This window comes from Klebsiella sp. YJ (assembly GCF_002108615.1).
In the GTDB taxonomy this organism is placed as follows: domain Bacteria; phylum Pseudomonadota; class Gammaproteobacteria; order Enterobacterales; family Enterobacteriaceae; genus Klebsiella; species Klebsiella planticola.
Window position 1 is genome coordinate 226,592 of record NZ_MTEG01000002.1, and the last position, 115,343, is coordinate 341,934.

General features: G+C 53.2%; 107 protein-coding genes, 4 tRNA genes, 1 other RNA gene, 9 pseudogenes and 1 riboswitch (1 of these 122 cut by a window edge). Of the genes and pseudogenes, 72 read left to right on the plus strand and 49 right to left on the minus strand.

The window, feature by feature from the left end:
- From moaD to moaA, 4 genes are all read right to left on the minus strand, one after another.
- A protein-coding gene (gene moaD / locus BV390_RS03315; RefSeq protein ID WP_032700537.1) for a molybdopterin synthase sulfur carrier subunit crosses the window boundary here: on the minus strand, positions 1–235 show its 5' portion. 14 nt of this gene lie to the left of the window's left edge; 235 of the gene's 249 nt are visible here — the first part of the coding sequence; the start codon lies at positions 233–235; the stop codon falls past the left edge of the window.
- Entirely contained in the window at positions 228–716 is a 489-nt protein-coding gene (gene moaC / locus BV390_RS03320) for a cyclic pyranopterin monophosphate synthase MoaC (RefSeq protein WP_085396561.1), read from the minus strand. Before moaC ends, moaD begins: the two co-directional genes overlap by 8 nt.
- Positions 717–719: 3 nt before the next feature.
- Positions 720–1,232 carry a molybdenum cofactor biosynthesis protein B gene (gene moaB, locus BV390_RS03325; RefSeq protein WP_004859772.1) on the minus strand — a complete coding sequence of 171 codons (513 nt, stop codon included), beginning with the start codon at positions 1,230–1,232 and terminating at the stop codon, positions 720–722.
- A 22-nt stretch (positions 1,233–1,254) separates the two neighbouring features.
- Positions 1,255–2,244 (minus strand): GTP 3',8-cyclase MoaA, encoded by a 990-nt coding sequence (gene moaA / locus BV390_RS03330; RefSeq protein ID WP_049267844.1) that lies wholly within the window; start codon positions 2,242–2,244, stop codon positions 1,255–1,257.
- Positions 2,232–2,370, minus strand: a riboswitch (molybdenum cofactor riboswitch). It overlaps the preceding gene by 13 nt.
- Before the next feature lie 209 nt (positions 2,371–2,579).
- On the opposite strand from moaA, the gene yvcK reads away from it, so the two are divergent.
- The 4 genes from yvcK to pmrB all read left to right on the plus strand — a co-directional run bounded on the left by yvcK (position 2,580) and on the right by pmrB (position 7,014).
- Positions 2,580–3,485 carry a uridine diphosphate-N-acetylglucosamine-binding protein YvcK gene (gene yvcK / locus BV390_RS03340; RefSeq protein WP_032688739.1) on the plus strand — a complete coding sequence of 302 codons (906 nt, stop codon included), beginning with the start codon at positions 2,580–2,582 and terminating at the stop codon, positions 3,483–3,485.
- Positions 3,486–3,603: 118 nt separating this feature from the next.
- A complete protein-coding gene (eptA, locus tag BV390_RS03345; protein ID WP_064793555.1) occupies positions 3,604–5,250 on the plus strand; it encodes a phosphoethanolamine transferase EptA in 1,647 nt (548 codons plus the stop codon).
- Positions 5,247–5,918 (plus strand): two-component system response regulator PmrA, encoded by a 672-nt coding sequence (pmrA, locus tag BV390_RS03350; protein WP_032688742.1) that lies wholly within the window; start codon positions 5,247–5,249, stop codon positions 5,916–5,918. The genes eptA and pmrA overlap by 4 nt, the downstream gene beginning before the upstream one ends.
- A 4-nt stretch (positions 5,919–5,922) precedes the next feature.
- Complete coding sequence (gene pmrB, locus BV390_RS03355) at positions 5,923–7,014, plus strand: two-component system sensor histidine kinase PmrB (RefSeq protein WP_032688744.1); 1,092 nt, start codon at positions 5,923–5,925, stop codon at positions 7,012–7,014.
- Between the two features lie 235 nt (positions 7,015–7,249).
- Here the strand turns inward: pmrB and uvrB are convergent, their stop codons facing one another.
- A complete protein-coding gene (gene uvrB, locus BV390_RS03360; RefSeq protein ID WP_085396562.1) occupies positions 7,250–9,271 on the minus strand; it encodes an excinuclease ABC subunit UvrB in 2,022 nt (673 codons plus the stop codon).
- 737 nt (positions 9,272–10,008) lie between these two features.
- On the opposite strand from uvrB, the gene BV390_RS03365 reads away from it, so the two are divergent.
- Positions 10,009–10,731, plus strand: coding sequence for an ABC transporter ATP-binding protein (locus tag BV390_RS03365; protein ID WP_032688746.1), 723 nt, complete (start codon positions 10,009–10,011; stop codon positions 10,729–10,731).
- On the opposite strand, the gene bioD is transcribed toward BV390_RS03365, so the two are convergent.
- From bioD to bioB, 4 genes are read right to left on the minus strand one after another with little or no spacing between them, the layout of a single operon-like run.
- Positions 10,673–11,395: a dethiobiotin synthase gene (gene bioD, locus BV390_RS03370; protein ID WP_085396563.1), complete on the minus strand. Its 723-nt coding sequence runs from the start codon at positions 11,393–11,395 to the stop codon at positions 10,673–10,675. The genes BV390_RS03365 and bioD overlap by 59 nt on opposite strands.
- Positions 11,388–12,143, minus strand: coding sequence for a malonyl-ACP O-methyltransferase BioC (gene bioC, locus BV390_RS03375; protein ID WP_032697704.1), 756 nt, complete (start codon positions 12,141–12,143; stop codon positions 11,388–11,390). The genes bioD and bioC overlap by 8 nt, the downstream gene beginning before the upstream one ends.
- Complete coding sequence (bioF, locus tag BV390_RS03380; protein WP_032697705.1) at positions 12,127–13,284, minus strand: 8-amino-7-oxononanoate synthase; 1,158 nt, start codon at positions 13,282–13,284, stop codon at positions 12,127–12,129. Before bioF ends, bioC begins: the two co-directional genes overlap by 17 nt.
- Positions 13,281–14,321 carry a biotin synthase BioB gene (bioB, locus tag BV390_RS03385; protein ID WP_049267849.1) on the minus strand — a complete coding sequence of 347 codons (1,041 nt, stop codon included), beginning with the start codon at positions 14,319–14,321 and terminating at the stop codon, positions 13,281–13,283. The genes bioF and bioB overlap by 4 nt, the downstream gene beginning before the upstream one ends.
- Before the next feature lie 85 nt (positions 14,322–14,406).
- Here bioB and bioA point away from each other — a divergent pair, with 85 nt between their 5' ends.
- Both bioA and BV390_RS03395 read left to right on the plus strand, forming a co-directional pair.
- Positions 14,407–15,696 (plus strand): adenosylmethionine--8-amino-7-oxononanoate transaminase, encoded by a 1,290-nt coding sequence (gene bioA / locus BV390_RS03390; protein ID WP_032700542.1) that lies wholly within the window; start codon positions 14,407–14,409, stop codon positions 15,694–15,696.
- Positions 15,697–15,771: 75 nt separating this feature from the next.
- On the plus strand, positions 15,772–16,248 hold the full coding sequence (locus BV390_RS03395; protein WP_032688753.1) for a kinase inhibitor: 477 nt from the start codon (positions 15,772–15,774) through the stop codon (positions 16,246–16,248).
- A gap of 185 nt (positions 16,249–16,433) precedes the next feature.
- Here BV390_RS03395 and BV390_RS03400 read toward each other — a convergent pair whose 3' ends face one another.
- The 6 genes from BV390_RS03400 to hutI form a co-directional block, all read right to left on the minus strand.
- The gene (locus BV390_RS03400) at positions 16,434–17,840 is read right to left on the minus strand and encodes an amino acid permease (protein WP_032688760.1); all 1,407 of its coding nucleotides are present in this window, start codon (positions 17,838–17,840) and stop codon (positions 16,434–16,436) included.
- A 99-nt stretch (positions 17,841–17,939) separates the two neighbouring features.
- Positions 17,940–19,472 (minus strand): histidine ammonia-lyase, encoded by a 1,533-nt coding sequence (gene hutH, locus BV390_RS03405; protein WP_085396564.1) that lies wholly within the window; start codon positions 19,470–19,472, stop codon positions 17,940–17,942.
- A gap of 1 nt (position 19,473) precedes the next feature.
- Positions 19,474–21,159 carry a urocanate hydratase gene (gene hutU / locus BV390_RS03410; protein ID WP_085396565.1) on the minus strand — a complete coding sequence of 562 codons (1,686 nt, stop codon included), beginning with the start codon at positions 21,157–21,159 and terminating at the stop codon, positions 19,474–19,476.
- A gap of 143 nt (positions 21,160–21,302) precedes the next feature.
- The gene (locus tag BV390_RS03415; protein ID WP_004859754.1) at positions 21,303–22,028 is read right to left on the minus strand and encodes a histidine utilization repressor; all 726 of its coding nucleotides are present in this window, start codon (positions 22,026–22,028) and stop codon (positions 21,303–21,305) included.
- A gap of 56 nt (positions 22,029–22,084) precedes the next feature.
- On the minus strand, positions 22,085–23,041 hold the full coding sequence (gene hutG / locus BV390_RS03420; RefSeq protein WP_032688763.1) for a formimidoylglutamase: 957 nt from the start codon (positions 23,039–23,041) through the stop codon (positions 22,085–22,087).
- Complete coding sequence (hutI, locus tag BV390_RS03425; RefSeq protein WP_168185407.1) at positions 23,038–24,372, minus strand: imidazolonepropionase; 1,335 nt, start codon at positions 24,370–24,372, stop codon at positions 23,038–23,040. The genes hutG and hutI overlap by 4 nt, the downstream gene beginning before the upstream one ends.
- Before the next feature lie 250 nt (positions 24,373–24,622).
- Between hutI and BV390_RS03430 the strand changes: the two genes are divergently transcribed.
- The 8 genes from BV390_RS03430 (at position 24,623) to BV390_RS03465 (ending at position 31,285) form a co-directional block, all read left to right on the plus strand.
- On the plus strand, positions 24,623–25,906 hold the full coding sequence (locus BV390_RS03430) for a putative acyl-CoA thioester hydrolase (protein WP_032688764.1): 1,284 nt from the start codon (positions 24,623–24,625) through the stop codon (positions 25,904–25,906).
- A 291-nt stretch (positions 25,907–26,197) separates the two neighbouring features.
- Positions 26,198–26,749: a tetratricopeptide repeat protein gene (locus tag BV390_RS03435; RefSeq protein ID WP_032688765.1), complete on the plus strand. Its 552-nt coding sequence runs from the start codon at positions 26,198–26,200 to the stop codon at positions 26,747–26,749.
- On the plus strand, positions 26,736–27,287 hold the full coding sequence (locus BV390_RS03440; RefSeq protein ID WP_072000017.1) for a sigma-70 family RNA polymerase sigma factor: 552 nt from the start codon (positions 26,736–26,738) through the stop codon (positions 27,285–27,287). Before BV390_RS03435 ends, BV390_RS03440 begins: the two co-directional genes overlap by 14 nt.
- The gene (locus BV390_RS03445) at positions 27,284–28,087 is read left to right on the plus strand and encodes an anti-sigma factor family protein (protein WP_085396566.1); all 804 of its coding nucleotides are present in this window, start codon (positions 27,284–27,286) and stop codon (positions 28,085–28,087) included. The genes BV390_RS03440 and BV390_RS03445 overlap by 4 nt, the downstream gene beginning before the upstream one ends.
- Positions 28,088–28,267: 180 nt before the next feature.
- On the plus strand, positions 28,268–28,840 hold the full coding sequence (locus BV390_RS03450; protein ID WP_032688995.1) for a peroxiredoxin: 573 nt from the start codon (positions 28,268–28,270) through the stop codon (positions 28,838–28,840).
- Between the two features lie 15 nt (positions 28,841–28,855).
- Positions 28,856–30,094, plus strand: coding sequence for a protein-disulfide reductase DsbD family protein (locus BV390_RS03455; protein ID WP_032688768.1), 1,239 nt, complete (start codon positions 28,856–28,858; stop codon positions 30,092–30,094).
- 17 nt (positions 30,095–30,111) lie between these two features.
- Positions 30,112–30,669, plus strand: coding sequence for a sigma-70 family RNA polymerase sigma factor (locus BV390_RS03460; protein ID WP_085396567.1), 558 nt, complete (start codon positions 30,112–30,114; stop codon positions 30,667–30,669).
- Positions 30,656–31,285, plus strand: coding sequence for an NrsF family protein (locus tag BV390_RS03465; protein ID WP_046852892.1), 630 nt, complete (start codon positions 30,656–30,658; stop codon positions 31,283–31,285). The genes BV390_RS03460 and BV390_RS03465 overlap by 14 nt, the downstream gene beginning before the upstream one ends.
- A 127-nt stretch (positions 31,286–31,412) precedes the next feature.
- On the opposite strand, the gene pgl is transcribed toward BV390_RS03465, so the two are convergent.
- On the minus strand, positions 31,413–32,408 hold the full coding sequence (pgl, locus tag BV390_RS03470; RefSeq protein WP_032697714.1) for a 6-phosphogluconolactonase: 996 nt from the start codon (positions 32,406–32,408) through the stop codon (positions 31,413–31,415).
- A 173-nt stretch (positions 32,409–32,581) separates the two neighbouring features.
- On the opposite strand from pgl, the gene BV390_RS03475 reads away from it, so the two are divergent.
- Complete coding sequence (locus BV390_RS03475; RefSeq protein WP_032688773.1) at positions 32,582–33,400, plus strand: pyridoxal phosphatase; 819 nt, start codon at positions 32,582–32,584, stop codon at positions 33,398–33,400.
- On the opposite strand, the gene modC is transcribed toward BV390_RS03475, so the two are convergent.
- The 4 genes from modC to BV390_RS03495 form a co-directional block, all read right to left on the minus strand.
- Positions 33,401–34,459: a molybdenum ABC transporter ATP-binding protein ModC gene (gene modC, locus BV390_RS03480; protein ID WP_032688774.1), complete on the minus strand. Its 1,059-nt coding sequence runs from the start codon at positions 34,457–34,459 to the stop codon at positions 33,401–33,403.
- 2 nt (positions 34,460–34,461) lie between these two features.
- Positions 34,462–35,151: a molybdate ABC transporter permease subunit gene (modB, locus tag BV390_RS03485; RefSeq protein ID WP_032688775.1), complete on the minus strand. Its 690-nt coding sequence runs from the start codon at positions 35,149–35,151 to the stop codon at positions 34,462–34,464.
- Positions 35,151–35,924, minus strand: coding sequence for a molybdate ABC transporter substrate-binding protein (gene modA, locus BV390_RS03490; protein ID WP_032688777.1), 774 nt, complete (start codon positions 35,922–35,924; stop codon positions 35,151–35,153). Before modA ends, modB begins: the two co-directional genes overlap by 1 nt.
- Positions 35,925–36,095: 171 nt before the next feature.
- Positions 36,096–36,245, minus strand: a complete 150-nt coding sequence (locus tag BV390_RS03495; protein ID WP_032688779.1) for an AcrZ family multidrug efflux pump-associated protein — start codon at positions 36,243–36,245, stop codon at positions 36,096–36,098.
- 153 nt (positions 36,246–36,398) lie between these two features.
- Here BV390_RS03495 and modE point away from each other — a divergent pair, with 153 nt between their 5' ends.
- From modE to gpmA, 7 genes are all read left to right on the plus strand, one after another.
- Positions 36,399–37,187 (plus strand): molybdenum-dependent transcriptional regulator, encoded by a 789-nt coding sequence (modE, locus tag BV390_RS03500; RefSeq protein WP_032697716.1) that lies wholly within the window; start codon positions 36,399–36,401, stop codon positions 37,185–37,187.
- A gap of 67 nt (positions 37,188–37,254) precedes the next feature.
- A complete protein-coding gene (gene modF / locus BV390_RS03505) occupies positions 37,255–38,730 on the plus strand; it encodes a molybdate ABC transporter ATP-binding protein ModF (protein WP_046852933.1) in 1,476 nt (491 codons plus the stop codon).
- A gap of 206 nt (positions 38,731–38,936) precedes the next feature.
- Positions 38,937–39,953 (plus strand): UDP-glucose 4-epimerase GalE, encoded by a 1,017-nt coding sequence (galE, locus tag BV390_RS03510; protein ID WP_032688781.1) that lies wholly within the window; start codon positions 38,937–38,939, stop codon positions 39,951–39,953.
- A gap of 9 nt (positions 39,954–39,962) precedes the next feature.
- The gene (gene galT, locus BV390_RS03515) at positions 39,963–41,009 is read left to right on the plus strand and encodes a galactose-1-phosphate uridylyltransferase (RefSeq protein WP_032688782.1); all 1,047 of its coding nucleotides are present in this window, start codon (positions 39,963–39,965) and stop codon (positions 41,007–41,009) included.
- A 2-nt stretch (positions 41,010–41,011) separates the two neighbouring features.
- Entirely contained in the window at positions 41,012–42,160 is a 1,149-nt protein-coding gene (gene galK / locus BV390_RS03520) for a galactokinase (protein ID WP_004859713.1), read from the plus strand.
- A complete protein-coding gene (galM, locus tag BV390_RS03525) occupies positions 42,154–43,197 on the plus strand; it encodes a galactose-1-epimerase (protein ID WP_032700549.1) in 1,044 nt (347 codons plus the stop codon). Before galK ends, galM begins: the two co-directional genes overlap by 7 nt.
- 207 nt (positions 43,198–43,404) lie before the next feature.
- On the plus strand, positions 43,405–44,157 hold the full coding sequence (gpmA, locus tag BV390_RS03530) for a 2,3-diphosphoglycerate-dependent phosphoglycerate mutase (protein ID WP_004859709.1): 753 nt from the start codon (positions 43,405–43,407) through the stop codon (positions 44,155–44,157).
- Between the two features lie 95 nt (positions 44,158–44,252).
- Here the strand turns inward: gpmA and aroG are convergent, their stop codons facing one another.
- The gene (aroG, locus tag BV390_RS03535; RefSeq protein ID WP_004859708.1) at positions 44,253–45,305 is read right to left on the minus strand and encodes a 3-deoxy-7-phosphoheptulonate synthase AroG; all 1,053 of its coding nucleotides are present in this window, start codon (positions 45,303–45,305) and stop codon (positions 44,253–44,255) included.
- 408 nt (positions 45,306–45,713) lie between these two features.
- Between aroG and zitB the strand changes: the two genes are divergently transcribed.
- Positions 45,714–46,652 carry a CDF family zinc transporter ZitB gene (zitB, locus tag BV390_RS03540; RefSeq protein ID WP_032688786.1) on the plus strand — a complete coding sequence of 313 codons (939 nt, stop codon included), beginning with the start codon at positions 45,714–45,716 and terminating at the stop codon, positions 46,650–46,652.
- Here the strand turns inward: zitB and pnuC are convergent.
- The 5 genes from pnuC to BV390_RS03565 form a co-directional block, all read right to left on the minus strand.
- Positions 46,649–47,368, minus strand: a complete 720-nt coding sequence (pnuC, locus tag BV390_RS03545; RefSeq protein ID WP_032688787.1) for a nicotinamide riboside transporter PnuC — start codon at positions 47,366–47,368, stop codon at positions 46,649–46,651. The genes zitB and pnuC overlap by 4 nt on opposite strands.
- A 36-nt stretch (positions 47,369–47,404) precedes the next feature.
- On the minus strand, positions 47,405–48,448 hold the full coding sequence (nadA, locus tag BV390_RS03550) for a quinolinate synthase NadA (RefSeq protein ID WP_032688788.1): 1,044 nt from the start codon (positions 48,446–48,448) through the stop codon (positions 47,405–47,407).
- A 303-nt stretch (positions 48,449–48,751) separates the two neighbouring features.
- Positions 48,752–48,885: non-coding RNA, RtT sRNA (locus BV390_RS03555), on the minus strand.
- A gap of 22 nt (positions 48,886–48,907) precedes the next feature.
- A tRNA-Lys gene (locus tag BV390_RS03560) sits at positions 48,908–48,983 on the minus strand.
- 599 nt (positions 48,984–49,582) lie between these two features.
- Positions 49,583–49,771 (minus strand): ribbon-helix-helix domain-containing protein, encoded by a 189-nt coding sequence (locus BV390_RS03565; RefSeq protein WP_085396568.1) that lies wholly within the window; start codon positions 49,769–49,771, stop codon positions 49,583–49,585.
- A 377-nt stretch (positions 49,772–50,148) separates the two neighbouring features.
- Between BV390_RS03565 and BV390_RS30545 the strand changes: the two genes are divergently transcribed.
- Both BV390_RS30545 and BV390_RS03575 read left to right on the plus strand, forming a co-directional pair.
- The gene (locus BV390_RS30545; RefSeq protein WP_126547869.1) at positions 50,149–50,364 is read left to right on the plus strand and encodes a hypothetical protein; all 216 of its coding nucleotides are present in this window, start codon (positions 50,149–50,151) and stop codon (positions 50,362–50,364) included.
- Positions 50,365–50,383: 19 nt separating this feature from the next.
- Entirely contained in the window at positions 50,384–50,971 is a 588-nt protein-coding gene (locus tag BV390_RS03575) for a hypothetical protein (protein ID WP_085396570.1), read from the plus strand.
- Between the two features lie 533 nt (positions 50,972–51,504).
- On the opposite strand, the gene BV390_RS03580 is transcribed toward BV390_RS03575, so the two are convergent.
- On the minus strand, positions 51,505–52,566 hold the full coding sequence (locus BV390_RS03580) for an iron-containing redox enzyme family protein (protein WP_085396571.1): 1,062 nt from the start codon (positions 52,564–52,566) through the stop codon (positions 51,505–51,507).
- A gap of 230 nt (positions 52,567–52,796) precedes the next feature.
- Here BV390_RS03580 and BV390_RS03585 point away from each other — a divergent pair, with 230 nt between their 5' ends.
- Positions 52,797–53,687 (plus strand): DMT family transporter, encoded by an 891-nt coding sequence (locus BV390_RS03585; RefSeq protein ID WP_085396572.1) that lies wholly within the window; start codon positions 52,797–52,799, stop codon positions 53,685–53,687.
- Between the two features lie 5 nt (positions 53,688–53,692).
- On the opposite strand, the gene BV390_RS03590 is transcribed toward BV390_RS03585, so the two are convergent.
- From BV390_RS03590 to BV390_RS03615, 6 genes are all read right to left on the minus strand, one after another.
- Positions 53,693–54,271, minus strand: coding sequence for a TetR/AcrR family transcriptional regulator (locus BV390_RS03590; RefSeq protein ID WP_085396573.1), 579 nt, complete (start codon positions 54,269–54,271; stop codon positions 53,693–53,695).
- Between the two features lie 943 nt (positions 54,272–55,214).
- A complete protein-coding gene (locus BV390_RS03595; protein WP_085396574.1) occupies positions 55,215–55,922 on the minus strand; it encodes an aspartate/glutamate racemase family protein in 708 nt (235 codons plus the stop codon).
- On the minus strand, positions 55,919–57,136 hold the full coding sequence (locus tag BV390_RS03600) for an MFS transporter (protein ID WP_085396575.1): 1,218 nt from the start codon (positions 57,134–57,136) through the stop codon (positions 55,919–55,921). Before BV390_RS03600 ends, BV390_RS03595 begins: the two co-directional genes overlap by 4 nt.
- A complete protein-coding gene (locus BV390_RS03605) occupies positions 57,117–58,355 on the minus strand; it encodes an ATP-grasp domain-containing protein (RefSeq protein WP_085396576.1) in 1,239 nt (412 codons plus the stop codon). Before BV390_RS03605 ends, BV390_RS03600 begins: the two co-directional genes overlap by 20 nt.
- Positions 58,352–59,302 (minus strand): TauD/TfdA family dioxygenase, encoded by a 951-nt coding sequence (locus tag BV390_RS03610; protein ID WP_085396577.1) that lies wholly within the window; start codon positions 59,300–59,302, stop codon positions 58,352–58,354. The genes BV390_RS03605 and BV390_RS03610 overlap by 4 nt, the downstream gene beginning before the upstream one ends.
- A 16-nt stretch (positions 59,303–59,318) precedes the next feature.
- Positions 59,319–60,332, minus strand: coding sequence for an amino acid--tRNA ligase-related protein (locus BV390_RS03615; protein ID WP_085396578.1), 1,014 nt, complete (start codon positions 60,330–60,332; stop codon positions 59,319–59,321).
- A gap of 922 nt (positions 60,333–61,254) precedes the next feature.
- On the opposite strand from BV390_RS03615, the gene BV390_RS03620 reads away from it, so the two are divergent.
- The 18 genes from BV390_RS03620 (at position 61,255) to BV390_RS03705 (ending at position 75,089) form a co-directional block, all read left to right on the plus strand.
- Complete coding sequence (locus BV390_RS03620; RefSeq protein ID WP_085396579.1) at positions 61,255–62,181, plus strand: hypothetical protein; 927 nt, start codon at positions 61,255–61,257, stop codon at positions 62,179–62,181.
- Between the two features lie 145 nt (positions 62,182–62,326).
- Positions 62,327–62,518 carry an AlpA family transcriptional regulator gene (locus BV390_RS03625; protein WP_085396580.1) on the plus strand — a complete coding sequence of 64 codons (192 nt, stop codon included), beginning with the start codon at positions 62,327–62,329 and terminating at the stop codon, positions 62,516–62,518.
- Between the two features lie 119 nt (positions 62,519–62,637).
- Positions 62,638–63,222, plus strand: coding sequence for a DUF2857 domain-containing protein (locus BV390_RS03630; RefSeq protein ID WP_085396581.1), 585 nt, complete (start codon positions 62,638–62,640; stop codon positions 63,220–63,222).
- Complete coding sequence (locus BV390_RS03635; protein ID WP_085396582.1) at positions 63,212–63,421, plus strand: TraR/DksA family transcriptional regulator; 210 nt, start codon at positions 63,212–63,214, stop codon at positions 63,419–63,421. Before BV390_RS03630 ends, BV390_RS03635 begins: the two co-directional genes overlap by 11 nt.
- A gap of 391 nt (positions 63,422–63,812) precedes the next feature.
- Entirely contained in the window at positions 63,813–64,046 is a 234-nt protein-coding gene (locus tag BV390_RS03640) for a hypothetical protein (protein ID WP_085396583.1), read from the plus strand.
- Between the two features lie 71 nt (positions 64,047–64,117).
- Entirely contained in the window at positions 64,118–64,822 is a 705-nt protein-coding gene (locus BV390_RS03645) for a lytic transglycosylase domain-containing protein (protein ID WP_085396584.1), read from the plus strand.
- Positions 64,822–65,115: a TrbC/VirB2 family protein gene (locus BV390_RS03650; RefSeq protein ID WP_085396585.1), complete on the plus strand. Its 294-nt coding sequence runs from the start codon at positions 64,822–64,824 to the stop codon at positions 65,113–65,115. Before BV390_RS03645 ends, BV390_RS03650 begins: the two co-directional genes overlap by 1 nt.
- A gap of 10 nt (positions 65,116–65,125) precedes the next feature.
- Positions 65,126–67,870, plus strand: coding sequence for a VirB4 family type IV secretion/conjugal transfer ATPase (locus BV390_RS03655; RefSeq protein WP_085396586.1), 2,745 nt, complete (start codon positions 65,126–65,128; stop codon positions 67,868–67,870).
- A gap of 20 nt (positions 67,871–67,890) precedes the next feature.
- On the plus strand, positions 67,891–68,595 hold the full coding sequence (locus tag BV390_RS03660; protein ID WP_085396587.1) for a TrbJ/VirB5 family protein: 705 nt from the start codon (positions 67,891–67,893) through the stop codon (positions 68,593–68,595).
- Positions 68,596–68,606: 11 nt separating this feature from the next.
- Positions 68,607–68,834, plus strand: coding sequence for an EexN family lipoprotein (locus BV390_RS03665; protein ID WP_085396588.1), 228 nt, complete (start codon positions 68,607–68,609; stop codon positions 68,832–68,834).
- A gap of 10 nt (positions 68,835–68,844) precedes the next feature.
- The gene (locus BV390_RS03670; protein ID WP_085396589.1) at positions 68,845–69,909 is read left to right on the plus strand and encodes a TrbL/VirB6 family protein; all 1,065 of its coding nucleotides are present in this window, start codon (positions 68,845–68,847) and stop codon (positions 69,907–69,909) included.
- A 221-nt stretch (positions 69,910–70,130) separates the two neighbouring features.
- Entirely contained in the window at positions 70,131–70,814 is a 684-nt protein-coding gene (locus tag BV390_RS03675) for a VirB8 family type IV secretion system protein (protein WP_085396590.1), read from the plus strand.
- Positions 70,814–71,719, plus strand: coding sequence for a P-type conjugative transfer protein VirB9 (gene virB9 / locus BV390_RS03680; protein WP_085396591.1), 906 nt, complete (start codon positions 70,814–70,816; stop codon positions 71,717–71,719). The genes BV390_RS03675 and virB9 overlap by 1 nt, the downstream gene beginning before the upstream one ends.
- A gap of 19 nt (positions 71,720–71,738) precedes the next feature.
- A complete protein-coding gene (gene virB10, locus BV390_RS03685; RefSeq protein ID WP_085396592.1) occupies positions 71,739–72,992 on the plus strand; it encodes a VirB10/TraB/TrbI family type IV secretion system protein in 1,254 nt (417 codons plus the stop codon).
- Complete coding sequence (gene virB11 / locus BV390_RS03690) at positions 72,982–74,007, plus strand: P-type DNA transfer ATPase VirB11 (protein WP_085396593.1); 1,026 nt, start codon at positions 72,982–72,984, stop codon at positions 74,005–74,007. Before virB10 ends, virB11 begins: the two co-directional genes overlap by 11 nt.
- A complete protein-coding gene (locus tag BV390_RS03695; RefSeq protein ID WP_085396594.1) occupies positions 74,004–74,411 on the plus strand; it encodes a cag pathogenicity island Cag12 family protein in 408 nt (135 codons plus the stop codon). Before virB11 ends, BV390_RS03695 begins: the two co-directional genes overlap by 4 nt.
- A 26-nt stretch (positions 74,412–74,437) precedes the next feature.
- Positions 74,438–74,740 carry a TrbM/KikA/MpfK family conjugal transfer protein gene (locus BV390_RS03700; protein WP_085396595.1) on the plus strand — a complete coding sequence of 101 codons (303 nt, stop codon included), beginning with the start codon at positions 74,438–74,440 and terminating at the stop codon, positions 74,738–74,740.
- A 43-nt stretch (positions 74,741–74,783) separates the two neighbouring features.
- Entirely contained in the window at positions 74,784–75,089 is a 306-nt protein-coding gene (locus tag BV390_RS03705; protein WP_085396596.1) for a dpoa decarboxylase, read from the plus strand.
- A gap of 1,072 nt (positions 75,090–76,161) precedes the next feature.
- Here the strand turns inward: BV390_RS03705 and BV390_RS31885 are convergent.
- Positions 76,162–76,251 (minus strand): annotated as a pseudogene (locus BV390_RS31885) (hypothetical protein); the annotation flags it as partial.
- A gap of 194 nt (positions 76,252–76,445) precedes the next feature.
- Here BV390_RS31885 and BV390_RS31270 point away from each other — a divergent pair.
- The 7 genes and pseudogenes from BV390_RS31270 (at position 76,446) to BV390_RS31795 (ending at position 79,705) form a co-directional block, all read left to right on the plus strand.
- Positions 76,446–77,048, plus strand: a complete 603-nt coding sequence (locus tag BV390_RS31270) for a hypothetical protein (protein ID WP_206098726.1) — start codon at positions 76,446–76,448, stop codon at positions 77,046–77,048.
- 3 nt (positions 77,049–77,051) lie between these two features.
- Positions 77,052–77,561: pseudogene (locus BV390_RS31275) on the plus strand (tyrosine-type recombinase/integrase); the annotation flags it as partial.
- A gap of 16 nt (positions 77,562–77,577) precedes the next feature.
- Positions 77,578–77,655, plus strand: a pseudogene (locus tag BV390_RS32070) (IS200/IS605 family transposase); the annotation flags it as partial.
- Between the two features lie 191 nt (positions 77,656–77,846).
- Entirely contained in the window at positions 77,847–78,560 is a 714-nt protein-coding gene (locus tag BV390_RS03730) for a 4'-phosphopantetheinyl transferase family protein (RefSeq protein ID WP_085396598.1), read from the plus strand.
- A gap of 111 nt (positions 78,561–78,671) precedes the next feature.
- A pseudogene (locus tag BV390_RS30550) lies at positions 78,672–78,824 on the plus strand (nucleoside recognition family protein); the annotation flags it as partial.
- Positions 78,814–79,544 (plus strand): annotated as a pseudogene (locus BV390_RS03735) (MFS transporter); the annotation flags it as partial. The pseudogenes BV390_RS30550 and BV390_RS03735, both read left to right, overlap by 11 nt.
- Before the next feature lie 26 nt (positions 79,545–79,570).
- Entirely contained in the window at positions 79,571–79,705 is a 135-nt protein-coding gene (locus tag BV390_RS31795; RefSeq protein WP_255379111.1) for a hypothetical protein, read from the plus strand.
- Here the strand turns inward: BV390_RS31795 and psrA are convergent.
- The 3 genes and pseudogenes from psrA to BV390_RS03750 form a co-directional block, all read right to left on the minus strand.
- Positions 79,680–80,578 (minus strand): annotated as a pseudogene (gene psrA / locus BV390_RS03740) (L-proline-binding transcription factor PsrA). The gene BV390_RS31795 and the pseudogene psrA overlap by 26 nt on opposite strands.
- On the minus strand, positions 80,569–81,030 hold the full coding sequence (locus BV390_RS03745; protein ID WP_227517219.1) for a diacylglycerol kinase: 462 nt from the start codon (positions 81,028–81,030) through the stop codon (positions 80,569–80,571). The pseudogene psrA and the gene BV390_RS03745 overlap by 10 nt, the downstream one beginning before the upstream one ends.
- A gap of 218 nt (positions 81,031–81,248) precedes the next feature.
- On the minus strand, positions 81,249–82,373 hold the full coding sequence (locus tag BV390_RS03750; RefSeq protein ID WP_085396599.1) for an N-acetyltransferase: 1,125 nt from the start codon (positions 82,371–82,373) through the stop codon (positions 81,249–81,251).
- A 736-nt stretch (positions 82,374–83,109) separates the two neighbouring features.
- Here BV390_RS03750 and BV390_RS03755 point away from each other — a divergent pair.
- Genes BV390_RS03755 through spt form a run of 4 tightly spaced genes read left to right on the plus strand, consistent with a single transcriptional unit; the run spans position 83,110 to position 87,211 of the window.
- Positions 83,110–84,849 (plus strand): fatty acyl-AMP ligase, encoded by a 1,740-nt coding sequence (locus BV390_RS03755; protein WP_085396600.1) that lies wholly within the window; start codon positions 83,110–83,112, stop codon positions 84,847–84,849.
- On the plus strand, positions 84,846–85,760 hold the full coding sequence (locus BV390_RS03760; RefSeq protein ID WP_016927029.1) for an NAD-dependent epimerase/dehydratase family protein: 915 nt from the start codon (positions 84,846–84,848) through the stop codon (positions 85,758–85,760). The genes BV390_RS03755 and BV390_RS03760 overlap by 4 nt, the downstream gene beginning before the upstream one ends.
- Positions 85,761–85,791: 31 nt before the next feature.
- A complete protein-coding gene (locus BV390_RS03765; RefSeq protein WP_015378483.1) occupies positions 85,792–86,052 on the plus strand; it encodes an acyl carrier protein in 261 nt (86 codons plus the stop codon).
- Positions 86,039–87,211, plus strand: a complete 1,173-nt coding sequence (spt, locus tag BV390_RS03770) for a serine palmitoyltransferase (protein ID WP_085396601.1) — start codon at positions 86,039–86,041, stop codon at positions 87,209–87,211. The genes BV390_RS03765 and spt overlap by 14 nt, the downstream gene beginning before the upstream one ends.
- A gap of 69 nt (positions 87,212–87,280) precedes the next feature.
- On the opposite strand, the gene BV390_RS03775 is transcribed toward spt, so the two are convergent.
- Positions 87,281–88,012: a nucleoside/nucleotide kinase family protein gene (locus tag BV390_RS03775; protein WP_085396602.1), complete on the minus strand. Its 732-nt coding sequence runs from the start codon at positions 88,010–88,012 to the stop codon at positions 87,281–87,283.
- Between the two features lie 370 nt (positions 88,013–88,382).
- Here BV390_RS03775 and BV390_RS03780 point away from each other — a divergent pair, with 370 nt between their 5' ends.
- The 8 genes from BV390_RS03780 (at position 88,383) to BV390_RS03815 (ending at position 95,824) form a co-directional block, all read left to right on the plus strand.
- Entirely contained in the window at positions 88,383–89,108 is a 726-nt protein-coding gene (locus tag BV390_RS03780; RefSeq protein WP_085396630.1) for a nucleoside/nucleotide kinase family protein, read from the plus strand.
- A 30-nt stretch (positions 89,109–89,138) separates the two neighbouring features.
- On the plus strand, positions 89,139–89,933 hold the full coding sequence (locus BV390_RS03785) for a nucleoside/nucleotide kinase family protein (RefSeq protein ID WP_085396603.1): 795 nt from the start codon (positions 89,139–89,141) through the stop codon (positions 89,931–89,933).
- Between the two features lie 72 nt (positions 89,934–90,005).
- Positions 90,006–91,343 (plus strand): lipopolysaccharide biosynthesis protein, encoded by a 1,338-nt coding sequence (locus BV390_RS03790; protein WP_085396604.1) that lies wholly within the window; start codon positions 90,006–90,008, stop codon positions 91,341–91,343.
- Positions 91,340–92,209: a hypothetical protein gene (locus BV390_RS03795; protein ID WP_085396605.1), complete on the plus strand. Its 870-nt coding sequence runs from the start codon at positions 91,340–91,342 to the stop codon at positions 92,207–92,209. Before BV390_RS03790 ends, BV390_RS03795 begins: the two co-directional genes overlap by 4 nt.
- A 20-nt stretch (positions 92,210–92,229) precedes the next feature.
- Positions 92,230–92,796 carry a YtfJ family protein gene (locus tag BV390_RS03800; RefSeq protein WP_085396606.1) on the plus strand — a complete coding sequence of 189 codons (567 nt, stop codon included), beginning with the start codon at positions 92,230–92,232 and terminating at the stop codon, positions 92,794–92,796.
- Between the two features lie 28 nt (positions 92,797–92,824).
- Positions 92,825–93,895: an LPS export ABC transporter permease LptF gene (gene lptF / locus BV390_RS03805; RefSeq protein ID WP_085396607.1), complete on the plus strand. Its 1,071-nt coding sequence runs from the start codon at positions 92,825–92,827 to the stop codon at positions 93,893–93,895.
- The gene (gene lptG / locus BV390_RS03810) at positions 93,892–94,971 is read left to right on the plus strand and encodes an LPS export ABC transporter permease LptG (protein ID WP_085396608.1); all 1,080 of its coding nucleotides are present in this window, start codon (positions 93,892–93,894) and stop codon (positions 94,969–94,971) included. Before lptF ends, lptG begins: the two co-directional genes overlap by 4 nt.
- A 103-nt stretch (positions 94,972–95,074) precedes the next feature.
- Complete coding sequence (locus BV390_RS03815; protein WP_085396609.1) at positions 95,075–95,824, plus strand: glycosyltransferase family 2 protein; 750 nt, start codon at positions 95,075–95,077, stop codon at positions 95,822–95,824.
- A 526-nt stretch (positions 95,825–96,350) separates the two neighbouring features.
- Here the strand turns inward: BV390_RS03815 and BV390_RS03820 are convergent.
- Positions 96,351–97,370: pseudogene (locus BV390_RS03820) on the minus strand (IS110 family RNA-guided transposase).
- A gap of 422 nt (positions 97,371–97,792) precedes the next feature.
- On the opposite strand from BV390_RS03820, the pseudogene BV390_RS03825 reads away from it, so the two are divergent.
- A pseudogene (locus tag BV390_RS03825) lies at positions 97,793–98,772 on the plus strand (IS110 family transposase).
- On the opposite strand, the gene BV390_RS03830 reads toward BV390_RS03825, so the two are convergent.
- The 3 genes from BV390_RS03830 to BV390_RS03840 form a co-directional block, all read right to left on the minus strand.
- Positions 98,769–99,581: a shikimate dehydrogenase family protein gene (locus tag BV390_RS03830; RefSeq protein ID WP_085396610.1), complete on the minus strand. Its 813-nt coding sequence runs from the start codon at positions 99,579–99,581 to the stop codon at positions 98,769–98,771. The pseudogene BV390_RS03825 and the gene BV390_RS03830 overlap by 4 nt on opposite strands.
- 393 nt (positions 99,582–99,974) lie before the next feature.
- Positions 99,975–100,667, minus strand: coding sequence for a LysR substrate-binding domain-containing protein (locus BV390_RS03835; RefSeq protein WP_227517220.1), 693 nt, complete (start codon positions 100,665–100,667; stop codon positions 99,975–99,977).
- Positions 100,660–100,863, minus strand: coding sequence for a hypothetical protein (locus tag BV390_RS03840; RefSeq protein ID WP_085396611.1), 204 nt, complete (start codon positions 100,861–100,863; stop codon positions 100,660–100,662). The genes BV390_RS03835 and BV390_RS03840 overlap by 8 nt, the downstream gene beginning before the upstream one ends.
- A gap of 112 nt (positions 100,864–100,975) precedes the next feature.
- Here BV390_RS03840 and BV390_RS03845 point away from each other — a divergent pair, with 112 nt between their 5' ends.
- From BV390_RS03845 to mobC, 3 genes are all read left to right on the plus strand, one after another.
- The gene (locus BV390_RS03845; RefSeq protein ID WP_085396612.1) at positions 100,976–101,281 is read left to right on the plus strand and encodes a dpoa decarboxylase; all 306 of its coding nucleotides are present in this window, start codon (positions 100,976–100,978) and stop codon (positions 101,279–101,281) included.
- Positions 101,282–102,062: 781 nt separating this feature from the next.
- The gene (locus BV390_RS03860; protein ID WP_085396614.1) at positions 102,063–103,799 is read left to right on the plus strand and encodes a type IV secretory system conjugative DNA transfer family protein; all 1,737 of its coding nucleotides are present in this window, start codon (positions 102,063–102,065) and stop codon (positions 103,797–103,799) included.
- An 8-nt stretch (positions 103,800–103,807) separates the two neighbouring features.
- Entirely contained in the window at positions 103,808–104,575 is a 768-nt protein-coding gene (gene mobC / locus BV390_RS03865; protein WP_085396631.1) for a MobC family replication-relaxation protein, read from the plus strand.
- 203 nt (positions 104,576–104,778) lie between these two features.
- Here the strand turns inward: mobC and BV390_RS03870 are convergent, their stop codons facing one another.
- The 3 genes from BV390_RS03870 to BV390_RS31890 all read right to left on the minus strand — a co-directional run bounded on the left by BV390_RS03870 (position 104,779) and on the right by BV390_RS31890 (position 109,531).
- Entirely contained in the window at positions 104,779–107,205 is a 2,427-nt protein-coding gene (locus tag BV390_RS03870; RefSeq protein WP_085396615.1) for a UvrD-helicase domain-containing protein, read from the minus strand.
- A gap of 548 nt (positions 107,206–107,753) precedes the next feature.
- Positions 107,754–108,698: an ArdC family protein gene (locus BV390_RS03880; RefSeq protein WP_085396617.1), complete on the minus strand. Its 945-nt coding sequence runs from the start codon at positions 108,696–108,698 to the stop codon at positions 107,754–107,756.
- Between the two features lie 368 nt (positions 108,699–109,066).
- Positions 109,067–109,531, minus strand: a complete 465-nt coding sequence (locus tag BV390_RS31890; protein ID WP_085396618.1) for a LysR substrate-binding domain-containing protein — start codon at positions 109,529–109,531, stop codon at positions 109,067–109,069.
- Between the two features lie 153 nt (positions 109,532–109,684).
- Here BV390_RS31890 and BV390_RS30555 point away from each other — a divergent pair.
- From BV390_RS30555 to BV390_RS03900, 4 genes and pseudogenes are all read left to right on the plus strand, one after another.
- Positions 109,685–109,841 (plus strand): annotated as a pseudogene (locus BV390_RS30555) (transposase); the annotation flags it as partial.
- Between the two features lie 259 nt (positions 109,842–110,100).
- Positions 110,101–111,159 carry a hypothetical protein gene (locus tag BV390_RS03890; protein WP_085396619.1) on the plus strand — a complete coding sequence of 353 codons (1,059 nt, stop codon included), beginning with the start codon at positions 110,101–110,103 and terminating at the stop codon, positions 111,157–111,159.
- A 3-nt stretch (positions 111,160–111,162) separates the two neighbouring features.
- Complete coding sequence (locus tag BV390_RS03895; protein WP_085396620.1) at positions 111,163–112,278, plus strand: hypothetical protein; 1,116 nt, start codon at positions 111,163–111,165, stop codon at positions 112,276–112,278.
- A gap of 12 nt (positions 112,279–112,290) precedes the next feature.
- Positions 112,291–112,968, plus strand: coding sequence for a hypothetical protein (locus BV390_RS03900; RefSeq protein ID WP_085396621.1), 678 nt, complete (start codon positions 112,291–112,293; stop codon positions 112,966–112,968).
- A 390-nt stretch (positions 112,969–113,358) separates the two neighbouring features.
- Here BV390_RS03900 and BV390_RS03905 read toward each other — a convergent pair whose 3' ends face one another.
- The 4 genes from BV390_RS03905 to BV390_RS03920 all read right to left on the minus strand — a co-directional run bounded on the left by BV390_RS03905 (position 113,359) and on the right by BV390_RS03920 (position 115,207).
- Positions 113,359–114,570, minus strand: coding sequence for an integrase domain-containing protein (locus tag BV390_RS03905; RefSeq protein WP_085396622.1), 1,212 nt, complete (start codon positions 114,568–114,570; stop codon positions 113,359–113,361).
- Positions 114,571–114,834: 264 nt separating this feature from the next.
- Positions 114,835–114,910: transfer RNA gene (locus BV390_RS03910), tRNA-Lys, on the minus strand.
- 142 nt (positions 114,911–115,052) lie between these two features.
- Positions 115,053–115,128: transfer RNA gene (locus BV390_RS03915), tRNA-Lys, on the minus strand.
- Positions 115,129–115,131: 3 nt separating this feature from the next.
- Positions 115,132–115,207 (minus strand) — tRNA-Val (locus BV390_RS03920).
- Between the last annotated feature and the right edge of the window lie 136 nt (positions 115,208–115,343).

A 115,343-nucleotide genomic window follows, 5' to 3' on the forward strand; every position in this document is an offset into this window, starting at 1 on the left:
CCGGCGGAAAGAACGCCACTTCGTCGCCGGCCACCAGCGGATGGTCAAAGGGGGCCAGCGTCTGGTTTACCGCCGCCAGCAGTTTGCCCTCTTCCAGCGCCAGCGCCCAACGTTCGCTGCGGCCGGAAAGCTGACGCCGTACGGTTTCGACCGTCGACAGCGCATCGACCTCAAGGGTCAGGGATTCAGTGCCAACCAGTTCACGCACCTGGGCAAAAAACAGAACCTTAATCATGAGTCTCGTCCGCCTTGAAATCCCCGGATTTGCCGCCGCTTTTCGCCAGCAGACGCACCGGGCCAATCACCATATCTTTTTGCACCGCTTTGCACATATCGTAAATCGTCAGCGCCGCCACGGAAGCAGCGGTCAGCGCTTCCATCTCCACGCCGGTTTTGCCGGTCAGACGGCACAGCGATTCGATGCGTACCCGTTTGTGTTCCGGCTGGGCCTGCAAATTGACCTCGACTTTACTCAGCATCAGCGGGTGACACAGCGGGATCAGCTCCCAGGTGCGTTTTGCCGCCTGGATACCGGCAATGCGGGCGGTGGCGAAGACATCGCCTTTATGGTGGCTGCCGTCGATGATCATCGCCAGCGTCTCCGGCCGCATTTCAACATAGGCTTCAGCCCGGGCTTCGCGTACCGTCTCGGCCTTGGCAGAAACATCGACCATGTGCGCCTCGCCGGCGGCGTTAATATGGGTGAGTTGTGACATCGCTTATTTCTTAAGATGAGAGATAAAGTTACATGGGCGCGTACGGGCATCCAGCTGCGGAGCAATGATATTTTCCCACGCGGTGCGACAGGCTTTGGTTGAGCCCGGCATGGCAAAAATCAGCGTGCGATTCGCCATGCCGGCAATGGCCCGGGACTGCAGCGTCGAGGTGCCGATTTCTTCAAAGGAAAGCATGCGGAAAACTTCGCCAAACCCTTCGACTTCACGGTCAAACAGCGGCCGCAGCGCCTCCGGCGCCTGATCCCCGTCGGTAAACCCGGTTCCACCGGTGATCAGCACCACCTGCACATCATCGCTGGCTATCCACGCCGAGACCCGGGCGCGGATGTCATAGCGGTTCTCTTTAACAATCGCCTTATCAACAATACGGTGGCCCGCTTCCTGCGCCGCATCACGCAGCCAGTGGCCTGAGGTATCATCCTCTTCGCCACGCCGGCTGGAGACGGTGAGAATAGCAATACGGGTCGGGTTAAACTCAGCGCTGGCCTGACTCATCTGTTCGCTCCTTTAGAATCAATTATCCGCCAATATACGACAGGTTTTGCGTAATACCGGTGTTGCCCTGATGCAGGAAATGGGTTTGTTTTTTATGGGTTAATGCTTCGGAGATGCGCGCTTCCAGCGCCGCCTGCTGCTGGTCCTCGACAAGCAGGTCGCGCAGATCCACGCCGCCGTCGCCGAACAGACACAGATGCAGTTTGCCCACGGAGGAGACGCGGAGACGGTTGCAGCTGGCGCAGAAATCTTTCTCGTACGGCATGATTAAGCCAATTTCCCCGGCGTAATCCGGGTGACAAAAGACCTGGGCCGGGCCGTCGCTGCGCTGGCTGATCTGGTGGATCCAGCCGCGACGCAGTAGCTCGTCGCGCAGCACCATGCCGGAAATATGGTGACGCCGGAACAGGTCGCTGCCCTCGCCGGTTTCCATCAGCTCGATGAAACGCAGCTGAATGCGTCGGGGTTGGATCCACGCGAGGAAGGTGTCGAGCTGATGATGGTTCACATCGCGCATCAGCACGGTATTGACCTTCACCTTCTCAAAACCGGCGGCAAAGGCGGCATCAATGCCGTCCATGACCTGGTGAAATTTATCCTGCCCGGTAATGGCGTGAAACTGGCGCGCGTCGAGGCTGTCAACGCTGACGTTAATCGCCGTCAGTCCGGCATCACGCCACTGGCTGACGTCGCGGGCCAGACGATAGCCATTGGTGGTGACCGCTATCTGGCGAATCGCGCTGTTTTCACGTACGGCGGCGATGATATCGGCAAAGTCGCGGCGTAAAGAGGGTTCGCCGCCGGTCAGCCGCACCTTCTCGGTGCCGAGGGCAGAGAAAGCGCGCGTGACGCGGCGTACTTCATCAACGCTGAGAAAGCCTTTGTTGGTGACCGCGCCGGGTTTGTAACCATCCGGCAGGCAATAGGTGCAACGAAAGTTACACACATCGGTAATTGACAGGCGCAAGTAATAAAACTTACGCGCAAATGCATCGGTAAGCTGTGAAGCCATATACACCTTTCCAAGTACGGGAGACGCGGTCATTTCTTCCCACGCCCTGGTGACAAGCGAGGCTGTCACGGCCAAAGCACCATATCTTGCGACACAGGCACAGAGGCTAGAGTGTTAATTGGTTTATGCCGATAGTAGCGCGGAAACGACAGTTTCGCCATTCTCACTTTCGTTATATAATTATGTATATATCGACACAATCGTGCATTTTCGGTACAGAATAGCCAAAAACCAGGCTTTTGCATTGATATCGGTCATTTTGTCAGGATCCGGGCATCGTCTTTTAGGGGTAGATCGGTTACTGTGAGCCCGTTTAATTGAGATAAGGAATGTGTATGCGCACTCGTACGTTCGCCGATCTGGATCGCGTAGTGGCACTTGGCGGAGGACACGGTCTGGGCCGGGTGATGTCGTCACTCTCATCGCTCGGCTCACGTCTTACCGGGATCGTCACGACTACCGATAACGGCGGCTCGACGGGGCGAATTCGCCGTTCCGAAGGCGGCATCGCCTGGGGCGATATGCGCAACTGCCTTAACCAGCTGATCGCCGAACCCAGCATTGCTTCGGCGATGTTTGAGTACCGTTTCTCCGGTAATGGCGAACTTTCCGGGCATAACCTCGGAAATCTGATGTTAAAGGCTCTGGATCACCTGAGCGTACGGCCTTTAGAGGCGATCAATTTAATCAGAAATCTGCTAAAAGTGGACGCATTCCTGATTCCGATGTCGGAACAACCGGTGGATCTGATGGCCATTGACCACGAAGGCCATGAAGTCTACGGCGAAGTCAATATCGACCAGTTGCCCTGCGTCCCGAAGGAGCTGATGCTCTCCCCACCGGTGCCGGCGACCCGCGAAGCGGTAGAGGCTATCGCAGAAGCCGATTTAATCCTGATTGGCCCCGGAAGTTTCTATACCAGCCTGCTGCCGATTCTGCTGCTCGATGAGATGGCGCAGGCGCTGCGCCGAACGCCGGCGACCATGGTCTTTATCGACAATCTCGGCAAAGAACACAGCCCGGCCGCGAATCTGACGCTGGCGGACAGGGTCGGGATTATGGAGCACTATGTTGGCAAGCGAGTGATCGATGCCATCGTTGTTGGGCCGAAAACCGATACTACCGGTCTGGAAAACCGGGCGATTGTGCAAACGCCGCTGGATGCCGCAGATGTTCCCTATCGCCACGACCGGGTGCTGTTACGTAACGCGCTGGAAAAAGCGATCCAGGCTTTAGGTTAGCTCTCGAGAGACGAGAAGGCGCGGGTAACGACGCGCCAGACCTTTATATTAAAATATTAAGGTTGTCTTAAAATAAAGGTGGCACCATGGCAACTATCTTAGTCCCAGGATTGTTGCTATGTCGTTATTCACTTTACGTCGGCCGGTCATGAGCCGTACGGTTTATCTGATAATTTTTGCCCTCTATGTCGGGCTGCTGCTCAATCTCGCGTTCTATCGTCAGGTGTTCACCCTGCTGCCGGTAAACAGCCTGCACAACTGGCTGGTATTCCTCAGCATGCCGGTGGTTGCCTTCAGCGTGATGAATATTCTCACCACGCTCGCCTCGTTCCTCAAGCTCGACCGCCTCGTTATTAGCCTGTTTATTCTGCTGAGCGCCTCGGCCCAGTATTTTATCTGGAGCTTCGGCGTCGTCATCGACCGCGCCATGATTACCAACATTCTGGATACCACGCCGGCGGAAAGCTTCGCCCTGATGTCCGGTAAGATGGTGCTGACGCTGGGACTGTCCGGTGTTCTGATGGTCGCCTTCGCCTGGTGGATAAAAATCAGTAAAGCCAAAACGGTGTGGCGCAGCATCGCGGTACGTCTGCTGAATATCCTCGTATCGGCCCTGCTGATCGTTCTGGTCGCTGCGCTGTTTTATAAAGATTACGCCTCGGTCTTTCGCAACAATAAAGAGCTGGTGAAATCCCTGAGCCCCTCCAACAGCATCGTCGCCATCAACTCATGGTATGCGCACAACAAGATGGACAACCTGCCGCTGGTAAAAATTGGCGAAGATGCCGTGCAAAAACCCGAAATGCACAGCGGTCCGCGCAAAAACCTGACCATTCTGGTGCTGGGAGAGACATCGCGCGCGCAGAATTTCTCGCTGGGCGGCTACGAACGCGAGACCAATCCGCGACTCAAACAAGATGATGTCATCTACTTTGCGAACACCACCTCGTGCGGCACGGCCACCGCGGTGTCGGTACCCTGCATGTTCTCCAACATGCCGCGTGCGCATTACGATGAAGAACTGGCCCACCATCAGGAAGGCGTTCTCGATATCCTGCAACGCGCCGGCATTCGGGTGTTGTGGAACGACAACGACGGGGGCTGTAAGGGCGCCTGCGATCGCGTCCCGCATCAGAACGTGACCGACCTGAACCTGACCGGTCAGTGCATCGAGGGGGAATGTTACGATGAAGTGCTGTTCCATAATCTGGAGAGCTACATCGACAATCTGCAACAGGACGGAATTATCGTGCTGCACACCATCGGCAGCCACGGTCCGACGTATTATAATCGCTACCCTGCTGAATTCAGAAAATTCACCCCAACCTGCGATACCAACGAAATCCAGAGCTGCAGCCAGCAGCAGTTGACCAACACCTACGATAATACAATTCTGTATATCGACTATGTAGTTGATAAGGCGATAAAATTACTGCAGTCAAAGCAGGATAAATTCACCACCAGCCTGGTTTACCTCTCCGATCACGGCGAGTCGCTGGGCGAAGATGGCGTCTATTTACACGGGCTGCCGTGGTCAATCGCCCCGGAAACGCAAAAGCACGTACCGATGCTGCTGTGGTTGTCCCAGGATTACCAGCAGCGCTATGGCGTTTCCAGCCAGTGTCTGCAACAAAGAGCTAAAACAGACCCTTATTCTCAGGATAATCTGTTTTCTACCTTGCTCGGGCTTCTTGGGGTTGATACCCACGAATACCAGGCAACCGATGATATTTTAACGCCGTGCAGAAGCGAGACCGCCAGATGAAAATCTTAGTCATTGAAGACGACGCACTCCTGTTACAAGGCCTGATCCTGGCAATGCAAAGCGAGGGATATGTCTGTGATGGCGTCGCCACTGCTCACGAGGCCGCCCTGTCCCTCGCCAGCAACCATTACAGCCTGATCGTACTCGACCTCGGCCTGCCGGATGAAGATGGTCTGCACTTCCTGACGCGCATGCGCCGGGAAAAATTCAGCCAGCCGGTTCTGATCCTGACCGCCCGCGATACCGTTGAAGATCGCATCAGCGGTCTCGACACCGGCGCGGATGATTATCTGGTGAAACCTTTCGCGCTGGAAGAGCTGAACGCCCGCATCCGCGCGCTGCTCCGCCGCCATAATAACCAGGGCGACAACGAAATGGCCGTGGGCAACCTGCGGCTGAACATAACCCGTCGCCTGGTATGGCTGGGCGGCGATGCGCTGGACCTGACGCCGAAAGAGTACGCCTTGCTCTCTCGCCTGATGATGAAAGCAGGCAGCCCGGTACACCGTGAAATTCTCTACAACGATATCTACAGCTGGGACAATGAACCCGCCACCAATACGCTGGAGGTTCATATCCATAACCTGCGCGAAAAAGTGGGCAAAGCCCGCATTCGTACCGTCAGGGGGTTTGGCTATATGCTGGTGAATAATTCAGGAACGGAATAACGCCATGGCACTGTTCGCAAGTGAAACCTGGACCATGCGTCACCGCCTGCTGCTGACGATCGGCTCCATTCTGGTGGTCTGTCAGCTGATCAGCGTTTTCTGGTTATGGCATGAAAGCAAAGAGCAGATTCAGCTGCTGGTGGCGAGCGCCATCGAAGGACATAACAACCAAAAGCACGTTGAACACGAAGTGCGCGAGGCGGTCGCCAGTCTGTTAATACCCAGCCTGCTGATCGTCGGCCTGGCGCTGTATATCAGTCTGGTGGCGGTGAGAAAAATCACCCGACCGCTGTCGAATCTGCAAACTGAGCTGGAGAGCCGCACGCCGGATAACCTGCAGCCGATTACGCTGACGGAATCCGTTCCGGAAGTGACGGCGGTGACGACAGCGATTAATCAGCTGGTTTCTCGCCTTAACTTAACCCTCGATCGCGAACGTCTGTTCACCGCTGACGTCGCGCACGAGCTGCGTACCCCGCTGGCGGGACTGCGCCTGCATCTGGAGCTGATGGCGAAAGTGCACCATGTGGAGGTGGGTCAGCTGATCCAGCGTCTGGATCAGATGACCAACAGCATCTCACAGCTGCTGCAGCTGGCGCGCGTCGGGCAGTCATTTTCCGCCGGGAGCTACCAGCGCGTGCTGCTGCAAGAGGATGTGGTCGAACCGATTCGCGGTGAACTGGAGAGCATGCTGGAACAGCGCCAGCAGACGCTGGAGCTCGCCCTCCCCGACGGAGATGATGCCAAAGATGTTGTCGTCTCCGGCGATGCCACGCTGCTGCGCGTTGTGCTGCGTAATCTGGTGGAGAATGCGCATCGCTATAGCCCGGCAGGGTCAAAGATAAAAATCGCCATACAGGCCGGTACAACGCCGGTTATGGCCGTGGAAGATGAAGGTCCGGGGATTGATGAAGCGAAAAGCGGCGAACTGAGCAAAGCGTTTGTCCGTATGGACAGCCGCTACGGAGGAATCGGTCTGGGATTAAGCATTGTGACGCGCATCGTTCAGCTGCACGATGCCCAGTTCTTCTTACATAACCGCCAGCCTGGCCCCGGCGTTCGCGGCTGGATTCTGTTTCCTAAGCCTTCGCGTTAGAAAGTCAGCACCCACTGATGGACAAAAGCGACAACCACAACAACAGCGCAGGTAACGGCCAGAGACTCACGGAAGGTTAATTTTTGCATGACACTATCCTCATCAGAATGAAGATAGTGTCGCCTGGCAAGATTAAGCAGACATTAAGCCAAGCGGAAAACGCCGCGGAATAACAAAAAATCGGCGTCCCGTCACACTGCCTGGCTCCACGCGCGGCGCATCGCCTCCTGCGGGATCAGGACGCCGCAATAAACAGCTCGCGCAGCTGATGCAGCTGGTCACGAATTTGCGCGGCTTCTTCAAACTCCAGATTCTGCGCATGCTGCATCATCTGCCCTTCCAGCTCGTGAATTCTCTGCTGCAGCGCTTTTGGCGTCAGCACTACCTCAGGCGTATCCGCCTCAACCGGCGAACGTGATTTTCCGCGGCCCTTGGTTTTCGTCTTCGCCAGATTGCTGCCCAGCTGCAGAATGTCGACCACTTTTTTATTCAGCCCCTGCGGGGTGATGCCGTGCTCTTCGTTATAGCGCCGCTGCTTCTCACGGCGACGCTCGGTCTCGCTGATGGCTTTCGCCATCGAAGCCGTAATTTTATCGCCATACAGAATCGCTTTACCGTTGATATTACGCGCGGCGCGGCCGATGGTCTGAATCAGCGAGCGTTCGGAACGCAGGAAGCCCTCTTTATCGGCATCCAGAATTGCCACCAGCGACACTTCCGGCATATCCAGCCCTTCACGCAGCAGGTTGATACCGACCAGAACATCGAACTCGCCCAGCCGCAGGTCGCGGATGATCTCCATACGCTCTACGGTATCGATATCGGAGTGCAGGTAGCGCACGCGTTCGCCGTGCTCTTCCAGATACTCGGTTAAATCTTCCGCCATGCGTTTGGTCAGGGTGGTGACCAGCACCCGCTCGTTGATGGCGACGCGGATGCGAATTTCCGACAGCAGGTCATCGACCTGAGTCGCCACCGGACGCACTTCGATCAGCGGGTCAAGCAGCCCGGTCGGACGTACCACCTGATCGACCACCTCATCGCCGGATTTATCCAGCTCATAAGGACCCGGCGTCGCTGAGACGTAAATGGTCTGCGGCGCCAGCGCCTCAAACTCTTCGAACTTCAGCGGGCGGTTATCCAGCGCCGACGGCAGACGGAAGCCGTACTCCACCAGCGTCTCTTTACGCGCCCGGTCGCCGCGGTACATGCCGCCGATTTGCGGAATGGTGACGTGGGATTCGTCGATCACCAGCAGTCCATCCGCCGGCAGGTAGTCAAACAGCGTCGGCGGCGGCTCGCCCGGCCCGCGCCCGGAAAGATAGCGCGAGTAGTTTTCGATACCGGAGCAGTAGCCGAGCTCGTTCATCATTTCGAGGTCGAACTGAGTACGCTGGCTCAGACGCTGCTCTTCCAGCAGCTTGTTGTTCTCCAGCAGCACCTTCCGCCTGTCGGCGAGCTCGACTTTAATCTCTTCCATCGCCTGCACGATGCGCTCGCGTGGCGTCACGTAGTGCGTTTTCGGGTAGATGGTATAGCGCGGAATCGTCGATTCAACCTGACCGGTAAGCGGATCGAACAGCGACAGCCGCTCAACCTCTTCATCGAACAGCTCGATACGCAGCGCAATATCGTCGGATTCCGCCGGGAAGACGTCGATCACTTCACCGCGCACGCGGAAGGTGCCGCGCTGGAAGGCCTGATCGTTACGGGTATACTGCAGCTCCGCCAGGCGGCGCAAAATCGCCCGCTGGTCGATCAGCATGCCGGTGGTCAGGTGCAGCATCATCTTCAGGTAGAGATCCGGGTCGCCCAGACCGTAGATAGCCGATACTGAAGCCACCACCACCACATCGCGCCGCTCAAGCAGCGCTTTGGTCGCCGACAGACGCATCTGCTCGATATGCTCGTTCACCGACGCATCCTTCTCGATGAAGGTGTCTGAGCTCGGCACGTAGGCTTCAGGCTGATAGTAATCGTAGTAGGAGACGAAATATTCCACCGCATTGTCCGGGAAGAACTCTTTCATTTCGCCGTACAGCTGCGCCGCCAGGGTCTTATTCGGCGCCAGCACCATCGTCGGACGCTGGAGATCGGCGATAACGTTAGCAATGGTGAACGTCTTACCCGACCCGGTCACCCCCAGCAGCGTTTGGTGCGCCAGACCATCTTCCAGCCCCTCTTCCAGGCGTCGGATAGCTTCCGGCTGGTCGCCAGAAGGACGGAATGCGGAATGCAGCGTGAACGTTTTACTCATATGTCTGGCCCTGAAGAAGGATGAAGCGCCTGGTGATATGCGGCAGGTGTTTAATTCTACCCTTCACGCTCATTTTTGCCAATAAATAATACTGGATATAAAAACAGTGTTCGATTATCGTTTGTTCCTGAAATCGTCGGCATGCGCGTCGTTTTGGGGTAAAAAAAGACCATCCTGCAGAATAATCCGCCAGACAGTAGGGTTATCCCCAAAAAAATTTATCATTTAACATTTGTCAAGCAAGGTGGTGAATCTTTTATGGCATCAGGTGACACTTTCCTTACAGCCATTGCTTTTATTCAACTAATTGATATTTAATGATATTAAACAAAAGATGGGTTTCGCGCCAATTCAGCCGCAGGCCGCGTAATCTCTAGCTTACCGCAAGTTCTCTAACTCTAATACACAAGGTTATCCACAGGAATAGTGGATAAGTGTCTGCAGGCCATGGCTTCTGCCACCCCGCAGAAATCGACCGGCGGTGAAAATCGACCGCCTAAAAAAAATTATCGAATTATTTTTGATATTTATCAGCTAAGGGTGCCTGCCTTTTTGTTGCTTTCTGCACCATTTTTCATACCCGTTAGCACCGGGAGAGTGCAACCGCCTCGCTGGCCCGCCTTCACCCCGCCCCGCCGCAGCTGCCCATACGGGAAAAAACCGAAACTTCTTTTTCCTGGCAAGAGATTTGCAGAATCTTCATGTCGCCCGCTATCCCCAAACAGGAGAAAACGTCTATGTTGAGCCTACGCGCAGTCAATCAGTACTACGGAAATCAGCACACGCTATGGAATGTCGACCTTGAACTTCAGCCGGGGGAGTGCACCTGTGTGATGGGACTCCAGGGGATGGGGAAAACCACGCTGGTGAACTGCATTACCGGGCATCTTCCGGTCGCCAGCGGCAGTATGACCTGGCATGACGTCGGTTCGCCGCCCTGCGATATCACGCCGCTATCCGCCCATTCCCGTTCGATTATTGGCATCGGCTATGTCCCGCAGGACAGGCGGATCTTTTCTCAACTGAGCGTCGAGGAGAATCTGCATATTGCGCTGGCCGCCGGAGGGAACCCGGGCGTCGCCGTCAAGGGGGAGATTTACGATTTTTTTCCGGATCTCTACGGACGACGTCAGCATAAAGCCGCCATGTTGTCTGAAGATGACCAGTACCAGCTGGCGCTGGCGAGAGCGCTGGTTGTCCGGCCGCGTCTGCTGATTCTTGATGAGCCTTCGCGCGGCAGCGGACAGCACTTCGTGCATAAGCTGGGTGACCTGCTGGTGCGCCTGAACCGCGACATCGGCTTAACGGTGCTGCTTGCCGAACAGCACCTGCCGTTTATTCGCCGGGTAGCGGACCGTTTTTGCCTGCTGCATCGCGGGCGTAACGTGGCGCAAGGCCGCGTTATCCAGCTGGATGAACCGCTGCTGGCACAGTGGATGACGCCCGATCCAGCGCGCTGAGATCCAGATACTGGCCGAGATCCTCACGCCGCGACGCGTCCGCCAGCCATGGGATCTCACCCAGCAACGGAGCCGCAAGTCGATCGTTGAGGGTCACCAGATATTCTGCATGGCGTTTACCCGGCGGCTGGATGTCGTTTGCAATCCAGCCCACCAGCGGCAGCCCGGCCTGACGTACCGCCTGGGCCGTCAGCAGCGCGTGGTTGATGCAGCCGAGTTTAATGCCGACCACCAGAATGACCGGCAGCTGTTCGTCGCGAACCCAGTCGGCAAAACTCAGCGTCGCGGAGAGCGGCGTAAACCAGCCCCCCGCCCCCTCCACCAGCACCCATTCCGCCAGCGTCTCCAGTTCACGAAGCCCGGCAGAAAGCGCATCGCCCGTAATCGGCCGCCCCTCCTCCGCGCTCACGATATGCGGTGAGGTCGGTTCGGCGAAGGTAAAGGGGTTAACCTGCGCATAGCTCAGCGCCACCCCGCTATTACGCTGGAGTGCCAGCGCATCATCGTTACGCAGCCCGAGCGCCGTCAACTCACTTCCGGAAGCGACCGGTTTATAGCCCGCGCACTTCAGGCCTGACAGCCTTGCCGCCTGCAACAGGGCGCAGCTGGCGACCGTCTTACCGACTTCAGTGTCGGTTCCTGTGACGAAAAAACGTTTAGTCACGTGCAATGACTCCTGTAAAAAGATGGTACGTCAGCGGGCACTGGCCCTGCTGTTTTGGCCAGGCCAGCTGCAGCTGACGCAGCTTTCCCCGGCTCAACGGCACCGCGCTGCGCCCCTGATGCAAGTGTGTTGCCCCAATCCCTTTGAGCGAACGCATCGCGCTCAGGGCATCGGCAAAGGGCAGGCTGACGGCGTGAACCTCGCCAACGGCTCGCCGCCCGGCCAGCGCCTCGCGCACCGCCTGTTCGCTGAGAAAACGGTTGGCATGGGGATGTCTGTCGATGGCGCACCAGGCCTGATTCAGCTCGGGAAGCGAATCGGCCAGCAAGGTGCTGAACGCCACCCGACCGCCGGGGCGCACCACCCGGCACAGCTCGTCGAGCGCGCCGGCCAGACTCTCGCACCACTGCACCGCCAGATTGCTCCACGCCAGATCGACGCAGGCATCGGCCAGCGGCAGCGACTCAATATCCCCAGCAAGATAACGATGCGCGCACTCGTCGCGCTGGGCCTGCGCCAGCATCTCAACCGAGAGATCGAGCGCCGTCACATGACTGCCGGCCTCACGCCAGTAGCGACTCATGCTGCCAGGTCCGCAGCCGGCGTCGAGCACCGCTGAAAAGGCGCGGCCATGGAGCTGACGCAGCAGCAGTTCGGCGCTGTACCGCTGCAGCGCATCGTGTTGCGAATAGTGGCTGGCCGCCCGGCCAAAGGCCGCAGCCACCGCCCGTTTATTCACCGCCGCCATGCAGCACCTCCAGCAGACGGGTAATATCAGTCGACTCATGGGCTGCGGTCAGCGTCAGGCGCAGCCGCGCGCTGCCTGCCGGCACCGTCGGCGGACGAATGGCCGTTGCCCAGCAGCCCTGCTCACGCAGGCGCGCCGCCAGCTGCAACGCCCGCGTATTGTCGCCAACGATCAGCGGCTGAATCGCGCTGGTCGAGGCGCTCAGTTCCCCCGGAAAACCAGCCATGCCGGCGCGAAATTGCGCCACGCGGCTGGCCAGTTTTTCCCGCCGCTGCTGGCCGTCGTCGCTGCGGATCACCGCCAGTGCGGCGCTCAGCGCTACCGCCTGGGCCGGCGGCATGGCGGTGCTGTAAATCAGATGGCGGGCAAACTGCAGCAGATAGTCCGCCAGCGCCTCGTCGCACAGGACTGCCGCGCCGCTGACGCCAAAGGCTTTACCAAAGGTCACCACCAGCAGCTCAGGACGGACATGCTGCGCGTAGCAGCTGCCGCGCCCCTCTTCGCCCACCACGCCAATGCCGTGCGCATCGTCCACCAGCAGCCAGCCGCCGGCAGCCCGGGTGGTTCGGGAGATGGCGCCGAGCGGGGCGCTGTCGCCATCCATGCTGAAGACCCCTTCCGTCACCACCAGTTGCTGACCCACCAGCGGTTTGCCCAGCAGGGCGTCCAACTGCTGCACATCATTGTGCGCAAAGCGTCTGAGCTGCGCCGGACTCAGGCTGGCCGCCTCGAGCAGCGAAGCGTGGCTCAGGCGATCCGCGACGATGCGATCGTCCCCGGCGAGCAGCGCGGCAATCAGCGCCTGGTTGGCAGCGAACCCGGAAATAAACAGCAGCGCGCGCGGATACCCTAACCAGTCCGCCAGGCTCTCTTCCAGTTCACGATGCGCCTCGCTGTAACCGCTGACGTGGCCGGAGCCGCCGGAGCCCACGCCATAACGCGCCGCCCCCTGCTGCCAGGCGGCGATAATCTGCGGGTGCTGGCTCAGCCCGAGATAATCATTGCTGGAGAAATTCAGCCAGCGCCGATCTTCACGGATAAGCCAACGCCCGGCCCCCTGCGCCACCGGCTGACGGCGGCGGAATGCATCCGCCTCCCGCCGCTCGTTCAGCGCCTGGTCGATGCGTTGCGACCAGCTCATAGCGCCGCCGCGTTGTAATATTCCTCGGTATCCGGGTTGAGCAGCGCCTGTTCCAGACGCTGCTGCTGTTCGTTATCCCCTTCCAGCACCGCCGTCTGCTGCGGGTTAAGGCCCAGCTTGCGGAACAGCTGCAGGTCTTTGTCCTCTTCCGGGTTCGGCGTGGTAAGCAGCTTGCAGCCGTAGAAAATCGAGTTCGCCCCGGCCATAAAGCACATCGCCTGGGTCTGTTCGTTCATCTGCTCGCGGCCGGCGGAAAGACGCACGTACGAGGTCGGCATCATGATGCGCGCCACGGCAATGGTGCGGATAAAATCGAAAGCATCGACATCGTCGTTATCGGCCAGCGGCGTGCCTTTCACTTTGACCAGCATGTTGATAGGCACGCTCTCCGGCGGCGTCGGCAGGTTAGCCAGCTGTAGCAGCAGGCCGGCGCGATCTTTCTCGGTTTCGCCTAAGCCGACTATCCCGCCGGAACAGACCTTAATCCCGGCGTCACGCACTTTGTCGAGGGTATCCAGCCGCTCCTGGTAGGTGCGGGTGGTGATGATATTGCCGTAGAATTCCGGCGAGGTATCCAGGTTATGGTTGTAGTAGTCCAGCCCGGCTCCCGCGAGACGCTGCGCCTGGCTGTCGGTCAAGGTACCGAGCGTCATGCAGGATTCGAGCCCCAACGCTTTGACGCCTTTGACCATTTGCTCCAGATACGGCATATCGCGATCGTTGGGGTTCTTCCAGGCGGCCCCCATGCAGAAGCGCGTTGATCCGGCATTTTTTGCCTGCCGCGCGGACTCCAGCACCTGTTCCACTTCCATCAGGCGCTCCGATTCCAGACCGGTTTTATAGCGCGCGCTTTGCGGGCAGTATTTACAGTCTTCCGGGCAGGCGCCGGTTTTAATCGACAGCAGCGTGCTGACCTGGACCTGGCGCGGATCAAAGTGCTGGCGGTGGGTCTGCTGCGCTTCAAACAGCAGATCTAACAATGGTTTATTAAACAACTCAGTAACTTGCGACATTGTCCAGCGTGCGTGGTGAGCCATTGGCCTCTCCAAAGGGTTTTGTTAATTGTCGGTTCGGTTTATACTCGTAAACCTAAATGTTTTCAAAATGGTTTACAAGTCACTTATGACAACGGACGATCTCGCCTTCGATCGGCGCCACATTTGGCACCCCTACACCTCCATGACCTCCCCTCTGCCGGTCTATCCGGTGGTTGCCGCCCACGGCTGCGAGCTGTCCCTCGCCAGCGGCGAGCAGTTGATTGACGGGATGTCTTCATGGTGGGCGGCAATCCACGGTTACAATCACCCTCGCCTGAACGCCGCGATGAAAGCTCAGATTGACCAGATGTCGCACGTGATGTTTGGCGGTATCACCCACCCTTCGGCGGTGGCGTTGTGCCGCCAGCTGGTGGCGATGACCCCGGCGTCGCTGGAGTGCGTATTCCTCGCCGACTCCGGTTCGGTCGCGGTGGAAGTGGCCATGAAGATGGCCCTGCAGTACTGGCAGGCAAAAGGCGAACCGCGGCGGCGTTTTCTCACCTTCCGCAATGGCTACCACGGCGATACCTTTGGCGCGATGTCGGTCTGCGATCCGGATAACTCCATGCACAGCCTGTGGCAAGGCTATTTGCCGGATAATCTGTTCGCCCCGGCGCCGCAAAGCCGCTTTGGCGGCGAGTGGGATGAACGGGATATGGTGCCGTTTGCCCGCCTGATGGCGGCCCATCGGGATGAGATCGCGGCGGTCATTCTCGAGCCCGTCGTGCAGGGCGCCGGCGGCATGAGGATGTATCATCCGGAATGGCTGAAGCGCATCCGCAAGATGTGCGACCGGGAAGGCATTCTGCTGATTGCCGATGAGATTGCCACCGGATTTGGCCGGACCGGCAAGCTGTTTGCCTGCGAACACGCGGATATCGCCCCGGATATTTTGTGTCTCGGTAAAGCGCTGACCGGCGGAACGATGACGCTGTCGGCCACCCTCACCACCCGGCCGGTGGCAGAGACCATCAGCAACGGCGAAGCCGGCTGCTTTATGCACGGTCCGACCTTTATGGGCAACCCGCTGGCCTGCGCGGTGGCGACAGAAAGCCTGCGGCTGCTGGAAAGCGGCGAATGGCAAGGCCAGGTCGCCGCGATTGAAGCGCAGCTTAATGTGGAGCTGGCTCCGGCACGGGAATCCCCGCTGGTCGCCGATGTCCGCGTGCTTGGCGCCATCGGCGTGGTGGAAACTTGCCGCCCGGTCAATATGGCCGCGCTGCAGCGCTTCTTCGTCGAACAAGGCGTATGGATTCGCCCGTTCGGCCGCCTGATTTACCTGATGCCACCGTATGTGATTACCCCGCAGCAGCTGACGCGCCTGACCCAGGCGGTTAACGCGGCGGTGCTGAACGAAACATTTTTTCGCCAATAAGCAGCGGAAACCGATCGTCAACAGGACTATACTTCTTTGTTAATCAGTCGATTATCCCAGAGGAGACGAGACGGCATGAACGTAATCAGTCACGATCTGCAGGATGGCGGGAAATTGCCCCACCGCCATGTATTTAACGGCATGGGCTACGATGGCGACAATATCTCGCCGCATCTGGCGTGGGACGAGGTGCCCGAGGGGACTAAAAGCTTTGTGGTGACCTGTTACGATCCCGACGCGCCCACCGGCTCCGGCTGGTGGCACTGGCTGGTCGCCAATCTGCCGGCGGAAACGCGCGAACTGCCGCAGGGAGCCGGGTCCGGTCTGGCCCCGCTGCCGGCCAGCGCAGTCCAGACCCGCACCGATTTCGGCCTGCCCGGCTACGGCGGCGCGGCGCCGCCAAAAGGGGAAAGCCATCGCTACATCTTTACGGTGCATGCGCTGGATGTCGAGAAGATCGAGGTCGATGAAGGGGCAAGCGGTGCGATGGTAGGCTTTAACGTCCATTTTCATTCGTTGGGCAGCGCATCCATCACCGCCCTGTTTATCTGACTTTCTCTCGTCAGTCCCTCTCCGGGTCGCGGCTTACGTCTTACCCAAGCGACCTGACAACACCTTTGTAGCCCCGGTAAGCGCAGCGCCACCGGGGAACATCCCGGGTCGCGGCTTACATCTTACCCAGGCGACCCGACAGCTCCTTTGTAGCCCCGGTAAGCGCAGCGCCACCGGGGATTCATTCAGCTCGAAGATGACTGCTCAGCCACCGGCATCCGCACGGTTTTTTTGACTTTCGCATACCAGATAATCGTCAGCAGCCCGAGCCAGACCAGACCGGCAATCAGCGCAATTCGCGTCTCTTCTACCATCCCGAGCACCGCAATCACCAGTCCCATAAACAGCAGGGTCAACAGCGGCGCAACCGGCCAGAACGGCACCGGGAACGCAATCTGGCGACGCTCTTCCGCCGACAAACCGCGACGCATGGCGAAATGGGCCAGCAGGATCATCAGCCACACCCACACCGTGGCAAATGCCGCCAGGGAGGCAATCAGCACAAAGACCTGTTCCGGCATCAGATAGTTCAGCACCACCGCCACCAGCAGCGCCACGCCCATCACCACGACCGTCATCCACGGCACGCCGTTGCTGGCAATGCGCTGGAAGCTTTTAGGCGCCATCCCCTCTTTTGCCATGCCGTACATCATGCGACCGGCGCCAAAAATATCGCTATTGATGGCCGAAATACTGGCGCTGATCACGATGATATTGAGGATTGTCGCCGCCGCCGGAATCCCCAGACCGCTAAAAATAAGGACGAACGGACTGCCCTGCTCGCCAAAACTGTTCCACGGGAAAATGGCCATCAGGATCGCCAGCGTGCAGACATAGAACAGCACGATGCGCAGCGGGATGGTATTAATCGCCTGCGGAATCACTTTCTTCGGATTCTGCGCTTCCGCTGCGGTAACGCCGATAATTTCGACCCCGCCAAAGGCAAACATCACAATACCCAGCGACGCAATAATTCCCTGCCAGCCGTTCGGCGCGAACCCGCCGTGGCTCCACAGGTTTTCCAGCCCCGTCGCCGGGAAGGCATGACCAAAGCCGAAGAAGATAATGCTGCCGCCGGCGACGATCATCGCAATAATCGCCACCACTTTAATCAGCGACAGCCAGAACTCCATTTCGCCGAAAATGCGCACGTGGCACAGGTTCATCGCGCCGATGAAGAAGATAATACTCAGTACCCAAATCCAGCGCGGTACATCGGGGTACCAGAGCCCCATATAGATACCAAACGCGGTGACATCCGCCAGGGCGACAATCACCATCTCAAAGGTGTAGGTCCAGCCGGTGATAAACCCGGCCAGCGGCCCGAGATACTGGCGGGCATAGCTGCCGAAGGAGCCGGAAACCGGGTTGCGTACCGCCATTTCGCCCAGCGCGCGCATGACGATAAATACCGCCGCGCCGCCGATCAGATAGGCCAGCAGAACCGCCGGTCCCGCGGCCTTAATGGCGGCGGCAGAACCATAAAACAGCCCGGTACCGATGGCGGAACCGAGCGCGATGAAGCGAATATGTCGGGCATTCAGCCCGCGCAGCAGGTGGGGCTTTTGTGGCGATTGTGGTTGTTGTTGCATATGCAAGTGTCCTGATAATTTTTGTATGACGACAAATATGCGTGTAGGACGGCCGGGGGGAGGTTATCCCCCCGACACGGGTACAGAAAACAACGAGGGTCAGATCTGACCAGGCAAGACGGCAGGGAGCAGTCGCGTCAGATGGCGCGCTGCCAGAAGCTCAATAGCGTTATCGATATCCGGGGCAAAGAAGCGATCCTGGGTGTAATGCGAAACCCGCTCGCGCAGCAGATGACGCGCCTCTTCCAGCAGCGGACTGCTGGCCAGCCCTTCGCGCATATCCAGCCCCTGGACGGCGGCCAGCCACTCCACGGCCAGTACGCCACGGGTGTTTTCCGCCATCGCCCACAGACGACGACCGGCAGCCGGCGCCATTGAAACGTGATCTTCCTGGTTTGCCGACGTCGGCAGGCTGTCAACGCTGTGCGGGTGCGCCAGCGCTTTGTTCTCGCTGGCTAACGCCGCCGCGGTCACCTGCGCAATCATAAAGCCGGAGTTAACGCCGCCGTTTTTCACGAGGAAAGGCGGCAGCTGCGACATATGACTGTCCATCATCAGCGCAATACGACGCTCGGACAGCGAACCGATTTCGGCAATCGCTAGCGCAATATTATCCGCCGCCATCGCCACCGGTTCGGCGTGGAAGTTACCGCCGGAAATCACCTCGTTCTCGGCGGCGAAGACCAGCGGGTTATCCGACACCGCATTGGCCTCAATCAGCAGGACCTCAGCGGCCTGGCGAATCTGGGTCAGACAGGCGCCCATCACCTGCGGCTGACAGCGCAGAGAGTACGGGTCCTGCACTTTGCTACAGTTGTGATGCGACTGCGAAATCTCGCTGCTGTCGGTCAGCACATGACGGTACAGCGCCGCAGCGTCAATCTGCCCGCGCTGGCCGCGCGCTTCGTGAATACGCGAATCAAACGGACGACGCGATCCCAGCGCGGCTTCAGTGGTAAGCGCGCCGCATACCACCGCGGAAGCAAACAGATCTTCCGCGTCAAACAGGCCGCGCAGCGCAAACGCCGTCGATGCCTGCGTGCCGTTCAGCAGCGCCAGCCCCTCTTTCGCCGCCAGGGTAATCGGCTCGAGGCCGACTTTTTTCAACGCCTGCAGCGCCGGCATCCATTGGCCGTCAACGCGGGCTTTGCCCTCACCCAGCAACGTCAGGGACATGTGCGCCAGCGGCGCCAGATCACCGGATGCGCCGACGGAACCTTTGGCCGGGATCCACGGCGTGACGCCTTTATTCACCAGTTGAATCAGCGCCTGAATGACGCTCAGACGAATCCCGGAGAAGCCGCGGGAAAGGCTGTTAATCTTCAGCACCATGATCAGACGCGCCATGGCATCATCCAGCGGCTCACCAATACCCGCCGCATGAGACAGCACCAGAGAACGCTGCAGGTTTTCCAGATCGTCCGTAGAGATGCGCGTTGACGCCAGCAGGCCAAAACCGGTGTTAATGCCGTAGGCGGTGCGTCCTTCGGCCAGAATGGCGTTAACGCAGGCGACGCTCTCGTTAATGGCGGCAAAAGCCTGCTCGTCGAGAGTGATGGTCAGCGGCTGTTGGAACACCTCGCGTAGCTGCGCCAGACTCAGCTGACCTGGAATCAGAGTTAAGTTTTTCATCTCAGCGTTGCCCCTGCGTTGCTGCCACCATAGGAAGATTCAGTCCTTGTTCCGCCGCGCACTCAATCGCGATGTCGTAACCCGCATCGGCGTGACGCATCACCCCGGTCGCCGGATCGTTATGCAGCACGCGGGCTATACGCGCGGCCGCTTCGTCGGTACCGTCACAGACGATAACCATCCCGGAGTGCTGCGAGAAGCCCATCCCGACGCCGCCGCCGTGATGCAGCGACACCCAGGTCGCGCCGCTGGCGGTATTCAGCAAGGCGTTCAGCAGCGGCCAGTCGGACACCGCATCGGAGCCGTCACGCATGGATTCCGTTTCGCGATTCGGGCTGGCGACCGAGCCAGAATCAAGGTGGTCACGACCAATGACGATCGGCGCAGACACTTCACCGCTGCGGACCATTTCGTTAAAGGCCAGCCCCAGCTTCTGGCGCCACTCCAGCCCTACCCAGCAAATACGCGCCGGCAGCCCCTGGAAGCTAATGCGCTCACGCGCCATATCCAGCCAGTGGTGCAGGTGCTTATCATCTTTGATGATCTCTTTCACTTTGGCGTCGGTTTTGTAGATATCCTGCGGATCGCCGGAGAGGGCCACCCAGCGGAACGGACCGATGCCGCGGCAGAACAGCGGACGAATATAGGCCGGGACAAAGCCTGGGAAGTCGAATGCGTTGTCGACGCCCATCTCCTGCGCCATCTGGCGGATATTGTTGCCGTAGTCGAAGGTCGGTACGCCCATTTCGTTGAAGGCCAGCATCGCCTGAACATGGTCGGACATCGAACGCTTGGCCGCCAGAATCGTCCCCTGCGGGTCAGATTCGGCTTTCGCCTGGTACTCTTCCCAGGTCCAGCCTTTCGGCAGATAGCCATGCAGCGGATCGTGGGCGCTGGTCTGGTCGGTGACCATATCCGGGCGCACGCCGCGTTTCACCATCTCCGGCACGATATCGGCGGCATTGCCGCACAGAGCGATAGAGATAGCCCGGCCTTCCGCAGTGTATTTCTTGATCCGCGCCAGCGCGTCGTCCAGCGAGGTGGCCTGCTCGTCAACGTAGCGGGTACGCAGACGAAAATCGATCCGGCTCTGCTGACATTCGATGTTCAGCGAGCAGGCGCCTGCCAGCGTCGCCGCCAGCGGCTGTGCCCCGCCCATACCGCCCAGACCGGCGGTTAACACCCAGCGCCCCTTCAGGCTGCCCTGATAGTGCTGACGTCCGGCTTCGACGAACGTTTCGTAGGTACCCTGCACGATGCCCTGGCTACCGATATAGATCCAGCTGCCCGCGGTCATCTGGCCGTACATCGCCAGACCTTTTGCGTCCAGCTCGTTGAAATGTTCCCAGGTCGCCCAGTGCGGGACCAGGTTGGAGTTGGCAATCAGTACGCGCGGTGAATTTTCGTGGGTTTTAAATACGCCGACCGGTTTACCGGACTGCACCAGCAGCGTCTCGTCGCTTTCCAGGTTTTTCAGCGCCTTCACGATAGCGTCATAGCATTCCCAGTTACGCGCCGCGCGTCCAATCCCGCCGTAGACCACCAGCTCATGTGGGTTCTCGGCAACATCGGGATCGAGGTTGTTCATTAACATACGCAGCGGGGCTTCGGTCAACCAGCTCTTGGCATTCAACGTCGTGCCTCGCGGTGCACGTACGTCTTGCTGGCGATATTTGCTTTGCGACATCGGGGTTTCTCCTGACAATTAACGTTGTTTACGTAGATACATATACTTGTCTATACAACTCTACGCAAGCCAGGATTTAACAGAAATGATACAATTTTGTTATATTGCGTCAGCAATCACGCTTTTGCCGACGCAAGCGATCGTCAGGACGTGAAGTGGCCCTGCAGCCGGTAGCGGCTCCCCGGGAACAGAAGACGGGCGTGGGAAACAATATGCGTGGTAGACCAGGTACGGCGCCGGATCAGCAGGCAAGGATCGTGGGCATGGATATGCAGCAGTTCGCACTCTTTGGCGCTGGCCTGTACCGCTTCGACGATATGCTCGCCTTCGGTTAACGGCGCAATCAGCGACAGATAATCATGCGGCGTGGTGACGGTATAGTCCTGATGTAAATACGCCGGCACCACCGCCGCATTGACGCAGCGGTCTTCGATCTGTACCGGAATGTCGTTTTCGAAATGCACCATCAGAGAGTGAAAAATCCGCGTCCCTTCAGCGACATTCAGCGCCGCCGACTGAATAAGATCGGCTTCGGTCTCTTCCAGCAGCAGCACCTCGCAGCGGTGCTGATGGCGACGGGAGATAATCTCGTCGGCGATGCTACGCACTTCGAACAGCGCCGACTGCCCTTTCGGCTCCGCCACAAAGGTACCGACGCCCTGCAAACGTACCAGTAAACCTTCATCCGTGAGTTCACGCAGCGCCCGATTGATAGTCATGCGACTGAAACCAAACTGGGCTACCAGTTCCGCCTCGGAAGGAATGCGGTCGTGGGGACGCCAGACGCCGCGCTGAATCTTTTCGCTGATCGCCTGCTTCACCTTTTCATAAAACGGGGCAGGCGCGGTTCGAGGTTGCTGTGAAAACATAGCCTGTCTTTCCTTATACGCAATGGGCGGCGAAACGGTCAGAATATACTGAATCGTCAGCGCCACCAATGGGCGATTTGCCATGCCAGTCGGGCCGCCGCACGGGCCCCCTGACTGTCAATGTCAAACCGCGGATTAAACTCCACCAGATCCACCGCCTGCAGTTTTCCGCTGCGGCATAATGGTTCAACGATGCGCAACAGGGTCGCCAGCGTAATGCCCAGCGCGGCAGGCGCCGAGACCGCCGGCATTTCGCGCGCCGGCAGCACATCCAGGTCGATGGTCAAATAGAGCCTGTCATAGAGGGCAATATGACGCGCGATTTCCGGCGCAACGCGTAATTCAAAGGCGTCCAGCACCTCCAGATCTTCGATAACCCGCACCTGACGACGCGCGGCCTCATCCCACAGCGCCAGGGTGTTCGCCGCACGGCTGGCGCCGATACAGGTATAGTGAAAGCCGCGCTGCTGCGCGTCGCACTCCAGCGCCAGCTGGCGGAACGGCGTACCGGAGCTGGCCTGGTCAGCTATCCGCAAATCCAGGTGCGCATCGAGGTTAATGATCCCGACCTTTTCACCGGGGAAAGCATCGAGCACACCCGCGCCATGACCGAATGCCGTCTCATGCCCGCCGCCGAGAACCAGCGTGCGTTTGCCTGCGCGCTGGCAGGCTGCCACCGCTTCGCGCAGCGCCTGCTGGGCTGCCTCCAGCCCTTCACCGGCGACGCTGATGGTGCCCATATCGACACAGCGCTCGTGACCGCTGTGGCTGGCCATGTTCGCCAGCGCCCGACGCAGGGTTTCCGGCCCCTTTTCGGCCCCGGTGCGTCCGCGGTTGCGGCGAACGCCTTCATCGCAGGCGAACCCCAGCAGGGCAATATCCCCCGGCAGCGCCTGTGGCGCAAAGCGTTCGGCCCGCACGATAGTCTGAAACAGGCGCAGCGCATTGGCGGCTTCCGCGCTGTCGTCACGCCCTTGCCAGATGTCGGCGGGGGTCGGTTGCCACAATGTCATTGCATTTCTCCTCGCACCACGCGATGCCAGAGCGGACTACGCCCCGGTTCATAGACCATTTCAACCGGATGTTCCGCATCCCAGATAGCAAAATCGGCAACAAACCCCGCCGCCAGCTGGCCGTGGCTATTCTGGCGTCCCAGCGCCTGCGCGGCATGACGCGTCACGCCCGCCCACGCCTCCTCCGGGGTCAAGCCAAACTTGACGCAGGCCATGTTCATCGCCAGATGCAGGCTGGCAAAGGGGCTGGTGCCCGGATTGTAATCCGTCGCCACCGCCATCGGCACCTGATACTGACGCAGCAGCCCGACCGGCGGTTTGCGGGTTTCATTGAGGAAATAGAACGCGCCGGGCAGCAGCACCGCCACCGTCGCGCTGCGGCTCATCGCCGCAACCCCCTCTTCCGTTAAATATTCGATATGATCGGCCGAGAGCCCCTGATAACGGCTCACCAGCTGCGCGCCTCCCAGCGAAGAGAGCTGTTCAACGTGCCCTCTGACCGGAATACCGCGTGCCTGCGCGGCCTGGAATACGCGTTCAGTCTGCTGCGGGCTGAAGCCGACGTTTTCGCAGAAAACATCGACGCTTTCAAACAGCCCCTCTTCCCACAGCGTCGGCAGCAGGGTTTCACACACCAGCGTAATATAGGCATCCGGGCGGTCTTTATATTCCGGCGGCGTGGCGTGAGCCGAGAGCAGCGTCGGCGACAGCTCGACCGCATTGTTCTGCGCAAGCTGGCGCGCCACGCGCAGCATTTTGCGTTCGTTTTCCAGATCCAGCCCGTAGCCGGATTTAATTTCCAGCGTAGTCACTCCCTCGCGAAGCAGACGGTCCAGTCGCTGCTGGGCCAGCGCTAACAGCTGCGCTTCGCTGCTTTCACGGGTGGCGCGCACAGTGGAGTTAATGCCGCCGCCGTTGGCGCTGATCGTCTGATAGGAGACGCCGTTCAGACGCTGCTCCCACTCCTGCGCCCGGCTGCCGCCGAAGACCAGATGGGTGTGGCAATCAATCAGTCCCGGCGTCAGCAGCCTGCCGTCAAGGTCAATGCTCCGCCCGGCAGGGGCATCGTTTTCAGGCACAATGGCTTCAATCCGGCCATTGCGCACCAGCAGCGCATGACCCTCCCGCAGGCCATAAGGTTGCGAATCATCAGGGTTCAGAGTGGCGAGGCGGGCATTTCGCCAGATAACGCGTTCGGAGGTGGCTTCAGTCATACCAGTCAACTTGTCATGGGTTGTATAGACATTTATTTTCATTCCACGCGGAATGTCAATAAAAGCAGAGGTAATTGTTATTTTTTTGTGACCGAACGCGAGCGACGCTGCGGCCATCTGACCTGTTCAGGCGAACTTTTTCGCGCAGCGTCTTCCCGTTTCGCTCAACTTAGTATAAAAAGCAGGTTTTAAAGGACGTTATACGCGTAATTCATACCTTGCCGGCCTGACGCCGCTTGCATGTTTTTTGTATAATGCCCTGCCCAAATCATTCGGGTTGCTTTGCGGCGGAAATCAACAAATACGCCAACAGAGAGGCAGCCTGAAGAATGACAGGTCTTGTTAATTGATTCTTGCCCGGAGCAACATGAACACATTCTCAGTTTCCCGCCTGACGCTGGCACTGGCTTTTGGCGTGACGTTATCCGCCTGTAGCTCAACCCCTGCCGATCAACAGCCCTCGACGCAGACTGCGCCGGGCACCGCCTCTCGCCCTGTGTTAACCGCTGATGAAGCGAAAAACTTCACTCCGGCAAGCTATTTCCAGTCCCTGGATCCAAACGCCGCGGCGTGGACCCCGGCGGCCATCAGCATACCGTCTCAGCCTGACTTCGTCGTCGGCCCGGCGGGCGCTCAGGGCGTAACCCATACCACCATTCAGGCTGCGGTTGATGCGGCTATCGCCCGCCACTCCGATCGTCGTCAGTTTATTGCGATTATGCCGGGTGAATATACGGGTACCGTTTATGTCCCTGCGGCACCCGGTGCGCTGACGCTGTACGGTACCGGCGAGAAGCCGCTGGATGTGAAAATCAGCCAGGCCATTGACTCGGAGATGGACGTGAACACCTGGCGCCACCTGGTCAACCCGGCCGGCAAATATATGCCAGGTAAACCGGCGTGGTATATGTTTGACAGCTGCCAGAGCAAACGCGCCGCCACCGTCGGCGTGATGTGTTCAGCGGTATTCTGGTCGCAGAACAATGGCCTGCAGCTGCAAAACCTGACCATCGCCAACAACCTCGGCGACAGCGTGGATGCCGGGACTCACCAGGCCGTTGCGCTGCGCAGCGATGGCGACCAGGTCCAGATTAACAACGTCAACATTCTGGGTCGCCAGAACACCTTCTTCGTCACCAACAGCGGCGTGCAGAACCGTCTGCAAAACGATCGCCAGACCCGTACTCTGGTGAGCAACAGCTACATTGAAGGCGATGTTGATATCGTTTCCGGCCGCGGTGCCGTGGTGTTTGATAACACCGATTTCCGCGTCGTAAATTCACGCACCCAGAAAGAAGCCTACGTCTTTGCACCGGCAACGCTGAAAAGCGTCACCTACGGCTTCCTGGCCGTGAACAGCCGCTTTACCGCCTCCGGCGACGGCGTGGCGCAACTGGGACGCTCTCTTGATGTCGACAGCGCCACCAGTGGCCAGGTGGTGATCCGCGACAGCGCCATCAATGAAGGCTTCAACGTGGCGAAACCGTGGGCCGACGCGGCAATTTCCAACCGCGCGTTCAGCGGCAACACCGGCGCCGTGGATGCGAAAGGCGTGCCGCAGCGTAATCTCAACGACAGCAGCTTCAACCGCATGTGGGAATACAATAACCGCGGCGTGGGCAGCGTGGTTGTCGCAGAGCCGAAGCAGTAAATCTTCGCGAGGGGGAGCGCGTCTCCCCCTTTTTCCTCTCTTTTCCCCCTCTTTTTCTTAGCGCCGTGTTCTTTCGCGACTTTCTCTTCTGCTTTTTTTCTCCGCTGCGCCCCCTCAATTCATCGCTACCGCAGCCGCTTCTCTTGCGCGTGCAAAAAATAGCGTTTTCTGGCGAATAAATATCTGCGCTGATGCGTTTACTCTCTGTAACAACACAACGGCCTTCCGGCACGCTTCCCCGCGAAAGGGATACCGCCGGGTTACCCGCATCGTTGCCCCTGGAGACGAAAAATGAACACTCTTATCTCATCGATTGTGCCGGCTTCACGCCGCTTAATGGTTCCGGCACTGCTATGTTTGTTATATGCATCGCCGTCATTCGCCATGGGCGATAACAGCACCCAGAGCAAAACGCCGGACTGCCCCAGCGGACAGGTGTATGACAGCGTCAGCAAACGGTGCGTCCCGGATAAAACCAGCAGTCTTAGCGACCAGGATAAAACCAACTACGCCTATCATCTGGCGAAAAAAGGGGAATATCAGGCGGCGCTGAACCTGCTGGATTCGCTGAAAAACGGTAATACCGCCGAAGCCTGGAACTATCGCGGCTATGCCACCCGTAAGCTCGGACGTACGGATGAAGGGATTGGCTATTATCAGCGCGCGCTGGCGCTTGAGCCCAACTACGCCAAAGCGCGTGAGTATCTTGGCGAAGCGTGGATGGTAAAAGGCCGCCGGGATTTGGCGCAGGAACAGCTCAAAGTGATTTCCGGGATTTGCGGTCAAAGCTGCGAGGAGTATCGCGATTTGCAGGCCGCCATTAACGGACATCCGGAATCCTGAAGCTCATCGCGAGGGTAAAAAAATTACTACCAGCGACGTTCGCTCACAGCTTGCCGCACATCTGGCCCGTCTTTGGCGCTACGGGCTAATTCTGTCGCACAATCGCGATATTGCCGAAGAGCTGGTTCAGTCAACCTGTGTTCGCGCGCTCGAACGGAGCGCGCAGTTTACGCCGGGCACCCGTATCGACCGGTGGCTGTTCACTATTCTCCACTCCATCTGGATTTCCGAGCTGCGGGCGCGTCACGTTCGAAGGGGGCAAGGCTTCGTCGAAAACGACCCGCAGCTCGCCACAGACGATCGCGAAATGAATGAGGATCATCGCCAGTATCAGCAACTTATGCGTCAGGTCAGCGCCCTGCCGGAAGCCCAGCGCAACGCGGTGTTTTTAGTGTATGTTGAAGGTTTTACCTATCAAGAGGCGGCAGACACGCTATCGGTCCCCATCGGTACGGTGATGAGCCGGCTGGCGGCGGCGCGATCGACGCTGGCAAAAGCCCCCGCTACCGCCGCTGCAGCCAGGGAGAAACGCTTGTGAAATCATCCTTTTTTACTCCCCCCTATGGCGATGAGGCCATTATTGCCTGGCTGGATGGCGAAATGAGCGCTCCCGACGCCCTCCGCTTTGAAGCCGCCTTCAGAGAGGATCGGCAGCTGGCCGCACGCACCGCCGAACTGAAGAGCATCGCGCAGAATTATCAGCAGGCGTTTGCCCCGCTGCTGGAGCAGGCTCCCGTCGCGCGCATGCGGAGCCGGCTTGATGCCCATCTGGCAGCAATGCCCGCGCCGAAGAGCTCTGCACCTCTCCCGGCCTTTAGTCGCCGCGCCATGATTGCCGCCTCGCTCACTTTTTTACTCATCGGCAGCGGCTTAGGCTATCTGGCCCATCCCGATGCCGGTGAACCTGATGAGAGCGAAAACATTCGCGATCTTGAGGCCCGTTACATGTCGCTCTACAGCGCGGAAACCCTGCTCGATATGGACAGTTCACCGGCGATATTACAGCGCGGCCTGGCGCGTACCGCCGAGGATATCGGTTTAGCGCTCAAGCCACAGCAGCTCGCGCTACCGGGCGCCGAGCTAAAAATGGTGCGTATTCTGCGCTATGAGCGCACCACCATTGCGCAGATCGCCTGGATTCACGCGGCGTATGGGCCGATGGCGCTGTGCATCTCTCCGGACAGCCCGCAAAACGATACCAGGATAGCCGCGGAACGGCGACACGGCATGAATCTCGCCTGGTGGCGCGCTAACGGGTATCAGTTTGTGCTGATTGGTCGCAATCCTGGCGCGCAATTGCACGATAACGCCCGCCAGTTGCAGGACTTACTGTCATAGCCTACGTCGCCGTTCGGGGCGATGACCAGCGATCGCCGGCGATGTTTCGCTGAGAATTGCCGCCGGCCATCGCATCCGGCCGCTAAATATTTTTCACCCGGCGAAACTTTCTTTCTCACTCCGGCGAACTGTATAGCAGAGTCACCTGACCAGAACGCCCTGACATCGCTGGAGCTAATAATGAAACTGATGAAAAACCTTGCTCGTTCTTTGACCCTGACCGTCGCGCTTGGCCTGTCCGCCACCGCGTTTAACGCCGGCGCGGCGCTGCCCGTCGGCGCGAAAGCCCCTGCTTTCGAACTGCAGGGCGCCTTAGCCGGTAAACCGATCGCCTTCTCCCTGCAGCAGGCTTTGCAAAAGGGGCCGGTGGTGCTCTATTTCTTCCCGGCGGCATTTACCGCTGGCTGCACCATTGAGGCCCACGACTTCGCCGAAGCCAGCGATGAATTTAACAAAATGGGTGCCACCGTCATCGGCGTCACCGCCGGTAACACCGATCAGGTTAGCGATTTCTCTAAACTGGAGTGCCGCGATAAGTTCGCCGTCGCCGCGGATCCGGGGGCCAAAGTGGCCGCGCAGTATCAAACGCTGATGGAGATGAAGGGCAAGACCGTTTCCGACCGGACTTCATTTGTCATTGCGCCGGACAACACGATTCTGCTCAGCTACACCGATCGAAATCCGGATGCTCATATTGAGAAAACCCTGGCCGCCGTCAAGCAGTACGACGCCGCCCACCCGCAAACCCACTAAACAAAGAGGCCAGCGATGCTCACCGCCATGCTGGCCGCCTTTATTGGCGGCATCATACTCAACTTTATGCCCTGCGTTTTTCCGGTTATCTCCCTGAAAGCGCTCGGGCTTCTGCGCCATGCGGATAACGCCGTGGGCGCTCGTCGCGAAGGGCTGGCTTTTTTACTTGGTGTGATGGTCACCATGATGCTGCTGGCCGCCGTTCTGCTGGCCGCCCGCGCCGGCGGCGTCGCTGTCGGCTGGGGGTTCCAGCTGCAATCGCCGCTGGTGATTGCCCTGCTTTCGCTGGTGATGCTCGCCGCCGCGCTGAACCTGCTGGGGGTGTTTGAGGTCGGGCTATCGGCGCAGCGCGTCGGCGCTCTGGATATTGGCCGCGGCGCCTTTGTACGCTCGGCGATGACCGGGGCGCTGGCGATCGTCGTTGCAACCCCGTGCGCGGCGCCGTTTATGGCCAGTGCGATTGGCTATGCGCTGGTTCAGCCGCCGGCCACCGCGCTGGCCGTGTTTTTTGCCCTCGCGCTCGGTTTTTCCGCGCCATTCACCCTCGTTTCGCTGTTTCCGGCGCTGGCTTCTCTCCTCCCCCGGCCTGGCAGGTGGATGGATATGCTTAAACGTGCGCTGGCCTTTCCGATGTTCGGCGCTTACGCCTGGCTGGTATGGGTACTGGCGCAGCAGGCCGGTAGCAGCGCGCTGGCGACGCTACTGGCGGTCTCGGTGGTGCTGGGCTTTGCTGCCTGGCTCTATGGTATAGCCCAGCAGCGCCGCTTTCAGGGCAAAGGGCACAGGAGCCTGTTCGCCGTCACCGGGGTGCTCGCCGTCGCGGTTATTGCTCCGCTGGCCGGTCTGATTCAGGCCGATTCCGTGCCGCCCGGCGCACAGACTGTCGCGACCGCCGGGAGCGCTGCGGAAAAATGGACACCGCAGGCCGTCGAGGCGCAGCGCGGCCACGGCAAAGCGATCTTTGTTAACTTCACCGCCTCCTGGTGTATCACTTGCCAGGTTAACGAAAAGACATCGCTTTCAACCCAGGCCGTAAAAGACGCGCTGGCAAAAACCGGGACGCTGTATATGGTGGCAGACTCGACTAAATTTAATCCGGATGTCGATGATGCGCTGAATCAGTTTGGCCAGGGCGGTCTGCCGCTGTACGTGGTCTATCCTGCCGATGGCGGGCCGCCAAAAGTACTGCCGCAGCTCCTGACGCCGGGCATCGTCGTGAACGCGCTGAACCAGGCCACCGGCAAAAAAGCATAAACGCAACAAGGCGGATTATGGAAATAAACGATAGCGCGCGCGAAAGCTGGCCCGCGCTAATGGCGCAGGCGCAGGCGGGCGATCGGCTCGCCTACACCCGGCTGTTAAAAGCGCTGGTCCCGGTCATTCGTTCGCAGATACGTAAGCGAATCTCCGACGACGCGTTAGTCGAAGATGTCATTCAGGATGTGCTGCTGACGGTGCATCGGGTACGCCATACCTACGATCCGACCTACCCTTTTTTGCCCTGGCTGATGGCGATTATCTCGGCGCGGGCCGTTGATGCGTTGCGCCGTCGCGGCCGCTATCAGCAGTGGGAGATCCCCGAAGAGACGTTGCCGGAAGCGGCAACGTTAGCGGATCCGCAAAAACGGGATAGCCGGGAGGAGCTGGCAGGCTATTTGCGCCAGCTCCCCTCCCGCCAACGAGCCATTGTGGAGCATGTCCATCTACGCGAAATGAGCCTGACGGAAGCCGCTGCACATAATAATCTGAGTGTCGCCGCAGTGAAATCGCTGCTGCATCGGGCGCTGAAAAACCTGCGCCGTTTTGGAGCTCATCATGACGAATCATGACCTGTTAATTGACAAGCTGGGGCGCGACATGCGGCCGGTGAAACGCCTGCCATCGACCGGCAGGCGGGTTCTGAGCTGGCTGGCAGCGGCTCTGCCGTGCGCGGTGGCCGCCAGTTTCCTTGTGCAACGCAGCCCGACCGACTGGTCACAGCCTGGCGCCTCTCTGGCGGTGGTGCAGCTGCTGCTGGCTTTTGTGCTCGGCGCGCTGGCGATTCGTAGCGCCTTCACGATGAGTATTGCCGGTCGGCGTTCTCTCAGCTGGAAAGCCCTGCTGCCGATTGGCCTGATGTGGCTGGGGCTGAGTATCAGCAGCATTCCCTATCCGGCGCTGCGGGTGCCGGAGAGTGACAGCACGCCCTGCTTTACCTTTTTGCTGGTGGTCAGCACGCCAATGATGGTACTGATGATTGCCAGCCTGCGCCGCACCCGAACGCTGCATCCGGTGCGCAGCCTGGGGATGGCAGGACTGGGCATTGCCAGCATGGCGGTCAGTCTGCTGGCGTTTTGCCATCCGGTACATCTGCACGCGATAGATTTTGTCATGCATCTGGCGGCGATAGTCACGATCGTGGCGCTGACGGTGTTGGTTGGCAGACGCTGGGTGGCGCTGGATTAACGGGCGTTCTCCGCTACCGATCGGGACGGGGCATCCGTCAGGTTGATGGCTCTTTGTTTGCCAGCGCCTCAGGCTGCGCTAACCGATAAAAAAAACCTCGCCGCAGCGAGGTTTTTTTCTCAGCAACTTAGTAAGCGTTAACCACCACCCACATTGGCCCCTGACCGACGGCGTAGCGCCCTTTCTCGGTCAGCAGCCCCTGCTCACCGGCGATCTCATAGACCGCAATATGGTGTGATTTCTGCCCCGCAGCGATCAGATATTTACCGCTGTGATCGAGATTGAAACCGCGCGGCTGCGCCTCCGTCGGCTGATACCCTTCAATCGACAGCACGCTGCCATCTTCGGATACGCTGAAAATGGTGATAAGGCTGGCGGTACGGTCACAGGCGTACAGATGACGGCCATCCGGCGTCAGATGAATATCCGCCGCCCAGCGTACGCCGGTAAAATCGGCAGGCATCATATCCAGCGTCTGGACGCACTCAATTTTGCCATGCGGATCTTTCAGCGCCCAGACGTCAACGGAGCTGTTCAGTTCATTCACGCAGTAGCCGTATTGTTGATTCGGATGGAACACCATGTGACGCGGACCGGCCCCTTCAACGGTGGTCACTTCCGCCGGTTCTTGCGCGGCAAGGAATCCATCATCGCTGAGGGTAAACAGGCAAATACGATCCTGTTTCAGCGCCGGGACCCACAGGGTGCGGTTGTCGGGAGAAATATTGGCCGAGTGGCACCCTTCCAGTCCTTCCACAACGGCCACCGTTTCACCCGGCAGGCCATCGATCAGCGGAGTCACGCTCACGCAGCCGGCGTTATAGGACGCGCTGAAGACAAAACGGCCCTGATGATCGGTCGAAATATGCGTCGGGCTGCCCGGCAGCGCCGCTTCGCCGGCGAAAGTCAGCGCGCCGTTATCGGGCGCAATGCGGTAAGCCAGGACGCGAAACTCCGGACGTACGCCAACGTAGAGATACTCTTTATTCGGGCTCACCACCATCGGCTGAACCTGACCCGGGGCATCCACAACCTGAACAAGCTTCAGGTTACCCTCAAGATCGAGACTCCAGACATGAATCTGCTGGCTTTCCGGGCTGGCGGTATAAACGGTTTGTTTCATGACTGCTCCTTTCCTCACTGCACAGGGAAAACGTATACATTTCATTCATCAAGCTGCTGAGCTGATGCAATGTATAGACTCTTTTAACGGTAGATGCTGAAAAATTTGCCCCGCTGGCATAGCGGTGTACCATCATGTCAGGCAATTTTTTCATCATTAACCGGAAACAACACATGACATCACGCGTGATTGCACTGGATTTAGACGGCACCCTGCTCACCTCCAACAAAACTATCCTGCCCGCCTCGCTGGAAGCCCTGGCCCGCGCCAGAGCGGCTGGGTTCCAGGTGATCGTCGTCACTGGCCGACATCACGTCGCTATCCATCCTTTTTATCAGGCACTGGCTTTGGATACACCTGCAATTTGTTGTAATGGCACTTATTTGTATGATTATCAGGCAAAAAAGGTTCTGCAGTCCGATCCGATGCCGGTTGATAAAGCGTTGAGCCTGACCGATATGCTCGCCGCGCACGATATTCACGGTCTGATGTATGTTGACGACGCCATGCTCTATGAACGCCCGACCGGGCACGTTATCCGTACTAGCCGCTGGGCACAGTCGCTGCCCGTCGAGCAGCGTCCGGTGTTCACCCAGGTCGATTCGCTGGCGCAGGCCGCCCGCGACGTCCAGTCGGTGTGGAAGTTTGCCCTCACCGATGAAGATATTCCTAAGCTGCAGCAGTTTGCCCTTGATGTGGGCCAGACGCTGGGACTGGAGTGCGAATGGTCGTGGCACGATCAGGTCGATATCGCCCGCGCGGGCAACAGCAAAGGCAAGCGCCTGACGCAATGGGTGGAAGCACAGGGCCTGTCCATGCAGGACGTGGTGGCCTTTGGCGATAACTATAATGACCTCAGCATGCTGGAAGCCGCCGGAACCGGCGTGGCGATGGGCAATGCGGTTGAGGAAGTCAAAGCGCGCGCCAACGTGGTCATTGGCGAAAACGAAAGCAACAGTATTGCCGACTTCATCAACCGCAACCTGCTGTAATCAGGCGGCAATCGATACGCTTTTAATCTGCGCATACAGCCATTGACCTGGCGTGATCCCCAGGTCATCTCTGGCCCACGGGCTGATGCGCGCCCACAGCGTGCGGCCGCTGACGTTCAGCTGCACTTCAATCTGTCCGTGTGTTTCAAGACACTGCACCACCTGGGCCGGCAAAACATTGCGAATACTGGTCTGCTGCGGCGGCTCAAGCACCAGCGATACGTCAGAGGCCTGGATGCGAATTCGCGTCGCCTCGCCGACTGGCCGGTCGAGATAGTTCACCCAGATCTGCTGCTCGCCCAGCGCCAGCGCGGTCATGGCATAACGGGGATGCTGTGCGGCGACCGACACGTTGAGTATTGTGCTCTGCTGATCCGGCGGCAGCCACGGATGCATCACGCTGCTGCTCCATACCTCCTCCAGGCAGCCAAAGGCTTTGACGCTCCCCTCCTCCAGCACCAGCACTTTATCCGCCAGATGTTGAATCTCATCAAGCGAGTGGCTGACGTAGAGCATCGGAATATGTATTTCGCGCGCCAGCCGCTGCAGATACGGCAGAAGCTCACGTTTACGAGGAATATCCAGCGAGGCCAGCGGTTCATCAAGCAGCAAAAGTTCAGGTGCGGTGAGCAGCGCTCTGCCAATCGCCACACGCTGCTTTTCTCCACCGGACAGGCCGCCCGGCAGGCGATCCAGCAGCGGTTCAATACCGAGCAACGCCACCAGCTTATCAAACTGCCCCGCCATACTTTTCGCCATGCCGTACTTCAGATTGCCGCGTACCTTATAGTGCGGAAACAGGCGCGCGTCCTGAAATACATAGCCCACCCGCCGCTTTTCCGGGGCCAGGCAGATGCGTTTTTCCGTGTCATTTAAGACCCTGCCGTTGAGCACAATGCGCCCTTTCTGCGGCCGGGTCAGGCCGCTGATCGCATTAATCAGGGAGGTTTTTCCCGCGCCGGAGACGCCAAAAACGGCGGTGATGCCGCTGGCAGGCAGCGTTTCATTGATACTCAGGCAGTGGTTGCCCAGCGTCTGGGTAAAATGGAGTTCAAGCATTGTTATTTCCCTGTCCGCACGCGGCTAAGGCGCGCCAGCCATTCAGAAATCAGCAGCGAAACCAGCGCCAGCACGATGGAAATCAAACATAAGCGCGCGGCAGCCCCTTCGCCGCCAGGGGTTTGAATCAGGGTATACATCGCCGAAGGAATAGTGCGCGTCTCCCCCGGGATATTGGAGACAAAGGTAATGGTGGCGCCAAACTCCCCTAGTGAACGGGCGAAGGCCAGAACGGTACCGACGATAATGCCCGGCAGCGTCAGCGGCAGCGTTATCGTAAAAAACACCCGCCAACGGCCAGCCCCCAGGGTTCGCGCCGCCTGTTCCAGCTTCACGTCCACCCCTTCCAGCGCCAGACGAATGGCCCGCACCATCAGCGGAAAGGACATGACCGCCGCCGCCAGCACCGCCCCGCGCCAGCTGAAGGCAAAGGTCAAACCGAACCAGTCATATAGCCAGCTGCCGATAAAACCACGCCGCCCCATGGCAATCAACAGCAGGTACCCCACCACCACCGGCGGCAGTACCAGCGGCAGGTGAATAATACTGTCGAGCAGCGCCTTTCCGGGGAAATTGCGCCGCACCAGCAGCCATGAGATAAAAATCCCAAAAGGTAAGCTTAACACCACCGCCAGGGATGAGACTTTCAGGCTCAGCAGTACCGCCTGCCATTCGGGATCGCTTAAAATCATTAGCGGGTGGTAAATCCGTATTGTTTGAAAATGGCGGCCGCCTGCGGTCCTTTCAGGTAGTCGTAAAATCCGGTGACGGTGGCATTTTTATGCCCGTCGACGATAGCCAGCGGGTATTCAACTTTCTTGTGCGAATCTTCCGGGAACGTCCCGACCACCTTCACACCTTTGCTCGCCACCGCGTCGGAACCGTAGACGATACCCAGTGGGGCTTCGTTGCGTTCAACCAGCGCCAGCGCTCCGCGCACGTCTTCAGCCGGTGCCAGTTTCGGCGCCAGCGTCTCCCAGGCCCCCAGTTTTTGCAGCGCTTCTTTCGCGTAGATCCCTGCCGGTACGTGCTCCGGGTCGCCAACGGCCAGGCGGCCGCCTTTCAGCAGGCTGGTCCAGTCGGTTTTGTTGTTAATCGCAATGTCGCCCTGCGCGCTGGCTTTAGGCGCGACAACGACCAGGCTGTTGCCAAGCAGCGTTGCGCGCGAGGCGGTATCAATCGCTTTTTTCTCGACCGCGTAATCCATCCATTTCTGGTCGGCAGAGATAAACAGGTCCGCAGGCGCGCCCGCTTCGATTTGCCGTGCCAGCGTTGATGAAGAGGCAAACGAGGAGACCACATCGACGTTTTTCTCTTTCTTATAGGCCTTCGCAATATCCTGCATCGCATTCGTTAACGACGCCGCGGCAAACACCGTAATCTTCCCTTCTTCTGCCAGCGCGTGACCCGCGACGGAAAGTGTTAGCGTCGCTCCGGCAAACAAGCGTAACCATTGACGTGCCATCTGAAACTCCTGTAGTTGCGTTATGTAGATGACAATATAACGATAAGGTCAGGGTTTTCCCAGCGCGAATTGGTGGTAGGTAGAGGAGGATCAAAAGAGAGAGGAAAAGAGGATGGAAAAGTGAAAAAGAAAGAGGAAATGAAAACGCCCGGAAAGCCGGGCGTTGAGAAATCAGTTGTTCTGCTGGCCGCGATCTTTGTGACCTACGCCGGAGAAGATGTTAAACACTTCGCCCAGACCGTAAATCAGACCGAGGATGATGGCCATCACCACCGGGACCATGACAACGGCAAAAACCAGACTTTTCAATAGCTCTAACATGGTTGGCTCCAGAAAGTACGAATGCTTTATTGTAACCGCTTCAGCTGGAAAAACACGCCCCATTTGTGCGGTGGCTGGCCGATAACGGCGACAGATGCATCTTGCAAGATGACCGCTATCGGTCACAATACTCTTTTTTGCCAGGATAACATTATGCAGGCTGAAATTCTTCTGACCCTCAAGCTACAGCAGCGCCTGTTCGCCGATCCTCGTCGTATTGCCCTGTTAAAACAGATCGATTCCACCGGTTCGATTAGCCAGGGGGCAAAAAACGCGGGTATTAGCTATAAAAGCGCATGGGACGCCATCAATGAGATGAACCAGCTCAGCGAACAGACGCTGGTGGACAGGGCTACCGGCGGTAAAGGCGGCGGCGGCGCCGTACTGACCCGCTACGGTCAGCGGCTGATCCAGCTGTACGATCTGCTGGCGCAAATTCAGCAAAAAGCCTTCGATGTGCTGAGCGACGACGATGCCCTGCCTCTCGATAGCCTGCTGGCCGCTATTTCGCGTTTCTCGCTGCAGACCAGCGCACGTAACCAGTGGTTTGGCACCATCACCGGTCGCGACCACCAGCAGGTACAGCAGCATGTCGAGGTGTTGCTTGCCGATCGCCAGACCCGCTTAAAAGTCGCTATCACCGCGCAGAGCGCAGAGCGCCTTGGCCTGGATGAGGGCCAGGAAGTGCTGGTACTACTGAAGGCCCCCTGGGTGGGGATGACTCAGGATCCGGCGGTTGCCAAAGAGGCCGATAACCAACTCGCCGGGCGAATCAGCCATATCGAATACGGCCCGGAGCAGTGTGAAGTGCTGATGGCGCTGCCTGACGGCCAGAGTTTGTGCGCGACCCTCCCGCTGGAACAGACCCGAAAACTGGCAGAAGGTGCTGAGGCGATAGCATATTTTAATGCTGATCGAATCATTCTCGCCACGTTATGCTGACGGCATTGACATTGCGCGCGTGACGTCGTATCCCTGTGGCAAATCGCTGCAAAAAGTGGGATACACAATGTCATCATTGCAAATTTCGCAAGGCACGTTTCGCCTGAGCGACACAAAAACGTTAAAAATCGAGCACCTCACCGTTGGCGCTGGCGAAAGCTGGGCCTTCGTCGGCAGCAACGGCAGCGGGAAGTCGGCGCTGGCTCGCGCGCTGTCCGGCGAGCTTACCCTGCTGTCCGGCCAGTATGAAAACCGCTTTTCCCGGGTAACCCGCCTCTCCTTCGAACAGTTGCAGAAGCTGGTCAGCGATGAATGGCAACGAAACAATACGGACCTACTTAGCCCAGGCGAAGAGGACACCGGCCGCACGACGGAAGAGATTATCCAGGAAGAGTCCAAAGATGCCGCTCGCTGTGCGCGCCTGGCAGAATTGTTCGGTATTACTTCTCTGCTCCAGCGCCGCTTTAAATATCTCTCTACCGGAGAAACGCGTAAAACGCTGCTCTGTCAGGCGCTGATGACGCAGCCGGATCTGTTGATTCTTGACGAGCCTTTTGATGGCCTGGACGTCGCTTCCCGTCTGCAGCTTGCCGGGCTGCTGGAGAGACTGCACCTCGAAGGGCTCACGCTGGTACTGGTACTCAACCGCTTCGACGAAATCCCGTCGTTTGTCCAGTTTGCCGGCGTGCTGGCCGACTGTACCCTGAGCGAAACCGGAGAAAAGCAGGCGCTGCTGCAACAGGCGCTGATTGCTCAACTGGCGCACAGCGAAAAACTGGCTGGCATGAGCTTACCGGAACCGGATGCCCCCGCCGCCCGCCATGCTCTCGACGCCGGGGCCCCGCGCATCATCCTGCGTGAGGGCGTGGTGTCATACAACGACCGGCCGATCATCGAGCACCTGAGCTGGACCGTTAACCCCGGTGAACACTGGCAGATAGTCGGTCCCAACGGCGCCGGAAAATCGACCCTGCTTAGCCTGGTCACCGGCGATCATCCGCAGGGTTATAGTAACGATCTTACCCTGTTTGGCCGCCGTCGCGGCAGCGGTGAAACCATCTGGGATATCAAAAAGCATATTGGCTACGTCAGCAGTAGCCTGCACCTTGAATACCGCGTCAGCACCACGGTACGCAACGTGATTCTGTCGGGCTATTTCGACTCTATCGGCATTTATCAGGCCGTTTCTGATAAGCAACGCCATCTGGTGCAGAACTGGCTGGATATTCTGGGAATCGACAAGCGTACCGCCGATGCGCCGTTCCACAGTCTCTCCTGGGGACAACAACGGCTGGCGCTGATCGTCCGGGCGCTGGTGAAGCATCCGACGCTGCTGATTCTTGACGAGCCCCTGCAGGGACTGGATCCGCTTAACCGTCAGCTGGTGCGGCGCTTCGTGGATGTTTTGATTAGCGAAGGCGCCACTCAGCTGCTGTTTGTCTCCCATCACGCCGAAGATGCGCCGGACTGCATTACCCATCGTCTGGAGTTTGTGCGCAGTGGAGACGGTTACACTTATCAGGTCGGTCCACTCACGGACTGAGCCAAAACAGGGGGCCACGCCCCCCTGTTTTTTTTCAGAGAAATAACCACAAAGACCATCAACAATCTGTTTTTAAACATAAAAATTGAAAAATATCGCATTATGCCCTTTAGTGTAAGCGATTCCACCAATTTGGCCTGTGTCACACTTTACACTTCTTTGATATGCTATCTTCATCACACACGATAAGCCTATTGGAGCGAATCATGAAAGTACTGGTTACAGGTGGTAGCGGTTACATTGGAAGTCATACCTGCGTTCAACTGCTGCTGCAGGGACATGAAGTGATTATTCTCGACAATCTCTGCAACAGTAAGCGCAGCGTATTGCCGGTCATTGAACGTCTCGGCGGGAAAACGGCCACCTTTGTTGAAGGCGATATTCGTAATGAAGCGCTGATGACGGAAATTCTGCACGATCACGCTATTGAGGCGGTGATCCACTTTGCCGGCCTGAAAGCCGTCGGCGAATCCGTCGCCAGGCCGCTGGAATACTACGACAATAACGTCACCGGTACACTTAAATTAGTTTCCGCCATGCGCGCCGCTGGCGTGAAGAACTTTATTTTTAGCTCCTCCGCGACCGTCTACGGCGATCAGCCGAAGATCCCTTATGTCGAAAGCTTCCCGACCGGCACGCCGCAGAGCCCGTATGGCAAAAGCAAGCTGATGGTCGAGCAAATCCTGACCGACCTGCAAAAAGCCCAGCCGGACTGGAGCATTGCGCTGCTGCGTTACTTCAACCCGGTCGGCGCGCATCCATCAGGCGACATGGGCGAAGATCCGCAGGGTATCCCGAACAACCTGATGCCTTATATCGCGCAGGTGGCCGTGGGTCGTCGCGAATCGCTGGCCGTTTTCGGCAATGATTATCCGACCCCTGACGGTACCGGCGTACGCGACTATATCCACGTCATGGACCTCGCCGATGGCCACGTTGCGGCGATGGAAAAACTGGCGGGCCGCGAAGGCGTACACATTTATAACCTCGGCGCAGGCGTCGGCAGCAGCGTCCTCGACGTGATCAATGCCTTCAGTAAAGCCTGCGGCAAACCTGTTAATTACCACTTCGCGCCGCGCCGCGATGGCGACCTCCCGGCCTACTGGGCGGATGCCGAAAAGGCCGACCGCGAGCTGAACTGGCGCGTTACGCGCGACCTTGACGAGATGGCGCAGGACACCTGGCACTGGCAGTCCCGTCATCCGCAGGGTTACCCAGACTAAGGAACCGTCATGACCGTATTTAACCCCGTCGACCATCCGCATCGTCGTTATAACCCGTTAACCGGGCAGTGGATTCTGGTATCACCGCATCGCGCCAAGCGCCCCTGGCAGGGGGCGCAGGAAACGCCGGCAAAATCAACCTTGCCGGCGCACGATGCGGATTGTTTTCTGTGTCCGGGTAACACCCGCGTCACCGGCGACACGAACCCGAACTACACCGGTACCTACGTGTTTACCAATGACTTTGCGGCATTGATGACCGACACCCCCGATGCCCCGAATAGCGACGATCCGCTGATGCGCTGTCAAAGCGCGCGCGGCACCAGCCGGGTCATCTGCTTCTCGCCGGATCACAGCAAAACGCTGCCTGAGCTGAGCGTTGAAGCGCTGGAAGGCGTGGTTAATACGTGGCAGGAACAGACGGCGGAGCTGGGCCAAACGTATCCGTGGGTGCAGGTGTTTGAGAATAAAGGCGCGGCGATGGGCTGCTCCAACCCGCACCCGCACGGCCAGGTCTGGGCCAACAGCTTCCTGCCGAATGAGGCGGAACGCGAAGATCGTTTGCAAAAAGAGTATTTCGCCGCTGAGGGTTCGCCGATGCTGGTGGATTACGTTCAGCGCGAATTAGCCGACGGTAGCCGGACGGTCGTCGAGACTGAACATTGGCTGGCCGTCGTACCTTACTGGGCGGCCTGGCCTTTTGAGACGCTGCTGCTGCCGAAAGCACACATTCAGCGCCTTACCGATTTAACCGCAGCCCAGCGTAGCGACCTTGCGCTGGCGCTGAAAAAGCTGACCAGCCGTTACGACAACCTGTTCCAGTGCTCATTCCCTTATTCCATGGGCTGGCACGGAGCACCGTTTAATAACCACGAGAATAATCACTGGCAGCTACACGCTCACTTTTATCCGCCGCTGCTGCGCTCGGCGACGGTGCGTAAATTTATGGTCGGCTACGAAATGCTGGCTGAAACTCAGCGCGATTTGACGGCCGAACAAGCCGCCGAACGCCTGCGGGCAGTGAGCGACGTCCATTTTCGCGAATCCGGAGAATAACAATGAGTCTGAAAGAGAAAACCCAAACCCTGTTTGCTGAAAAGTTCGGCTACCCTGCCACCCACGTTATTCAGGCACCGGGCCGCGTCAATCTGATCGGCGAACACACCGACTATAACGACGGCTTCGTGCTGCCCTGCGCAATTGATTATCAGACGGTGATCAGCTGCGCGCCGCGCACGGACCGTATTGTCCGGGTGATTGCCGCCGATTATGACAATCAGAGCGACGAGTTCTCCCTTGATAAGCCGATTGTCAGCCACGAGACCCAGCAGTGGTCAAACTATGTTCGCGGCGTGGTGAAACACCTGCAGAAGCGCAATAACCATTTTGGCGGCGCCGATCTGGTGATCAGCGGTAACGTACCGCAGGGGGCGGGTTTAAGCTCTTCCGCTTCGCTGGAAGTGGCCGTCGGAACCGTGTTCCAGCAGCTGTACCATCTGCCGCTGGACGGGGCGCAAATTGCCCTTAATGGCCAGGAAGCGGAGAACCAGTTCGTCGGCTGTAACTGCGGCATCATGGACCAGCTTATCTCAGCGCTGGGTAAGAAAGATCACGCGCTGCTGCTTGACTGCCGCACATTAGGAACCAAGGCCGTCTCCATGCCAAAAGGCGTCGCGGTGGTGATCATCAACAGTAATTTTAAACGTACTCTGGTCGGCAGCGAATACAACACCCGTCGCGAACAGTGCGAGACCGGCGCACGTTTCTTCCAGCAGCCTGCGCTGCGCGATGTCAAAATCGCCGAGTTCAATGCCGTTGCCCATGAGCTGGATCCGGTGGTTGCGAAACGCGTCCGCCATGTCCTGACCGAAAATGCGCGTACCCTCGAAGCCGCCACCGCGCTGGAAAAAGGCGACCTGAAGCGTATGGGTGAACTGATGGCGGAATCCCATGCCTCGATGCGCGATGATTTTGAAATTACCGTTCCGCAAATTGACACGCTGGTGGAGATCGTCAAAGCCACCATCGGCGATAAAGGCGGCGTACGCATGACCGGCGGCGGATTTGGCGGTTGCGTCGTGGCGCTGGTGCCGGAAGAGTGCGTAGATACCGTTAAGCAAGCCGTCGCGCAGCAGTATGAAGCGAAAACCGGCATTAAAGAGACCTTCTACGTTTGCAAACCGTCACAGGGGGCCGGCCAGTGCTAAACCAAACGACAGACCTGGCGCCGGACGGCCAGCCGTGGAACCTGATCACCCTGCGGAATAATGCCGGGATGGTGGTTACGCTGATGGACTGGGGCGCGACGTTATTATCTGCTCAGGTCCCGCTGGCCAACGGCGAAGTACGCGAAGCGCTGCTCGGTTGCGCGGCGCCGGAAAACTATACCCGTCAGGCGGCCTATCTCGGCGCCTCCGTAGGCCGCTATGCCAACCGTATCGCCAACAGCCGGTTTACTCTGGATGGCCAGACGGTCCAACTGACCCCTTCTAACGAAGCCGGTCATCAGCTGCACGGCGGTCCAGACGGTTTCGACAAACGTCGCTGGCAGATAGTTAGCGCCGACGAACACCAGGCGCTGTTTGCCCTCGCTTCCGATGACGGCGACCAGGGGTTTCCCGGCAACCTGAAAGCCACGGCGCACTACCGTCTTACTGAAGATAACCGCATCGCTATCGAGTATCGGGCGACGGTTGACAGGCCCTGTCCGGTCAACCTGACCAACCACGTCTACTTCAACCTTGACGGCGGGCAGACGGACGTCCGCAACCACCAGCTGCAAATTTTCGCCGACAGCTACCTGCCGGTGGAGAGCGACGGTATTCCGGGCGGCGAATTACAGGACGTCACCCGGACCAGCTTCGATTTCCGCACGCCGAAAACCGTAGCGGTCGATTTTCTTCGCGATGCCGATCAGCAGAAAGTAAAAGGGTATGATCATGCTTTCCTGCTACAGGCAAAAGGCGATGCCCGCAAGGCGGCGGCCCATGTCTGGTCTCAGGATGGTCAACTGCAGATGGCGGTGTATACCTCCGCCCCTGCCCTGCAGTTTTATTCTGGTAACTACCTGGGCGGTACACCGTCGCGTACGGAACAGCCGTACGCCGACTGGCAGGGTCTGGCGCTGGAGAGTGAATTTCTGCCGGACTCACCAAATCACCCGGAATGGCCCCAGCCCGACTGCATATTGCGCCCGGGCGAGGAGTACGTCAGTCTGACGGAATATCAGTTTATTGCCCGATAAGCCCCCGGCCCTCCTGACGGAGGGCTTTTTTTCGTCATTTTGCTGCAAATTACGCCACTTACAGACAAAAATATAACCGCCGATTTACAAGCATCTTACACTGAGCCACTATTTTCGCTATGGTTAGGGATAAGCGTTGCCGTGACTCAAATTGCGGCAATATAATGAGAATTGTTATCATTCAAACAAAGCTTGAGGAGTAAGTGTATGGCTGTAACTAAGCTGGTACTGGTCCGTCATGGCGAAAGCCAATGGAACAATGAAAACCGTTTCACCGGTTGGTACGACGTCGATCTGTCCGAGAAAGGCGTAGGTGAAGCAAAAGCGGCAGGTAAGCTGCTGAAAGACGAAGGCTTCAGCTTCGATTTTGCTTATACCTCTGTGCTGAAACGTGCCATCCATACTCTGTGGAACGTCCTGGATGAACTGGATCAGGCCTGGCTGCCGGTTGAGAAATCCTGGAAACTGAACGAGCGTCACTACGGGGCATTGCAGGGTCTGAACAAAGCTGAAACCGCTGAGAAGTACGGCGATGAGCAGGTTAAACAGTGGCGCCGTGGCTTTGCCATTACTCCGCCGGAGCTGACCAAAGACGACGAGCGCTACCCGGGCCACGATCCGCGTTATGCAAAACTGACCGATAAAGAGCTGCCGGTTACCGAAAGCCTGGCGCTGACCATCGAGCGCGTTGTGCCTTACTGGAACGAAACCATTCTGCCGCGTCTGAAAAGCGGTGAGCGCGTGATTATTGCCGCTCACGGTAACTCCCTGCGTGCACTGGTGAAGTACCTGGACAATATGGGCGAAGACGAAATCCTTGAACTGAACATCCCGACCGGCGTACCGCTGGTTTATGAGTTCGACGAAAACTTCAAACCGATCAAACACTACTATCTGGGCAATGCGGATGAAATCGCCGCAAAAGCCGCCGCGGTAGCAAACCAGGGTAAAGCGAAATAATTTTCGCCAGCCATAAAAAAAGCGTGGATTCGTCCACGCTTTTTTATTGGCTCTGAATCCCGGCGTCGCGACGCTCTGCCGGGCCAGGCTGCGGATTAACCGCGACGGGCTTTTACCGCATCCGCCAGCTGGCGCAGGATGGTATCGGTATCTTCCCAGCCGATACAGGCATCGGTGATGCTTTTGCCATAGGCCAGCGGCACGCCGCTCTCCAGACTCTGGCTACCTTCCACCAGATGGCTTTCAATCATCACGCCCATAATCGCCTGCTCGCCGCTGGCAATCTGCCGGCAAACATCGGCACCCACTTCCATCTGTTTTTTAAACTGCTTGCTGGAATTTGCGTGGCTGAAATCAATCATGATCTGCGCCGGCAGGCCCGCTTTCGCCAGCCCAACCTTCACTTCAGCAACGTGCTTCGCACTGTAGTTCGGCTCTTTGCCACCGCGCAGAATGATATGACAGTCGCTGTTGCCGCTGGTATTCACAATCGCCGAATGGCCCCATTTGGTCACTGACAGGAAGCAGTGCGGTGCGCCAGCGGCGTTGATCGCGTCAATAGCCACTTTTATTGTCCCGTCGGTCCCGTTTTTAAAACCTACCGGACAAGAAAGGCCAGATGAAAGCTCGCGATGCACCTGGGATTCGGTGGTGCGCGCGCCGATGGCGCCCCAGCTCATCAGGTCAGCAACGTACTGCGGGGTGATCATATCAAGGAATTCACCCGCCGCAGGCAGTCCGCTGTCGTTAATCTCCAGCAGCAGCTTACGCGCAATGCGCAGGCCGTCGTTGATGCGGAAGCTGTTATCCATATGCGGGTCGTTGATTAACCCCTTCCAGCCAACGGTGGTACGCGGTTTTTCAAAGTAAACGCGCATCACCACTTCCAGCTCGCCCTTCAGCTCTTCACGAAGCGTCAGCAGGCGCTCAGCATACTCTTTCGCTGCGGCAGGATCGTGGATAGAACATGGGCCAATCACCACCAGCAGACGATCGTCGTTGCCTTTAAGGATCTGATGGATCGCTTTACGAGCGTGCGCCACGGTGTTAGCAGCATTTTCGGTCGCGGGGAACTTTTCCAGGAGTGCAACGGGAGGTAATAATTCGTTGATCTCTTTAATACGTAAATCGTCGTTCTGATAATTCATTTTCTTTCCAGCGTTGCCATACTTAATCAATTGTGTGCAATGCTTTCAATCTAACTCGCCGCCAGAAAAGTGTAAACAGACTTTTACAGTCGCAAGGGTAATTCACTGATTAAATAGATAAAAACAATACAAACCATAAGAATAGTAAAAAATAAAGCCTCAAGAATAGTTATAAACCCTACAAATCAATCATATATAAATATTATATATCGCCACAAAAGGGAAGTAGCTCGACATTACTCCACCTCCCCGCGTTTTCACCCTATTGTTGCCTCATTTGCGGCTTGTTGAAGATAAATGCCGCGGCACCTTGCCCTATCGACATTGGCTAATGGAACAGACGCCCGATTGTGGTTAATCTGTAATAAGGTCAGAGACTAATTGATAAAATAATGACAGGATTCTGTAATGGCCCATGCTCACACTCCGTCAGAAACCACCGATCGCGGTAACGAAAAGCGCCTGTTGCAGGCTTTTATCGTCACCGCCGGCTTTATGCTTGTTGAAGCCATCGGCGGCGTCGTTTCAGGCTCGCTGGCCCTGCTGGCTGATGCCGGTCACATGCTCACCGATTCAGCCGCTCTGTTATTCGCTCTACTCGCGGTCCGCTTCGCCAGCCGTCCCCCCAACACCCGCCACACGTTCGGCTGGCTGCGCCTGACCACCCTGGCGGCCTTCGTCAACGCCATTGCGCTGGTTGTCATCACGATTCTGATTGTCTGGGAAGCGATTCAACGCTTTAACCATCCTCAGCCCGTTGCCGGTACCACAATGATGGTGATTGCCGTTGCCGGGCTACTGGCGAACATACTGGCATTCTGGATCCTGCACCGCGGCAGTGAAGCAAGCAATCTTAACGTCCGCGCGGCCGCCTTACACGTTCTGGGCGACCTGCTGGGTTCGGTCGGGGCGATCATTGCCGCTATCGTGATTCTCACCACCGGCTGGACGCCAATTGACCCGATTTTGTCGGTGCTGGTTTCATGTCTGGTACTGCGTAGCGCCTGGCGGCTGTTGCAGGAAAGTTTGAACGAACTGTTGGAAGGAGCGCCGCGGTCGTTAGATGTCGAGGGGTTAAAGCGCGATTTACGCCGTTCGGTGGCGGAAGTCCGCGACGTGCATCACGTCCACGTCTGGCTGGTTGGCGAAAAAACGGTCATGACGCTGCATGTTCAGGTTGTCCCGCCGCACGATCACGATGCCTTGCTGAATCGCATCCAGGCCTTTTTACAGCATAAATATAATATCGGGCATGTGACCGTGCAGATGGAGTACCAGCCCTGTAACGGCCCGGAATGCCGTCTCAACATGACGCACGCCGGGCACGACCATCATCACCACCATTAGCGAGAAAACGCGTGAGAACCTCGCTCACGCGCGCTGTTGATCCACATCCGACTGCCGTTAAGAGCAATAAAGGTCAAAAGCAGATATTCCAGCGACATCGCATAGACTCCCTGAAGGGCAAAAATCACCACGCTGATGACGTTGATGATCACCCAAAGCAGCCAGTTTTCGACATATTTGCGGGTCATCAGAATCATGGCGGCGATCGACAGCACCATCATGCAGGAGTCCCAGAACGGGAAGGCATCCGGCTGCAGTTCCGGCATCGTCACCCGCAGTCCCAGGCTCTGCATCAGCGTGACCGCGATCCGCGTCAGGAAGGCGAAGACCGGATTAATGAAGACCGTCATCAGCGCAATTGCCACAATACAAGCCGTCAGCCAGCCCAGCGCCTTCGGCAATGGCAACCACCGAATACGCAGTTCGGCTTCATGGCTGCTGGTTTGCCGGGACCAGGCGTACCAGCCATAAACGTTGGCGGCAAAGAAAAAGACCTGCAGCAGCAGGCTGGCATAGAGCTGAATCTGAAAGAAAATAATGGCAAATAAGGTGACGTTGACCAGCCCAAACGCATAGTTGCTGATCTTTTCCAGACTCGCCAGCCAGATACACAGCAGCCCGGCAAGCGTGCCGACCGCCTCGATCCATGATAAGTCGTATCCGCCGGCACCGATGGGTATATGCACCAGGATATTCTGCGTACTAAAAAAATCCATATTTTCCCCGCACTGTATTGATTGCGTAATTAACCACTATCCCCGAAGTGTAGCCGCAAAATCCAGCATTCTGTTCAGCGGGACTAATGCGCCGGTACGCAGCTGCGCATCGACCTTAATTTCGTGTTCGGGTCCACCGTTTTCCAGTCCCTCTGCAATCGCTTGCAGGCCGTTCATCGCCATCCACGGGCAGTGGGCACAGCTACGACAGGTTGCCCCCTCTCCCGCCGTCGGTGCTTCCAGCAGCTCTTTTTCCGGTACCGCCTGCTGCATTTTGTAGAAGATCCCGCGATCGGTGGCGACAATGAGCTGACGCGCCGGGAGCGTTTTAGCCGCAGCAATCAGCTGGCTGGTAGACCCTACCGCATCCGCCATATCTACAATGGACTGCGGTGATTCAGGATGCACCAGAATGGCGGCATCGGGATAGAGGGCTTTCATCCGCGTTAACGCCTGGGTTTTAAACTCATCGTGGACAATACAGGCGCCCTGCCAGCACAAAACATCTGCGCCGGTTTGCCGCTGTACGTACCGGCCTAAGTGACGGTCGGGTGCCCAGAGAATTTTTTCCCCGAGGCTGTCGAGATGCTCAATAAGCTCAACGGCAATACTGGAGGTCACAACCCAATCGGCGCGCGCTTTGACCGCCGCTGAGGTGTTGGCATAAACGACGACGGTACGATCCGGGTGGGCATCGCAAAACGCATTAAACTCCTCAATCGGGCAGCCCAGATCCAGAGAGCACTCGGCATTCAGCGTTGGCATCAGGATGGTCTTCTCCGGACTGAGAATTTTTGCCGTTTCACCCATGAAGCGTACTCCGGCCACCAGTAACGTCGAAGCGGAATGGCGGGCGCCGAAACGAGCCATTTCCAGAGAATCAGCGATACAGCCGCCGGTCTCTTCGGCCAGTTGCTGAATTTCAGGGTCGGTATAGTAATGAGCCACCATCACCGCATCGCGCTCGCGCAGCAGACGTTTAATCTTTTCACGGTAAAAGTGCTTTTCATCGCGACTTAATGGCAATGGTTTCGGCGGGAAAGGATAAATCGCCGTTTCAGGGTCAAACATTACGCTCATCTTGCAATCTCGTTTTACTGGCTTAACTCAAATACCGTTAATATGCCTTCAGATGGCATAGCGGCGGCCATGATGTTTTATATGCTAAACAAGATAGCGGATTGTACAGAAAATGTCGTGTGGAATTTATTGTCGTCTGAAGGCAAAAAAAGGGGATTAATATTTATGGAGGAAAAACAACAGATAGCAAAAAGGCGCCCTTTTACATTGGTGGGTCGTGCAGGATGACTCGCCTTCGCTCGCCCTGTGGGGCATTGCTACGCAACGTTATCCTCACGTTTAACATTAACTTCAATGGTAAAGTGGTGGGTCGTGCAGGATAACTCGCTTTGCTCGCTCTTCGGGCCGTCGCCGCGAGCGGCTCCGTTGTCTCGCTTTGCTCGACTCGAACCTGCCGCAGGTTTGAATCGTTACATTCTGCGCATAGCAAAAAGGCGCCTTTAGGGCGCCTTTTTACATTGGTGGGTCGTGCAGGATTCGAACCTGCGACCAATTGATTAAAAGTCAACTGCTCTACCAACTGAGCTAACGACCCCTTGCGGGACTTCATACTTTCAATATTCAGAATACCGGATTGTGCAGGATCACTCGCTTTCGCTTGCCCTGTGGGCCGTTGCTACGCAACGTTATCCTTCACGTTTAACATTAACTTTAATGTTAAAGTGGTGGGTCGTGCAGAATCCTATTTCGGACTATAACTCCCTAAAAAACAAGGGGAAATCACACGACGCTCTATCACTGTGGGCCTTATTGTAGGCCCATTTTGAAAAACTGCAAGGGGGTAATTAATGATCACAGTTCAAGTGAGTGATTTTTAGGCGACAACAGAAACGCGGAAATCTATCAGAAAACTATTAATTTAACTATACAGCTTTCATTGGATACGATCCTGTCAGTAATTTCATGTTCTGCCAGACGGCACTGAACGTATGCTTACACATAAACAGGTGTCAACCTAAGTTACCATCACTGGCTTAATGGCTAAATATAGTGGTCAGTTTACGCTTACTTTAATTGTATCCGGCAACACAAAAAGATGAGGGTTGAGACCCGGAGCAACAAAACAGTCACCACACCGGCATGTCATTTCCGGGGAATAAAAATTCGCCTGAGCCTGGTATCAGAGCATGACGATCAAGTCGTTATTTTCTCTTTTAAACTGTCCGCGACATCGTGTTTCTTCAATAAATCCTCAATGGCTTCATCCAGTAACCGGCTCTTGGGAATGCGCGTCTTTTGCGCTAACGCATTGAAAAGCGGCACAAGTCGATTGTCCAGGGAAGATGTAAACCGCGTCCTGTTTTTCAAAAATGGCTCTGCCATAAACCTACCGTAGTCATAAAGATGCAATAGGGTAGTGTAATTAACCATCAAAGAGTTTAAACTGGTTTAAGATAGTACCTATATAGTGACTATTAATCATAAAGATACTTTTTTACAATGGGTTAGTGTTTGCGTCATTACACCAAGGACATTGATTACCTCTCCTGCAAGGAAACACCTTGCAGGAGACCTGTCAGTATCAGGCAGGGTTATAACCTGCATCCGCGCCCGCCCTGTAGTAAGGCAAATTTTACAATACCGGTTCCGGGGAGTAGTTTTTATTTCACAAACAAACCGTATCGGCTTCTGCCGGAGACCTGACTTAACATCAGCATCCGTTCTTTTTGTATGAGATCGCCGCAAGCAGGAGGATATGTATGATAGAAAATTTTGTCCCGCTTTCTGTGGAAGAGCAGCAACGTATCACCGCAGACATGGCCGCTTTTCATGCCATGTGCCTCAGCCTTGATGGCACACCGGAGCATAAAATAAGCGAACTTGAACGGGAACAGCCCGTCGCGATGCGTCAGTATATCTGGCAACGGCTTCATTACTGGCAGCTTCTCTGCCGTAACGCTTTTTCTCTGAGCTGAAAAAAGGAAGGGCACCACGATGTCTCCAGAGAGTGATATCACGCTCATCCGGCACATGGTGCAGGACATCATTACCCGCGAGAATGAGCACCATAAAACCAGAATCACCGTTAACCGGCCATGCCTGATGTGGATCCTGCTTGTCTGGGCCGCCAGTTTCGGTTTCATCATCGTCAATACGCTGGAACTGCGGCCGGAGCCCGGTGCAGTGCTGCTTGCAGTCACGGGAACACTGTTACTGCTGGTGGTGACAGGCATCTTTTATCTGGCTAGTTCGCCAGTCCTCAAGATCCCCGGACGATACCATTTCCCGGATAATATTCCTTCCCTGCCGGTAAGCGGCGCGGATCTTGTTGCGCTCAGCCAGACCCGCGACACGTTGCGACAGTCACTTAAGGACTGGATCAAGGCGCACAAAGATATCCGTTACGATGAACTGTACCATCTGGCCCAAGACTGTCATCGTCAGGGACTGTACCGGAGGGTGGTACGTCGCCGCCTCATTGCACGCTATCAGCGTCCGGATTTCAGAAAAAGCAACGAGACGATGTCTCGCCGGGCCATACCTTCTTCAAACGTCTTTAGTAAAGATACGAATCATCTTTGATGACGCTATTTAAAATGGCCATCCGATATATTTGCTGTAAAAATTGCACAGCAGAACATGTCGCCAGTGCCAGAATTTTTGGTCGTTACGGTCTTATAACATTTACGCCAACAGTGTTTGTCGGGTGACCATTTTGCTGTGTCTTGCTTCTCTACGCACTGGCTGAGGACCTTCGTATAAATGGTGCCGTAGCACGGTGGGTATTACCAAAATTATCTATTCCCGGGATGACCTGGTGGAATGCGTATCCGCTCCATCTTGTCTGGTCATGTTCAGCGTATTATTTTTATTAAAGGAAATAACAGGCGAGCTTTATCAGGGTGAAAAAATTTTTGAATGATCATACTGCAAACGAGATGAAAGTGCTATCCGGAAATACCTGGTCTGGATGGACACTATGCTTTTTCCTGAACAACGGGAGTGAGTTAAAAGCTGAAATTTTTCTGACTCGCATAAATAGAAAATATATATTAACATCCTAAAGCAGAACGTAATGAGGCCAGGTTCCCTCCCGGCAGAGGATAGCGACAATCTTATATGTTCTTCATCTTTTCAAATAAAGAATCATAGTAATCATTGCATGTTTGAAGCCTCAGCACAGCACCAAAAAACACCTCCTCCATAGATTTCGGGAACTTTCTGGCAATCGGGACAATAACATTATTAAGCCAGCCATCAGCATGCCCAATATCGACAGTAATATGCTCTGAATAATAATGTACATCGCGATCAGTTAGCCCTATACGTCTGCAACCCGTCACTAATTTTTCATACTGTGAGGGATCAAGTAATTCCGTCATAGCCATGACGCCAATGAATTTATAATAATGTTGTCTTGTCACGCCACCCAGCATAAAGGCGTTATAACCGGTCAGTCCCTGCCAGTCATAAAGATGAGAGTAATGATCTTCTGGCAACTTGATACCTCTACGGCTCAGGAGGTCCTTATAGAGGTTTACGTGCGTAAACTCGTTGCTTCCTTCGCCTATTTCGTCCCAAAGATTATGGCTGATTTCCCCACGAGTTTCCGGCAGAGAACCGACAAGGGTCATGGAAACAAGATCGAAGAAAAGGAGGTTCAGCGCACTGTCACTCTTGAAAAAGTAATAAATTTGCTGCTCTGACGCCTCAGTCGCCAGAAAATCAAATAGCGGATGATGGGATGCTATGTGTGAACTCCATAATTCTCTTAATTGCTGAACAATGTTGTCCTCTTTCAGACTGTCATTTATTGTCCCGTAACGTTCTCTTTCATACACAAGCCATCCTGCCTCCAGCTTGTTCCTGATGAGTATAAGTACCGGATCATGTTGATTAACGCTGGCGCTGGAAAGAGGTTCGGCCAGATGAGTCTGATAAAGATTAAATAAAGCTTGCTGGATTTCACGTTGCGCGGAAAAATCACCGGCACTATAAGCAGCTTTCAGCCTGTTCTCTGCCAGGGTACATAGCTGTACTTTCGCATCAGGATTATCTCTGTAAAAACCTTGTAGATCATCATCATTAACCAGTTGGTAGATTATGTTATCCAACTTGCCAGAATGTAATGACCTGTTTTGTCGAGTTTTTTTGTCCTCTGAAACATACAAGCTCATGGTAATACCCCTTTTATCAGAATGGGTTAATTAAATTACATCTTACTAGTCTGTATTGCAACAATAAAGTATCAAAAACACAACAACTGGCCTTGAAGTAATGTTATCCATTTGATTTTAATAATAATTAATGTGAGACGGGTGTTGCTTATTTTTTATTGATTAAAATCAATCCATAAAATGATACAGATTAGTATCATTAGCTTGTTCGTAACGTGGAGGAAGTGGATATGCCATACTTGTTACTTACTCTGGCAGCGATGTTTTGGGGCGGGAACTATGTTGTGGGCCATATTCTTGTCAGTGGCGCAGACCCTGTCGTAATGACCGAAGCCCGGTGGGCGCTGACAGCCTTGCTGCTTATGATAATGTATCATCGACAGGTCTGGCTTCACCGGTTTAAAATAAAAAACGCGCTGCCCGTTGTGATATTTTTATCGGTTTTCGGCCAAGTACTTTTCCCCCTTACTCTCTATATTGGCCTGCAATATACAACCTCTCTTAATGCAGCTATTTATATGTCGGCAACACCCTGCATGGTCTTAGTGATTAATAAAGTCATATTTAATGATGACATTTCAAAGAATAATTACCTTGGCGTGCTGTTGAGTACGCTAGGAGTGATTTACCTGATCCTGAAAGGAGATGTGACGAATATGGAAGCTTTTAACAAATTAAATCAGGGTGATCTCTGGACTATGGGCTCAGCAGTAAGCTGGGCATTTTATTGTTCATTTTTGCGAAAAAAAGACAAAAACATCTCCGGAAATGCTTTTGTGGCTGTGAGCTCATTAATTGGCACAATCATTCTGCTGCCTGTTTTAGTAATCTATATATTTACACAAAGTAGCATCGATTTTTCATCTTACCAGCACCCCGGATTTTTGGTGGGGCTGGCTTACCTTATTTTTTTCCCTTCATGGTTATCATATGTTTTCTGGAATCGTGGCATTGCGGATATTGGTGCAACCCGTGGCGAGATATACACACATATTATTCCCCTGTCAGGAGGAATATTAAGCATTGTATTTCTGGGGACAAAACCTGAATCTTTTCACCTTGTCAGTACCGCCATTATCATAACAGGAATATGGTTGTGCTCGAAGAAAAAGCGTGGCTAACCGGGCTATAACACCCCTCCCTCTGAATAAATAATTGCTTTGGCTGCCATCCATGCGAGAGTAGCAGGTGGGTTTTCCATTTTAGAATATTTTTGTGATTGAGTTGCAGCTATAGCACCATCAATCAACATTACTATAATAAAAGCGATTCTTTCTGATGGTTCAGGTTTAAGGCATTCTTGTAAAATCCCTCTTATAATATTTGTCAATTCGGATTTGAATTTAGCATTAATATCTCCGATATCAGTGTTAGCATTACCAAATTCCACTACTGCGCGTGTGAACATACATCCATTAAACTCAGAACTATTAAACCATGAAGAATAATATTCAAATATGGATAGTAATTTTTCTCTTGTACTTTGTTTCGCATTCAAATTTTCTTTTATTCCAGATATGAACGATACGAGTTTGTCTTCTAAAATAACCTTGATCAAAGATTCCTTATCAGAGAAATAACGATAGAAAGTCATCTTTGATACACCAGATTCTTCGGAAATTCTATCGACTCCAGGAGTCAGGAACCCTTCTTTATTGAACAAACACATTGAAGATCTAATAATGTCTGAGCGTTTTGATTTCATAATATATTTACCCCAATGACATAACGCTTAATCAAAAAAACCAATAATAATACATAAAAGTCATTTTACAGTATATAACCTTTTGATTGAAATCCACTATAATTTAAATAACTAACAATATCAGTATGTTAACCATGTTTCGCTTCCTTTAAACAAAACCATGGAGACGAAGTTTTGAGCTCCATCAGACAATGGTTGACCTAATGCTCTGCTAATGTCGAAAACATCGGCCGGGTAATTCTCCTCAATTTATCATCCTACACATCGCCATTTTTCAGCAAGTAGACAAAAAATCAAGATTAAAACCAGATATATTAAACGGCACACAGGTGTGGTTTTATCTATCATAACGCTTGATTTTATCATGTAATACACACGTGATTTATCCCGCCGCTTTTGGCTACAAATGAATGTTCATGAAAAATAATTTGGTAATGTTACATGGTTTGCTTAAAGCATGTTATCAAGAGAAGTAACAACTCAAAAAATTTCTGATGAGGCATATTTTTCTCAGATATGCATAGAAAGAGCCGGATTAATCCAGCTCGCGAGGTGTACATTTACAAGGCTTTGCACAGTGTACTTTTTCTTAGCATGTATTAATTAAATATTGTTTATGAATTAGTTAAATAAAAAGTCTGCGTTTATTGTTTTGTATTATAGTTTCTATTCAAAGTCAGGAAAAAATAAATATTTTTTATAGGGCTATGGATTTATATCATTAATGAGACCATATACTCTGAAACTAAATTAAATTATTATTCTTCCTTCCAATATGTCAAGAACAGTAAAATTGCTGTTTTGAATTATTCACAAGGCAGTCAAAATTATAGTTCTTGAAGACAGTGTATAATATACCATAAATAATGTTACTTTTATATGAGTTAGAGTTTAACTTAACAGAGAACAATGATACTGTCTCTAATAGTTAAATAATTTAGACTTAAAGACGCCTGTGATTACTGAATGCTTTCACCGCCGAAGCAGCCAAACTACGTGATGTATCAACCAATATAAATGACTTATCAGTGACTCGTTCAATTAAGGGACTAAGATCAGTACATGCAATTAACACAGCATCAACACCAAGTGATTTCACATAAGAAAGTAACATTAACCATTTAGTCGTTATATCGTTATTTTTAAAACCTCTCTCCTTAATAAGTTTTATAATCTCTGTTGTGCGAAAACGAAGCTCTTTGTTTGATATGAACTCCATGCCAGAATTCAAAATTCTCTTTTGATATAATCCGCTGTTAAGCGTTGGTTCGGTACCAACGACTGCGATTTTTTTTGCATTTTGGGGTATATATTCCATTGCTGCATCTGCTATATGGATAACAGGAATTCCTGAACTAGCCTCAAGCATTTGGGGATAGTATTTGTGAGCAAAGTTACAAGGTACTATTATTATAGAAACTCCAACGGAAACCAGAGAGGAAATTCCATATGTCAGAGCTCTTGACATTTTACTGTCATCAATTAGCTTGTCAGGATAAAATGGAGTGGGTAAAGAAATAATATGCATTTCAGGAAAATCTATATCATATACCGCCCCATATTGTAATTGACATTCTGTAATAATCTGATCAATAAATGGGCCTGTTGACCTCGGGCCCATCCCAGCTAGTATACCAATAGAAAAATTCATGAAGTAATCTCCATATTATTTTTTTTGAAATTTATTAAGCATAAGACCAACAGAATAATCGAAATGACCAACAATGCAATAGAAACTTCTGATGAACTATGGAGAGGATTGAATGTAGATAACCCTATAATAATACCTGCTCCTATCATAGCCATAGCCCCTATAGCTGCGCCTGCATAACCAGCCTTATGCCCGAATAGGTCCATACATCTGGCTGTTGAACTTGGTGTAATAATTCCCTCACCAAGTGCAACTATCATCATAGGGATAACAAAAGAGAATACTCCTGGAACAGTTAATTTACTTAGGCTATACATTAATACAGCACCAAAGAAAACAAACGATATACCAACAGCACAAATCATTGTGACCGATAGAAAAGAAGATAATTTCGCCACCAAAGAATTACCCACCATAACACAAGGGACTATTAATAAGGGTATTAAACCAAATTGCTGTGGAGGTAGTTTGAAATTGTCTTGTAAAATAAAAGATGAAGATAAAAGAAAAACAAGCTCTGCTGAGTATCCAAGCATGTTTAGAAGAGACATTCGTAGAAACTCCCCATGAGTAATAACTAATCTATAATTATGGATTAAGCTGGAAAAATCCAATCGATTATCAACATCATGCTTATGTGAATTAGTTTCTGGAAGTCTAACATAGACAAATAAAGTAAAAATAAAAGCAATTAATGAAAGTGCTAAAAAATTATATCTCCATCCCAAATAACCTTGGATAGCCCCCCCTAAAAGGGGGGATATTGCGGGAGTGATTGACATAAACATTACAAGCACTCCCATCATTTTAACTAACTTTTTTCCTCCAGATAAGTCACGTATTATAGCCCGAGCGATAGGTCCAACGCATCCAACGCCTAAGCCGGTGATTACTTTCCCGGTTAAAAAAACAGCACCAGATAGAGCTTGGTAACATACCAGATTACCAAATAAGAAAATAATTAACCCCGCTGTTACTATAGGCTTTCGACCATAGTAATCTGAGAGAGGCCCATAAATTAGCTGAGAAAAGCCAAATGCAAAAAGTGTCAAAGTAACAGAAAGTTGCAACAATGAATCTGAGGTTCCTAACGGGACACTCATATGAGGTAGTGATGGAATGAAAAGAGTGTTATTAAATTGCCCCATTGAAACCAACAGAACTATAATAATCCCGATAGTTATATCACCAAGTTTATGCTGAGATGACCGCATCACATACCCCTTTATCTGTTATAAGCTTTATATTTCCTAAATCATAGAAAACATCTTCCGGACGTCCTGTAAGAGTCCCAATAGCAGACCAATTGCTTTCTCCTAGCCCCGGAACTGTTGTTCCCATATTCACGGCCAAATGGTGAATAGACTTCGCTTCTGACAATTCAAACCTGAGTAATCTGGCCGTGTGTTTTTGACCATATAATATCCCTGTCATGTCAAGACATTGTGTTTCAGAAAAAAACTTATTATCAATAGTAGGTTTTTGAAAAATTGCAATACTGATAGCGTGTTCAAATATTAACACAGGATCAATACCATATGATAATGAAATCAATTCCATGACGTTAGTACCACCAGGCCGTCCCATATTTGCATCGATCAGGCGGACTTCATTTCCATTGACAATAAATTCTATATGGAAAAAACCATATTCATAATTTGAACGATTAATTAGTTCACAGATAATGTGCTGGCATTTATGATAAGCATCACTTCCCATTTCTTCTTGATAAGGAAATTTATGTTGTACTTCTGTGTTACCAAATTTGTATCGTCTAGTTGCTCCAATAAACTCAATAATATTATTATATGTATACCCCTCAATGCTGATCAAAACACCAGGGAAAAACTCTTGAATTACATACTTATGTGGCTCAAGATGGCTGGGTATTTTATCTATCGATAAATTTAAATTTTCTTTTAGTTGACTATAATTCGTAAAGGTAAATGTACCTATAGCGCCGGCTGTGAAACTAGGTTTTGCGATATATTCTTTTATACCTGAATTATCAACAAAATCTTTAATTTTATTTTCTGATGTCTTCCCCCATTCCAATCCTAGTGATTTAGGCACATATTCAGGAATAATATCATTTACATATGATTTATTTTTTAAATTGAGCAGACTGCTTGATACCCCTGGAATATTTAGTTGCTTATTTACCGATGCTATAACTGATAATCGACTATCTAGTAAAGTAGTAATTCCCGCTATATCTTGGCAGCCTAATAGTTTCGCAACCTTAATTACTTCTTCCGACTCAGTTGTTTCACAAAAAATAGCCCTTTCCTTTGCAAGGTGTACTAGTGCATCTCCTTCTTGGCTACGGTAATTAGTCAAAAAGATAGGCTCGCAACCAATTTTTCTAATTGCTGCGGCTATATATTCAATACCTAAAAAAGATGCTTCCACAACAAGGATATATTTTTTCATTTTACCCCCTCTTTTTTCACATAAATTCTTTGTAACCAACGATCTTTACCATCAAACTTAGGTTTAAACAGAGAACGACCATGCAGCATTTTATTGTTATCTATAATCAATGCAGAACCTGGTTGAAGTAATGCTTTTTGAACATTATCGTTAAATTCTCTTCGTAATTTTTCAAATAATTGTTCTGTTTTCTGTGAAACACAAAACGTAACACCAGAATTGAAATTGAAATTAAAAGAAAAATCATTGCCATTATTTAAATTAGCTAATGGCCTTAGGTAATAAATATCATCACCATCTGAAAATGAATAAGGTGCTCTTATGAAGAAGTTTTTCTCCTGGAGAATATTTAACTCATCATTAGTTAATCTATTAAGTATTGGATTGACATTTACAAGTGTCGTCGGTACATTCTGATCACTTCGACTTCTAACCGCTGTAAGTATAAGATAATCAGGTTTGTTGATATCAAAGGCTATTTCTGTATGGAACTCTAGGTCTACCTCAGAGCCAGTACCGGCAGCAACTGTCTCATTTCCTTTTATAGGATATAAATCGTGTATATATTCACCATTGTTTTCTTGTATATAAGCATGTGGTCTTCCAAATAACGAAGAAAGATAAATAAGTGTTTTCTCTGTTAAATACTCTCCTTTAGGTTTATATTCCATTGTTCCTACAGGCGTTTCTGGCTTATCGTTATCTACTGGAAACCCAGACACTATAGCATGTCCATGCGTTGCGACTTCTTTTTGAATTAGATCTGAGATGATATTTTCAGGATCTACTATTTGGCGAATATCTTTCCATAAAAGTAATATATTTTCATTAGTTCTTAAGTTTTCATAACCAGAAATTTTCTTGAACTTTTGCTTTATCTTTTCAGGGATTATTAGGTGTGAAACGTTATCCATTATATTCGCTTTGCTTATCTCTTTAATGTTCATATGAACCTCTCGAGAGTTATTTCAATGAAGATTCTTTTTCTTCAAAGAAGTTTTCATTAATTCTTCGATTTGGCCCAAGATCATGGTACTGAACAACATCCAGTATCGACTCACAACCGGACATATAGCGAATAATACGTTCCAGCCCAATACCAAAACCGGCAGTTTGAATTTGTGACCTTTCTTTCCATTCTGCATAAGTGCTGCTATAAGCTTTTCCAAGCTTTCTGGATTGTTCTAAAATCTCTTTCCCAGATTTGGGTCTTATCCCTCCAGTCGTTAATTCACCATAGCCAAATGGAAGCATAAGATCATACGTATCATATGAACCTTTTTCATTTTGATGATAGATAGAATCGCGTACCCCATCAGGATAATCATAAATCCAAAATGGTATGTCGAAAAGCTTGGTTAACTTCTCATCCTCTTCTGGTGTAAAGTCTCTTTTTAGATCTGATGAGTTACCTATCAGTCTATGCCCTTCTGCAAAAGTGATTGTTTTATATCCTGTTTTAGCCAATGCTTGAATATTTCTTAGACCAGTATCAGTAATATTCAAATCATCATCTTCCAGAATAGTTTTCGCTAACGAGGTTAATATTCTCTCTCCCTGTTCGAAGACATCACTCATACTGCTAGTTCGCCACTCTATTTCAAACTGAAAGAAATTATATAAGTGTTTTCCTGAATTTTCTTCCCCATCCATTACCAATCGTAGGCATGGTGCTAAGCAGTAGACCTTTTCTAAGAATTCAAGTGACATTTGTTTTTCAACCACATGACTTACAGGTAAGTAGTACTTTTCTTTTCCTTGAACAATGACATTAGCTACTTCTTCGCTAAGAATCTTTGGAAGATCCTTATCCCCTAGAACTGCAAATGAGTGTCTTGCTCCAGGTTCAAAACTTGTTGATAAAATACTGGGTAATATTTCTTGGAAGTTATTTTCATAAGCTGCTTTACGTAGGCCATTTAAAATCTTTCCAGTCCACTGATATGTATCTTGATAGTTAAGATTAGATTTAGTCATATTGTCCTCGCATTTATTAAATAATAGATTGTCTATTTTAATAACAATAACTGATACATGAGGTGAACACTAACATTATCTATTAATTGTCTTTACTCTCTCCTACTTATGTAGTTCCTCCTTCCCTGCAAAGAAAGGAAAAATTATAGCTTATGTCATGTGTATATTGGAAAGGGCTTCTAACTTTCCCGTTAGCCAGTGCAATGGCAAATGTATTTTTAATCTCTGCCACATAACGAGCCAACCCCCAATAACTTTGATTGATACCAAAGCTTATGTTTTTCCGTTTGCTCCAAGTCTTGCTGGGTATGAACTGTTTTCAGGTGATTTCACATACACTTGATTTTTCATTTTATCGCTCCTATCGGCAGGTTCAATATACACCTACATAGCTTTATGTGTACAATGTAGTATTGCCCCCGGGTTGTCAATATTTTTATTAATACATTTAAAATCAATAACATACATAATTATATTTGTTTTTTGTTTCAGATATACATCAGTTGATACAAAAAACGATACTTTATTGTACCGCACTGTACTGCATTGTGTTGTATACAAAATCCTCATTGATGTCATGCGTGACCGCGGCAACTTTGTATCAGTTACTTGCTGCTCCTGCGGGGTAGATGAAATTTTAGAAATTACGCATCAGTCTCAATAGTTAATTTCTTTTCTTTGTCAACTGTGATGAGGTTCTCTTGCCCCTTATGGAAGATAATTATTGCAGGAAGATATTGTCACTGACCAAGTAATAAAAATGAATATCATAAGAACTTACCCATACCTTTCCCGTTAAATATCCAAAATTAAAATCAAAACCAGCCTGCAAATTGTTATGCCCCTCTAAGGAAAAACGATGCAAGCACTTAATTACTGATGATAGAGCAAGGTAATTTATCACCAAAATGGAGCTAAAGTTATGCAAAGATATAAACCAAGTTTAGCTTTGAGTGAAAGCATGCCAAATTGGCTAACCATACAAGAAGCTGCGTCTATACTAACAACTTTAAGCACTAAAACTATAACTGAGAGTGAGATATTTCGCCATGCACTACGTGGGACTGTTTTTTTGTCAATTTATTTTCAATCATCATTTTATTTGATGAGGGTTAATACTGTAAAAAGAAAGCTAAAATTAAGATCAATCGATAATTCATTCATACATAGACTTTGCTTGTTAGATACCAAAAGTTTCATCAGTGGTCGGAGATTAATTATAAGTACTACTGGTGCGCCAATTTATCCAACCAAACGTGTTATAGATACTCCATTAACAGGTTATGAATATGTTATAGTTCAAAGTTTATTAGCTAATTCTTTAAACCTCCCTCTACCTTTATCAGGAGCAAAAGATATAAATTATGGAGTTACCGTCACTTTAAATGGAGAATTATATCAGTTGTACGAAGAAAAAACATGGGCGGATAGAATTAAAACTCAAATTATGAAATTGCAAGAAATTACCACTGATGATATCAGCAACTATTTGCTTTATTTAGGTCAGAGTAGCTATGAACATAAAGGTTTTTTCCCTGTGTATGACTTACCTAAGGATGCTTGTATTGTTATTCGTTATTCTGAACTTGAAAAGCTCATCAGTTTATACAGCTTAAACAAGTCTGAATCATCAACGCCTACACGAATATCTACGCCATTATCCCGTCTGTTCTGGCTGGCCTGCAAGCATAATGAGGTCATTAGTCCGTTAATCCGGCAGCCTTATAAACTCCTGTCCATTTTTGAACAGTGGGCTTCAGATGACGGTATTACTGATCGTCTGAGCGGCGACACGCTGAAAAATGCACTGGAGCGGGGTTCTCCTTCTTTTACATCCTTATCTCACTAACCGAGTATTTATCCCTCCCTATACATAACCCGAATTAAGGATCTACTCGCCCTTAATTCGGGTCCATCAACTTTCTTTGCACCTTCCACTGTGTTTTTTTGTTGTCTTCGGACCTAACCGGTTATTTCCACCACAGGAGAAAACTATGACAGCACATCAGTTATTACGTCTGAAACAGGTTGAAGAAAAAACGGGGCTGAAACGCTCACAAATCTACCTGTATATGAAAAACGGCATGTTCCCGTATTCAATTAAGATCGGCCCTTCCAGCGTGGCCTGGCTTGAATCTGAAATTGATGAGTGGATCAACGTCAAATTAGGTAACCGCCAGGGATAAATAATCGCGAACGATGATGAATACGTTTTGTGAAAGGCGCATTCATCTGACTTCGGTTCTTTTTTCATTATTTATTCGCTTGTTTTTGTTTCTGAAATATAGCGCGAGGAGACGAAAGGATGATCCCGTCACTTAATTACGCCGTCTTAACCGACGCCTTACATGCTCTCAAAGAGGGCGATATTCGCCACTGTGAGTCTCTTGGATTCACGTTTGACGAAATGAACGCACTTAATCTGTTATCGCTTGATGAACTGTTTATAGTCAGCCGGTCCGCGGCTCCCTTTGTTTCCGTCAGTATCCGCCATGATGTTCTGCATCATTTACTGGCGCTGGCCCGACAGGAGCACAGACGCCAGAAACAGATTAATCGTGCGATCCGGCAGGGCGGATCGATAGCCCTGCTTCACCTGTATTTTGGCCTCACCTCCAACGACGTGTGTCTTCGTCGCCGGATGCTGGGCGTCAGTGTGCCTAATGGCCGGACACCGGAACCGGATGAAGAGACCGATGCGGTTATCTGGCGGCAATGGCAAAAATGTCGGGTGGATAACCTTGAATCCTCCGAAGCGCTGGGTGCCATGATGCAGGTCACCGAAACGCTGTTATCGCAGACGGAAGGGCTGTCACTTACCACCGTCTGGAAGCGCATCACACTCTTCGAACAGGAAGCCGCTGCCAGGAGGGCTCCCAATGCCGGATGAGATCGACCGCGATCAGGAATTTAATGAGCAGCGACTGGAAGAGATGATTGAACAGAACCGTTTTAAACCGGGAGCAACGCCATCATTATTCCATTGCCGTTTATGCGGTAAACCTATTCCTGAAAAACGACGTCAGACGCTGCCGGGTATCACAACCTGTACCGAATGTCAGGAAAAGCTCGAACGCCGCCGACGTTAATTTTACCGTTAAGACGTGGGGAATTTTCTCTCCACGTCTTTATATTTATTTTTAAATACAAATGACGCTTTATTCTATGTTCTGCATTCCTCCGTTTCTTTCCGCATTATTAACTCCACGCCGATAAACTCTTTTATTTTCATTTTTACTTTTCCGTTCAGAAAATAATTCTCCTCCTTCATCCTGAAAGCGCCATCACCCAATGGCTGAACTGTTGGGCGTTAATTCGTCCGGGCCAGGTATTGCTCTTTAAAAATTAGGAACGGGCTGTCACATAACCACAATTCAGGGTGCCGCTGAATGTTCTCGCTGACCCGTTAAAACCGGAATGCAGAACCGGGATGTGATCAAGAAACATATTTTCAACTGTTTTAATCAAAGAGGGTCAATCATGAGGAAACCCGTTTATTACGCGTATGTTGCCCAGGAAAGTCAGCCGGATGCTCAGGGCGAGAAAAACACGTACTGGACAAAAGTCGGCGTCGCCTTTGCTCACCACGGTAAAGCCGGTCTGAATATTGTCCTGACGCCCGGTATTGCCGTCTCCGGCAAACTGGTCCTGCTGGAACCCCGCGAGGAAAACAGTCAGTCGCAGAGTACGGATCCTGCCGAAATCGCGCAGTAATCTCCCTAATTCTGATCCCACAGCATGCAGCGTCAGCAGATCCTGCATGCCGCCTGTTTCCCGAGGCCATCATGCTTTCCACCACTGCCTTTCTGGCGGCGGCCATGCAGTGCGCCGCTAGTATTCATCCGTCCACGGCACTCGACGTGGCACGGGTGGAATCTGGTTTTAACCCTTATGCCATCGCCGAGATTATCCCGAAGGCCAGAAAAATCTCCGGCGGCAACCCTGTTATCTCCCATCTGCCCGCCAGCCGGGCAGAAGCAGAGCGCATTATCCGTCGCCTTGCCGTACAGGACCGGCGTTACTCCGTCGGGTTGATGCAAATAACCAGCACCAATTTTCGTCACTACGGTGTGACTGCCGCTGACCTGCTTGATCCCTGCACAAATCTGTCCGTTTTTGAACGCATTCTCAGCGACTGCTACCGGCGCGGCGGCTCCCTGAAAAGAGCACTGAGCTGCTATTACTCCGGCAATTTCCGTACCGGGCAACAGCCGGAAGCGGCTTTTTCCGGGACCAGCTATGTGCAGCGGATAGGTTACGTTTCTCCCCGCTATGCCGTACCCGGCACCCGCGAGGACAAATCAACGGCAGCCATTCCCCCGGAAGCCTTTCCTTCCGGTAACGCTTCCCGCCCCCGCGTGATCTGGCCGGGGACCATCGTCCGTGGCGTCCCCGCGAACCTCCGTCAGAAAAACATCACCACCGCACAACTCTCCCCGCCGTCAGTGCGCCGGAGTCTCCCGCAGCCACCCCGTAAGGAGGAAGAATAATGACACGTTTCCACAAGCTAAAGGCGGCAGCCAGCCCCGTTTCTGCCGGTGTGCTGTCGGCTTTTTCTGCAACCCCGGTGTTTGCCGACGGGTTTCAGCGGGCAAACACCGTGATGGAGAAAGTCTCCACCGGCCTTCATGGTCTGGCGGCGATCACCATCACCGTGGCCGTGATCTGGGTGGGTTACAAGACGCTCTGGAAAGGCGAAAGCCTGTCCCAGTGCGCCTACATCATCATCGGCGGGATCCTGATTGGCGGGGGCAGTGAGATCGGTGCGCTGCTGATGAGCTGAGAGGTCACCTATGGCAAAGCTGCTTAAGGCAATGAAACGACCGGCGGCACTGTGGGGGGTGCCGATGGTGCCCCTGCTGGGTGTCACGGGTGTCACCATCATCATCGCTGTCTGGACTTCCGTCGCTTTTCTTGCACTGCTCCCGGTTGAGTTTCTGGTGATGAAATCGCTCACCCGGAATGAACCCATGCGGTTCAGTCTGATTGCCGTCTGGCTCAGGGCAAGAGGAAAACCGGCAGCAAACCGTCTGTTTGGCGCAACCGCCTTTATGCCCGTTGAGCATGAGGCTGTCGATATCACGGAGTTTCTCAACGCCATGAAACTGAATCAGTGTGCCACGCTCAGAAAGTACCTCCCGTATTCATCGCATATTCATCCGCATGTTGTCCGCTCACCACACAGTGATCTCTACTGTACCTGGGAACTGACGGGCACCCCGTTTGACTGCGAGTCAGAAGAAACCCTCAGCATTGACCGGAACCAGTTGCACGGACTCATCCGTTCCTTCGAGGGAATGCCGGTTACCTTTTATATCCATAACGTGCGGGAACCGTTCACGGACTCGCTGCATAAAGCGTCCGGCAACCCTTACGCCGATGAAATCAGCCGCCTCTATTATGCCTCGCTGGCGGCGGATCCGTTTCGCCGCAACCGCCTGTTCCTGACTGTCTGCTACCGCCCGTTTGTCCGCCTGGAAAAGGCCGGGCGCAGGCGCATGAAAGACGGTCAGAAACTGAAAGAGCTTGACGCTGCGCTGCGGGAAATGCTGGAAATCAAAGGTTCGCTCGATACCGCATTGTCTCGCTATGCTGCGCGTCCTCTTGGCACCTTCACCGAAGGCAACGCGGTATTCTCCTCCCAGTTAGCCTTTTATGAGTACCTGCTGACGCACCAGTGGCGCAGGGTGCGCGTCACCCGCGCCGCCGCGTATTCGGTGATGGGGTCGGCGGCGCTGTTCTTTTCGGCGGAGTCCGGGCAGATAAACCACGCCAGCGGTACGCACTATTTCCGTGGGCTGGACGTGAAAGAGTTCCCGGAGGAGACGGCGACAGGGATGATGGACTCGCTGCTGTACGCCCCCTGCGATTATGTGATCACACAGTCTTACACCTGCATGTCACGTGAGGAAGCCCGGAAGGCCCTCAAACGCACCCGCCGTCTGTTAATGAGTTCAGATGATGATGCCGTATCCCAGCGGCTGGATCTGGATGTGGCGCTTGACCTGCTGACATCGGGGAAAATCGCCTACGGGAAACACCATTTCTCCATCATGGTGTTTTCCCGCACGCTGGACAGTCTGGTGGCCGATACCGGTGAAATCAGCAATGCCCTGAACAATCTCGGCATTACACCGGCTCCCGCTGAACTTTCGCTTTCAGCTGCATTTATGGCGCAGTTGCCCGGCAACTATCACCTGAGGCCCCGCAAGGGGGAACTGAGCAGCCAGAACTTTGTGGAGCTGGCCGCGCTGCATAATTTCTACCCCGGCAAGCGCGATCACGCCCCCTGGGGAGATGCGATGGCCCTGCTGCGCACCCCGTCAGGGGATGGCTACTACCTGAACCTGCATAACACGCTGGCGGACAAGGACGAGTTCAACGAGAAGAACCCGGCCAGCACCTGCATTCTCGGCACCAACGGTTCGGGTAAAACCATGCTGATGACGTTCCTTGAAAACATGCAGCAGAAATATGGCCGCGCGGACAGTTTTTCTCCGGATGCGAAAACCCAACGACTGACCACCGTTTATCTGGACAAGGACCGGGGCGCGGAAATGAACATCCGGGCGCTAGGTGGCCGCTACTTCCGTATCACGCATGGCGATCCCACAGGGTGGAACCCGTTTTCGCTGTCGCCCACGAAACGCAATATCAGTTTCATCAACCAGTTGATGAAACTGCTGTGTACCCGTAACGGCGCAACCATTACGCCCCGTGATGAGCGCCGTCTGAACGACGCCGTACAGGCTGTAATGAGTAATGAACCGCAGTACCGCATCCACGGGATCACCCGCCTACTTGAGAATCTGCCAGAGCCTGCGACCCGGGAGGCGCAGGAGAACGGCCTGAATATTCGCCTGTCGCAGTGGGCGCAGGGGGGTGAATTCGGCTGGGTGTTTGATAACGCCTCAGACACGTTCGATATCAGCCACTGCGATAACTTTGGCATTGACGGCACGGAGTTTCTGGACGATGCGGACGTCTGTGCGCCGATCTCCTTTTACCTGCTCTACCGCATTACCAGTCTGCTCGACGGGAGACGGCTGGTCATCTTTATGGACGAGTTCTGGAAGTGGCTTCGGGACCCGGTCTTTAAGGATTTCGCCTATAACCGACTGAAAACCATCCGTAAACTCAACGGGATGCTGGTTGTGGGTACTCAGTCCCCGGCGGAGATCATCAGGGATGAAATTGCGCCCGCCGTGATTGAACAGTGCGGGACGCAGATCCTGGCCGCCAACCCCGGCGCTGACCGTTCTCACTATGTGGATGGCATGAAGTTTGAGCCGGAAGTGTTCGATGTGGTGAAGGCTCTGGATCCGCAGGCCCGCCAGTATGTGGTGGTAAAAAATCAGTTCCGGCGCGGCGACACAAAACGCTTTGCCGCTCGCGTGACACTCGATCTCTCCGGTATCGGCAGATACACCCGGGTCATGAGCGGCAGCGCCGACAACCTCGAAATCTTCGATTCCCTGTACCGGGAAGGGATGCAGCCGCATGAATGGCTGGAGCCTTACCTGGCTCAGGCACTCTGACAACTCACAGGAGAACCATGATGAAAAGTCGTTTTTATGCCCTGATTTTCGCGTGCGTATTTTCCAGTCCACTGGCGCACGCCGGTATTCCCGTTCTGGTGGATGCCGATCCGCTGCGTGAAGCCGAATGGCTGAAAGAAGCGCAGCGCTGGATGCAGACCGCACAACATTATCAGAGCCAGATCCAGGCGTATAAAGACCAGCTGGCGACGGCCACCGGCGTCCGTGATATCGCTGACTTTGTGGATCAGGCGAAGAGTCTGAAATCGGATCTGGAGCAACTGCGCAGACCGGGCCAGACACTCAATGACCTGCTGCTCTCTGGCACCACCAGCGGGCAGTTCGATACGCTGTATGCGAAGTACCGGGTTTTCGATACCTGCAATGCGGAACAGTCGGGAAGTTATGCTGATACCTGCAAACAACTGGTCATCAATAAAGCGATTCAGTTTGAGCAGACCGATGAAATCCAGGAGCAGGTCAGTCAGACGCTCGGTGAGATTAACAGTCTCTCGAACCGTATCGCACTTTCTAAAGATTCAAAGGAGTCTCAGGACCTTGCCAACAGTATTCAGCTAAAATCAGTGATGTTGAACACGCTCACTGACCAGTGGGAAATGAGCGTGAAGGTAGCAGAAAAGCGTGAAAAAGTGCTGGAAGACGAGCGTATTAAACAGTGGAATCAGCAACAGTTAAATGCGCCAACCCCTGATTTAAACGGCTAAAGGAGTCTCACATGCGTTTATTAATCCTCTCTTTCCTGACCTTATTATTCGTCGTCATTAGCGGCTGTAAAGAAGAAGCCAAAACGACCCAGTGGTACAGGGATCATCCTGATGAGCTAAAAGAAGTATATGAGAAATGCCAGAAAACTGGCGATGCCTCAGAAAACTGTAAACACGCCAATGAAGCCCATTATCAGATTCAGCAGCTAAATGCGCCCACCCCCGACCTGAATTCATAGTGAGGTTAATATGCCCGGTGGTGTATTTCTGGGTGTTGAAAAACACCTGATAGGAGGAGTCACCGACGCCACGAAGGGACTGATGATGTCATACTCCTCCATGATGGTGGGGCTGGCGGCAACGTCAGCCACCCTCTACATCATGTGGAGGGGATACCAGACCCTGGCGGGTAAGCTGTCCACGCCAATGGAGGATGTCATGTGGGACATCATGAGGATGGCAATCATCCTGTCCTTTGTGGCTAATGTCAGCGGTTATCTTGATGGTGTTATTGACGCCATTAATGGCTTAAAGGAGGGATTTTCCGGTAGCGATAATATATGGCAGTTACTGGATAGTTTATGGGATAAATCGAAGGTCTTAGGCAAGACGTTACACGATATGGATAACTCAACTTATATAAAAGATGAGGGCATGACCGCTCAGTTTTATGTATGGCTCGGGATATTCGTATTAATGATCGTAACAGCCTTTGTTTCAATGATCGCGGAGGTCATGATTCTGCTGCTGAGTATTACCGCCCCTGTTTTTATCTTTTGTCTGATGTATGGATTTTTACGTCCCATGTTTAATAACTGGCTGCAAAATGTTTTCGCCGCCATATTAACGATTCTGTTTTCTGCGTTGTCGCTACGCATTGTCGTTAATTATTTGAACTCGCGGTTAGATATTGCAACACAAATATCTGCACAAGCCAACATTGTGGAGTTAGGCGCACAGGTCTGTCTGGCCGGTATCTGCGCGGCAATACTGGTTTATCTCTCCGCTAAACTTGCCGCCTCCCTGGCCGGGGCAAGTGCCACCGTCTCCATGCAGGGGCTGGCCGCTGTGGGTATCGGCGCGGGGATGTTTGGTGCCGGAAAACTGGCCGCAGGCGCAGGGAAGCAGACAACCCGCGCCATCCAGGACAACATCCGGGGCTGGCGTGATGCAAACGCCGGTAAACCCGGCAGCGGTCCCGGATACAGCGCGGCTAAAGCCCGTAAATATGCGATTGAGCAGATGATCGCCCGCAATGAAGCCCGGCGACTGGCTCACTCAAGAGAAGCCGCCATTCAGAAATTCCATCATTAAACTTGTCTTCCCTGATCAAAAATTCCCCGTTCCCCCCTGGTGAAAACATAGCCCTGTTTTCATTCCACTGATCTCACTGAGGAAAAATCCTATGAAACGCCTGCTTGCGCTGGCTTTGCTGTGCGTGCTTTCCGGCTGCGCCCGGTCCACTTATCCCCCGGCATTCAGCGGGCAGGGAGCGCCTGTGAATACCCCTCAGATTATGGCGGAGTTAAACCATCATGAGTGAACAGACCCTTATTGCGGATTCCCGTACCTTTGAGCAGCAGATGATTGAGCGGGACAAACGCGTCATGAAAGCCGGGTTTATCACCGGCGGCGTGGGCCTGCTTATCGCCGTACTGGCGCTCATCGCCGTGGTGCTGATACTACCCCTGAAACAGACGGTCGTTGAACTGTACACCGTGGATAATCATACCGGGCGGGTGGAGCACGTCACCCGCGCATCAAAGACCAGCCTGACGGCGGAGGACGCTTATCAGAAGGCGATGACCGCCAGCTACGTCAGACTGCGTGAACGGTATGTTTATCCCTCCCTCCAGGATGACTACAGGACGGTACAGATTTACAACAGCCCGCAGGTCAACGATGACTATCTGGCGCTGTATGCCGGTAAAGAGGCCCCGGACAAGGTGTACCAGAACGGGGCGCATGCCGTGCAAATCGACGTCCTGTCAAACCAGCTCACCGATGGTACTGCCCCCGATAAAGTCGCCACCCTCCGCTACAAAAAGACTATCCGCCGCCTCGCGGACAACAGCACCCGCACCGAATACTGGGATGCCCGCCTGACGTTCCATTCCGACCCCGGCAGGGAGATGAGCGATACGGAGCGGGAGGTGAATCCTTTCGGGTTTACCGTGACCAGCTGGCAGGTGGACCGTGAAATCCGGGGAGGTGAATAATGAAACGCAGCATTCTTTTCGCGCTGGTACTGATGATGTGCGGCACGGCATGGAGCGCGGCCATCCCGCAGAGAAGCCGCTTTGATGCCCGCGTTCAGCAGGTGGTTTATAACCCGCTGAACGTCACCGTCGTCAGCACCCGGCCTGGCTTCATGACCACGCTGGTCTTTGACAGCGACGAGGCGGTTATCAGCGCCAGACCCGGCTTTGAGGAGGCGTGGGAAGCCACGCCGGACGCAAACCGGGTCAATATCCGCCCGGTGGCGCTGGTTCAGGGCGCGCCCGGCGCGGACGGCAACACCACCCAAGTGGTTATCCCGCCCAACAGCCGGGACTGGCACACTAATATGCTGGTTGTCACCACCCGGCGTTTATACAACATAGAGCTGAACGTCATTGATGATAAATCACCGCAGCAGCCTGCTTTCGAGGTGAGCTACCGCTATCCAGGCGAAGCCCTGGAGAAAGCCCGCCAGGCGGCGACAGTCAGGCAACGCGAACAGACGCAAAAACAGCAGCAGGCCGACATTCAGCAGGCCCTGGACAGTGCGCAGACGCCGCGCAACTGGGACTACCTTAAATACCCGGGGCGCGACAGTGTCCGGATTGTCCCGGATTTCGCGTACGACGATGGCCGCTTTACCTTCGTGGGCTTCTCCCCGGCCAAATCCATTCCCTCCGTAACCAAAGAGCTGAACGGCCAGGAGCAGGTTGTTAACAGCACTATCCGCAGAAAAGGCAACTTCACTGTACTGGTCATTCAGGAAGTCACTCCCCGTCTGGTCCTGCGTTCCGGTAACGCCGTGGTCGGCCTGGAAAACCGTGGTTTCGGCAGAGTCCGGGCCGCTGATGACGCCACGGTGTCCCCGCAGGTCGAACGGGTGGAAAAAACCGCAACCCACTGACGGCTAAGGAGTCATGCAGATGAACGACGAACACCCGTATCCTGAACCTGATGAATCCCGTCCCTCTCCGGCACAGACGGATGACGATATCACCGCGCTGGAGCGCGAGGCCCGTACAAAGCGGGAAGCGGCGCTTCTCACCGCGCAGGACGATGAAAAGAATGATCCGCTACAACCCGCCATCAATAAACTGAAAAAGCGCCGACGCGGGAAAGCCACCGCTTTTCTGGCGCTCGCCGCCGTTGGGCTGATTGCGCTGGCATGGGCGGGCAACTGGGTCTACCGCAACATTCTCTGGCAGCCCGGTGAGGAAAAGCAGCAGGATGCCGCGCCACAGCCGAACCAGAGCGATTACCGGCAGCGTACCGATCTGGGGACGCACGATACCGGAGCCGAAGCGCCGGAACCGGCGGACAACAGTCCGCGTAGTACGACAGCCACCGGGCCGGAGACACCGCCTGAACTCGATAAAACCCGTTTTCTGATTCGCCGGGATAACTCTGCCGCTGCGGCCCAAAACCCGGTCAGGACCCGGCAGCAGGAGATGACGCAGGTATCCTCTGCCGGGCAGTCGTCAGGGACGCCATCCACCGGCTCCGGGCAGCAGACAGACACCCCGTCGCTACCGCCGGAACCGTCCCCGGCAGTGGTCCGGCGTATTCCTTATAACCCGGATCTGTACGTGCCGGAAAATACCGCCATTCCCTGTTCGCTGGATTACCGCTTTGTTTCGGACCGGGCAGGGAAAATCCGCTGCACGATCGCCGAAGATATCTGGAGCGCCAGCGGTAATACAAAGCTGATTGAAAAAGGGACCACCGCCACGGGCGTTTACCAGACTGGCGCTGAATCAGGAATGACGCACGGACAGGGACGCGCCTTCCTCATCATCACGAAGCTGCGTACCCGCCAGCCCCCCTATCTTGATATTCCGCTGATCGATACCCGCGCTGCCGGAGAACTGGGAGAGGCTGGCGTTGATGGCTGGATAGATTCGCACTTCTGGAAACGGTTCGGCGGCGCGTTAATGGTCGGCATGATCCCCGATATTGGCGCATGGGCATCCAACAGCTCGGGTAAAAAAGACCGCAATACGGACTATACGGAAAACAGCCGCCAGGCTATGGCGGATATGGCGCGTACCACGCTGGAGAACAGCATCAATATTCCCCCAACGCTCTATAAGAATCAGGGCGAGATCATCAACCTGATCACAGGCGAGGATATTGATTTTTCCAACATCTATACGCTGAGGTTGAAAAATGACCGCTAAGAATATTTCCCTCGACCGCTATAAACAGCGTTTCTTTGGCAACTTTCTGGAGCTTCCCGGTCTGACGGAAATCGCCGTCAACCGTCCAGGCGAACTGTACACAAAAATTAACGGCGTGTGGGAACAGCACGCCGTTCCTTTGAGCTATGAGGATTGCTATAACTTTGCCCGGTGTCTGGCAAAACACCACGGCGACAATATCGAAGATATTAAGCCGGGGCTGTCAGCCACGCTGGAATCTGGTGAACGGTGCCAGGTGATTGTTCCTCCGGCCTGTGAGCGCGATACGGTGTCTGTCACCATCCGTAAGCCATCGAAGGTACAAATCCCGCATCAGTCATATATCGATGCGGGATTTTATAACCGGGTAACAGGCGAGGAAAAAACGGAGACGCACGACGAGGAATTAATTGCATTGTACAATACAAAAAATATTCCTCTGTTTATGGAGAAATGCGTCGAGTACGGTAAAACTCTTGCGGTCGCCGGGGAAACCAGCACCGGGAAAACCACCTATATGAAAATGTTGATAGGGTATATTCCGGTACATCTTCGAATATCAACAATTGAGGACAACCCGGAAATCACGTTCTTTATCCATAAAAACTACGTCCATCTTTTTTATCCGTCAGAATCATCGGATGAAAAAGGGTCTGTCGTCACCCCGGCGAGCCTTTTACGCTGGAATTACCGTATGAACCCTGACCGTATTCTGTTGACAGAAGTTCGCGGCGCGGAAGCCTGGGATTTTCTCAAAATAACAGGTTCCGGCCATGAAGGGAGTATGACCTCCATTCACGCAGGATCAGCAAAAGAAGCAATAGATGGATTTATTACCCGTTGCTATGAAAATCCACAGTGCGCCCAGCTCCCCTATACATTTATGTTACGTAAGGTTCTGGATAGCCTGGACGTGATTGTGAGCATTGATTTAGACGGAAATGTCCGTCGTATGAATGACATTTATTTCCGTCCAATTCATCGAAACCAGTATTTTGAGGAAATGAAAGCATGATAAAGATACTAAAAGTAATCATGTTGGCGGCAATAGTTACCGGATGTTCATCGCCGCCGCCTCCCGTTCCTGTAGAATGGGATAAAGCCGCCGCCCCATTAAATACCAGTTTACCTCAATGGAGTGACAATAACGTTATAGTCCCTTCCCCGGCCGTTAACGGTAAATGGACATCATCAATCAGCGCACAAAGTTTCTACGATACAATATGGACTCCAGCCGTATTTTACGCAGTCGCTCATTCAACACGAATTGTCGTCACTACACAATCCGGCACTGATTTCTTTAATGCCAAAAACTGGCTTCGCCAGAATGGCGCAAAAGGCGTTATTGAATACCAGCCTGTCTTTAATTGTCTGACATGCAGAGAAACCACCATTTATTTCTCTCGCCAATCCATTTAAGCAATACAATCTAATAAGGATTTACCATGAAAAAAACCGTTATCGCGGCGGCGGTATTATGCCTGGCCGCAGGAACTCCGATTTATTCATTTGCCGCTGACCCGTGCGAAGTTGTTCTTTGTATGTACGGGAAAGCAACGGGAAATAGTGGAGGAAGTGAATGCCGCTCCGCAGAAAAGGCTTTCTTTAACATAGTAAAAAAGAATAAGCATGGTTTCTTACCCAACCATACGTTGAATGCGAGAAAAGCATTTCTTGGTGAATGTCCCAGCGCAGACCCGGAGGCAGTAAATAAAATACTGTCTAAGTTCGGTAAGGTCAGAGGATAGTAATAACCCGCATAACACTCCTGTTTACTGCAAAAGGTGCAACATGAAAAAAGAAGACTTATTCATCCGAAACATACACTCGCGCAATCAGGACAGAATATCGGTAGCCCTGGTATATGACACGTTATCAAAAGAAGCCCACAGAGGTTGTGGGCTGTATTATGAGATATACGAAAGCAGGTTTATCGGCCTTTTGCGCGATCATCTTTCAGAACTCAATGAGGCTGACGCAAATAAATTAATGAGGTATGCAGAAAGTAAAGGCACGAAAATTGATGATGCGACCTACAGTGAAGCACTGGAAGCGGAAAGGGAATGCAGGGCTGAAATATACCGCGAGCAGATGTAATCACACAAAACATAAGTGTATTGTACAATACACACCCTAACAGGCGGCGGGGGTTTTAAGGCTTCGTTATTTTTGGCTTCAATTTTGAAAAAATTGTTAAGACGAAAAATAACGAAGTGGAGCGTGGAAAGAAAATTCAATTTCGAAGAAATTGTTAATTTTCAGGAACCGCGCCCACCTGCGAACATTCGCCCACAGCGAATTGAGCAGGCCGGGGGGGGGGAGCCGCAAAAATTTTGCCGCCCCAGCGAGCAAAAAGGCACGCCCACGTGCCGTTTTTTGTGGGGGGCTTGCCCCGCACACCGTCGCAGCCAGGCTATATTTCCCGCCCCAGCGGGGAATATGCCGATTAGGCGCGACCAACCCCTTTAAAGCAGCGTTCCGATTTTTTCGAGCTTGCGAGGAAAAATAGGCTAAACGCAGCGTCTTAAAGGGGTTGGTCGCGCGTAGCGCGTGACGGTGTGCCGCCTTTGACCCTGGGGGGGGGTGACGCAGCGTTCAGCGGAGTCATTACTCCCATGTGACATGCAGTGAGGGCGTCCAGCCCGAGCGTAATGGCACACGCCGTTGCCCGTGGTTCGGGCGGTTCAGGGGACGGACGACCACCGGTCAGCTGTTTTCTGAATGCGCGGATAACGGGCATGAGCGCCGGGGGTGTTCAGTGCTTTTTGTCCTTTTATGGGCGTCACCGGTGGGCGTCATGCAGGGACGTGGGGTCTGACGTCCACCGGTGACGCCCACAGGCAATGCCAATACCCGTATGAAAACGTCTGCTCCCGGTGAGGTGGTTTCCATGGAAACAGCCGCTCCGGGATTTTATACGGGTCGCTCCGTCCATCCGTCCCATATCATGGTCCGGATGAGCGGGGCGATGTTATGCGGCGAACAACTACAGGAGAACTTACGGGATATGCGGGCTCTTTGCCGCCCGCACCCGCAGCCTGCGAATATTATGGGTATCAGATACCCGGAATATTCGCAGGAAAATGAATATCTCCTGAAATATTGCTCATTCTGTAATCTCCGGTATAAGGCTAAAACCCGCATTCCCTTGCGGTACATTATTTTTCACTCAGACCTTATCCATCAGATAACGGTGCGCTTCAGATGCCGCACTGGCTGCCCTGAAAATATAACGTTTATCATTTTTCAGTGCCTGCAATAATCAGCAGCAGTTCATAATGTGAAGGAACACTGAGAAAGTGCAGTTTTCCCCGCGTTTTTGCTGGCATCTGTACTCAGGTAGCTGCGGATTATTTTTGGTATGAGATCCTTGCCTGTTATTCAAAACACAGTCGAGGAGTTTTTATGTCACAAGAACCCAACACTCTGGTCGCCTAATCGGAGGCGTCACTGATGCAGCAGCGATACAATCGCGTTGCAGTTCATAATTACTGCCGAAACGCAGAGTATTTTCTACTGCATCTTTCTGCGCGGAGGATCGCCCTAGAGGCGGTAACGCCGGACGATGTGTCGAATTACCTGCGACTCGCCATTCGGCGCTTTCGTCAACGTCACGGACAACCGCCTGCGTTCCACTGGGAAGCCATTCCGCGCGCGGGGATCCATGCACTATTGCGTCATTCGTTAAAGTGCTGGCCTCCTGAACCAGAGCCGGTTGACGATGGCGAGCGTCTTTGGCGTGGGATTTTAGCCAATTATGCGTCGTGGCTACGGGAAGAGCGTGGGCTGGCGGCCGCCTCTATCTATGCACTGATGTGGGAGGCGAAGCATTTTTGCGGTTGGTACGCAGGGCGTTCCCCGACCGTAGACTTTGCTGACCTGAGCGTTCCCGACATCGATGCTTATATGGATATGCGGGCAACTGGATTGACCCACAAATCGCTCAAGGATGTCGCTGAGCGGCTCCGCAGTCTTCTGAAACATCTTTATCGGACGGGGAACACACGCGCCAACTTTACGCCGCATGTTATCGCGCCGCTGCTTTACGCCTACTAGGGAATCCCCTCAACGCTCAAGCCGGAGCAAATCGCCATCGTTCTGGAAACCGTCAGTAACGATCATTCGCCGATAGGCTTGCGTGATTATGCCATCCTCAAGCTCCTTGCAACCTATGCGTTGCGGGCGGGCGAAATTGGCCGGTTGCGGCTGGAGGATGTCGACTGGCGCGGGGATGTTTTACACATTCGCCATTCTAAAACCGGCGCGAGTTCTGCTCTGCCTTTGCTGGTGCCGATGGGTGAGGCCTTGATCGCCTATCTTAAGCATGGCCGCCCAGAGACTGACGTACGGGAAATCTTCGTTCGTTCGCGCGCGCCTTATATCGCGATGGTGAGTATCTACAGAGAGGTCCGTCGCAGGATGGAGGCAGCTGGCATCGAACTGACAGGCAAGCGTGGTCCCCACATCTTCCGGCATGCATGCGCTGTCAGCTTACTGCACACGGGGGTACAGAGAAAGCTGATTGGGGACGTATTAGGCCACCGATCGACGGAATCGACCATTCCCTATCTGAAACTCTCCACCGAAGATTATCAGACGATATGTGCGGCATCAGGAGAAAACGGAACAAACGCATGAACAGCAGATGGAATTGCTAGAGTAGTAAGCGGAAGGTGACAGTAGCCCCCCTTACAGGGGGCATTCTCAAAAGCCACCTTATCAGAAGGTGGTCTTTTACTTTTCTGCGTTTGCCCTCCGATTCAACCTGGCTGCTACCCACCACCAGGTGGGTAGCTTTCTGGCAGTCACCTGCGCTAAGGTAGCGCCACGCTTCGTTTTGCCTGATGGACCTGAATGTTTATCGTCACCGACACCTTCCAGCATTTGCCATTTATCCAGCATGCCGAGTGCGGCTACCTCTACGCGACCCCGGCGCTGAAATTCTGTCGGGTGCGCTTCTCCAGGCAACCGATGCCGGACGCGCTGTTCAGCCAGTACGCCGTTTCCCTGCCGTCTTCCCTCGCTGGAGCCGTCGCCAAACGCAAAGCCGAATATCTGGCCGGGCGCTACTGCGCGCACTATTTGCTGCGTCAGTCTGGCTGCCACGAGACGGTGTTAACTGCCGCCGACCGCGCGCCGGTATGGCCGACGGGCTGGCGCGGCAGCCTGTCGCACAGTGAGGACATCGCTATTGCGGTCGTGACCGCGCAGTCCAACGGCCTGCATCCGGGGATTGACATTGAACACCTGCAACCGGGGATCATGCAGGAAAGCGCCAATATGTTTGTTGCGCAGGCGGAGCAGGCGCTGCTCGCCCGCTGTGGGTTGGATAAGGAGTGGGCGCTGCTGGCGGCTTTCTCCGCTAAAGAGAGTCTGTTCAAAGCGCTGTATCCGCGCGTGCAGCGGATGTTTGATTTCAATGCTGCCGCCATCGTCGCTCTCGCCCCGGCAAACCACCGTTTCACGCTCCGCCTTAATGAAACACTCAGCGATGAATTCCCTGCGGGCCGCCAGTTCAGTGGCGAATATCATATTAGCGTAGGTCGCGTACTGACCTGCCTCTGGTAGCCCGGACAAAAAACCACCGTGCGGGTCGTGCGGCGCATGAAAGCATGTTCATTCCGCCCCGTCGGGATTATGATAACGCTAACTATTTGACCTACATACAGTGATAGATAAATGGATGTCATCGGCATCATCATGTCAGCGGGAAAGTCCTCCGTCGACGTGGCGCTTTATACCTTGTTACCGATTATGGTCGTCATGCTGATCATCATGAAATATCTCGAAGTCCGGGGCATTCTTGATGTTATCGTACGCTGGCTGGCGCCTGCCTTTCCTGTTCGGCTGCCTGATCGTTCCCTTCATCTTCCTCCTGCGCCGCAAGTTGGAAGAGACGCAGGAATTTACCGCCCGCCACCACCACCTGGCGATGCGCGACGTGTTTAAAACCCTGCTGAAAAACTGGCCGGTGGTGATCGCCGGCATGCTGATGGTCTCGATGACCACCACCGCGTTTTACCTGATCACCGTCTATGCGCCGACCTTCGGCAAAAAGGTGCTGCTGCTCAGCGCCTCCGACAGCTTGCTGGTCACTTTACTGGTCGCGATTTCCAACTTCATCTGGCTGCCCATCGGCGGTGCGCTGTCGGATCGCTTCGGCCGCAAACCGGTGCTGGTCGCCATGACGCTGCTGACGCTGGCCACCGCCTACCCGGCGCTCTGCCTGCTCGCCGCCGCCCCCAGCTTCAGCAGATGCTGGCCGTACTGCTGTGGCAGTCCTTCATTTATGGCCTCTACAACGGCGCGATGATCTCGGCCTTAACCGAGATCATGCCAACGGAAGTGCGGGTGGCCGGGTTCTCGCTGGCCTACAGCCTGGCGACGGCGGTATTCGGCGGCTTTACGTCGGTGATCTCCACCGCGTTGATCGAATACACCGGAGATAAGGCTTCACCGGGCTACTGGATGAGCTTCGCCGCGCTGTGCGCCTTGCTGGAGACGCTGTATCTGTATCGCCGCATCGCCATGCCGCTGCAAACCGCACGCTAACGCCAATTGCCATAAGGAATCATGTCATGCAGAAACTCACTCGTTCGATCATCACCCTGCTTGTGTGCGCCTCCTCTCAGGCGCAGCCGACCATTCGCGCGACCGGCATGCGAACCGTGCCGGCGCAGCAGCTGGTCAGGCAGACTGATACTGTTCAGTAATCAGCTTTTCCAGTTCGGCGGCGACGAAAGACTGCATGCGGCCGCCGCGTCTGATGAGGCCCACGCTGCGTTTCACCACCGGATCGACCAGCGGCACCGACGTCAACACCGAATGCTCTGAAGCGGGCATCGACATGGCGGGCACGGCGGCAATGCCGATGCCCGTCTCAACCATGCCCAGCATGGTCGTCACATGGCGAGTTTCGCACACGCTGGGGCGCTCCGGCATGAGGTGTTCCAGGCGCGGATCGAGCAGATTGCGATTGCCGGAGGTTTTATCCAGCGACACGTAGTCCTGCTGATAAAATTCCCGCTAGGTGAGGCTCTTTTTAGCGGCGAGCGGATGGTCGCGCCGGCAGGCGGCCACGTAGACGTCCCCCACCAACGACACAAATTCAAGATTAGGCTGCAGGCGCCCGGCAAAGCAGATGCCGAAATCGGCCTGGCCGCCGGTGACCGCTTCGATGACATAGCCTGCGCTGCCATCGATCAGTTTAACGCGCACGCGCGGATAGCGAAGCCGGAAACGGCGTATCACGTCGGGCATGAAATAGTAGGCCGCCGACGGCACCGTGGCGACGGTGACCAGCCCGGTACGCTCCTGGCTGACCTTATCGATATCGGCCAACACCGCTTCGACATTCATCAGCAGCTGCTCCGAACACTCGGCAAAAGCCAGCCCGTACCGCGTCAAAGTCACGCGCCGGGTGGTCGATCGAACAGTTTGCTGCCCAGCGCGTTTTCCAGCTTCTCAATCCTGCGGCTCAGCGCCGACTGCGACAGGCAAATGGACTCTGCGGCCAGTCGAAAATTGCCGTACTCCACCAGTGCGCGGAAGGCATAAAGATCGTTGAGATCAAAATTCACGGGCATAGCGGCCTACTCTCCTTGCTGAACGCAAAACAACGATGATAACCGCTATATCGCCACGGTAACCGGCCTGGTGGTTGGGGCCCCCAAGCCCTTATCGCCCCAGCAGCACCATTCCCCAAATAATGATAGTCATCACCACGGCCACCAGCTGCGCCGCCCAAATCTTTGGCGCGTTTGGATAACGGATGCAATTCCAGCGAAATGCGATCGACCACGGTTTCAATCGCCGTATTAAGCAGCTCAACCACCAATAGCAGAAAACTGCACGCAATTAATAACAACCGATCTATATTTGTAACATCTAGAGCAAATGTAACAACCAGTAAAATAGCGTTAATAAACAATAATTGGCGAAACGCATCTTCAGTAAGCACGGCGTCAATAAACCCGGCCCAGGAATTCCTTATGCTGTAGGTTAATCGGCTTATTCCTTTTTTCTTTTCCTCAGGCATGCATTCAGCTCTCGTCAAAACTGCCACAATCACTCGCGAATAAATCACGCGACGTGAATTTATCGCGAGTTTATTAATTAAAGGTCTTAATCGCCCTCTTTAAGGAGACGATGCATTCACTCATGCGCCGCCCCCCTTTCTCTGAAACGGCACCGCCCGAATTGTCCCGGCGCGACTATTATTCTGAGAACGTGAAAAGGTGATGCGTTATCAGTCGGTTAAAGCGTTTTCTCGTATAAGCGGTAGCGCTTATAGGGAACCGCGCCGATGCGTTCTAAAATCGTTCGCATGCCGGTATTGGTTTCCAGGATCCACGACATTTCCAGCGCATCGATATTGCGCTTGGCGAAAGGCTCGCGCAGCGCCTCAATTAGCAGCAGCGCAATAATCGGCCCGATGCGGCTGAATTGATATTCCTGGCGCACGCCCATCAACGGCACGCGCGCGGTGCGCACGCCGCTGACTTTCAGCCGCCACAAGAGCTTCGCCCAGCCGAACGGCAATAACCGCCCCTGCAGATCGGCAATCGCTTCGTTGATGTTCGGCAGACCGACGATAAAGGCGCAGGGGGCGCCATCCACCTCGGCGATATGGATCATATCGTCGGGCACCAGAAACTTCAGCTGATCCCCCATGGTGGCGAACTCATGCTCGGTGAATGGGACAAACCCCCAGTTATGCTGCCATCCGGAGTTGAACACCTCGCGCAGCACCTGCATCTCCTCGCGAAAGCGCTTGCGGTTGAGGCGGCGAACGGTCACCTTTTTGCGCACCTGATCCATCATCCGGGTTAACGACGGCGAAAAGTGCAGGTCGGTTCTTTTCATCCAATAGGCCAGCAAATCAATCCCTTCGCTGTAGCCCTGCTGCGCTATTTGCGCCGCGTAGTAGGGTTTGGCATGAGTCATCAGGGCCGATGGCGGGGTGTCGAATCCCTCGACCAACAGGCCGCTTTCCTGATTGATATTGAGGCTGAACGGCCCGGTGATTTTACGCGCGCCTTTCGACCTCAGCCACTCCTCCGCCGCCGTGAATAAGGTGCTGAAAACGGCGGGATCGTCAACGGCGTCAATCATGCCGAAGTGGCCGGTATCCTCGCCATGCAGCTCCCGGTGCAGAGCATCGATTTGCGCCGTGATGCGCCCAACGACTTTGCCCTGCTTTTTGGTCACCCATGCCTGCCATTCAATATGGTCGGTGCCGGGATTCTTTTTCGACAGGTGCTCTTCGCGCTCGACATGCAGCGGCTCAATCCAGTTCGGATCATCACGAAACAGTTGCGAGGGGAAAGCAATAAATTCTTTAAATTCGCGTTTACTCAGAACTTTCTCAATGCGGATCATAAATAGCCTTACGTTTTAATAAAATAATTAAATAAGCGCGCGACAACGCCTTTAGCATTTTTTATGCTGTTCTCATTTATTGGATTGTGTATTGCCTCCGGTTCAATGATAAGAAAAACCGAATATTACCCCCTGCGAATCAGCGCATTATTGCACCCGACATTCACCCTGTGATGTCCGTAATTGATAAAAAAAGGAAACAGAAAGCGGCGCAGCCAGGCTACGCTAATGGTGCTCCTCTATTATTTCGTGCTGTTATGGTAAAAGAAACTCGCCGCTTTTAGTGTACCGACTTTAATCAGGAGGTGCGCCGCCATTTTTACCACTTAATGCTATTTTTAAGATTAGCCTTAAATGAATCGTTCACTTTTGAATTTCTTGCGGCATACTGTTTAGGAAGTGTTTAAGTTCCAAGATAGCCATGCATGAGGTCATAACCTATGAGCCGACAGTTATTTCCTGCCCGACAGATGCAGACTAAAGAACGGCGCAGCCCGGATATTACAATAGTCTCTCGTATATCGCCAGGGTGCCGCTCAAGGCAGATGATTCGGGCTATTCACGCTCTGCCCGGTTAATAACCGGCATGCCCTCAAGCACGGCAATATACGCTGTTCGCGGAATGAAGATGGTTGAATAACAAACTTATTCAAAACCTATTCATAGTAAAACATCAATTACCTCGCCAAGAGTGCTCTCTCTTTTGGTGATTTTTAATCTATGGCTAAGTTTGTCTATGTCTGAAACAAGTTCCGTTCATTCTCTTCCCATGCGCTATGCGGACTTCCCCACGTTAGTGGACGCGTTGGATTACGCAGCGCTCGGTAATACGGGAATGAATTTTTACGACCGTCGCAATCAACTCGTGACCGTTCTCGACTATCGCACGCTGCAGCAAAAAGCGATCGCGGGCGCGCGGCGTTTATTGTCCCTGAAGCTCAAGAAAGGCGATCGCGTGGCGCTTATCGCCGAAACCAGCCCGGGCTTCGTCGAAGCCTTTTTCGCTTGCCAATACGCCGGCCTGGTGGCGGTGCCGTTGGCGATCCCGATGGGCGTGGGCCAGCGCGACTCCTACACCGCCAAACTGAAAGGGCTGATCGCCAGCTGCAACCCCGCGGCGATCGTCAGCAGCGAAGAGTGGACGCGGCTGATCGCGTCGGCCACGGAAAACACGTCGGCGCTGCACATCCTCAGCGACGCGGACTTTAACGCCTTGCCAGAGCCGGAGATCGCGTTGCCCGCGCCTTCGCCCGACGATATCGCCTATCTCCAATACACCTCGGGCAGCACCCGCTTTCCGCGCGGCGTGATCATTACCCAGCGGGCGGCGATGGCGAACCTGAACGCGATCAGTCGCGACGGGATCAAGCTGCGCGCAGGCGACCGCTGCGTTTCGTGGCTGCCCTTCTATCACGATATGGGCCTGGTCGGTTTCCTGCTGACGCCGGTGGCGACCCAGCTGTCCGTCGACTACCTGCGCACGCAAGATTTCGCCATGCGCCCGATGCAGTGGCTGAAACTGATCGCCAAGAATCGCGGCACGGTGTCCGTCGCCCCGCCGTTCGGCTACGATCTGTGTCTGCGCCGCAGCAACGCCAAAGAGCTGGCCGATCTGGATCTTTCCAGCTGGCGGGTTGCAGGCGTGGGCGCCGAGCCGATCCCGGCCGAGCTGCTCGCCCAGTTTGGCGAACACTTCAGCAGCATCAACTTCGACAGCAAAGCCTTCATGCCGTGCTACGGCCTGGCCGAGAACACCCTGGCGGTGAGTTTTTCCGACCCCTGCTCCGGCCCGCAAACCAACGCGGTCGACCGCGATATTTTGGAGTACGAGGGTAAAGCGGTCGCGCCGGGCAAGAAGACCCGCGCCGTCTCGACCTTCGTCAACTGCGGCCGTGCGCTGCCCGGCCATCGCATCGAGATCCGCAGCGAAACCGGGCAACCGCTGCCGGAGCGCCAGGTCGGCCATATCACGATCTCCGGCCCCAGCCTGATGAACGGCTATTTCTGCGACGATGAATCCCAGCAGCAGATCCAGGTGACCGGCTGGATGGACACCGGCGATCTCGGCTATCTGCTGGACGGCTATCTGTACGTCACCGGCCGCAAGAAGGATTTGATCATCATTCGCGGCCGTAATATCTGGCCGCAGGATATTGAGTACGTCGCGGAATCCGAACCGGAAATCCGTTCCGGCGATGCGATTGCCTTCGTGACCGAAGAACACGACGAAGCGGCCAGGATCATTTTGCAGATCCAGTGCCGAGTCAGTTCGGAAGAGCGCCGTGAACAAATCGTGCATTCGCTGAGCGCGCGCATTCAAAGCGAGTTCGGCATCGCGGTGGACATCGAGCTGCTGCCGCCGCACAGCATTCCCCGCACGTCGTCGGGCAAACCCGCGCGCGCGGAGGCCAAAAAACGCTGGCTGAGCGCTTCGCTCTACCCGCAAATGCCGCAGCTGGCCGGTTTCGCGCAATGAGCGGCACCGTGGCAGTGACGGGCGCGACCGGCTTTATCGGCCGGCATATCGTCCAGGAACTGCTGGCGCAAGGGTTTAGCGTGCGCGCCTTGACGCGGCAAGCCGGAAAAGCCGCCGTAGACAACCTGCAGTGGATCCCCGGCGCGCTGGAAGATCGGCCCTCGCTCACCGAACTGGTGCGCGGCGCGGAGTGCGTCGTGCATTGTGCGGGCCAGGTGCGCGGGCATGCGGAAGCGGTGTTCACCCGCTGCAACGTCACCGGCAGCCTGAATTTGATGCAGGCGGCCAAACAGAACGGCCGCTGCAATCGCTTCTTGTTCATGTCGTCGCTGGCGGCCCGCCATCCGGCGCTGTCCTGGTACGCCCATTCAAAACAGGCCGCCGAGCAGCAACTCATCGCCGCCACGGGCGATATCGCGCTGGGGATTTTCCGCCCGACGGCGGTTTACGGGCCCGGCGATAAAGAGCTGAAACCGCTGTTCAACGGCCTGCTGCGCGGCGTGCTGCCCCGGCTGGGCGCGCCTGACGCCAGGCTCTCTTTTCTGCACGTGAGCGATTTGGCAAAGGCGGTCAGCCAATGGGTGCAGACCGAACCCGCGCAGCCGAATATTTACGAACTGTGCGACGGCGTGGCTGAAGGCTATAACTGGCTGCGCCTGCGGGACATCGGCGCCGCCGTGCGTCACGGGCCGGTGCGTCTGGTGGGCATTCCGCTGCCGCTGCTGAAAGCCCTGGCGGATATCAGCGTGTTGTGGAACCGCCTGGTCAAACAAGAGCCGATGCTGACGCGCAGCAAAATACGCGAATTAACGCATCGCGACTGGTCCGCCAATAATCAGGCGCTGTCGCAACAGATTAATTGGTTTCCACAGGTGAGTTTGGAACGCGCGCTGCGTGAAGGGCTGTTTTAATTATTCCAAGTAGAGGTGTGTCAACGTTCTTATGCTAAATCGCGATGCTGTAATGGATTATATCCTGACGTGTTTGCAAGGTATCGTCGAAGGCGGAGTGGAAATAAAACCTGATAGCGATCTCGTCAATGATCTTGGCCTGGAATCCATCAGAGTCCTGGATCTGCTGATGATGCTGGAAGATGAATTAGATATCTCCATTCCTATCAATATATTGCTTGATGTCAGAACGCCTGAGCAACTGCTTGACGCGCTGCGCCCTTATCTGGAGAAAAACCATGGGACTGTATGATAAGTTTGCGCGGCTCGCCAATGACCGTGAACAATTTCAAACGTCCGGTCTGAATCCGTTCGGCACCTGTATCGACGAAGTGTATTCCGCCACCCAGGGGCGCATCGGCGCTCAAAAGATTGTCCTCGCCGGCACCAATAATTACCTTGGCCTGACGTTCGATGCGCAGGCGATCGCCGCCGGCCAGGCGGCTCTGGCCGCGCTCGGCACCGGCACCACCGGCTCGCGCATGGCGAACGGCAGTTACGGATCGCACCTGACGCTGGAACGGGAGCTGGCGGAATTCTTCGATCGCCCGAGCGCCATTGTGTTCTCCACCGGCTATACCGCCAACCTGGGCGTTATCAGCACGCTGGCGGGGCCGGGCGCCGTGGTGCTGATCGACGCGGACAGCCACGCGAGCATTTACGACGCCTGCGCCCTCGGCGGCGCGGAAATTATTCGCTTCCGCCACAATGACGCCGCCGATCTGGAGCGCCGCATGGTGCGCCTGGGCGAACGCGCCCGCGAGGCGATCATTATCGTGGAAGGCATCTACAGCATGCTGGGTGACGTCGCCCCGCTGGTGGAAATCGTCGACATCAAGCGGCGATTGGGCGGGTATCTGCTGGTCGACGAAGCGCACTCCTTCGGCGTAATGGGCGAGCGCGGCCGCGGCCTGGCCGAAGCGCTGGGCGTCGAGCAAGATGTGGATATCATCCTGGGCACCTTCAGCAAAAGCCTGGCTTCGATCGGCGGTTTCGCCGTCGGCGGCAAGGGGATGGACGTGCTGCGCTACAGCAGCCGGCCGTATATTTTTACCGCTTCGCCGTCGCCGTCCAGCATCGCTTCGGTGCGTACGGCGCTGCAAAAAATCGCCCGCCATCCCGAGCTGCGGGAAAAACTGTGGAGCAACACGCACCGCCTGTACCACGGCCTCGCCGAACTGGGGTATACCCTGGGGCCGCGCATCAGCCCGGTGGTGCCGGTGATGATCGGTTCAAAGGAAGAAGGGTTGCGTTTCTGGCGCGAGCTGATCGCCCACGGCGTGTATGTGAATCTGGTGCTGCCACCGGCCGCGCCGGCGGGCGTTACCCTGCTGCGCTGCAGCGTCAATGCCGCGCACAGCGATGAAGAAATAGACACCATCGTGCGCGCCTTTGCGGCGCTGAAAAAATAAAGCCTTTCCTCTCGGCCGCGGCGGCGGTGCCGAAAATGGCATTACCGCCCTGCCGAACCGATGCGCGCCTCAGTGCGCAGCCGTTGATACTTCATCGGCCGAATAGCGATACCCCTGCGCCGCCATAAATTCCGCGATGGCTTTTTCCGCCGCCGAAAGCACCTCCTCGATCGGCCGATCGGCATCGAGATCCACGATGTCGGCGCCTTCGAACGTCAATAGCGGCGTGACGGCGATCTTCTTCTCCAGCGCCGCTTTGCGGTGATCGGGTTTGCGCGCGCAGGCCACGTCCAGACTGACATTCAGCTTGAGCACCAAATCCGGTTTTTGTCCCGCCATCCATTGAAACGCCGCCCGTTCACGCGCCGCCAGCCAACGGACGAAACGGCTCCCTTCAACGTCGACGGGAAAAACCGTGCCGTCATAAGCGCCAGGGATCTGCGCCTGCGGAAAACGGTCGGTCAACACGATGAACCCTTGCCGACGAAACGCCAGCATGCGGCGAAAACGCAGCAACCGCCGCCCCACGAAAGCGATGATCACCGCCGACGGCAGCAGGCCAATGCGGGATTTTTTCGTTTTGACTTTTTTGGTATTGCTCTCGATAGCCTTGCCCACCGAGCGCCCGAGCAGCGGCAATTTCGCCGCCGCGCGGCCGACGTTGCCCGCCTGCTTGCCCAGATGCACCTGCACCGCCGGGCCATAATGTTTCATATACTCGATCAGATGTTCACAAACGGTGGACTTACCCGATCCGTCGCTGCCGATAACCGCAATCAGCGGCGGAAATTTTGCACTCATAATAAGACTCTCTTTCAATACACCAGAAACGGCGTGCCATATTTGAAGCGAACTATCGCTTATCATTGCCGTGGCGGCCGCGTAAAAAAATTTCCGTAACGCGGTGCCAAAAAGCACAAAATATTAAGCGAAAATTGAAAATCTCTGCTCTTTTTTCGCCGTGAGCCCAGCCGGAAGTTAACATAAAAAGCGAAACCGGCCCACGCACGAACAATTAGCACAAAATAACAAGAACAAACGCCATGAATATCAATTCAAATAACGAAGAAGAATGCCGATCTCATTATTTTATCGCAGCAAAGCACAATAAATATCTTGAACCCAAGGCGTATTGGAATACAATAGTTTTTTTCGCATTGGATCAATTATTGTGAGTCAGCAGATAAGACCTTCATCTGATCGCTCGCCCGTGCGCGTAATAGCGATAACCGGCTGTGACGGCTCGGGAAAATCCACGTTAGCCGCCAGCCTGGTCAACGCGTTATCGGCGCAAGAACCTGCCGAACTGCTGTATCTCGGCCAGTCTTCCGGGCGCATCGGCGAATGGATCAGTTCGCTGCCGATTATTGGCGCGCCCTTCGGGCGTTATTTGCTGAAGAAGTCGGAGCGCGTGCATGAGCGCCCTTCCACGCCGCCGGATAATGCCACGGCGCTGGTGATTTTTTTACTCTCCTATTGGCGCGTTTATAAATTCCGTCGCATGCTGAAGAAAAGCCGCAGCGGCGCATTGCTGATCACCGATCGTTATCCGCAGGCCGAAGTGGCGGGGTTTCGTTTCGATGGCCCGCAACTGGCGAAAACCGCCGGCGGCAATCGCTGGATCCGCTGGCTGAGAAAGCGCGAACAAAACCTCTACCAATGGATGGCGTCTTATCAGCCCTTATTATTAATTCGGCTGGATATTGACGAACAAACGGCCTATTCACGCAAGCCCGATCACTCGCTGGCGGCGTTGCGTGAAAAGATCGCCGTCATCCCGCACCTGACGTTTAACGGCGCTAACATATTGGATTTAGACGGCCGCGAGCCGGCCAACCGTATTTTCGACGCATCGCTGCGCGCCGTTAAAATATCGCTGAGGGCTGCCAATGCCTAGCCGACAAATAACCTTTTCGTACCGAAACAGATGAAAAAAAATAAACTCACCGCCGAGCAGGATACCTCTTCCACCTGCATCACCGGGCTGATTGCCGTGGTGGGCAGCGACGGCACTGGCAAGTCCACGCTGACTGCCGATCTGGTCAAGAACCTGCAGCAACATCGCCCCACGGAGCGGCGCTATTTGGGGCTGATCTCCGGCGAAGACGGCGACAAAATCAAGAAGTTGCCGTTCATCGGCGTCTGGCTGGAACGGCGCCTGGCCGCTAAATCCGATAAAACCCAGCGCATGAGCAACAGGCCGCCGGCGCTGTGGGCAGCGCTGATCATGTACGGCTTTTCGCTGTGGCGCGCATCCAACCTGCGCAAGGTGCGGCGGCTGACGCAGAGCGGCGTGCTGGTGATCAGCGACCGTTACCCGCAGGCGGAAATTTCAGGTTTTTACTACGACGGGCCCGGCATCGGCGTGGAACGCGCAAAAGGCTGGCTAGTAAGTCGCCTGGCGGCGCGCGAACGCCGTTTATATCAACGCATGGCCGTCTATCGGCCGGCGCTGATCATTCGCCTCGATATCGACGTCGATACGGCGTTTTCCCGCAAGCCCGATCACAGCTATGAAGAGCTGGAGGACAAGATTTCCGCCATGGTGCGCCTGCAGTACAACGGCGCGCGCATCATCGAGCTGGACGCCAGAGCCCCTTACGACGAGGTGCTGAGCAACGCGCTCAACGCCATTTCCGCCGTGGTGAACCCCGCGAAGCGCCCACAGAGCGATATCGGGCAACCCGGTGAAAACGCCGGCGAAGAAACTCAGGTTTATTAAACGCATACAGGACAAGCGCATGACTGCGGAACATAAGATGCAGCAAAACAACGATAACGGCTGGTTTGGGCTATGAAACGGTGGTTTTCCGACGGCGCGTTTCGTTCCATTTTACGTAATGCCGCCTACCTGGGCTCCGGCAGCGTCGCCAGCGCGCTGCTCGGCCTGCTGGCGCTCTCCTGCGCCGGTAAAGGCATGTCGCCTGCAATGTTCGGCGTGCTGGTGGTGATCCAGGCCTATACCAAAGCGGTCAGCGATTTCATCAAATTCCAGACCTGGCAGTTTGTGGTGCAATTCGGCACTCCGGCGCTGGAGCATCAAAATACCGGGCGCTTCCGCGACGTCGTCGCCTTCTCCTTCGGCCTGGATATCGCCAGCGGCGTCATCGCCGTGCTGGGCGGCATGATCATGCTGCCGTTCTTGTCTCACGCCCTGGGGCTGGACAGCGAAAGCTTCTGGCTCGCCATGCTGTACTGCACCCTGATCCCATCGATGACCTCGTCCACGCCGACCGGCGTGCTGCGCGCCTTCAACCGCTTCGATCTCATCGCCATCCAGCAGGCGATCAAGCCGTTCCTGCAGGCAGTGGGCAGCGTCATCTCCTATTATTTCGATCTGGGGTTCCCCGGCTTTATCGTCACCTGGTACGCCTCGAACCTGATCGGCGGCACGCTGTTTTGGTGGTTCACCGCGCGCGAACTGCGCCGCCGCGATATCCACGGCGCGCTGAGGCCGCGCCTGTTCAACGTCGCGCGCCGCATCGAGGGCGCCTGGAACTTCGTCTGGACCACCAACATCGCCCATACCATCTGGGCCGCGCGCAACTCCTGCACCACAGTGCTGGTGGGCGTGGTGCTCGGGCCGGCCGCCGCCGGGCTGTTCAAGATCGCCATGACCTTCTTCGATGCGACGGGCACCCCGGCCAAGCTGCTGGAGAAAAGCTTCTATCCCGAGATCATGCGCCTGGATCCGCGCACCAAGACCCCGTGGCTGCTCGGCCTGCGCTCCTCGCTGCTGGCCGGCGGCATCGGCCTGACCGTCGCGGTGTTGATGTTGCTGGTGGGCAAGCCGCTTATTTCCGCGGTCTTCGGGCAGCAATACCTGGAAGCCTATGACCTGATTCAAATCATGCTGGGCGCGATCATCGTCTCCATGATGGGCTTCCCGCAGGAATCCTTACTGTTTATGGCGGGCAAGCAGCGCGCTTTCCTGATCGCGCAGGCGACGGCCTCGGCGGCCTACATTGCGCTGCTGGTGTCGATGGCGTACGCCTTCGGTGTGCAGGGCGCCGCCTTCGCTTATTTACTTGGGCAATGTTTAGACGTTCTGTTATCCCTGATACCGACGATCGGCGCCTACCGCAATCGCTTTATGTTGGGGCTGAATGTGCCCAAAGAGAGTAATCAATGACCGCTAGCAATAATTGGAAAAAGTTCTCCGCCGAAACCACCCAGGCGCTGTTTGTCGCGGTGGAAGAGGACGACCTGGTTGAGGCGAATATCAGCCTGCCGCAGCAGATCGATCTGGAATGCTCCCCCGAAAGCATTCGGGACAACTACGCGCTGTGCCTGCAGTTTTGGGAAGATGGCTTTTCCCGCCGCGAGCTGCTGCAACTGGTGAACGGTTTCCTGCAAGACCCACAGTTGGCGGCGGCCACCCGCATGCGCTACAAATATATCCGCGCCCGCTACAAGCACCTGCGCTTCGCCCAGCAGCTGTACGGCGCCCCCCACCGCGCCAACCGCCTGTTCCACACCACCACCGTGGTGCTCGGCCATTTTCAGGATGCGTTTCGCAACGGCAACCAGAAGAACCTGACGCTGTACGGCAACCTGCTGCGGCTGCTGCTCAGCAAACCGGTGTGGTCTTACGTGCGCTATGCGCTGCGCCACACCCGGCTGGAAAGCGCACAGGGCTTTATCGCCTACCGCCAGGAGCAAATGCGCCAGCTGCAGACGCTGATCGCCAGCCCGGCGCTGACCGGGCACCAGTTCCACAACGTGCGCAAAATCGTCAGCCGCCAGGTGTCGTTTTACGACACGCTGAGATCGATCGACCCCGACAACCGCGAAGCCCGGCAGATCTCGCGCTTCCTGGCGGCGATTAACGGCCTGATGGGCGATCGGCACGACATGATGGTGGCGGACAAGCTGGCCGGCGGCGATATCTACGATCGGCCGGCGATCCTGGATATCGACATTCGCCAGCGCCTGGAGCTGCTGCTGGCGCGCTTTCCGCTGTCGTTTTCCCCGCCGGCCATCGCGGCGGGCAGATAAGCGCGTTGCAAGGAGCCATGATGACGTTGCGTCGCTTGCTGATCTTCACGCTGCTGCTGTCGCCGCTGGCGGCATCCGCGCATAACTTCGTGCATGGCCGGCCGGTGGAGCCGATCGCCATCGACGATCGCGGCGAACTGCTGCTGCGCAACGGCGATTTCAGCTACCGGCCGTGGAACAGCGCAAAACTGGCGGGCAAAGTGCGGGTGATCCAGTACATCGCCGGGCGCACTTCCGCCAAAAAGAAGAACTCGCTGCTGATCAACGCCGTCAAGGACGCGAACCTGCCGGGCGATCGCTTCCAGCCCACCACTATCGTCAACACCGACGACGCGATACCGGGTTCCGGCTTTTTCGTGCGCGGCAAGATCGAGAAAAACAAGCGAAATTACCCCTGGGCGCAGTTCATCGTCGACAGCGACGGGCTGGGGCGCATGGCCTGGCGGCTGCCGGAGGAGAGCTCCACCATCGTGGTGCTGGACCAGGCCGGGCGCGTGCAGTGGGCGAAGGACGGCGCACTCACCCCGCAGGAAGTTGATCAGGTGATCGCCCTGCTGCGCGCGCTGATCGCGCAGGAGACGCCATGAAGCGCACGCCGCCGGGAGCCGATGACGCATGTCTTTGATTGAACGCTATATCACGGTTGAGATCCGCCGCCTGGTGATGATGATCGCCGGTTTTTTGATCTTCATGTTCGCCAGCTACTCCGCCCAGCGCTACCTGACCGACGCCGCCAACGGCACGCTGGCGCTGCGGGTGGTGGCCGACGTGGTGTTCTATAAGTCGCTGATCGCGCTGGAGATGATATTGCCCGTCGCGCTGTATGTCTCGGTGGCGGTGGCGCTGAGCCGGCTGTACAGCGATGCGGAGATCACCGCCATGCTGGCCGCCGGCGCCAGCCCGCTGCGGCTGTACAAGGCGGTGCTGATACTGGCCGTGCCGCTGGCGATAGCAGTCACGCTGCTTTCGCTGTATGGCAGGCCCTGGGCGTACGCCAATATTTATCAGTTGCAGCAAGAGTCGCAGTCGGTGCTGGACGTGAGCCACCTGCAGGCCGACAAATTCAACGTCAGCGGCAACGGCCGCATGATCCTCGCCAATCACGTCGACAAAACGGCCAATCATCTGACGGACGCCCTGATTTATGTGCGCGGCGGCCATCACACCAACCTGTACCGTGCGCAGTCGGTGGAGGTGCTCAACGCCTCTCCCGCCAGCCCCGCCGTGCGGCTGAAAACCGGCACCGCCTACGTGCTGGATCGCAAGGGCACCGACGACAACGGGCAGAACTACGACAACTTTGATATCGCGCTCAAACCGTTCGTGCCCAGCGCCGAGAGCCGGCACAAATCGGCCTCGCCGGCGGAGCTGGCGCGCTCCGCCGATCCGGGTGACGCCGCCGAACTGCAATGGCGCGAGAGCCGCGGGCTGACCACCGTGCTGATGGTGCTGCTGGCGATCCCCTTTAGCCGCATCAAGCCGCGACAGGGGCGCTACGCCGCGCTGCTGCCCCTGACGGTGTTGTTTACCGCGATCTTCTATGGCGGCAACATTTGCCGCACGCTGGTGGCCAACGGCTCTCTGCCGACGATCCCCGGCGTTTGGCTGGTGCCGCTGGCGATGGCTGCTGGCATCGCCCTGCTGCTGGCGCGCGACTTATCCCTGCTGCGGAAACCCTCCCGATGACTATTTTTAGCCGTTACCTGATCCGCAACGTGTTCTTCGGCTTCGCCGCCGCGGCCGGGCTGCTCATCCCGCTGTTCACCACCTTTACGCTGATCAACGAGCTGGAGGACGTGACTCCGGGCGGCTACCGCTGGCAGCAGGCGCTGCTGGTAACCGTGCTGACCCTGCCACGCAGCCTGGCCGATCTGGGGCCGTTTATCGCGCTGCTCGGCGGCATCGTCGGGCTGGGCCAGCTGTCCAAAAGTCTGGAACTGACCGCGATCCGCTCCGCCGGGATGTCGATATTCCGCATCGCGCTGGTGATGCTCACCGCCGGGCTGCTGATGAACCTCTCGCTCGGCGCCCTCGATGAATGGGCCGCTTCGCCTCTGCAGCAACGCGCGCTGCAGATGAAGAACAACGCCTTGGCGCAGTCGAACGATAACGACGTGACCGTGAACCCGCTGTGGGCGCGGCGCGGCAACGAGTTTGTGACGGTCAAAACCGTCGATGAGAACGACCAGCCCCACGGCATTGAGATCTTCCTTTATCAGGCCAACCGCGCGCTGGAATCTTATATCTACGCCGACAGCGCCAGCATCGCCGCCGACGGCAGTTGGCTGCTGCACAACGTGATGCTGAAAAGCTGGCAAGGCAGAAAAGAGACGATTGAGCGGCAAAGCAGCCTGCCGTGGCGCTCGCTGTTCACCGTGCCGAGCCTGAAAGAGCTGACCCTGCCAGCGGGCAGTTTCTCGATCCAACAGCTGGATCGCTATATCGATTACCTGCAAGGGTCGGGGCAGCCCAGCACCGAATACCGCCTGGCGCTGTGGAAAAAACTCGGCCAGCCCCTGCTGGTGCTGGCGATGATTTTGCTGGCCATCCCGTTTACCTTTACCGCCCCGCGCGCCCCCGGCATGGGCAGCCGGCTAGCGCTCGGCGTGATCGTCGGGCTGCTGACCTACATCGCTTACCAGATCGTCCTCAATCTGGGGTTGCTGTTCGCCCTCAACGCGCCCTTCACCGCCCTCGTCCCGCCGCTGCTGATTTTGGCGCTGGCGTTGGCGCTGGTTTATCGGTTTGATCGGCGGGGTTAGGCATTTTCTGAGATTAATAAGGGGGAAGAAGAGAATCGCAATTTCCATTCCAGAGAAAACACCAAGCGCTCACCTGCTCAGCGATTTTTAAGGATGTTAGTTAATGGTAAAGATAGCTGTTTGTATACTGACCTTTAACTCCTCTCGTTTATTACACGAGGTGCTTTCTCCACTCATGGCCATCGCGGATGAGTGGATTGTGGTGGACTCCGGCAGTACGGATAAAACGCTGTCTATTTGCCAAAGCTTTGGAATAAGCCCTATTTACCATCGTTTCGAAACGCATGGACGGCAAATGAACTTTGCGATTTCTCAATCTCACCATGATTGGGTGTTGTGCCTGGACAGCGACGAAATCCTTGATGCCGAAACCATAGCGTCCATTTTAAAATTCAAATCGCAGGAAAGCCCACCGCCACAGCAAGCCTATAGAATAAAAAGGAATTGGTTTGTGCTCGGACAGCCAGTCAGAACGATTTATCCCATCTCCTCACCGGACTACCCCGTTCGACTGTTCAATAGAACGCGGGTCAGGTTCAATGATGCTCCGGTAGATGATGCCGCTGAAGGCTATATTCACACGTCGGTCATTCCCGGCAATGTTAAGCACGATACTTTTTACTCTCTCCATGAAATACTCAACAAGCTCAATAGCTATACGACAAGGGTAGTAAAATACAGAGACATTAGACCCTCGATATTTCGTGGCGTCGTTAGCGCGATTGGCGCTTTTTTCAAATGGTACGTACTGAGCGGCGCATGGAAGGAAGGCAAAGTCGGCGCCGTTACTGGGTTTTATGCCGTGGCATACAGTTTCCTAAAGTATTTTAAATCCTGGTATGGCAAAGATTGATAGCGTTAAGGACAGAAATAGGCACACATCCCCGCCGCTACTGATCCTGGCGCTGGTTTATCGATTTGAGCGGCGGAGCTCCCCCCCGTTACCTTATTCGTACCCCTTATACTTGGGGTGTTAACCAGCCAGACCCGGCATGATTGCTGCCCCAGTCGTCCATGATCCGGGGGGGTGATGTCACCGGGTCTGGCGGGGCGCTGGTAACCGCTAATAGCGCCAGGCTGGGTATGCAGGGAAATCGTCATGGTTTTTTATATGAACGCATCCCGTTTGCAAGGCATCCATTGTTCTGACTTTGACGGGTAGGTTGCAGCTTTATATCCGGCTTTTTGCAGCCATAAAGCTGCGAGCCTCTATGTAATCCGCTGACTCACACCTCATTTTCTCCGCGAGCTTTAAGCTCAAAAAACCATTCAGGTTTAGCGAGTCCCGGTCTTACCTGTCTTTGTCATCACGCTGGCCGCCAGAGCAACCTTTCAGCATTCACCCTTTTTTAAGAGTTAATGTTTATCGATATCAGCGATTAATACGGCCTGATACTGATATGATTCTTGTCGTACTTACGTCCATGGGCGACTATTGCCCATACTGTCCGTGCCAGCTTGTTTGCCATTGCCACAATAGCCACACTGGTCGGACGTCGCTTTTTCAGTTCTGTAATCCATGGGCCCGGTTCTTTCACCAGTAATGAGGCTGCTCGCGCCCCATGAACAAACAGGGTTCTCAGATAAGTGTCACCACGCCTGCTTATACCCAGCAGGCGGACTTTTCCGCCGGAACCGGTCTGTTTGGGGACCAGACCAACGTAAGCAGCAAACTCCCCCCCGGATTTGAACGCAGAATCTTCTCCCATGGTGGCAACGGCTGCCGTGGCGATTAATGTCCCCACTCCGGGGATTTCCATCAGGCGCTTACAGGTTTCATTCTGGCGTGCCACACTGTTAAGCTGTTTTTCAATGCCATCTATCAGCGAGTCCAGTTCATTCAGTCTGTTGTACTGGTCTTCCAGCACCGTGATGAGATACGGCGGCAGCCTCGCCTTCATCCGCTCCAGTGCCACGGGCAGCTCTTTATCCATCGCCGCCCGGCCTTTGTGGAGGGTTTCCCCAAATTCCAGCAACGTTCCGTGCAGGGCATTAATTTGCGCAGTTCTGAACTTCACCAGTTGCTGGCGTGAGCGATGCAGAACCAGTACCGACTGCTGCTCTTCCGTTTTTACGGCTATCGCCTTACCCGGCTGTTGTACCGCCAGCCAGATAGCGCGGGCATCCATCACGTCGTTCTTGTTACCCATGACGAACGCCTTAACAAATCACCCCTGCATCAGCCGAACCTGGTGGCCCAGTTTTTCCAGCTCGCGAGCCCAGTGCTGAGAGCCTCCACATGCCTCCATACCAATCAGGCAGGGTTCCCGGTTACTGAAGAACGTCAAAAAATCCCTGCTGCGTAGCTGCTTATCAACTATTTCACCCGAGTGCTCATTGATGAAGTGAACCTGAATCAAGTGTTTTGCGATATCAACGCCAACCGGTGTATATTTCATGCTGTGGAGCCTCCAGTCTGAGGGAGCTTTATGCATCCCGTATTGGGCACAATGATGCCGGAAATCTGCGAGGCTCCACACTCGCCAGCAGGTCTCCTTCATTCATCATTTCGCTCCGGTTAAATTGGGGGATGCGTTCATTACATTTTCTCCGTCAGTGGTGTGATTTTCGTCTTCGTATCGCCTGACGGTTCGCTTTCCCGGCGTCGTTCCGGCCTGCAAGGGCGCAACATGCATGCCATTTACCCTTATATGTTTCTGGTGGTATAGGATAGAAAATGTTGGATTTGGCAAGGTCCATGCAGCATGTATTTACCCGGGGGCTTTAAGCCCGACCGCAAGCGACCCGCGCATGGGCTGAGCCACTCATGTAAAGCCCGTACAGTTGAATGAATTAAATTCGTATCGTAAGGAGGGGTAATATGGGTCAGCCAGTTCAGCATGTGATTGGTATTGATGTAGCTAAGGTTCTTTAGATATTTCTGGAGCAGGTCCATTGCCTGCATTTACTGTCAACAACGCTCAGCCAGGTTTCGACTTCTTAGTACAAAAACTCGATGAAATTAACGTTTCACTTATACTGATGGAGGCAACAGGTGGTCTGGAGTCCGGAGTAGCATATTACCTTCAGACAAAGGGATACGATGTTGTTGTTATCAACCCTCGCCAGGCACGCGATTTTGCCCGTTCAATGGGATATCTGGCTAAAACTGACAGGATCGATGCCAGCGTTCTAGCACAACTTGCGCAGGTTATTGACCGCAGCCCTGAACGAGCCCGGTTTGTTAAGCCTTTACCAGAAATTACACGTCAGGAACTTACAGCAATAGTTGTTCGACGTCGTCAGTTAAATCAGATGCTGGTTGCTGAACGAAACAGACTTTATCCTTCTCATCCCGGGAGCCGGGAAAGTATTGGTATCATCATTGATGTTCTGGAAAGAGAACTCAAGCGCATCACTCAGCAAATCAATCAATACGTTAAAGCACATTTCCGTCATCAGGCTGACCTGCTTGCCAGCGTGAAAGGTGTGGGTGAGGCGACAATTGCGACTTTACTTGCGGAATTGCCTGAACTTGGCAAACTCTCCCGTCGGGAAATAAGTGCTCTGACGGGAGTAGCTCCCTTCAATCGGGATTCCGGCAAAATGCGAGGTAAGCGAACAACCTTTGGTGGACGAGGTACAGTAAGGGTGACCCTCTACATGGCTGCACTTACAGCGACGCGGTTTAACCCCATTATAAAGGAATTTTATCTGCGTCTGCTTTCCGGAGGTAAAGCTAAAAAGCTGGCACTCGTCGCCTGTACACGTAAATTAATCACAATCCTGAACGCTATCGTAAGGGATAACCAGCAGTGGAACACTTCATTCAACAAACAAAGAGCTTCTCCAATTAATTAGCTGTCCTTATGAAGTATAAAATCAAGCATAAGCTCAATTTGAGCTGCAAGCATGGACCTTCCTGTGTGAATGGAGAGGTTATGCTGTTCTGCCAGCCTGAGAAGAGGTGTTTTCTCCGGGAAAATTACAATGTCACAAACGGTTGTCGTGCTCCCGAGTTTATCTAAAGAGAATGGAATACTTTTGTTTTCCCCCATTCCCACAGATGTAGCATTAATTGCAATATCAACCTGTTCGGGAATGTTGCTACCCGCAGAAATATTAACGTCGGGATACCGGGATGACAGCTTTCTTATCAGTTCAGTTGATTTTTCCATTGTCCGGTTATAGATAATCAATTCTTTAACTTGCCGGGCAGCCATGGCATAAGCAATTGCACAACCGGCACCGCCAGTCCCTGCCAGATAGACCTTTTTGCCTTCGACATTGATATCTCGCGTCAAAAGGCTCAATGCGAAACCTTCACCATCAAGCATATCACCATGTAACATTCCGCTGGTATCTCTCCTGATTACGTTGCACCCACCAGTAGCCCTGGCTACATCACTTACTGAGTCAAGTAGCGTAAGAGTCTGTTTCTTATGGGGCATTGTTATAATGGCCCCACGGAAATTTTGAATGTATCTCAGACCATTGACAGCATTTTGCAGACCACCAGGGTTTACGTGGAAAGGGACCATCAAAGTGTCGGGGATATCTTTTGCTTGGAGAGCAGCATTAATCATGAGCGGAGCGCTGACCTGGGCTATCGGATCACCGATGATGGACAACAATTGTAATTTACCACTAACGATACTGAGTTCATTCATGGCTGATACCCTTGAGAAAATTTAACCAGATCACTGTACATACAATTACATGATGAGCTATTTCATTATCAAGTAAAAGAATGTGCCAACCTCCTCCAGCTTCAGGGAAGACCCTATAACACAGTTGCTTGCGGGACGGGTTGTGTTGGGAAACGATTAACCGGAAGCAGATATGGAGAACGGAAAGCGCACAGGAGAAAAAACCTGCCCCTGCATAGCCGGGCGTAGCGCCCCTTACTCCGCAGTGGTGAAAAGTCGATTTGGTGGTGTTGAGTCGGGGACTGGCACTGACAGGAACTTCATGTAGGTGTTAGCATGTTTTCCTGCCGGACGAGACGATCCTGCTAACCGGGGGCAGTTTGTTCTTAAATTGTCTCGTTCCGGTATCAATCACTACCTGGTCGGGGCTGTCTCCGTATTGAACGCAGCGTAGAGTCTATCCACCACCACCCGGATCCGGGGAGAGAGATTTCTTGAAACAGGCCATAGCGCCGTAACCGGGGCATCATACTCGGGGGTCTTAACAGGTAAAATCCGCAGTTCTCCTTTAGCGATTTCGTCTCCGGCAAGCCACGTTGACAGGAAGGCAATCCCCATCCCCCTGACAGCCGCATCCCGCAATGCCTCCCCGTGGCTGACAATGTGACGGACAGTGGGTTCAAGCTGGAGTATACCGCCATTTTCATCCAGCACTTTCCAGGGCAAGACTCTGCCGTCCCTTGAGAAGCCAAGGCAGCAATGTGAAAGCAGTTCTTCTGCGCTACCAGGCAGGCCGTGACGATGAATGTATGCAGGAGAAGCGCAAATAACAGAACGTTGAGTGGTGATTTTTCGCCCGGCAAGACTGGCTGAGTTACCTGTATCGCTGAGCCGTACAGCAATATCGATATTTTCCTCGATAAGGTCCACCCGGCGATCGGTGAAAGTGATATCCAGTTTAAGTTCCGGGTATTCAGAACACAGTGTAGCAAGGACGGGCATGACACAAATCCGGCCATATGAGACGGGAAGACTGATGCGTAGCGTACCTGAAACCACCTTTTTGCGGGACGCCAGAAGAGATTCTGTTTCATCAAGCTCATCCATAACCCTGAGGCAGCTCCGGTAACTGACCAACCAGTGTCACCTTTTCATCCGTAATCCGTGGGGTATGTTGTGTTCGTCGCAACACGCTGAACGGATGATTATGGCCCTGAGCCGCTGGTGTGCGGAAGTGATGCGTACCTCCGTGACCGATGGCAAACCACTCACCCAGGTTTTTCTTCACATCCAGCACTTCCATTATGTAGTAACCACAACCTGCAGCGATATAACGTCCGCACTCAAAACGCAGTGTCCAGCCAGAGGATAGTAATAATCCGCAAACACCCCCTGTTTACTGTAAAAGGTGCAACATGCAAAAAGAAGACTTATTTATCCGAAATATACACTCAAAAAATCAGGACAGAATATCTGCTGCCCTGGTATATGACATGTTATCAAAAGAAGCCCACAGAGGTTGTGGGCTGTATTACGAAATATACGAAAGCTGTTTTATCGGTCTTTTGCGCGATCATCTTTCAGAACTTAAGGAAGCTGATGCAAATAAATTAAGATGCTATGCTGAAAGCAAAGGCACGAAAATTGATGATGCGTCCTACAGTGAAGCACTGGAAGCTGAAAGGGAGTGCAGGGCTGAAATATACCGGGAGCAAATGTAACCACACAAAACAAAAGTGTATTGTACAATACACACGCTAGCAGGCGCGGCAGTTTTAAGGCTTCATTATTTTTGGCTTCAATTTTGGAAAAATTGTTAAGACGAAAAATAACGAAGTGGAGCGTGGAAAGAAAATTCAATTTCGAAGAAATTGTTAATTTTCAGGAACCGCGCCCACCTGCGAACATTCGCCCACAGCGAATTGAGCAGGCCGGGGGGGGGAGCCGCAAAAATTTTGCCGCCCCAGCGAGCAAAAAGGCACGCCCACGTGCCGTTTTTTGTGGGGGGCTTGCCCCGCACACCGTCGCAGCCAGGCTATATTTCCCGCCCCAGCGGGGAATATGCCGATTAGGCGCGACCAACCCCTTTAAAGCAGCGTTCCGATTTTTTCGAGCTTGCGAGGAAAAATAGGCTAAACGCAGCGTCTTAAAGGGGTTGGTCGCGCGTAGCGTGCGACGGTGTGCCGCCTTTGACCCCGGGGGTTTTGATGCAGCATTCAGCGGAGTCATTACCCCCATGTGACATGCAGGGAGGGCGTCCAGCCCGAACATAATGACACACGCCGTTGCCCGCCATTCGGGCGTTTCAGGGGACGGACGACCACCGGTCGGCTGTTTTATGAAAGCGCGGATAGCGGGCATGAGCGCCAAAAGCGCTCAGTGCTTTTTATCCTTCTATGGGCGTCACCGCCGGGCGTCACGCATGGGCGTGGGGTATCACGTCCATCGGTGACGTCCATATGATGCGCCCGTCACACCGAAATCAGACCGGAGATCACTGCAATGGGAACTCATCTGATGCAAAGGCTGAATGCCTTTTCGGATGCCTTTTCTGTTTTTTTGCTCTGTCTGCAACACAACCCGGTAATATTATCCATATTCGCCGGGCTGACGCTGCCCTTTATTTTTCATCTGCCACGTGAAGAAAGAAAAAATGCCCCCTTCTGGTTAAAATTGGTGGCGTGCGTGTCCATCTTCTTTTTTCTGTCCGGCACGCTGTCACCGCTGACCATTCAGGGGCTGAGTTTTTTCTTTACGGTACTCGATACTCACATTCTGCTCAGATTATCACTCTGGATACTGACCGTCGGATTTACACTTGCCGGTCTGGCATTTCACATTACCGCACGACGGCTACTGGCCGGAGAAATTGACAGTTTAAAGCACCGGATGATTAAAAAAAGCAAGCTGGAAAGGAATGTCAGAACGGATGTTCGTGACGTCAGGGATATGTTACCTGACAGTATTGCATATAATCCGCTGGATTATATTGACCTGAATAAAGGTATTTTCATCGGGCTGGATAAAGACGATCAGCCACAATATATCACCGCCGAAGAATTTCAGACCCAGCACGCCGACCTTATCGGCACCACCGGTTCCGGTAAAGGAGTGAGCGCCTGTGTCCTGCTTTATCAGGCAATACTGTCAGGTGAAGGCGTCTTTGTCGAAGATCCGAAAAATGATGAGTGGGCCCCGCATGTATTACGTGAAGCCTGCCAGAAAGCGGGAAAACCGTTTGTCTTGATTAACCTGAATGACCTTCATTTCCAGCTTGATTTACTGGCTGATATTTCTCATGAACAACTGGAAGAGCTGTTTAATGCCGGTTTCAGTCTGGGGAAAAAGGGCGAAGGCGCAGACTTTTATCGTATTGCCGACCGACGGGCCGCCAGAAATACAGCGGCTATTTATAAAAAGGGCATGACGTTACGCGACTTATTTAATACTGACTTTGTGAAATCCCTCAGTGAAAATGTGCCTGCTTTTTATGGAGAGCTGGAGGAAATCGCTTTAGTCAATTCCATTAACGCCAGTAAGGGATTTTCATTAAAGACCGTATTTGATGAGGGCGGCTGCTGTTACATTATTGGCTCAATGCGTAACCAGAAAATCATCTCGGCGCAACGGATGATTTTAACCCGGCTTATTCAGATAGCCGAAACGCGGGACAGGATAAAAGGGAAGCCCCGGCCTGTCGCTATTTTTCTTGATGAACTGAAATATCACCTTTCCCGCCCGGCGCTGGAGGGACTTGGCGCGGCAAGGGATAAAGGTGTGCATATCATCATGGCACATCAGTCAGTGAAAGATTTATATGACTGTCCGGCAGATCTGGAGGGTGATGCCGTCGCCGGTTCGGTTATCGAAAATTGTAAATTCATGCTGGTTTATCGCCTTCGCGATCCGGATACCGCCGACTGGGTGGCAAGGATGACCGGCTCTATTCTGGTTGACGATGAAATGCGGAAAGTGAAAACGGATATCGCCCTGACGGAGAAAATGGAAACTGACCGTATGATCCGCCAGGCTGAGCGTTATTATATCGACAATAATATGCTCCTCAACCTGCCGAAATTCGTCGGTTTTGTTTTCACCCAGAATGATCTGGCGAAGGCGACCAAACTTTTTCACATTCCGACGAAAAAGCAATATATCGATCTGCTTTCATTTGAGCATAAAAACCCGCTGCATACCGAAAAAGACAATCAGATTCACAAACCTTCTATTAACCTGTGAGGCTGCCCGTGCTTATTCATAACGTTGCCGAAAGAAATGAAGCCGCCAACCGGAGAATGGAGACACTGCTGAATTTTCTTAAGGAAGAAACCTTCTCTGATTTTCTAACCTTAAAAAAAGTGGTCGGATATAAAGGAAGACATAACCATGCCATGTATAACCTACTGAATAAAGCTGTGACACTGGGATTGTTGAGCAAACATGAATATCCGGTACTGACCGGGAAGAAGGCATTGTGGGGGATCACCATGCCGGGACTGGCAAGGGTGGTTAACGCGGATGACCCTGTTTTCCCCGCTTATTTTGAGCCGGGAAAACTCAGGCACTGGACGCTGGAGCATCGTCTGTTAAACCAGCGGGTCAGGCTTGCCCTGGAGGAAAAAGGCGGCATGGGCTGGCTTAACGGCGACCGGGGGGCGTTTATGGCGCGGTATCCGGGTGTCCGGCACCGACCAGACGGCATCATAACCTTAAGCAGCGGAGCCATCGTTGCGGTGGAAACAGAGCGGTCGATGAAAACCCGCGCACGCTATATCAACATTATTAACAGTCATCTGGCGGCCAGCGACAACGGATGCTGGCACTACACCATGTACGTCATGCCGGACGATAAGACCCGCGTGTCCCTTAGCAGACTGTTTGATAGCATCAGGACGGTAATAAGGAACAGTGTTCCCGTTCCGTTTGATGCGAAAAACAGGGAAATGTTTCTTTTTCGCACCATTGACGAACTGGAAGCCCCCCACCAGCAACATCTAAATGAAGGCTCGACGTAAAATAAGTCACCCCTTCCACCCAGAGCACTTCAATCGCAGGACACAGCGTTTTTCCTGTCGCTTTGTCCGTCGCGAAGCTTCGGGAAGTGCAGAAGCAGCAGGGATATGGAGAACCCATCCGTATCATTCGCCATCCCGATACAACCGGTCTTTTGGAACCAGAAACAAGTATCGCTTCTTAAGTCCAGGCATTGTCTGAGTATTCATAACATGATTTCTGATGGCACCGTCACACTATTTTTACGTTCACGCAAGCAGGCCGTTTTCAGGATATTGTATGCGCCTTTACTGTTTTTGGGCGCACACCAGTAAACCCGTTTAACACCACGAGTAACCGCCACATACGCTAAACGAAGGGCTTCATCTTCCATCGCATCATCATAAGTAGAGGAAAAGTACTCAACGATTTCATAAATGCGGTTTCGGAACGTATTTCCCTGAAGGGATCGACTATCTTCAAAAATCACTGCAACTTCACCCTGTAACCCTTTCGCAGTGTGTATCGTATGAAACGCGACGTTTCGACCAAACCGACCTGCCGCTTTGATTTTCTTCAGGGTGATGTTTGTCCGGCTCAAAACGATAACTTTGTTCTTATCCGATTTCTGTTGTTCCGATACCAAAGCTATCTGTTTTCTGATTAAATTAACCGCATCTTTTACCCAGCGCTCATCAGCTGGATCATAATCGATAAACTCAACCCCGGACTCATCACCGTCCGGCTTACGACAAGGTATTGCCATTTTATCAATTTTAGAATGAACATTCTTCATTAACAATTCAGCATCATGAATGATCTGCCCGTCTGACCGAAAGTTTTCCATCATGTGAATATTCTTGTTCTTGCTCAGGCTTTCATGAGTAGGGAAAAAATGTGAAAATTTCATAAATATTTCCGGCGAACTCCCTCTCCAGGCGTAAATGGACTGCCAGTCATCACCGATGGCCATAATGCTTGGCTCCCGCTCCTGCTGGGCCAGTTCTTGCTGTACAGCTTTTATCCACATGGCTATCTGTGGTGAAATATCCTGAAATTCATCAATCAGCAGATGTCGTAACGGTATATACTTATGGCGTAATTTATCCCGGTGATTTCTGAGAAAATCAGAATCAGAAAAAATAAGAAATGCCCGATTGAATGTAATGTACCCTCTCTCAATTATCATATTCTCGAAGTAGTTCCAGAACATAATGATTGCACAGCAGAAGTGGTATTCCAGCCCCTTTCTTTTGAAATTCCTGATATTCTTTATCGCAAAGCTCACTTCCATCCCCATACTTTCTATGAAAGAAGCCTGCTGATACATCAACTCGACAATATCGGTTTCAGTCAATTCCCCTGCCAGTTTGACATCGAAAAAAGGAACCTCAGTAACTGAATCTTCATTTTCCTGTCTGGCTAAAAATCTCAACAGTCTTAACTTTGAACTGCTGTCAATGAAGATAAATGGCTTATCACATCGCCAGGCCATAATCTTATTCCTCAGGGACAAACAGGAGAGGATGGGGAATTGTTCTTCTTTTCCGTTATATCCCCGGTAGCAAAAAGACTCGCTCTTATCAAAAAAATATTCGTTATCTATCGTACTGCTTAAAAAAACAGGTTGCCCGGTGGACTCAATGAGGCCATTAGCATAAAAAACATGACCTTCCGTAGTAAAACATTTTACCGGTTCTCGCACCACCCCCGCTATGGGCCATAACCCTTTCTCCGCCCAGACCTCATTCAACCTCATTGCCAGTTCGAGATCCCTTTTTCCAGCATTCCGTAATGCTGCTTTTTTGAGATCACTATCGTCCTGGACTGGTGCAGAAAGTGCTGCCAGCTTCATCAGTTCTATAATTTCCTTTCGGAAGCGTTGGTTATCATTAAACAAAGAAACATAAGCTTCATTCAGCAACATTTTTTGTTTTACTGACATCTTTCCCGATGAAAACGGGTTATCGATGTCATCATCTTCAGACAGAAGAACCTCATCGTTATCTTTCAATGTATCAAACCAGGTTTTCCCTGCCAGTAAATCGTGACTAAATGCGGACAATGCTGAATGGAATGTTCTGACCAGGCCAAAAACACGCTCTTTAGTTAAATCGTCACGCCAGAATTTAAGAACATGGTATATTTTCGCTCTTAACTCTTTGCATGAATCACGGGTAAAAGAAATTACGGTAATTTCATTAAGGGGAATGTTGAGATAACAGTGCATAAAGACAACCCGCAGCACCAGCGTGGTTGATTTTCCCGATCCCGCGCCAGCCACCACACAAGTCGAAGGGTGATCAGATAAAATCATCTTCCACTGAGAAGCAGTGGGGGCGCTGACAATCCCCGCTGAGACCGCAGTGGCAACAGCGTCTTCCATTCGTCCGGCCAAAGTAGCTGATACAGGGAATCGCTCCGGGCCATAGACTGAATTATCAATGTCGGGAAACACACCCGACTCTCTAACACCCTGAATTACAAAGAGATTTTTCCCTTCCTCAAGACCCAATTCCCTGCCTTCCCTTAAACCTCTGGTGTGTCCTTCTTCATATCCCTTTATTCTGCCCGATTCATGCTCATCGATACGGATTTTTTCGAGTTCTGCTCTGAGCAACCAGGCAGCTATTTTTTTTAAGTATCCCGGCACCAGTATCTCCTTTTCATCCCCATGTATGCTACAACAGCAAGTTATAGCCACTATAACACACGCTTTTGCCTGTCTGGCTGATACGAAACAGACTCTTGCCCTTGCAAACCTGCCGACCTGCTACCTGTGGTATCATGGGGAGAACACTTTAACGGAAGATATTACTATCGTTACCTGCGAACAGGTTAACCGGGACGGTTTGTTTTTCCCCTTTTTTGGCTCTGTCAGTTTCAGCTTCTCGGGTTCCTGCGTTGATAATCCGCGCTCCGAAAAGACTATCATTCCGCAGCAGGTACGGTTGTTTGCCTCGAAAAAATATTATCCAGCGAGCCTTCATCACAGCAGGTATATTAGGTATCATACCGGGCAGTACATCAAAAAGACGCCAGGCGGGATTTGCGGGCTCTTTGCTGCCCGCGCCCGCAGCCTGCGAATGTTGCGGGCATAATATGTCCGCAACATTCGCAGGAAAATTGAAATCCCTGTCACTCTGCCTGCCCCGATATAAGGTTAAAGCCGCATTCCTTTGCAGCCTCCTGTTGTTCAGTTCAGACCTTATCCATCAGATAACGATGCGCTTTTGATGCCGCGCTGGTGGCTTTGAAAATATAGCGCTTGTCGTTTTTCAGTGCTTTCAGCCAGGAAGCAATATAACTTTCGTGCTGAACCTCTCCGACAATCCCCAGATCCGCCATCAGAAATGCGCTCCCAAGCTCTGCACACAACTCCTCAAATGCATAATCGGCACTGCCAAATTTCCCTTTCATTTCACGGTTAAGACGGCTTTTTGCGCCGCTCCAGTGCACCAGCTCATGCAGGCCTGTAGCGTAAAAATTTGCCGCGTCAGCGAAAAGATGACGCTCCGGTAACCAGATTTCATCGGTTGAGAGGCTGAAAAAGGCGTTCTGGCCTTTCTCTATGATCTTAGCGCCACTGCTACGAAACAGGTTTTCAGCCTGCGGCAACGGGTCAAACGTCACTTCCGGAGCAACAGATTCAGACATCAAAGAAAGACCATCGATTTGTTCAACGTTAAACACGCTGAAGGCTTTCAGCATCGGGATATGCTCAGTGTGTCCGGTGTCGTTTTCCTTCTCCAGCGTGGTGTAAAAAATAGCTGTTGTTCCATGCTCATCCTTGCGAACCTGTCCACCTGCTGCCTGTGCCTGTTTGTACGTCATCCAGCGGGAATCACTGAACCCTTGTTTTGATGCGCTGCACCACAGCAACATGATATTCATACCGCTGTAGGCTACGCCGGTAGCGTAATTGGATGGAAGACCAGACATTCCCGGTACGCGCTGCCACGGGCAGGACCACGGTTTTACCCCGGCTTCAAGCGCCGCAATGATGCTGTAGGTGACGGTCTGATAAATATCGGTTCTGGTTTTAGACAATTTCGTTTTTGAGGAGCCTGACGGGTCCAGCGGGGATACGCTGGTCGCCGCTGCGGCGTTAGGGGCGCTAGTCTGGTTATGCAGGGAAATGGACATGATTTTTCTCCGTCAGTGTGTGATTTTCGTCTTCGTATCGCCTGACGGTTCGCTTTCCCGGCATCGTTCTGGCCCGCAAGGGCGCAGCATGCGTGCACTTCACCCTTGCGGGACGGGTTATGCAGGGAAACGATTAACCGGAAGTGAATACGGGGAACGGAAAGCACACGGGAGAAAAAACTGACCCTGCATAGCTGGACGTAGCGCCCCTTACTCCGCAGTGGTGAAAAGCAGACTGGTGGTGTTGAGTCGGAAGCTGGCACTGACAGGAACTTCATGTAGGTGTTAGCATGCTTTCCTGCCGGACGAGACGATCCTGCTAACCTGGGGTGGTTTGTTCTTAAATTGTCTCGTTCCGGCATCAATCACTACCGGGTTCGGGCTGTCTCCTCATTGAACGCAGCGTACAGTCTGTCCACCACCGCCCGGATCCGTGGTGAGAGATTTCTTGAAACAGGCCACAGCGCCGTAACCGGGGAATCATTCTCGGGGGTCTTAACAGGTATAATCCTCAGTTGCCCTTTAGCGATTTCGTCTCCGGCCAGCCATGTTGACAGGAAGGCAATCCCCATCCCTCCGACAGCCGCGTCCCGCAAAGCTTCCCCGTGGCTGACAATGTGACGGACAGTGGGTTCAAGCAGGACCATGCGGCCATTTTCATCCAGCACTTTCCTGAGCGATACTCTGCCATCCCTTTGAAAACCAAGGCAGGCATATAAAAGCAGTTCTTCTGCACTGGCTGGCAGGCCGTGACGATTAATGTATGCAGGAAAAGCGCAAATGCCTGAACACTGAGTGGGGCTTTTTCGCCCGGCAAGACCGGCAGAGGCCACCTATATTATCTAGCCGTACTGCAAGATTGATATTATCCTCGATGAGGTCTACACGGCGATCGGTGAAAGTGATATCCAGTCTGAGCGACGGATACTCAACACACAGCGTGGCAAGGACAAGCATGACACAAATTCTTCCATGTGAGACGAGACCGACGCTCCGGCTCATCCAGACGCGGGGAACATCCTTGGCGACGAGGGTAATAAAACCCTTAAATGGGCGCTGTTCATGTCGGTCTTCGCTGCGCCCAGAAACCCGATATTCAGGGCTTACTACATACGCAAAATGATCCAAAGAAAACGACATAGCTGAGCGCTTATCGCTCTCGCGAGACGCCGCTGTGACGTCCTGTTCGCCATTATGCTATACCACGAGGCGTCATAAACATGCTTGACAACTAAATAGGGGGGCCAGTGCGGGAAGACAAAAAGCAGGAGAATTTCATGCAAGTTAATGCATCAACTCTATGAATATGATAAAGATAAAGCTGGTAATTTTGAACTATCTCTGATACGCAGAATTACCTGTAAATTGACCAAATTGATTTAGTATTTTGAGGTGATTACACATGGCTGGCGAGACACAAAATATCTCATTAATGGCTGATAAAATATCATCAGAGTTATTTAAATGGTTCAAATGGGAGCAAGTCGGTACTTCCAATGAGAATTTTAAGTGCCTGAAAACGGACGAGCATTCTACCAAAAGTGATACTCATCCTAATGATGTTGTCTACAAGTATCACGATCCGTACCTCAATCGAACCGTTTTTTTCAATACAGACCTAAAAAGTTATGCAAAAGGTTCAATCACAGCCACTTCAATGAGAAACGCCTTAACATCACTTGCTAATGCAATTGACTGTGCTGAAGGAAGCAAAGAATGGAAAGATAGATATTCTTATATCACAGGCTCATCAGAAGTAAGAGGGCTTCTATTCGCTTATAACCATGATGGTAACTTTGATCAGTCATTTTATGATATTTTCCATTCAGTTAAAGATACAACGGAAGCAAAAGGTAAAAGAGGTATAAATCTCGATAACTTACCATTGAAGCAAGGCCAAAAAATACATATCATTGAACCTCGTGTAATCAATTACCTTCAGTCTGTTATTACTGACTTAACTAAGCTCAGCCATCAAGGAACTTTCCCATTAGGTACTAACTATCAGTTTTACTATCCGGACCTAACTCTTCATAAAGTTAGTGGCCTTCCTGAAAATTTACCTGCAACGATTGAGTCATTAACTGGTCCGTTTTTTATCATTAAACATGGTGATGTCAAACGTCTTAATGATAAAACTGAGGAAGTTGAGAAATCCTATGATCATGGATACGTAATCTATTACAATGGTGAAGGTAACAACGAGTATGAGTTCATCTATATATTTGACACATTGTCAAAATATCAGCTACTTGATGGAAATGAAAAAATAAGAATTAGATTAATTCATCCCAATATTTACAAAGACGTGAGAGGAATCTATATGAGAGCTATAGAAACCTATTCACGAGAATGGGGTTTTGATGAACACAAACGCTCTATAATTGAATCCATTGAATTTGAACTTGTTGATTTCACTAAGCCAACTTTTAGCTCGGTTGAAATTGGTTGGGAGCGATAATAGATGAAAATCGGACTGTATAGTGTTACTGATAAAGCTTTGTTTGATGCGTTAAACCAAACAAAGGTAACAAATGATGACATGAAGTCTCTTTTTTTTAAGCGAGGAACAATTATATCTAAAGACACTAAGAGAAAAGCACTAGCTTTAGATTTCTCGCGCTACTTTCATGGTTTTGATGATTACAAGAAACTTTCAGAAATTCTAGGTTCTGTTGGTCGAAGAGAGAAATGCTCAATCAATATTATTAATGCAAATGTTGAAAAGAGTGACATTGAAGCAGCTGTAAAATTAGTATGTGAAGATTTGCAAAAGGAAGGTGATCAAACGGATTTTATTTATACTGATGCTGGAATTGAAGTAAAAATAAAATATGTAAAACTCGACTATAAGATGAATGAATTTAGACAATCTTCTACAAGAGAGGCTGTTGTTCTTATAGAAAAAAATGAGGCTGGTGAATTTATAGCAAGATTCCCACAAAACACAAAATCCAGAGAGTTCACCGAGAAACTTGTTAACAAAATCAGATCCGAAAACGTCGATAGCACTGTATCTATTGATGAGATAACTCTGGAGAGTGTCAAAGATCATTCAGAACGGACATATTTTTTTAAAAAATTAATTGAGAGCATACCAAATTATAATTGTATTGATGTGACAGATGTATATGTCACCCACCCTATTTTAGAGGACAAGAAAAAAGAAACTACCGATGAAGATAATGATGATGAAGCTGAAGATGTAGCTGTAGATTTGGGCTGCCATATATCAAAGGCATCGTTGAAAGGTCGCGGCGTTTTAGAATCCAAAGAATTAAATGATCTTCTTTCTCAAGGGTTTTATATCACAAAGATCATTTGGGTGTCGGTTGTAAGTGGATTCGTTGATTCCAATAAATTTGAATTTGAAGCTCAGTTTTCTGACACTGACAATTGCAAACTTTTTTCATATCTTGTTAGAGGACAATACAAATATAAATCTATTGACGACTACACACATAGACAGAATGTCGAAAAAGAAAAGGAAATAATATTATTAACGCTCATCGAAGGGGCTGCTCGTAAAATTTCAGATGAGATAGTTGAAAGGAACTCCCTTAAAGTTAAAGCTGAATAATAGGAGGGTGTAATGAAGACTAAATGGTTTAATGCATATTTCCAAAAGTCATATGATGAAGTTTATGACTCTATCATTCATACTCCCTTTAAAGACGATAGTGGTTGGGGGTTCAGAATCAACCATTACGAAAACGATATGTTGTCTGCAAGATATATTGAACGTATAGAAATTAAAGAGACAATTACTGACCCGTTTGGGAATGAGACATTTCTTGAATATTTTAAATTTGTTCAGTTTGATTTTTGGTTGAAAAAAGAAAGTGGTAATAACTATCTATTATCTATTGAATCCGCCCCTAGAACAATAAAGGGGTTTATTGCGAATATGAGAAATGCGGTATCTTCTGACTTTAGTGTTTCTAATCTGAACATTGTAGTTGAAGACTTCATTTATACTATGCGAGTGCGTTTTTCTGATGTAAAAGTGCTAAAGGCAAAGCTTAAGGGATTAACATTTAGCAAACATACATTCGGCGATCTTGAAATAGAATCATCATTCGATGCCTTAGAGGAAATAAAAACATTTTTTGATAAGAAAGATTTTAAAATTGAAAAAGCCAAAATATTAATTGGTATTAGTCCAAATGAAGAAATCATAGAGATTAATTCGAATGGAACGATGATTTTTGCAGAAGAAAACTTTAGAAATATATCAAAAGTAATCGAAACGATTAATCAATGGAAATGATTCGGAAGGGGCATTATATATATGCCCCGAACCAATTTCCGCAAACAAATTTTTACACTCGTTATCCTACCGCTAACTACCTGCTACGGACGTACTTGTACCTGCTTTGTGCAACTCACAGTTATTAATGGCTATACCGGTAGTCTTGGTATAAAGATTATCTATACTGGAGTAATTATCAGCCATTATTGGCAAAAGCGAGCGCTTTGGATCAACCCGCCTGAATCATCATACATTAAATAATAGCTCAACCCATGCCCCAACCATAAAACACATGAGCCGTTGCAGGGGCTCATTCCCCGCAACGGATATTTCATCATTTCCTGACCGCGATGTAACACATTCAGCAATGCATATGTCTTGACTGGCGAAGAGAAAAAGGTTTTCTTGTTACACTCTCTTTATCTCCATAGATATATCGCTGACTTTCTGTCCCCACCAGTTCATCAGTTCAATACGCTGCGCCATGTAGGTTGAGCGGTTATATGCAGCACGAGTGGAGTTAGAATCAACATGCGCCAGCGCCGCTTCCACTACATCTGGTGGGAATCCGGCCTCGTTCAGTGTGGTGCTGCCCAATGCCCGGAACCCATGTGATACCAGTTCACCACCATATCCCATGCGCCACAGCGCCTTGTTGACTGTTTCACTATGCATAGGCTGGCAGCGCTTTACCCTACCGGGAAACACAAATGGCGAATGCTTACTCAGGGGCTTAAGTTGTTCCAGAACGGCCATCGCCTGAGGAGACAGCGGCACCTGATGTTCACGTTTCATCTTCATACGGGCTGCCGGGAGCGTCCAGAGCCGGTTCCCTATGTCAATCTCACACCACATGGTTCCGGCGGCCTCAGCGGGGCGTACAAGCGTCAGAAGCTGCCATAGCAACAACAGGCGTGTCATCGGAGACAAGTTAGTCGTATAAACCCGCTGCATCAGTTCCGGCAAACGTTCCGGACGAATGGTTGGCATATGCTTCTTCCTCGGCTTCACAAACGCCTCATCAATGGTTGATGCCGGGTTGGCATCCAGCAGGCCGGTATTAATGGCGAATTTCATCACTTCGTTAATCCTCTGCGTCAGGCGGTGCAAGGTTTCCAGTGCGCCACGCAGTCTTACTGGTTCCAGAGCGGCGATAAGCGTATGGGCTTTCAGCTCAATTACCGGCGTCTGCCCGATAGCCGGAAACACGTCACGCTCCAGTGATTTCCAGATATCATCTGCATAATCGGCGGAGATTTTTGTTTTCTTCACGGCGAACCATCTTGTCGCCACGTTGATAAACAGACTATCCACCGCCAGCCTTTCACGCTCTGCCTCTTCCTGCTCCTGTTTTTTCGGGTCAATGCCTTTTACCAGCAGGGTAAGGTGTTCGGCATGCAGCGTTCGGGCGCTGGCAAGCGACATGGCAGGGTAGTGTCCGAGGGTAATGGTGGTTCGGGCAGTCGAACCGGGACGCTTGTAACGAAAGCGCCAGATTTTTTTACCGTTGGTTCTGATGAAAAGGGTCAGCCCCTGTCCGTCGAACAGTTCGTAATCTTTATCGGCGGGTTTTGCCTTCTGGACTTCCGAGGCAGATAAAGGACGGGTAAGAACAGCCATAAAGTCACTCCTTACGTATCAGTGGAAAATGACAGTGATGGAGTGTGCAATATTCTGTTTTCTGGAGAATTTTTCAGCCCGAAACTCAATATGGGCCTACAAGACTTCCACCATCAGAGGCATAGGCCCATTCATAGGCCCATTTGCTCTGGCTCCCTGGGTATCCGGAGGGGAGCATACAGACGAAAAAAAACCGTATCCTGATGACAGTGATACGGTTTTCTTACTTCCCCGGATACCATAAAACATCCCAGGAATGTATGTTGGTGGGTCGTGCAGGATTCGAACCTGCGACCAATTGATTAAAAGTCAACTGCTCTACCAACTGAGCTAACGACCCGCTCGGGTACTACCTGAATTTTTTCACTCTTCACCAACGTTAAGCCGGTGGGTCGTGCAGGATGACTCGCTTTCGCTCGCCCTGTGGGCCGTTGCTACGCAACGTTATCCTTCACGTTCAACATCTGAGTTCGATGTTAAATTGGTGGGTCGTGCAGGATTCGAACCTGCGACCAATTGATTAAAAGTCAACTGCTCTACCAACTGAGCTAACGACCCGAGTGGTGGGTGATGACGGGATCGAACCGCCGACCCCCTCCTTGTAAGGGAGGTGCTCTCCCAGCTGAGCTAATCACCCGATACTACGCTGGATACTACATCTGACTAAAGTCAGTGGTGGGTCGTGGAGGATGACTCGCTTTCGCTTGCCCTATGGGCCGTTGCTGACGCAACGCTATCCTTCACGTTTTACTACCGTTCCACCCTGGTAGTTA

Excerpts from the sequence above, each read along its gene's own strand:
- BV390_RS03845 (WP_085396612.1), top strand. The coding sequence starts at position 100,976 with ATGCAAAAAGAAGACTTATTTATCCGAAATATACACTCAAAAAATCAG.
- BV390_RS03835 (WP_227517220.1), bottom strand. The coding sequence starts at position 100,667 with ATGGATGAGCTTGATGAAACAGAATCTCTTCTGGCGTCCCGCAAAAAG.
- BV390_RS03695 (WP_085396594.1), top strand. The coding sequence starts at position 74,004 with ATGATAAAGATACTAAAAGTAATCATGTTGGCGGCAATAGTTACCGGA.
- BV390_RS03670 (WP_085396589.1), top strand. The coding sequence starts at position 68,845 with ATGCCCGGTGGTGTATTTCTGGGTGTTGAAAAACACCTGATAGGAGGA.
- pnuC (WP_032688787.1), bottom strand. The coding sequence starts at position 47,368 with ATGGATTTTTTTAGTACGCAGAATATCCTGGTGCATATACCCATCGGT.
- BV390_RS03660 (WP_085396587.1), top strand. The coding sequence starts at position 67,891 with ATGAAAAGTCGTTTTTATGCCCTGATTTTCGCGTGCGTATTTTCCAGT.
- nadA (WP_032688788.1), bottom strand. The coding sequence starts at position 48,448 with ATGAGCGTAATGTTTGACCCTGAAACGGCGATTTATCCTTTCCCGCCG.
- BV390_RS03465 (WP_046852892.1), top strand. The coding sequence starts at position 30,656 with ATGACGAATCATGACCTGTTAATTGACAAGCTGGGGCGCGACATGCGG.
- moaA (WP_049267844.1), bottom strand. The coding sequence starts at position 2,244 with ATGGCTTCACAGCTTACCGATGCATTTGCGCGTAAGTTTTATTACTTG.
- virB9 (WP_085396591.1), top strand. The coding sequence starts at position 70,814 with ATGAAACGCAGCATTCTTTTCGCGCTGGTACTGATGATGTGCGGCACG.
- BV390_RS03620 (WP_085396579.1), top strand. The coding sequence starts at position 61,255 with ATGCAAAGATATAAACCAAGTTTAGCTTTGAGTGAAAGCATGCCAAAT.
- bioF (WP_032697705.1), bottom strand. The coding sequence starts at position 13,284 with ATGAGCTGGTCGCAACGCATCGACCAGGCGCTGAACGAGCGGCGGGAG.
- BV390_RS03595 (WP_085396574.1), bottom strand. The coding sequence starts at position 55,922 with ATGAATTTTTCTATTGGTATACTAGCTGGGATGGGCCCGAGGTCAACA.
- BV390_RS03600 (WP_085396575.1), bottom strand. The coding sequence starts at position 57,136 with ATGCGGTCATCTCAGCATAAACTTGGTGATATAACTATCGGGATTATT.
- hutI (WP_168185407.1), bottom strand. The coding sequence starts at position 24,372 with ATGGCCGCAGCGTCGCTCGCGTTCGGTCACAAAAAAATAACAATTACC.
- pmrA (WP_032688742.1), top strand. The coding sequence starts at position 5,247 with ATGAAAATCTTAGTCATTGAAGACGACGCACTCCTGTTACAAGGCCTG.
- BV390_RS03650 (WP_085396585.1), top strand. The coding sequence starts at position 64,822 with ATGACACGTTTCCACAAGCTAAAGGCGGCAGCCAGCCCCGTTTCTGCC.
- BV390_RS03635 (WP_085396582.1), top strand. The coding sequence starts at position 63,212 with ATGCCGGATGAGATCGACCGCGATCAGGAATTTAATGAGCAGCGACTG.
- galE (WP_032688781.1), top strand. The coding sequence starts at position 38,937 with ATGAAAGTACTGGTTACAGGTGGTAGCGGTTACATTGGAAGTCATACC.
- BV390_RS03905 (WP_085396622.1), bottom strand. The coding sequence starts at position 114,570 with ATGGCTGTTCTTACCCGTCCTTTATCTGCCTCGGAAGTCCAGAAGGCA.
- eptA (WP_064793555.1), top strand. The coding sequence starts at position 3,604 with ATGTCGTTATTCACTTTACGTCGGCCGGTCATGAGCCGTACGGTTTAT.
- BV390_RS03705 (WP_085396596.1), top strand. The coding sequence starts at position 74,784 with ATGAAAAAAGAAGACTTATTCATCCGAAACATACACTCGCGCAATCAG.
- lptF (WP_085396607.1), top strand. The coding sequence starts at position 92,825 with ATGTCTTTGATTGAACGCTATATCACGGTTGAGATCCGCCGCCTGGTG.
- BV390_RS03400 (WP_032688760.1), bottom strand. The coding sequence starts at position 17,840 with ATGCAACAACAACCACAATCGCCACAAAAGCCCCACCTGCTGCGCGGG.
- BV390_RS03645 (WP_085396584.1), top strand. The coding sequence starts at position 64,118 with ATGCTTTCCACCACTGCCTTTCTGGCGGCGGCCATGCAGTGCGCCGCT.
- modF (WP_046852933.1), top strand. The coding sequence starts at position 37,255 with ATGTCATCATTGCAAATTTCGCAAGGCACGTTTCGCCTGAGCGACACA.
- aroG (WP_004859708.1), bottom strand. The coding sequence starts at position 45,305 with ATGAATTATCAGAACGACGATTTACGTATTAAAGAGATCAACGAATTA.
- BV390_RS03615 (WP_085396578.1), bottom strand. The coding sequence starts at position 60,332 with ATGACTAAATCTAATCTTAACTATCAAGATACATATCAGTGGACTGGA.
- BV390_RS03395 (WP_032688753.1), top strand. The coding sequence starts at position 15,772 with ATGAACGTAATCAGTCACGATCTGCAGGATGGCGGGAAATTGCCCCAC.
- BV390_RS03755 (WP_085396600.1), top strand. The coding sequence starts at position 83,110 with ATGTCTGAAACAAGTTCCGTTCATTCTCTTCCCATGCGCTATGCGGAC.
- BV390_RS31795 (WP_255379111.1), top strand. The coding sequence starts at position 79,571 with ATGCAGAAACTCACTCGTTCGATCATCACCCTGCTTGTGTGCGCCTCC.
- BV390_RS03900 (WP_085396621.1), top strand. The coding sequence starts at position 112,291 with ATGAAGACTAAATGGTTTAATGCATATTTCCAAAAGTCATATGATGAA.
- BV390_RS03750 (WP_085396599.1), bottom strand. The coding sequence starts at position 82,373 with ATGATCCGCATTGAGAAAGTTCTGAGTAAACGCGAATTTAAAGAATTT.
- virB11 (WP_085396593.1), top strand. The coding sequence starts at position 72,982 with ATGACCGCTAAGAATATTTCCCTCGACCGCTATAAACAGCGTTTCTTT.
- BV390_RS03880 (WP_085396617.1), bottom strand. The coding sequence starts at position 108,698 with ATGTCCATTTCCCTGCATAACCAGACTAGCGCCCCTAACGCCGCAGCG.
- modA (WP_032688777.1), bottom strand. The coding sequence starts at position 35,924 with ATGGCACGTCAATGGTTACGCTTGTTTGCCGGAGCGACGCTAACACTT.
- BV390_RS30545 (WP_126547869.1), top strand. The coding sequence starts at position 50,149 with ATGATAGAAAATTTTGTCCCGCTTTCTGTGGAAGAGCAGCAACGTATC.
- BV390_RS03860 (WP_085396614.1), top strand. The coding sequence starts at position 102,063 with ATGGGAACTCATCTGATGCAAAGGCTGAATGCCTTTTCGGATGCCTTT.
- pgl (WP_032697714.1), bottom strand. The coding sequence starts at position 32,408 with ATGAAACAAACCGTTTATACCGCCAGCCCGGAAAGCCAGCAGATTCAT.
- BV390_RS03435 (WP_032688765.1), top strand. The coding sequence starts at position 26,198 with ATGAACACTCTTATCTCATCGATTGTGCCGGCTTCACGCCGCTTAATG.
- galK (WP_004859713.1), top strand. The coding sequence starts at position 41,012 with ATGAGTCTGAAAGAGAAAACCCAAACCCTGTTTGCTGAAAAGTTCGGC.
- modE (WP_032697716.1), top strand. The coding sequence starts at position 36,399 with ATGCAGGCTGAAATTCTTCTGACCCTCAAGCTACAGCAGCGCCTGTTC.
- BV390_RS03765 (WP_015378483.1), top strand. The coding sequence starts at position 85,792 with ATGCTAAATCGCGATGCTGTAATGGATTATATCCTGACGTGTTTGCAA.
- BV390_RS03630 (WP_085396581.1), top strand. The coding sequence starts at position 62,638 with ATGATCCCGTCACTTAATTACGCCGTCTTAACCGACGCCTTACATGCT.
- BV390_RS03495 (WP_032688779.1), bottom strand. The coding sequence starts at position 36,245 with ATGTTAGAGCTATTGAAAAGTCTGGTTTTTGCCGTTGTCATGGTCCCG.
- BV390_RS03605 (WP_085396576.1), bottom strand. The coding sequence starts at position 58,355 with ATGAAAAAATATATCCTTGTTGTGGAAGCATCTTTTTTAGGTATTGAA.
- spt (WP_085396601.1), top strand. The coding sequence starts at position 86,039 with ATGGGACTGTATGATAAGTTTGCGCGGCTCGCCAATGACCGTGAACAA.
- pmrB (WP_032688744.1), top strand. The coding sequence starts at position 5,923 with ATGGCACTGTTCGCAAGTGAAACCTGGACCATGCGTCACCGCCTGCTG.
- BV390_RS03795 (WP_085396605.1), top strand. The coding sequence starts at position 91,340 with ATGACCGCTAGCAATAATTGGAAAAAGTTCTCCGCCGAAACCACCCAG.
- gpmA (WP_004859709.1), top strand. The coding sequence starts at position 43,405 with ATGGCTGTAACTAAGCTGGTACTGGTCCGTCATGGCGAAAGCCAATGG.
- BV390_RS03840 (WP_085396611.1), bottom strand. The coding sequence starts at position 100,863 with ATGGAAGTGCTGGATGTGAAGAAAAACCTGGGTGAGTGGTTTGCCATC.
- BV390_RS03800 (WP_085396606.1), top strand. The coding sequence starts at position 92,230 with ATGACGTTGCGTCGCTTGCTGATCTTCACGCTGCTGCTGTCGCCGCTG.
- modB (WP_032688775.1), bottom strand. The coding sequence starts at position 35,151 with ATGATTTTAAGCGATCCCGAATGGCAGGCGGTACTGCTGAGCCTGAAA.
- bioB (WP_049267849.1), bottom strand. The coding sequence starts at position 14,321 with ATGGCTCACCACGCACGCTGGACAATGTCGCAAGTTACTGAGTTGTTT.
- bioA (WP_032700542.1), top strand. The coding sequence starts at position 14,407 with ATGACAACGGACGATCTCGCCTTCGATCGGCGCCACATTTGGCACCCC.
- modC (WP_032688774.1), bottom strand. The coding sequence starts at position 34,459 with ATGCTTGAACTCCATTTTACCCAGACGCTGGGCAACCACTGCCTGAGT.
- yvcK (WP_032688739.1), top strand. The coding sequence starts at position 2,580 with ATGCGCACTCGTACGTTCGCCGATCTGGATCGCGTAGTGGCACTTGGC.
- BV390_RS03365 (WP_032688746.1), top strand. The coding sequence starts at position 10,009 with ATGTTGAGCCTACGCGCAGTCAATCAGTACTACGGAAATCAGCACACG.
- BV390_RS03460 (WP_085396567.1), top strand. The coding sequence starts at position 30,112 with ATGGAAATAAACGATAGCGCGCGCGAAAGCTGGCCCGCGCTAATGGCG.
- BV390_RS03475 (WP_032688773.1), top strand. The coding sequence starts at position 32,582 with ATGACATCACGCGTGATTGCACTGGATTTAGACGGCACCCTGCTCACC.
- BV390_RS03625 (WP_085396580.1), top strand. The coding sequence starts at position 62,327 with ATGACAGCACATCAGTTATTACGTCTGAAACAGGTTGAAGAAAAAACG.
- moaB (WP_004859772.1), bottom strand. The coding sequence starts at position 1,232 with ATGAGTCAGGCCAGCGCTGAGTTTAACCCGACCCGTATTGCTATTCTC.
- galT (WP_032688782.1), top strand. The coding sequence starts at position 39,963 with ATGACCGTATTTAACCCCGTCGACCATCCGCATCGTCGTTATAACCCG.
- uvrB (WP_085396562.1), bottom strand. The coding sequence starts at position 9,271 with ATGAGTAAAACGTTCACGCTGCATTCCGCATTCCGTCCTTCTGGCGAC.
- bioC (WP_032697704.1), bottom strand. The coding sequence starts at position 12,143 with ATGGCGGCGGTGAATAAACGGGCGGTGGCTGCGGCCTTTGGCCGGGCG.
- BV390_RS03640 (WP_085396583.1), top strand. The coding sequence starts at position 63,813 with ATGAGGAAACCCGTTTATTACGCGTATGTTGCCCAGGAAAGTCAGCCG.
- BV390_RS03430 (WP_032688764.1), top strand. The coding sequence starts at position 24,623 with ATGAACACATTCTCAGTTTCCCGCCTGACGCTGGCACTGGCTTTTGGC.
- BV390_RS03580 (WP_085396571.1), bottom strand. The coding sequence starts at position 52,566 with ATGAGCTTGTATGTTTCAGAGGACAAAAAAACTCGACAAAACAGGTCA.
- BV390_RS03830 (WP_085396610.1), bottom strand. The coding sequence starts at position 99,581 with ATGAATGAACTCAGTATCGTTAGTGGTAAATTACAATTGTTGTCCATC.
- hutH (WP_085396564.1), bottom strand. The coding sequence starts at position 19,472 with ATGAAAAACTTAACTCTGATTCCAGGTCAGCTGAGTCTGGCGCAGCTA.
- BV390_RS03575 (WP_085396570.1), top strand. The coding sequence starts at position 50,384 with ATGTCTCCAGAGAGTGATATCACGCTCATCCGGCACATGGTGCAGGAC.
- BV390_RS03890 (WP_085396619.1), top strand. The coding sequence starts at position 110,101 with ATGGCTGGCGAGACACAAAATATCTCATTAATGGCTGATAAAATATCA.
- BV390_RS03675 (WP_085396590.1), top strand. The coding sequence starts at position 70,131 with ATGAGTGAACAGACCCTTATTGCGGATTCCCGTACCTTTGAGCAGCAG.
- BV390_RS03895 (WP_085396620.1), top strand. The coding sequence starts at position 111,163 with ATGAAAATCGGACTGTATAGTGTTACTGATAAAGCTTTGTTTGATGCG.
- BV390_RS03665 (WP_085396588.1), top strand. The coding sequence starts at position 68,607 with ATGCGTTTATTAATCCTCTCTTTCCTGACCTTATTATTCGTCGTCATT.
- BV390_RS03745 (WP_227517219.1), bottom strand. The coding sequence starts at position 81,030 with ATGCCTGAGGAAAAGAAAAAAGGAATAAGCCGATTAACCTACAGCATA.
- BV390_RS03450 (WP_032688995.1), top strand. The coding sequence starts at position 28,268 with ATGAAACTGATGAAAAACCTTGCTCGTTCTTTGACCCTGACCGTCGCG.
- BV390_RS03590 (WP_085396573.1), bottom strand. The coding sequence starts at position 54,271 with ATGAAATCAAAACGCTCAGACATTATTAGATCTTCAATGTGTTTGTTC.
- hutG (WP_032688763.1), bottom strand. The coding sequence starts at position 23,041 with ATGACATTGTGGCAACCGACCCCCGCCGACATCTGGCAAGGGCGTGAC.
- BV390_RS03655 (WP_085396586.1), top strand. The coding sequence starts at position 65,126 with ATGGCAAAGCTGCTTAAGGCAATGAAACGACCGGCGGCACTGTGGGGG.
- zitB (WP_032688786.1), top strand. The coding sequence starts at position 45,714 with ATGGCCCATGCTCACACTCCGTCAGAAACCACCGATCGCGGTAACGAA.
- BV390_RS03760 (WP_016927029.1), top strand. The coding sequence starts at position 84,846 with ATGAGCGGCACCGTGGCAGTGACGGGCGCGACCGGCTTTATCGGCCGG.
- BV390_RS03415 (WP_004859754.1), bottom strand. The coding sequence starts at position 22,028 with ATGTTTTCACAGCAACCTCGAACCGCGCCTGCCCCGTTTTATGAAAAG.
- BV390_RS03610 (WP_085396577.1), bottom strand. The coding sequence starts at position 59,302 with ATGAACATTAAAGAGATAAGCAAAGCGAATATAATGGATAACGTTTCA.
- virB10 (WP_085396592.1), top strand. The coding sequence starts at position 71,739 with ATGAACGACGAACACCCGTATCCTGAACCTGATGAATCCCGTCCCTCT.
- BV390_RS03455 (WP_032688768.1), top strand. The coding sequence starts at position 28,856 with ATGCTCACCGCCATGCTGGCCGCCTTTATTGGCGGCATCATACTCAAC.
- lptG (WP_085396608.1), top strand. The coding sequence starts at position 93,892 with ATGACTATTTTTAGCCGTTACCTGATCCGCAACGTGTTCTTCGGCTTC.
- BV390_RS03700 (WP_085396595.1), top strand. The coding sequence starts at position 74,438 with ATGAAAAAAACCGTTATCGCGGCGGCGGTATTATGCCTGGCCGCAGGA.
- BV390_RS03790 (WP_085396604.1), top strand. The coding sequence starts at position 90,006 with ATGAAACGGTGGTTTTCCGACGGCGCGTTTCGTTCCATTTTACGTAAT.
- BV390_RS03565 (WP_085396568.1), bottom strand. The coding sequence starts at position 49,771 with ATGGCAGAGCCATTTTTGAAAAACAGGACGCGGTTTACATCTTCCCTG.
- BV390_RS03815 (WP_085396609.1), top strand. The coding sequence starts at position 95,075 with ATGGTAAAGATAGCTGTTTGTATACTGACCTTTAACTCCTCTCGTTTA.
- moaC (WP_085396561.1), bottom strand. The coding sequence starts at position 716 with ATGTCACAACTCACCCATATTAACGCCGCCGGCGAGGCGCACATGGTC.
- BV390_RS03730 (WP_085396598.1), top strand. The coding sequence starts at position 77,847 with ATGTTTATCGTCACCGACACCTTCCAGCATTTGCCATTTATCCAGCAT.
- BV390_RS03775 (WP_085396602.1), bottom strand. The coding sequence starts at position 88,012 with ATGAGTGCAAAATTTCCGCCGCTGATTGCGGTTATCGGCAGCGACGGA.
- BV390_RS03585 (WP_085396572.1), top strand. The coding sequence starts at position 52,797 with ATGCCATACTTGTTACTTACTCTGGCAGCGATGTTTTGGGGCGGGAAC.
- BV390_RS31270 (WP_206098726.1), top strand. The coding sequence starts at position 76,446 with ATGCAGCAGCGATACAATCGCGTTGCAGTTCATAATTACTGCCGAAAC.
- BV390_RS03785 (WP_085396603.1), top strand. The coding sequence starts at position 89,139 with ATGAAAAAAAATAAACTCACCGCCGAGCAGGATACCTCTTCCACCTGC.
- hutU (WP_085396565.1), bottom strand. The coding sequence starts at position 21,159 with ATGTCGCAAAGCAAATATCGCCAGCAAGACGTACGTGCACCGCGAGGC.